This is a genomic window from Halopseudomonas nanhaiensis, from assembly GCF_020025155.1.
Classification (GTDB): Bacteria; Pseudomonadota; Gammaproteobacteria; order Pseudomonadales; family Pseudomonadaceae; genus Halopseudomonas; species Halopseudomonas nanhaiensis.
This window is the reverse complement of sequence record NZ_CP073751.1, coordinates 1,785,413-1,900,755: the sequence shown is the minus strand read 5'-3', so window position 1 is coordinate 1,900,755 and position 115,343 is coordinate 1,785,413. Positions and strand designations below refer to the sequence as shown.

Sequence of the window (115,343 nt, the reverse complement as noted above, 5' to 3'; positions counted from 1 at the left end):
CCAGCCGAAGCGGTCCGAAACTTGCGAATTACTAAAATTATAATCAGGAGTCTTGCATGAACGCGGTGATCCTGCTGCTTGTGGGCCTGGGCACCATGGCCCTGGGGTACTTCGTCTACTCCAAATTCATTGCCGAGAAGATCTATCGCCTCGATCCCGACTATCGCACGCCCGCACATGAATTCGAGGACGGTGTCGATTTCGTCCCTACCAACAAGTTCGTACTCTGGGGTCACCACTTCACATCCGTTGCAGGCGCGGCACCCATCGTCGGCCCGGCCATCGCGGTCATCTGGGGCTGGGCGCCGGCCTTTCTCTGGGTCGTGCTGGGCACCGTTTTCTTTGCCGGCGTGCACGATGCCGGCGCCATCTGGGCCAGCGTACGGAACAAGGCGAGATCGGTCGGCTCGCTGACTGGCGATGTGGTCGGCAAGCGCGCCCGCAGCATCTTCATGATCGTGATCTTCCTGGTACTGCTGATGGTCAATGCCGTGTTCGCGGTAGTGATCGCGCGTCTGATGATGAACTTCCCGACTGCAGTTCTGCCTGTCTGGGGAGCGATCATCGTGGCGCTGATCATTGGTCAGTTGATCTATCGTCGCATCATCGGCCTTGGACTGGTCTCGGTAGTCGGGGTCATCGCCCTGTACGCGCTGATCTGGGCAGGCCCATCCGTTCCCTTGCAGATGCCTGAAGAAGTGGCGGGAATGTCCGGCAACGCCGTCTGGATTCTGCTGCTGTTTGCCTATGCGGCGATTGCCTCCATTCTGCCGGTGTGGGTCCTGCTGCAGCCGCGTGACTATATTAATGGCCTGCAGCTGTTTGTCGGCCTGATCATCCTGTACGGCGCAATTTGCGTGCTGAATCCGGCCATGATCGCGCCGGCGTTCAACGACAACGTGCCGGCAGGAACCCCGTCGATCGTACCGCTGCTGTTCGTGACCATCGCGTGCGGCGCCATCTCCGGCTTCCATGGCCTGGTTTCCTCGGGTACTACCTCCAAGCAACTGAACCGCGAAACCGACGCTCGCTTTGTTGGTTACTTCGGCGCAATCGGGGAGGGCGGCCTGGCGCTGGCAGCGATCCTGGTAGCGACTGCCGGATTCGCCAGCCTCGCCGATTGGCAAGCGATGTACAGCGCATTCGGCCAGGGCGGCGTTACCGCATTCGTCGAGGGCGGGGCATATATCATCCACCACGGTCTGGGGTTGCCGGAAGTAACCGCCGCTACGCTGCTCACGGTCATGGCAGCGCTATTTGCCGGTACCACCATGGATACCGGTCTGCGCCTGCAACGCTACATCTTCCAGGAGTGGGGTGAGATCTATAACCTGGATTGGATGAAGAAGCCGTTGCCTGCCACGCTGCTGGCGGTTGGCTCCTGCATACTGCTGGCGTTCGGCGCCGGCGGCGCAGACGGCTCCGGCGGCATGATCATCTGGCCATTGTTCGGCACCACCAACCAGCTGCTGGCGGGTCTGACTCTGCTGGTCATCACGGTGATGCTCGTGCACCTGCGCCGGCCGATGTGGTACACGCTCGCGCCGTTGTGCTTCCTGCTGGTCATGACGGTCACCGCGCTCATCTTTCAGCTGCGTACCTTCTATGAGCAGGGCAACTGGTTCCTGCTGTTCCTCGACATTGTCGTGCTGATTGCGGCGGTTCTCGTCGCCATGGAGTGTGCGGCGTCATTGAAGCGTCACCGCGCAGCCGTTGTCGCCGAGAGGGGAGAATGAAACGCGGGACTTTTCCGCGTGCGCCTCGGGCCTGGCTCAGCCAGGCCCGTTTCTTTCTCGAGGAAGCCTATAGCGCGCGGTACCGAGGCGCGATCGCTAGAGCTCGGCGCGATGAAGACGACCTGTTCATGCTGCTGGTATTTGGCGAGATGATGGGCGTGCCGAACCCCGCTGCGTACTACACGCTCGAGTTGCAGCCGCTGCTGCTCGAGCGGTTCCATGACTGGCACCGGCGTCAGGGCATGGAGCATTCCCCGCTGGACCACTTTCGTTGCTGCTGAGCCTTGTTTGAGGACCGATCATGTTTGATCTGCTTGAACGCCACCTGTTGTGGGTCGGCGGCAAGGGAGGCGTGGGCAAGACCACTGTCTCGGCCGGCCTGGCAATCCTTGCCGCGCGCCGCGGCAAGCGCTGCCTGATCGTCTCGACCGATCCTGCGCACAGTCTGGGAGACGCATTTGATCGCCCGCTCGGTCATTATCCTCAGTGCATCCTTCCGAACCTGGACGCCATGGAAATCGACCCGGACGCCGAAGTCGACGCCCATCTGGCGAACGTGACCGAGCAGATGCGGCGCTTTGCAGCGCCGGAGATGGTTAGTGAGCTGCAGAGACAGATGCAGCTCACCCGCCATTCGCCGGGCACCCAGGAAGCAGCTCTGCTGGAACGGATCGCGAGGCTGGTCACCGACCAGAGCGATGGCTATGACCTGATCATCTTCGACACTGCGCCTACCGGCCATACGTTGCGGCTGCTGACGCTCCCCGAGGCGATGGCGGCGTGGACCGATGGGCTGTTGTCCCATAACAAGCGATCGGAGGAACTGGGCAAGGTGCTGAAACACCTTACGCCTCGGAGCGGTCGCGATGTTGCCAGCCCGTTCGCCGATCCGCGCGAGGAGCGGCTCAGCGATCTGGATCAGAAGACCCGCGATGTTGCGACAGTGTTGCTCAACCGGCGCAGGCTGTTCCACCAGGCTCGCCGGCAGATCGAAGACCCGGCACGCAGCGGATTCATGTTCGTGCTGACGCCTGAGCGTCTGCCGATCCTCGAAACCAGCAGGGCGGTCGCAACGCTGCGCGAGGCCGGCGTCCCGGTTGCCGCCGCGCTGGTCAACCGAGTCATTCCGGACACCGCCGATGGTGAATTCCTGCGTCGCCGGCGCGAGCAGGAAGCGGTTTACCTCCAGCGCATCGATGAAGAACTCAGCGATCTGCCGCGGCCCCGGCTGCCGTGGCTGGAAACCGATGTGCAGGGGATAGTCATACTCGAACAGATCGCCGAGCGGCTCGAAGCAGAAGGGTTCTGATACGGCATCTGCAAGGACATGGGCGTCGAGGTTCATCGCCCATGTCCTTCGAGGCACCGCGATCGTCAACCATGCGAGCAGATTGACCGAATGTCCCGGCGAGGCGACAGCTCGTCGAGTCAGCTTTGGCATGGGCACCGCAAGCAGATACCCTACGCTCATTCAAACGTCGCCCAGGGATCGGGGAACATGACGCCAGACATCGCCACTCTCATGCTGGTCCTCGCGCTGACCACCGTCATATCGGTCGTCGGTCTGCTGGTCGCCAGCTTTCTCAATCGCCAGATCGTCGCTATCCGATACTGGGCAGGTGGCCTCACCGTATTCATTCCGGGCCTGCTCTGGCAGGTGTACAGCCCGCCACTGCCGCTGTGGATCAGTGCCGTGATCATCACCCAGGCTTACTTCATCCTCTGGTGGGGGACGCGCTGTTACCGTTTCGGCCAGGTCCAACCGCAGTTCTACAAGGTAATGCTGCTGCTCTGTCTGATCCAGGGGAGCGCGTTTTTCGCCTTTCAGGATTCGCTGCGCATCAGCATCATGATTCACAGCGCCATTGTCGTAGGGGCGTGCCTGGTCACTACACTGGAGGTTCTGCTGCTTCGGCTTCGACAGCGTGCCCTGTTGCTGGCCTGGGTGATCCTGTGGGGCGTACACGCCGCCGTCTACCTCAGGCGTTTCCTCACCTACGCTCTGAATCCGGATTACGTCAGTGTCTCCAGCATGCAGGCCGCCTCGTCCATCGAAGCGGTGAATTACCTCGAAGGCATTGCCTTCATATACGGTTTCTCCCTGATCTGTTTCATCTTCACCACGCTGCGGCTTCAGCAGGCACTGCGTAGACAGGCTACGCGCGACCCGTTGACTGATCTGCTCAATCGCCGGGCGTTCGAAGAGGCGGCCGGCAGACATCTGGCACAGGCGCGACGCTTTCGACGCCCGCTCAGCCTGCTGCTCATGGATCTGGATCGCTTCAAGTCAATCAACGATCAGCACGGACACAAGGCCGGCGATCTCGTGCTCCAGGCGTTTGCGCTGCATCTGGAGAAGCATCTGCGCGCAACGGATCTCCCCTGTCGATTCGGCGGGGAAGAATTTGTCGTATCGCTCCCGGACACCGATTTGGCCCAGGCCGGCGAGCTGGCTGAACGCATCCGCGAGGCGTGGCAGGACGTGTTAGTCGACACCGGAGGCACGCTGCTGAAATCAACGGTATCCATCGGGATGGCCTGCGTCGAAAAACAGCGTGGGTATCTGCTGGATGATGTGGTGGAACGTGCAGATCATGCGCTGTATCGAGCAAAGCAGCTTGGTCGAAACCGTACCCATGCCTGGCAGGAAGGTTTGCGCCTGTCGAGTCTCGACAGCATCATCTGAGCCAATGGCGCGCTTGTTTTTTTCTGCTCTGCACCATAGAGTACTTTGCAGAATATAAAAACAATGCGAGATCCACATGTCCCCGTCTGCCGAAGAGGCCGCCCGTGCTTTGCGCGAGATAGCCACCATCCGCGCCCGCGCCGCCGGTTTTCAGGACTACCGTGCCGAGTCCAGCCAGCTCGTCCTCTGGGGCATCTGTTATTCGCTGGGCTTTCTGCTCACCGGTTTATTCCCCTCCCTGATTCTTCCGATCTGGATGATCGTCGTCATCTGTGCGCTGGTTCTGGGCACGTTCATGGCCTGTCGCATCAATCCCGAGATACCTGGTATTGCCTGGCGGTATCTGACCCTGGTCGGTGCCATCCTGGTGTTCTGCCTTCTGCTCAATATCGTCATGTGGCCGATCAGCGCCGAACAGAGCCTGATGATCGGGCCACTGTTCGTGGCTGCGCTGTACATCATCCGCGGGGTCCATTTGCGACCGCGCTATCTGGCCCTGGGTGCGCTGCTCGCAGTCACCAGCGTTGCCGGCTTCTTCGTCTTTCACTTCATCTTCTGGTGGTGGATGGCAGCGACCTTCGGTGGAACGCTCATCCTGGCGGGCCTCTGGCTGAGGCAGCAGTGATGCAGAATCCTGACGAGATAATCCACCAGCCGGTCAGGCTGAAGATCATGGCTGCGCTCAACACGCTAGAAGCGGGGCATTGGCTCGAATTCGTGGTACTGCGCTCGATTGTCGACACCACGGACGGCAATCTCGGAGCACATATCTCGACGCTCGAAACGGCCGGCTACGTGAAGGTTTCCAAGGACTTCGCGGGCAAGAAGCCGCGCACGCGGGTCAAGTTGAGCCCCCAGGGTCGCGAGGCCTTCGGACAGTACGTTGCCACGCTGCACGCCATCCTGGCGCCACAGGATCTCGATTCGTCAAATTGACTCAACCGATAACAAACATAACAAGAGGGGTTCCATGTACATCCATACCGTCCGTTCGTTGACTACCCGCTGGCAGGCCCGGCTGCGGCTCGTTGCTTTACTGACACTGCTCGGTTGCAGTGGTCTGTCCGCCAGTCTGGTGCTTGCCCAGGCAGAGCAGGAAGCCGCCTCGCCGGCTGCGGTCGATCAGCGGCTAGCGCCGGTGTCGGCCGGGCAGGGCGAGCCTCCGGCAACGTTCGGGGTCCGCGAGATGTTCGAGCAGGCCGACCTGGTGGTCAAGGCGGTCATGGTGTTGCTGATTCTCTGTTCGCTGCTCACCTGGGCGGTGTTGCTGGAGAAAATCATCGTCTTCGGCAAGGCGCGGCGCGGGAATCAACGGTTCCTGCGGGCGTTCCGGGGGGGTGATACCGCCGCCATGCAGGAGCAGGCGGAGCAGAGTGCGATGGGCCGCATGTGGCAGGTGGCGCAGGCAGAGTTGCACCACTTCGGCCGTCGCGACAACCCGCCGGCCGATCAGATCAACCGCATGCTGCAGCGCATGTCGTTGACGGCCAGTATCGTTCAGGAGCGCGATCTTGCCCGATTGGGCAGCATGATGGGCGTACTCGCGACAATTGGTGCCACAGCTCCCTTTATCGGTCTTTTCGGCACGGTATGGGGCATTCTGAACAGCTTCGCCAGCATCGCCACATTGAAATCGGCGAGTCTGGCTGTCGTCGCGCCCGGCATTGCCGAAGCGCTGCTGGCTACGGCGCTGGGTCTTTTTGCAGCCATTCCTGCGGTCATGATCTTCAACAAGTTCGCCCGCGACATCAACGGCTTCGTCGGCTCCCTGGATAACTTCTCTGCCGAAATGATCGCGTCCGCCTCCCGTCAGATGGATGGAGTGCGCTGAGATGGCGATTCATTTCGACTCAGGACCGACGGTCAAGCGGCACAACTATCAGCAGAACGCGGAAATGAACATCACCCCTTTCGTCGACGTGATGCTCGTTCTGCTGATCATTTTCATGGTGGCTGCTCCGTTGGCCACTGTGGATGTACCCGTGGATTTGCCGAGCAATGCAGCGACGCCGGCGGCCCCACCCACTGACCCCGTTTATGTCAGCGTCCAGGCCAACGGCGAGTTGTTTCTGCAGGAGGAATCGGTAACGCTCTTCGATCTGCAGTCCGCTGTCGACACCCTGACGAATCGAAACGTCGAAACCCGAATGTTCCTGCGTGGTGATCAGGCGGTCGATTACGGCACACTGATGCGCGTCATGAATGCGCTGCAGAAAGCAGGCTACACGCGGATCAGCCTGGTTGCCGCGGAAGAGCTGGATCCCTGATGAAAGACCACGCCAGCACTGGCTGGCCACTTCGTCTGACCGTGGTGGTGCTCTCCCTGGCTGCCCACGCAGGTCTGGCTGCGTGGGTACTGAGCGAGCGCTTCGCTCGGCCGGTTCTGCAGGACGAAACGATCGTCGCTATCGAGGTCATCCGACCGCCTGAACCAGAGCCGGAACCTGAGCCCGAGCCGGAGCCGGAACCGGAACCAGAGCCAGAGCCAGAGCCGGAACCGGAACCAGAGCCAGAGCCAGAGCCGGAACCTGAACCTGAACCTGAACCTGAACCTGAACCGGCACCCAGGCCGGCGCCCAAGCCGCAGCCGGCTCCACCAAAGCCGTCTGGCCCGCCGAGCTATTCCTTTGGCGAGAATCAGCAGTGGGCAGCGCCGCCTCCGCCAACAGCGACCGGCAGCAGCGCTCGCGGACGCCCGGTGCCCTCCGACTATGCCGATACAGTGAAGAACCGGGTGATCGCCAATCTGAAGCGGCCCGAGGGCTCTGTGTACAAGCCGCCACCGGGCTACAAGGGCGATCCCAATGACTTCAAGCGGCAGTGCTACATCCCGTACGAGATCACCATAGATCAGACCGGAAAGGTACTCGATTTCGAGATAGATCGTTGCGGAGACGAGGTGCTGGACGCGGCTGCGGAGGCGGCCATACGACAAGCCGGGCCATTTCCGCCGCCGCCGAATCAGGGCGGGACCCGGTACACCATTTACGGCACAGCCATATTCATAAAATAAGCGGAGACTGCCATGCGTGTGATCTTGACTAGAACAGGCCTTGCTGGCTTCGCCGCCATGCTGGCTGCGTGCGGCTCTCCGGATGTCGTCCAGATGACCCCTATCGACAAGGGGCCACGCGCTTTCGAGCCGGTGGTGGAAGGGTTTGCCAGTTTCGAGTGCTCCGGTGCACTGCCTGCCGTACATCGCACAATCTGCTCCAGTGAGCGTCTGGCCCAAGCCGACCGGGAAGTCGCGGCCCTGTATCGCCAACGCTTGCGTGGTCTCGATGTGCCTGGCGCCTTGCTGCTGGAGGCGAGCCAGCGGCAATGGCAACTCAGTCGAGCAGCGCAGTGCCAGCCGGACGCCTCGGCGGCAGAAGACGCACAGGCCGAAGCCTGCCTGCTTGCCATGTATCGACAGCGCCGCGCCGAGCTGCGCGATTGGCCGGAAGCCGACGCGTTGCAGCAAAGCGGGCCTCATGCACTGGCCAGCTATGCCGAATTTCGACTTGCCGACGCAGCGACTGGTGGCCAGTGTGAGGCGATGGGGCAGGCCTTGAACGACGACCTGCGCCAAAACGGCTGGCCCGATCCAGGGCGTATTCAGGGGGTGACGCGGCTCGCGGGTACTCACGCCCCTGGCAACCGTGCAGAGGTGGCGGGGAGCACGATCGAGGTAGCCGTGCATGACGCAGGCCCGTTCGGTGGATACGAGATTCGCCCCCGCGGATTGAGCATTGACGGCAGACCGGTAGCGGATGACCGCACCCTACCCAGGTGGGTGGCCGAGCAACCCAACTATGGCGGCCGCGCGCATGCGTCTTCCTCGCAGACCGGCGACTATGGATCGCTGGACGTATTCCAGCGCGACGGCAGACTGTACGTTCTCATCAACGAAACCTGGGGCTTCTACTCGCCCGCCGCGCGAGGCGAGTCTGCCTACGCCGGTTTGTACGAGGTCCGTGACGGGGGGCTGGAACGCCGCTGCCTGTTTCAGACGTATCTGACGCCGCCCCGCACCAATACGCTGGCGGGTCTCGATGTATACGCGCAACTCGATACCCAGTTGCAAGCGATTGCTGGCGAGCCGCTGCCGGACTTCGCTCAGCATGAGCGACGCGACAACTATCAGAGCTGGAAGGAGCGGCAATGGACGTTGCTCAATCTGCCGCTGCTGGGCGCTGACGGCTGGTCTCGCTATGGCCGTGAGGGCGCCATCCGTGCCCGTAACGATCAGGCCATGGACGCGTTCTTTGCCTGGTCGGAACGAAACCTCCGAAACAAGCTGATCTACCGTCGCGTCATGCCTCTGTTGCTGCCAGCCCATCAGGAGCTGCGCACCATGTTTGCCGAGCAGGGGCTGTCCGAGCAGGACAGTCTGCGCGCCGCTGACCTGCTTTTGCACGAAACGTTTGCCAGAGCGATGGAAAACCTGCGCACGCCCGAGTCATCCGTGGATATGCCGTTGCCGGCCAACGCCCGATACACGCCACGCTTTGCGATCGCGCCAGCGCCGGGTGATCTGGAAAAGGGCAGACAGTTCGCCACGCTGCATAGCGTCCTGCTGAACAATGCGCCAGCGCAGGTAATTCGCGATTTTATCGACTATGAAACCAGCGCTCTGGGAGCGGACCGGGGCAGAGGGCCGGATGCTGATTCGGCAACCATGGCTGCGGTCGCTACTCCGCAAGCACTTGCGTTGCTGCTGCAGGCTGGTTTCGAGCCGGATCAGCAGAACGTCTGGGGCAAGACTGCATTGATGACTGCTACCCAACTAGACCAGCCGGAGAGCGTCGCCATGTTGCTGGGAGCGGACGCTGATGTACATCGCCAGACCACACCGAATGCCGAGGCCGGTGTTGGCGGACCTGACCGCAAGGAGGCCAGCCAGGCACGTCAGACCGCATTGCTGTTCGCCGCTGAGAATGCTGGCGCGCAAGTCATTGATGCGCTCCTTCAGGCGGGCGCGGCGCGCGAGGAATGGGCGGGATATGATCGCCAGGTTTGCAATCGCCTGCAGAATAATACGCGGCTGGATGAGGCTGCGCGGTCGGGGCTGCGCGAGCAACTGTGCACCACTGAGTACGAGCCCGCTCTGACACGCGCCAAGCCGGGCAACCTGCATGCTGGCGAAGTGTATGTGGTGCGCGATGGCGAGGAGGAATACCCGGTCATTCTGAAGGAGCGGCCGGCCATGTCGTTGTTCGGCAGTCCGCGACAGATCAGCCCGGCCGATCTCGCCAAGCGGCTTCGCAAGATAGGTACGACAGTTGGCACCGCCGCGGTCCGACGAGGCGGAGCGAAACTCACCGGGCCACTTACGCTGGTGTTCGACGATCTTGCAGCCAATACTGAACAGCTGCTGAAACTGAAGGTCAGTTTTCCTGTGAGCGCCGGTACGACACCCGTCGGCGGTTACACGCTGGACTCCAGTGGGCCGCTCAAGGTATTGGCCGTTACCTTCGATCCTCAGCGCAACGATGTCGAAGGGACCTGGAGAGCTTTGCTCAGTGCGGCCTACACCCAGGGCTTCACGCCAACCGGCAAGGGCTTCGTCACCATCGACATCCGAGGCAAGCCGGTTACCGAGTATCAACTGGTGGTCAACGAGAACCAGCAGTAACGACAAACGCGGCGCCACGCAGCGCCGCATGGACAAACGAGATACGACAAATCAGATACTCAGTCGGCATTCTCCTTTTGCTCGGCATGTTGAGCGGATGTGCCACCAGCCTGCCGGACCATGACCTGCCGCCCAGCTTCACGTTGCCGGCGCGGCAGGACAACGTCATCAGCAGTTATGTGCGAAGCCGTCAGACGGATGCGACAGCGTCGGGGTTCGTGCTGCTGCAGGCCGGTGCAGATGCACTCGCCGCGCGGCTGCAACTGATCGAAGCTGCTCAGCAGAGTCTGGACCTGCAGTACTACATCTATAATCAGGACCGTACCGGTGCGCTGGTTGCCGAACGCCTGCTCGGCGCAGCGGACCGCGGCGTGAGAGTGCGGCTACTGCTCGATGACCTCGGCAACCAGCTCGATGGCGAGCGTCTTGCCGCGCTGGATCGTCACCCCAACATCGAAGTGCGTCTGTTCAACCCGCTGACGCTGCGTCAGAGATGGCTGCGAAACCTCAGCAAGGTCAGCGAGTTCGGCCGAATCAATCATCGTATGCACAACAAGCTGATGGTCGCGGACGGGCAGATGTTCATTACCGGCGGCCGCAACATTGGGGACGAGTACTACGCACTCAGCGCCAGCAACTTCCGCGACCTCGATATTCTCGGCATGGGCGCCGTTGTACCCAAGGTGGCGAGCAGCTTCGACGAGTACTGGAACAGCCGCAAGTCGCTGCCGGTCAGCATGCTGGAACGGCGGGTCGGGCGTACCCGCCTGCAGGCTCTGCGGGCGCGCCTGGCTCGCACAACCTCCAGCTTCGACGAGGCGAACTATCGTCGGCAGATCGAAGCGTCCATGTTCCGGCGATTCCTGCAAACCAGGGCCATACACTGGCAGTGGGGCGTGGCCGACTGGATGTATGATCCGCCAGCCAAGGCCGACCCGTTCGACCAGCTCAACACCGTACCACTCGTAGGCCGCAGCCTCGCGCGTCACGCCAGCGAAGCCGACGGCGAGCTGCTGGCCATAACCGCGTACTTCATTCCCGGGGAAGAGGGCCAGAACTTTCTATTGCGTCTGGCCGACAGCGGCGTGGCAGTCAAGGTGTTGACCAACTCACTGGCGACGACCGATGTCGTGGCGGTGCATAGCGGCTATGCACCTTATCGCGAAGGCCTCCTGAAGGGAGGGGTGCGTATCTGGGAACTCAAGCCGCCGTCTGAGCAGCGACGCGACGTGCAGGCGTTTTTCAACGAGTCGACGGCGAGCCTGCATGCCAAGGCGTTCATATTCGATCGTGAGCGCGTGTTCATTGGCTCTATTAATCTCGATCCCAGGTCGATCTCCTTGAACACAGAGTCGGGCGTGCTGGTGTATCAGCAGGCACTCGCCAGTCAGACGGCCGATCTGTTTGATCTGTGGACCACGCCGGATATCGCCTACGAGCTCAGGCTGCAGGATGGCGATCTGCGCTGGGAGGACGATCATCGTACCTGGAGCAGGGAACCGCGCGCCGGTACATGGCGGCGGCTCGGAGCATGGCTATTTCAGTGGCTGCCGATCGAGAGTCAGCTCTGATCTCAGAGCAGCGGGCTCATGAAATACATCAGCCGCTCCAGCGCTCGGGCCGCGCGACTGCGCTGGGCCCACCGCTCGGGCAGCAATTGCTCGCTTTGAGCCCGATAGGAGGCGAGCAGAGCGGCGACTTCGCTGCAGCCTTTCGGGCTGGTCAGTGCTACGGTCAGTTCGAAATTGAGCTGGAGGCTGCGAATATCCAGATTGACCGATCCTACCAGCGCCAACTGGTTGTCCATCAGCATTGCCTTACTGTGGAGCAAGCCACCGTCGAACAGCAGAATCTCGACTCCGGCGTCAAGCAATTCACCGAAGTAGGACCGGCTGGCCCAGTTGACCATCATCGAATCGTTGCGCCGCGGCACCAGCAGTTGGACCCGCACGCCTCGGCGCGCAGCCTGACAGAGCGCGTCTAGTATGGTTTCCGACGGGACGAAGTAGGGCGTGCTGATGATGATGCGATGGTTCGCCCGGTAGATGCCCAGCAATACCGTCTGACTGATCAGATCTTCACCAATGCCGGGGCCCGACGGTATGACCATCAGCCAATCGGATGACCCTCGCTCCATGACTTCCGGTTCAGGCAATCGTCGTTCGCCGGTTTCGACCTCCCAATCCCAGGCGAACACCTTCGCCAGACCCGCCGCAGCCTGACCGTCGACCCTGAGCATCACGTCGACCCACTGACCGACTTCCGCGTCCTGCTTGAAATGGGCAGGATCGGCGATGTTCATCGAGCCGGTATAGGCGATCCGGTCATCGATCACGATAAGCTTGCGATGCAACCGCAGGTCGATGCGGCTAGCCAGTGCCCGCCATAGCCGCACAGGGAGCGCCGCGACGACCTGCACGCCGGCCTGTTCCAGCCGCTTGCGTTCGTCCGAGCCGAGAAAGGACCGGCTACCGGCATGGTCGATCAATAGTGATACCGATACGCCTCGCCCACAGGCCTCAACCAACGCTTCCACAAGTTCGTCGACGCGTCCGCCCGGATGCCAGATGTAGGTTTCGATGCGGATGCTGTGTTGAGCGCTACGCACGTCCTGGCAAAGCTCGTCGAAGATTGCGTCGGGCGAATCGAGTAGCCGCAGATCCGAATAGCTCTGGGCGGCGATGCCGACCTGGGTTATGAGCAGCTGATTGACGGCGCGAGTCAGCTCTCCACCCGGGAGCGGTGCAGGCAGCGCGGTTCCGCTGCCCGGCAGGCTCAGATAGGGCTCAACCATGTTAGCGGCGCGTTCGGCACGCTTTCTCCCGAGGTTCAGTTCCCCGAACAGCAGATAAAGTACCGCTCCCACCACCGGTACGATAAAGATGACCAGCAGCCAGGCGAGCGTGACGCTGACCGGGTTGCGCAGCGCAATGATCCGCGCTGTAACCCCTGCGGTGAGAAGCCAGTAGAAGACGGCGACAAGGATTCCGAAGATGTTCTGGAGGTTTTCCATTCTGCTCCGTCAGGACTGCCCGGCTGCGCGAGTACTACAGGCAATTGTCAGGCTTGGGCAATCCGGCTAGTTTACTCACCAGTTTGGCAGGGCTTCCGGGAAACAGTTTCAACAGATACAGGCTATTGCCCTTGTCAGCGCCCAACTCCTGACCGATGAACTTCACCAGCGGGCGCATGGCAGGCGACAACTGATACTGCTCGTAGAATCGACGCACCGCGAGCAAGACCTCCATATGGGCGGGCGTGATGGCGATACCTTCGCCATGGCCAAGCGACCGTGCGGCCTGTTCGCTCCAGTCGGAAAGGTCGACGAGGAACCCCTCGTTATCCAGTTCGATGGTCCTGCCCTCGATCGACAGAAAGCGGCTCACCAGCTTATGACCTTCTCATGTGCCACACACAACTCGACGAACCGCGGGTAATCGATGAGCTGCACTCGGGCCGGAACAGCATCCAGCGCGAGTCCGCGCCCCAGCAGGTCGCTTTCGATCGCATAGATTCTGATGCTGGCTGGCAAGAAACCCAGTGCCTGGCTCTGGTTGGTGGCTGGGAGAAGGGCATATACGGCATCTTCAAGCAGCAACAGGTTCTGGCCGGCAGCGATGGCGCGCAGACAGCTGGCGAAGCTTGGATCGGTGTGCGGCGCATGGCGCAGGAGGTGGAGCATCAAAGAGAGACTACCTGGTCATAATTCTGCAGCAGCAGAGAAATATCGCTAGGGCTGACCCCACGGGCGTCCAGCAGGCACTCGTTGGAGGCAATGCCTCGCTCACCGAGAGAATGCCGGCAGACCATGATGTCCTCGACCCCGAACATGGGCAGTGCCTGAAGGTTCGCTGACAGCGATTTTATCGAGAGCTGATGCGCATCCTGCCCTTTCAGTAACTGGAGCACCCCGTCGTCCATGAACAGAATTCCGGTCGGCACGCCGAACGCCGCGGCGGCCAGTGCCACGTCCAGCGCTTCACGGGCTGCAGCGCGCGCAGGCGGTTGTCGAGTGATGATCAGAAGGCTTCGCATGGTCAGGTCCCGAACGTCACGGCGCGGTCGGCAGTCTGCAGTGCCTCGATCCACTGTCCCAGGCCGGACAGCTCCCATGGCTTTCCGGTATTGCAACCGGAGCGGTTCCAGCGCTGTGCTTCATCCTGATCGAGAACGCCGCGCTTGAGCGCAGCAGCGATGCAGATGACCGCGTCGAGCTGGTGCTGGTCGACGAATTCGCGCCATTGCAGATGAATGTCCGCTTCGTCCTGAGGGGTCACAGCAAACTCGGTCGCCAGCTGTACACCATCGCGGTAGAAGAACAGGTGGCTGATTTCGTGACCCTGGCCGATGACCGCCCGAGCGAAATTCAATGCCGTGCGAGCGGCTGGATCCTGGGGGCCGGCGAGGAGGGCGATAGCGAATTTCATCTGTGCGACCGTCGAAAACAAGGAGGCCCGCATAAGCGGGCCCCGGAAGTATAGCCAAACTGCTGGTCAGTCGTCGCTACCGAAGATGCCGAGCAGCTGCAGCAGGCTGAGGAAGAGGTTGTAGATGGAAACGAACAGGGTGATCGTCGCCATGATGTAGTTGTCTTCACCGCCGTGGATGATCGCACTGGTCTGGTACAGGATCACAGCCGAGGAAAACAGCACGAAACCAGCGGAAATGGCGAGCTGCAAGCCACTGATCTGGATGAAGAAGCTGGCCACCACTGCGCAGAGCAGTACGATGAAGCCGGCCATGATGAAGCCCGACAGGAAGCTGAAATCCTTGCGGCTCAGGATGGCGTAAGCCGAGAGGCCGAAGAACACCAGCGCGGTCATCCCCAGCGCCATCGTCACCAGTTGACCGCCGTTGGGCAGCGAAAGGTAGGCATTGAGAATCGGCCCGATGGTGTAGCCCAGGAAACCGGTAAAGGCGAAGGTACTGACCAGACCCCAGCCGGAGTTGCGCAGCTTGGTGGTCAGGAACAACAACCCGTAAAAGCCCACCAGGGTGATGATCAGACCCGGGTGCGGCAGGTTGAGGCTCATCGAAACGAAAGCAACCATGGCACTGAACGCCATGGTGATGGCCAGCAAGCTGTAGGTGTTGCGGAAAAGCTTGCTGACTTCCGCCTCGCTGACCGCAGCATGCTGATATGCGCTAGGTCGCTGTTGTGTGTTCATATGCAAACTCTCCAAATGGTGACAATAGATGGTCCTTCACGACTGCAATCGATCATACCGGCTGGCCGTTTCAAATCAAGCTTCAGCCGCTTGAACATGCGGTTTCAGGCCTGGCGCTTTGTCACAGAGTGCGTCAAACCGGGCAGACCATCCGGCCGCGCTCTTTTTGCAAGCGACGGATGCAGTTCGCGCTTTAGACCATTGACTGAACTGGAGTTTCCGGTAGTATTGCCGGCCGTGGAGGGATGGCAGAGCGGTTGAATGCACCGGTCTTGAAAACCGGCGAAGGTGAAAGCCTTCCCAGGGTTCGAATCCCTGTCCCTCCGCCAATAAATGAAAAAGCCCGGCTTGTGCCGGGCTTTTTCGTTTTACCACAGGTCTTTCGGCGAAGCCTTCGCTGAATGAGCCTGCACCGCAGCCAGGGAACGCTAGTCAGCCCTGCGGACTGTGCTCAATCTGCTCGCAATACCGACGCAGGTTATCCGTCAGGTCTGGGGGGCATACGCCGCACTGGCGATTGCCCGGCACGGCGTGGTCAATAAATTTGGGATATGGCAGGTTCAATCCGTCCATGATCTCCCTGAAGCGTTCCAGCGATATCGCTTCGCCCAGCCGAGGGTTACGACGCTTTTCCTGGGCAATGGTCGAGACTCGACGGTCCTGATAGTCATGCGCCGGGTACACCAGCGTATCGTCCGGGAGCGCGAACAGCTTCTGGCGGACACTTTCGAACAGATCGTCGGCGCTGCCGTTCTGAAAATCCGTACGGCCGCATCCATCGATCAGCAATGCGTCCCCGGTGAATAGCCGATCCCCCAGCAGATACGCGAAGTGACCGTCGGTATGACCCGGGGTGTGGATGGGTTGCAATCGCAAATTGCCCACGACGAGGTCCTTGCCTTCTTCTACACCAACGTCGGTGCAGGGTAACGCATCGATCGCTGGGCCCGCGATGAGCGAACCTGTTCTCTTCTTCAGCTCCAATCCTGCGGTGATGTGGTCCGCATGAATGTGAGTATCGAGCGAGTACGCCAGCGTCAAACCCAGCCGAGCCAATTCGGCCAGATCGCGGTCTACGGCCGATATGACCGGGTCTATCAGCACGGCCTTGCCGGTTTCCTCGCACCCTAGCAGGTAGGTGTAGGTTGAGGATACGGGTTCGAACAGCTGGCGAAAGATCATGGTGGCCTCGTCGGTTGGTTGGTTAGCGCGTCTGGCTGTCGAGCGCGGAGAGCAAGGCAAACTTTTCCCGGTCGATCTCGCCGCGTGTTCTCACGCTCTGGCGGCGCGAAATCGACAAGGGCGGGCACCAACCCTGTATGGCGTGTCGAAGCCGGAAGGGCAGCACGATCCCTGGCAGCAAGAACCATTTCGTGCTGACCGTCAGAGGCAGTACCAGACCGGACCGGACCGGACCGGACAAGGCGATGGTCGATGCGTTGACCTCCAACATACGTTCAACGTCCCATTCCCGATCGAGCTCTTCGAGATGGAGCGCGACGTGTGACGCTATACGATATATTGAAATATATAACGATATTGCGTACTGTCAAGGTCGCTTTTAAAGAGGGCTTTGGCATGACGGCGTCGACAATAGATATGACGGAGCTTCGCAAGTCCGCTGGCGAGGCGAGTGCGTTGCTCAAGGTGCTGGCCAACCCCGAGCGCTTACTGCTGCTGTGCCAAATGTCCCAGGGCGAACTCGCTGTGTCCGAGCTGGCTGCAACAACGGGCGTGGAACAACCAACACTGTCGCAGCAATTGACGGTACTGCGGCTCAACGGGTTGGTGGCCACGCGGCGAGAGGGTAAGCAAGTGTTCTACCGAATCACCAGCCAGAATGCGCTGCAGGTGATGGAAGTGCTCTACGCACTGTACTGTCAACAAGCGCCTCACGAGGAGGGGATGAGATGACTATAGATTGGCTGAACTTCACTCCCTGGGCCTCACTGGCGGGCGGCATGTTGATTGGACTGGCCGCAGCCATGTTCATCTTGCTCAACGGGCGCATTGCCGGCATCAGCGGAATCATCGGCGGGTTGCTGCGGCCGGCGAAGGGAGACGTTCTCTGGCGGGTGGCATTCATCGCCGGACTGATAGTGGCACCCCTGGTGTACGCGAACGCCTTCACATTGCCGCCCGTTGAGGTCAATGCAAGTGCGGCGATGCTCATTGTCGCCGGCTTGCTGGTAGGGGTGGGCACGCGCTATGGCTCGGGCTGCACCAGCGGCCATGGGGTATGTGGGCTGGCACGGCGGTCGCCGCGTTCGCTGGTGGCCACACTGTCGTTCATGGCGAGTGGTTTCTTCACTGTCTTTGTCACGCGTCATCTGCTTGGTTGAGGCTTCTACATGAATATTCTGAGCGCATTTATTGTCGGGCTGATATTCGGTTTCGGGCTCATCCTGTCGGGTATGACCGATCCATCCAAGGTGTTGGGTTTTCTTGATGTAACCGGCGTATGGGATCCTTCCCTTGGCTTGGTGATGGGCGGTGCCATCCTCGTGTCGAGCGTAGCGTTCTTCTTTGCGTCGAGGCGCACCAGAGCGGTGCTTGGTGACGAGATGCGCTTACCTTCCGCCACTCGGATCGATCGACGACTGGTGCTGGGTGGTCTTGCCTTCGGGGCAGGGTGGGGGCTGGCGGGTTACTGCCCGGGTCCGGCAGTTGCCTCGTTGTTCACCGGGATGGTGGAGCCGGTCATTTTTGTAGCAGCAATGCTGGTGGGTATGGCGTTGTATGAACTGCAGTCGCGCATGACCGCCAGGTCTGCGCATTCGTAACCATGCGGCACGGCACGCGATGGCTCGTCTGGTGCGCAGGCTCGGACGACCGTCTAGGCCCCCCTGGGAACTGGACCAGCAGCCGGCCTACCGATGGTGGTTGATCAACGCGATGCTCCGCAGCACCTTTTCAATGTGCGCCAGCGCTTCCGGATTGGCGAGACCGTCCAGATTGCTTGGCTTGTCATGGCCGTTGACCAGCCGCGCGACGGCGATTTCGACCTTTTTCCCCGACCGGGTATAGGGGATGTCAGCTACCTCGACGATATGCTTCGGCACATGCCGGGGGCTCGCGCCGCTGCGGATCCGGCTTTTCAGTCTGGAGACGAGCTCCTCGGTAAGCCGCGAGTCGCTGACCAGTTGCACCAGTAGCAGGACTTCGACATCACCGTCGATCTGGCGACCGATCACGAGGCTGTCCTTGATTTCCGGGACGGTTTCGACCTGACGATATATTTCTGCGGTTCCGATCCGTACGCCGCCCGGGTTGAGTGTGGCGTCGGAGCGGCCGTAGATGACCGCGCCGCCGTACGCGGTGAATTCGATGAAGTCGCCATGCGCCCACACGCCCGGGAAGGTACTGAAGTATGCGTCGTGAAAGCGTTCACCGGTCGTGTCGCCCCAGAAGTACAGCGGCATGGAAGGAAGCGGGGCCCTGCACACCAGTTCCCCTCGGCCTTCCTCCAGGGCGATGCCCCGGTCGTCGAAAGCCACCGCGTCGACGCCGAGAAGCCGGCATTGGATTTCTCCTCGCCGCACGGGAAGCAGCGGGCTTGCGCCGACGAAACTACCGCAGATGTCCGTTCCGCCGGAAATTGAGCCGAGCAGCGCATTCGGCGCGCCGTGGGCATATACCCAGTCGTAGTCCTCGGGCAGGAGAGGGGAGCCGGTGGAAAACACCACCCTGAGCAAGGTCTGATCCAGGGCCTTTGCCGGTGTCAGTCCTGACTTGCGGCATTCGGCCAGGAAGCGGGCGCTGGTCCCGAAATGCGATACGCGCTCGCTGGCGACGATCTGCCACAGCTTGTCCAGGGCCGGGTAACCTGGCGATCCGTCCACCACGACCAGCGATGCACCGGCGAGCAGCGCAGACGCTTGCCAGTTCCACATCATCCAGCCGCAGGTTGTGAAGTAGAGCAACCGGTCGCCGGGCCGCACGTCGCCGTGCAGAATCAATTCCTTGGCATGGGTCGCGAGTATGCCTGCGGCCCCGTGCACGATGCACTTGGGTTTGCCGGTTGTGCCGGATGAATACAGGATATAAACCGGATGGTCCGCAGGTAACGCCGTGAAGCTGGGCGCAGCGCCGCGACCGGCCGCGAGGGCCTCATTCCAGGTCGTGACAAGCTGATGCGGCACGGGCTGCTCGTCCGGCAGTTGTCCGACGCTGACAACAGTCTTCAGCGAAGGCAGAGCGTTGATGACCTCGACGAAGTCGTATTGGCGACTGAATCGCTTGCCGGCGTAGCCGTAACCATTCACGACGATCAGGGCGCTCGGTTCGATCTGACCGAAGCGGTCGGTGATTGCAGCCAAGCCGAAGTCCGGTGAGGCAGACGACCAGATCGCGCCCAGGCTGGTTGCCGCCAGCATCCCGACGATTGCCTCATATCCGTTGGTGACGATACCTGCCACGCGGTCGTTGGCAGTCAGTCCCTTGCTTCGAAGAAACGCCTCGAGCGCCCCGACATCCTCCTTCAACTGCCTGAAAGAGCGGCGCATGACGGGTCTGGTTTCGCTGTAAGAGACAATCGCTTCGTTGTCTGCACGACCTTCGTCGGCGAAGCGCAGCAGATTCTCGGCAAAGTTGAGCGTCATGCCTGGAAACCACGTGGCGCCTGGCATGTCCCGATTGCCGAGAACGCGGGAAGCGGGGCGGTGGGAAACCAGGCCGCAGAAGGCCCAGACGTTAGCCCAGAACGGCTCCAGCTCGGCAATCGACCAGGCGTGCAGCGCATGGTAATCGGCGAACGCGCCTAGCCCCTGGTCTTCGAGCCAGGTCGTGAACTGTCCCAGTCTGCACTCACGTATCAGCGCCTCGGACGGAGACCAGACGATTTCGGATTCTGACGACGCATTCATGACCTGCCCCTTGTCTGGTTAAGCCTGTGGTTGCTCGATGTCGACCAGAATCGTGCCCTCGCTGACCATGTCGCCTTCAACGCAGAACAGGGCCTTGATCATACCCGCGTGGGGTGCACGGATGCTGTGCTCCATCTTCATTGCCTCCAGCACGACCAGTGCCGTGCCGGCCTCGACGGTCTGGCCCGGCTGGATCAATACGCGCACGATACTGCCGTTCATGGGCGCGGCAAGACCGCCTTGGGGTGTGTGACTGGCTTGCGCTGCAGCAATCGGGTCGAAGCGGGTCACTGGATAGAGCTGACCCTGCCAGTCAAGATACAGCGTGTCGCCCTGACGGATCGCTTTGATGCGTTGCTCCGTTCCGTCCGAGCCGAGGCTGCACGCTGTTTCTCCGTCGAGCCGAGCCTGGCCTTCCGGACATAGGCGAACCTTCCTGTCGGCGCCCTGGCAACACAGATGGAGTTCCGCCTCGGCGGGGAGCCCCAAGCGCCAGCCGCTGCGCAGGTTCCAGGGCGAGTAGCCGGCGCGGGGCTGACCGTGTCTTGGCGCGCTTTGCAGCCAGGCATCTGCCGCGAGCAGCCAGAATGCGTCCGGCAGTTCCGCACGCCCCGGTAACAGCTCTGCCTGATAGCGTTCGATGAAACCGGTGTCCAGGTCGCCCGCAGTAAAGGCCGGGTGCGCCAGGATGCGCTTCAGAAAGGGCAGGTTGGTCTCGAACCCGCCCAACGCCGTCTCCCCCAGCATCGCCAGCAACCGCAGCCGAGCTTCTTCACGGGTTTCACCCCAGGCGATCAACTTGCCCAGCATCGGGTCGTAGAACGGCGATATGTCGTCCCCTTGAGACACGCCGGAATCAACCCTTCGTCCGGGCCCGCTGGCCGGTTCGCGATACAGATGAAGTCTGCCGCTCGCTGGCAGGAAATCCTGCTCCGGATCCTCTGCATACAGGCGGACCTCGATTGCGTGTCCATTCAGTTGCACCTCATCCTGACGGATCGGCAGGGGCTCGCCGCGCGCCACGCGAATTTGCCAGGCGACCAGGTCGAGCCCGGTGATGGCTTCGGTAACCGGATGCTCCACCTGCAGTCGTGTATTCATCTCCATGAAGAAGAAGTCCCCACGCGCATCAAGGAGAAACTCCACCGTCCCGGCGCCGACGTACCCGATGGCAAGGGCCGCCTTGACTGCCGCTTCGCCCATGGCACGGCGCAGCGCAGGCGTCAGCCCAGGCGCTGGCGCTTCTTCCACAACCTTCTGATGACGTCGCTGGATCGAGCAGTCGCGTTCATTGAGGTAGAGGCAGTGTCCGTGCTGATCGGCAAACACCTGAATCTCGACATGACGCGGCGCGAGCACGTATTTTTCTACCAGCATTCGTGAGTCGCCGAAGGCAGACTGTGCTTCGCGCTGCGCCGACTGCAGGGCATCAGCCAGCTCCGCTTCCCGCGCCACCACCTTCATGCCCTTGCCGCCACCCCCTGCCGTGGCCTTGAGCAGGACCGGGTAGCCGATACGCTCGGCTGCGGCCCGGAACGTGTCGACGTCCTGCTCCGCGCCATGGTAGCCCGGGACCAGCGGGACACCGGCTGATTCCATCAGCGCCTTGGCACCCGCTTTGCTCCCCATGGCGTCGATGGCGCTGGCGGGGGGACCGATAAAAATCAAGCCCGCCTGCTCGACGGCTCGGGCAAAGTCAGCGTTTTCGGAGAGGAAACCGTACCCGGGATGGATCGCCTGCGCGCCGCTGAGCGTCGCCGCGCCGATGATCCTGTCGATCACCAGATAGCTGTCAGCCGGCTTGGCGCCACCGAGGTCGATGGCCAGATCGGCTTCACGCACATGGCGAGCCTGACGATCAATGGCGCTGTGCACTGCGACGGATTTCAGGCCCAATGCCCGAGCGGTGCGCATCACCCGGCAGGCGATTTCGCCCCGATTGGCAATGAGGATCGTGTCGATAGGCTGGTTACTCATGAAGGTTGCCCTTGCCACGCCGGAGCGCGTTTTGCGAGGAAGGCGTTGAGACCTTCCTGACCTTCGTCGCTGACGCGGATGCGGGCGATGCACTCTTCGGTATACCGGCGTAATTCCGGTTGGAGCACGCCGCTGCCCACTTCGCGCAGCAGTGCCTTGGTCGCCGACATCGCCTGCGGGCTGTTCAGCAGCAGATTGTCGATCCACTGCCCGACGTGCTGATCGAGCTCATCTGCAGGACAGCATTGGCACAGCAGCCCAAGCTCACGTGCCCGCTCTGCGCCGAAGCGTTCGGCGGTCAGGGCGTAGCGGCGCATGGCACGCTCGCCAATGGCCTGCACCACGAATGGACTGATCACCGCCGGCGCCAGCCCGATCCTGACTTCAGAAAGACTGAACAGCGCATCGTCTGCGCCTATGGCCACATCGCAACAGCTGACCAGACCAACCGCGCCACCAAAGGCCGCACCCTGGACGACAGCCAGGGTAGGGATGGGGAGGGCGTACAGTCTGTACATCAGGTCCGCCAGCTCATGCGCATCTTCCAGGTTTGCCTGGTAATCGAGTGAGGCTGATTGCCGCATCCAGGCAAGATCGGCGCCGGCGCTGAAGTGTCGGCCGCGGCCACGCAACACCAGAAAGCGCAGGCTTGTGTCGTCGGCGATGGCATTCAGCGCACGGTTCAGTTCGCGGATCATCTCGGCGTTGAACGCATTGTTCTTTTCAGGGCGATCCAGCCACAGGGTGGCGAAGCCGCGTGCGTCAGGTTCGATCTGCACGGTAGTAAAGTCAGTCATAAACGCTCCAAAAACACACGTTGCTCAGCTCAATCGGTTTTCAACGGAACGAGGGCGGTTACATGCGAAATACGCCGAACCGGGTCTGTTCGATCGGCGCGTTGAGCGAAGCAGAAATGGCCAGGCCGAGTACATCACGTGTCTGCGCGGGATCGATGACGCCGTCATCCCAGAGTCGGGCGCTGGAATAGTACGGGTGCCCCTGCAATTCGTATTGCGCGAGGATCGGTTGTTTGATGCGTGCTTCTTCCTCGCTGCCGAAGGGTTCTCCAGCCCGCTCGCTCTGCTCGCGCTTGACCTGCACGAGCACGCCGGCCGCCTGTTCGGCGCCCATTACGCCGATGCGCGCATTCGGCCACATCCATAGAAACCGTGGGTCGTAGGCGCGACCGCACATGCCGTAGTTGCCGGCTCCAAAACTGCCACCAATGATCACCGTGAACTTGGGTACCTGTGCGCAGGCCACGGCAGTTACCAGCTTGGCACCGTGTTTGGCAATGCCGCCTGCCTCGTATTTCTGTCCGACCATGAACCCGGTGATGTTCTGCAGGAACACCAGGGGAATGCCCCGCTGGCAGGCCAGCTCAATGAAATGTGCGCCTTTCTGCGCCGCCTCGGCGAACAGCACGCCGTTGTTGGCCAGGATCGCCACGGGGTAGCCATGCAGATGGGCGAAGCCGCAGACCAGGGTCGTGCCGAACAGCGCCTTGAACTCATCGAACTCACTCCCGTCGACGATGCGAGCAATTACCTCGCGCACCTCAAAAGGCTGCTTGGCTTGTGCCGGGATGATGCCGTAGAGCTCTTCAGGTGCATGCGCCGGCGGGATCGGAGCGCGGGTGTTGATTACGCCCTGCTTGCGCCAGTTGAGGTTGGCGATGCAGCGCCGGGTGATCGCCAGGGCGTGCTCGTCGTTGTCAGCGTAATGATCCGCCACGCCACTGGTCCTGCAATGGAGATCGGCGCCGCCAAGGTCTTCGGCGCTGACTTCCTCGCCGGTAGCGGCCTTTACCAGCGGCGGACCAGCGAGAAAGATGGTCGCCTGATTACGCACCATGATCGTTTCATCGCTCATGGCCGGTACGTAGGCGCCGCCGGCAGTGCACGAGCCCATGACGACAGCAATCTGGGGTATACCCATCGCACTCATGTTGGCCTGGTTGAAGAAGATACGACCGAAATGGTCTCGATCCGGGAAGACTTCGTCCTGCCTGGGCAGGTTTGCGCCCCCCGAGTCGACCAGATAGATGCACGGTAGGCGGTTCTGTTGTGCTATCGCCTGGGCGCGAAGGTGTTTTTTGACGGTAAGCGGATAGTAGCTCCCGCCTTTTACCGTGGCATCGTTGGCCACGATCATGCATTCGACGCCTTCCACGCGACCGATACCGGCTATCACGCCAGCAGCCGGCACGTCCTCATCGTATACACCATGCGCTGCGAGCTGGTTGATCTCGAGAAAGGCGGAACCGGCATCGAGCAGGCTGTTGATGCGTTCGCGGGGCAACAATTTGCCGCGCGATCTGTGGCGTTCCTGCGCCCTGGTGCCGCCGCCTTCGTGGATGCTTGCAAGCAGCGTGCGAAGCGCGTCGACCTGGTCGCGCATGCAGGCGCTATTGGCAGCGAACTCGGGCGAGCGGGTGTTGATGTGTGTGTTCAGGATGGCCATGAGCCCACTCCGTCAGGTGGTCAATGTCAGCACGAACCGTATGCCAGGTACTCGCGTGCTCCGACGTGGCGCGTCGTTCGACTTGCAGCGCTGAAACCACGTATCACCTGGTTTCGTTGAACAGTTCCCGCCCGATGAGCATGCGGCGGATCTCGCTGGTGCCGGCGCCAATCTCATACAGCTTGGCATCGCGCAGCAGGCGACCGGTGGGGTAGTCGTTGATGTAGCCATTGCCGCCGAGAATCTGGATGGCGTCCAGCGCTATCTGGGTCGCCCGTTCGGCCGTATAGAGAATGACCCCGGCGGCATCCTTGCGCGTGGTTTCGCCGCGGTCGCAGGCCTGAGCCACAGCGTACAGGTAGGCTCGGCTGGCGTTGAGCTGCGTATACATGTCAGCGACCTTGCCCTGGATAAGCTGAAATTCGCCGATGCTCTGACCGAACTGCTTGCGATCGTGAATGTACGGCACGATGACATCCATGGCCGCCTGCATGATGCCCACCGGGCCGCCGGATAGCACCACGCGCTCGTAATCCAGGCCGCTCATCAGTACCCGCACACCGCCATTCTCCGTGCCCAGCACGTTTTCCTCGGGCACTTCCACATCATCGAAAAACAGCTCGCAGGTGTTGGATCCGCGCATACCGAGCTTGTCGAACTTTTCGCTCCGTGAAAAACCCTTCCAGTCCCGCTCCACGATGAAGGCGCTGATTCCCTGGGGCCCCTTGTCGGGAGCTGTTTTGGCGTAGATCACATAGGTATCGGCGTCGGGCCCGTTGGTTATCCAGGTCTTGCTGCCGTTGAGTACATAATGGTCGCCGCGCTTGTCGGCACGCAGCTTCATCGACACCACGTCCGATCCGGCGCTGGGCTCGCTCATCGCCAAGGCGCCGACGTGTTCACCGGAGACGAGCTTGGGCAGGTACCGGGATTTCTGTTCGGCGCTGCCGTTGCGTTTGATCTGGTTGACGCACAGGTTGGAATGCGCGCCATAGGACAGCGCCACCGATGCGGAGCCGCGGCTGATTTCCTCCATGGCAACGACATGCGCGAGATAGCCGAGGCCCGAGCCGCCGTATTCTTCTTCCACGGTGATGCCGAGCAAGCCCAGGTCGCCGAACCGGCGCCACATGTCTGCAGGAAAGTGATTGCTGCTGTCGATGTCCGCAGCCCGCGGTGCCAGTTCGGTGGCAACGAAGTGCCGTACCTGTTCGCGCAGCATGTCGATGGTTTCGCCGAGGGCGAAATTCAAGCTGGGGTATGTCATGGCGCACCTTGATTATTGTTCTTCTGGAGGCAATCAATGAAACGATTGTCAGCCATTTCTGCTTTACGTTAACGTAAAGGCGATGCAGCGGACTGTCAACGTGCGCCATTGCAACCCATACCATCCCGTTGATCTCGTAACTGTCGCCAAGGAACGTCTATGACTGGCAGGACCTACAGCATTTCCGAATTGTCACGGGAGCTGGATGTGACCACCCGCACGATCCGGTTCTACGAAGAGCAGGGCATGCTGACCCCGACCCGGCGGGGCCAGGAGCGCATTTACACATCCAGGGACCGTGGCACCCTGAAACTGATTCTGCGTGGCAAGCGTATCGGCTTCTCGCTGGCCGAATGCAAGGAGCTGATCGCGCTTTACGATCCCCATGGCGACAACCATCATCAGTTGAACATCATGTTGGGCAAGATCGCCGAGCGCCGACTGCAGTTGGAGCAGCAATTGCTGGATATTCAGCACATGCAGATGGAGCTGGATGCGGCAGAAGAGCGCTGCCGCGCGGCGCTGGCCGGGATCATGGAGGACTGAGACGGCGGCCGTCGGCCTCTGCCGTATGCGTGGGCCGGGGATCGCCCCCGGCGCAAAATGCTCTTACCATTGCACGCCGATCTTGCCGAAGTGACTACCGCTCGCTTCGTGCTTGAAGGCATCGGCAAGCTGCTCCAGCGGAAAGCAGCTGTCGATCACTGGGCGTATGCCGCTGCTGTTCAATGCCCGGACAAAGTCCTGTTGCTGGCGCCGGTTGCCAACCGTGATGCCTTGCAACCGCACCTGCTTGCTCATCAACGCAGCCGTCGGCACCTCACCCATTGTTCCGGTCAACACGCCGATCAGAGAAATATGCCCGCCAAAACGTACGGCCTTGATCGACTGCGCAAGGGTGCCCGGCCCGCCAACTTCGACTACGTGATCCACACCCTGCCCAGCGGTCCAGTTCAGCACGGCCTTACCCCAATTCTCTTCCTGACGGTAATTGACGGTAAAATCCGCGCCGAGGCCCTTCGCCCGCTTGAGCTTTTCATCTGATGACGACGTGATCGCCACGGTTGCGCCCATGAGCTTGGCTATTTGAAGCGCCCAGGTCGACACACCGCCGGTGCCGAGCAATAGAACCGTATCGCCGGCCTTGAGCTGACCATCGACCACTAGCGCACGCCACGCCGTTAGCCCTGCCGTGGTAATGCACGCCGCTTCAACCGCGTCATAGCCTCGCGGCGCATGGGTGAAGGCAGTAGCAGGCAACACCACCGCTTCCCGAGCGAAACCGTCGATACCGTCTCCAGGCACGCGCCGAAACCCGCCAGCCACCGGCTCTCCATCCTGCCAATCAGGAAAGAAGCAGGAAACGACCATATCGCCAACGACGAACTCGGTGACTCCCGCGCCGACGCTTTCCACGGTTCCCGCACCGTCCGCCAATGGAATTCGCCCGTCCTCGCTCGGGATGTAGCCATCAACGACCGCTAGATCATGAAAATTGAGCGAGCTGCCATGCATTGCCACACGGATCTCCCCTGCGCCGGGCTCGCCCGGATCGAGCCGCTCAGCCAAGGTGATCGCTTCGATGGCTCGAGGGGAACCGACGGTCATGACTTTCATGCTGCCTCCAGATGATTGATTGGTTGTTGACCGTTGCGGACGCGCGTCGGCTTGATGAGCCCATGTAGAACCCATCGGTAGAGCACGGTTCTCGGGGCGGCGACGGTCGGCATGTCAGCCCAACGCGTGTCGAACTACCTGACGCCTTGCTGGCTGATGGCAGAATGGAGCAGATCGATGGGGGGGCGGTATCGCTGTAAAGAATGCTGTCCAGCCACTGAACGTCCAAATGAGTCATGACAACAGGAGGCAACTTGCTCATGGAAAGACTTTCATGGAAAGCATAAGTAGCCATATCGCCACCACAACCCCAGCGACTTACATGCCTGTCTGCAGCGATGCTGCATGTTGCGGTTGTTCAGCAGCTCTGGACTCGTACAATGCTTCGTTGGTCCATACGAAAGCGGCGCATGACGGCTGCTGACGTTCGTACAAGAGCCCCGGCACACCGAAGCGTTACGGGTTGCGCACTCAAATAGGAACACGGCCTTGCATTCTGCTACCGGCAGTCTGATTTCACGTTGGTTGTTGATTTTTCTGCTGCTTATCGCGGCGTACTTTTTTCACGATTTCCTGGTGCCGGTTTTAGGTGCGCTGATCATCGGCTTCGCGAGTTGGCCGGTGTACCAGCGTCTCCATGCGTCATGTGGCGGACGGGACGCGGTTGCGGCCAGCCTCGCGGTGGCTACGGTTATGCTGGTGCTGATCGTCCCGCTTTCCTTTGCTTTTGCTTTCGCTCTTGAAGAGGTCAGGGGCTGGCTGGAATGGTTGATCGAGGCCAACCGCGCCGGAGCCGTCATGCCAGACTGGCTGCAGTCGTTCCCGGTCATTGGCGGCGCGCTGGCTCCATATTGGCAGCAGTATGTCGGAGAGCCCCATGCCCTCAGCGACCTGATCGCCTTGTTGAGCGGAGAACAGCTGGGAAGCATTTATCGTTGGGTACTCGCGATGAGCAGCCGGGTTTTTCACTTGCTGCTGATCATGATCTTCATGCTGATCACGCTGTTTTTCGTGTACAAGGATGGCCGTCTTATTGCTGCCCAGCTTGATCAGGTTGGAGAAGCCGCACTGGGTGAGCGCTGGGCACGCTTCTCAAGAATGGTGCCGGCTACGGTCAGCTCAACTGTCACGGGCATGGGTCTGGTCGCGCTGGGCGAGGGCGTTGTTCTTGGCACCGCCTATTGGATAGCAGGCGTGCCATCTCCAGTGGCGCTCGGCGTTCTGACTGGATTCATGGCGCTGATTCCCGGCGGCGCACCGCTCGCCTTTACGCTCGTATCCCTGTATCTCGGCGCGAGCGGGGATGCAGTTGCTGGCTTGGCTCTATTTTTCTGGGGAAGCATCGAGCTGTTCATTGTCGACAAGACCATTCGGCCACGGTTGGTCGGCGGGCCGATTAAGCTACCGTTCCTGCCCACGTTCTTCGGCCTGATCGGTGGCGTGACTACCATGGGTATTGTCGGGCTGTTTATCGGGCCCGTGTTGATGGCGTTGCTGGTGGCCATCTGGCGAGAGAGTTTGCACAGCATCACTGCGGCTCGCTCGGAACTCCCCGAGTGAGTTTGGGCCTAAACACAGCGGCATCAGTTTCGCCCGACGGCAGCTTTCGATCTGCTTCGGCTGTCCTGTCGCTTGCCTGTGGCTCGGCGGTCGTTGCCACAATTTGACAACATTTCCCCGCTGGACGCTGCTCGGCCGATGCCAGTAAGCTTATTCCACCTCCCAGCATGGAACCCTTTGTGGACCCTAGCCCAGCACGACCCTGCGCTTGCCCTGTTTTCGCCTGTGGGCGGGCAGTTCGATGATAGAAATCCTGTTTACTCTCCTGCTTGGCATTCTGGTCATTGTCGCGATTATCGCTGCGAACGGTTATTTCGTTGCGCAGGAATTTGCGTACATGGCGGTGGACCGCACCCGGCTCTCAGCGCTGGCTGCCGCTGGTGACCCGTCTGCCGCCCGTGCACTGGCTGTCACTCAGCGCACCAGTTTCATGCTTTCCGGTGCTCAGTTGGGCATCACCATTACCGGCCTGCTTGTCGGTTACGTTGCCGAGCCGCTGGTTGGCGAATCATTGGGTGCGTTGCTCGCGACCACTGGCGTTTCGCTCGAAACGGGCATCGCCGTCGGCACTGGGCTGGCGCTTGTCGTTGCGACGCTCTTTCAGATGATCGTAGGTGAGCTGTACCCGAAGAATCTGGCCATTTCGAATCCCGAACCGCTGTCGCTCGCGCTGGCTCGTTCGACGCTGGGGTATATGGCGGTCTTCGGATGGCTGATCAGCTTTTTTGACAAAGCCGCCAATCTCTTCTTGAGATTGTTGCGGATTCAGCCCGTGCATGACCTGGATGTCAGTGCATCAGATGCGGATCTGCCTCACATCATCGCCGACTCGCGGGCAAGCGGGGATTTGCCGCTAGAACTCTCGCTCATGATGGATCGTATCCTCGACTTTCCGCACCGCAATGTTGAACATGCGATGGTGCCTCGGTCTCAGGTTGACTGGGTAGATCCCGACACCACCCTGGACGAACTTCGTAAGCTGATGACAAGCGCGCATACGCGCTATCCCGTGATCGATGACGATGACGCGCCAGTGGGGGTCGTTCACCTCGCCGACGTGCTGGCCCGTATTTCCGCGGGAGAGCTGAGCGACACCGTTGGCTCGTTGATGCGTCCTGCCACCGTGCTCCCCACCTTGATGCTCCTGCCAGATGCACTTGATCAACTGGTGCAGACAACCAACCAGCTTGCTTGCGTTATCGATGAGTACGGTGGCTTCGCCGGTGTGCTTACCATCGAGGACCTGGCGATGGAAGTTGTCGGTGAAATCACTGACGAGCACGATGCTCAGGTCGGGGCGTCGGTCGTGGCCGAAGGGGATGACACATGGGTGATGGAAGGTGACATGCACCTTGATGAAGTCAGACGCACCATTGGCCACGACCTGCCCCCTGGGGATGTGGAAACTATCGCGGGCATGCTCATTGCGCAACTTGGCGCTCTCCCTCGCGAGGGCGATACCGTCATCGTCGATCTCCCGGTCGACCCCGCTGAGCTCGTTGCGGATGAACCCATGAGGCATCGACTGTTGATAGACGTGCTGCGCATCGAGCGACACGTGCCGACCTCTGTGCGTATTCGTCTGGTGAAGCTGCCTCTGGAAGAGGAAGAGCAATGAGCGACCCGCTGCTGGTTATCGTTGTGACCATCGCTCTCATCGCGTTGAGCGCTTTCTTCGTGGTCATCGAGTTTGCGTTGCTCGGCGCCCGTCGCCACCGCCTCGAGGAAATGGCCGGGGAAAGCGCCTCCGCTCGGGCTGCCTTGCGTGGAATGAATGATCTGACGTTAATGCTTGCCGGCGCGCAGCTGGGTATCACGTTGTGCACCTTCGCGCTCGGGGCAGTCACCAAGCCTGCGGTCGATTACTGGCTTCACCCGATATTCATTGTCTGGGGTTTGCCAGAATGGGGCGCAGGCGCGGTGGCGTTCGGCATTGCGCTGTTTCTGGTCACGTTTCTGCATTTGGTTGTTGGTGAGATGGCGCCCAAGTCCTGGGCTATCGCGCATCCTGAAAGGTCGGCGCTTTCCATCGGCCTGATTTCACGCGCGTATATCTGGCCCCTGCGACCGTTATTAAGCGGAGTGAATCGACTCGCCAATAAGCTGGTGAGAGCGTCAGGCGTGGAGCCGGTGGAAAGCGCAGCGGTAGGTGGGCGTGATATCGAAACTATCCGTCAGCTCGTCGAACATTCAGGCGAAGTCGGAACCCTCAAGCCGCAGATGCACCAGCAACTCTCCAGCCTGATTGATCTGGGAACGCTGCCGGTAAAGGCCTTGCTGGTGGAGGGCGAAGAATCGGTGCATGTCATGCCAGACGCGACGGTAGCCGACGTGCGCGCCGCTGCCATCGAGTCAGGACATCTGCGCATCCTGCTGCTTGCCCCCGAGGGAAGCCTGCCGAGTGTTGTCCACGTTCGGGACACGTTGCTGGATCTGCCGACTCGTCCTGCACAGGAGTTGGCGCGAGTAGCCTTCGTGTTGAACTCGGAAACGCCGGTCTATGAGGCGCTTGCACGGATGCGCAAGGCGAGCGTGCAACTTGCCGTAGTGACGGATGAAACCGGTCTGCGCGGCGTTGTGACGTTGGCAGATATCGTCAAGCGGGTGCTGCCGACACCTACTCCCGCCGGCAGCACCGTACCTCGAAATCCGCAAGCCCGGAGCGCAACCGGAAAGTAAGTGACGACAGGGCATTACAGTCCCCAGGAGCGTTCTCGCCCTAAGGGACTGTCAGTCAGACGACTCCTTGCGCAAGCATCGCGTCGGCGACCTTCACGAATCCCGCAATGTTCGCCCCGGCCACGTAATTGACGAATCCGTCGGGTTGCGCACCAAAGTGCACGCAGGAGTTATGGATCGACTTCATGATCCCGTGCAGCTTTTCATCCACCTCTCCGGCAGTCCAGTGCAGCCGCATGGCGTTCTGGGACATTTCGAGCCCGCTGACAGCCACGCCCCCCGCGTTCGATGCCTTGCCTGGCGCAAAGAGAATGCGCCGGGAGAGGAACAAATCGACGGCTTCAAGGGTAGATGGCATGTTGGCCCCTTCGGCCACGCAGATGCAGCCGTTATCGAGCAGCTGCTTCGCATCGGCTTCGTCGAGTTCGTTCTGGGTAGCGCAGGGCAGGGCGATGTCACAGGTCAGATGCCAGGGAGTGCGTTGGGGCAGGTATCGGGCGCCGGTGCCGGCGAACTCGTTCAGCCTCCCGCGCTGCTCGTTTTTCAGACGCATCAGTTCGGACCATTGCCCTTCGGTCATACCGTCCGCGAAGTAGAGGGTCCCGTCTGAGTCGGAGACAGAAATGACGATCCCGCCGAGATCGATGACCTTTTGTGCGGCATATTGAGCGACGTTGCCGGAGCCCGAAATGGCGACACGCTTGCCCTCGACGCTTTGGTTTCGGCCCTTGAGCATTTCTTCGGTGAAATAGACGCAGCCGTAACCCGTCGCCTCCGGCCTGATCAGGCTTCCCCCGTAGGAAACACCCTTGCCGGTCAGGACGGAAGTAAATTCGTTCCGCACGCGCTTGTACTGGCCGTACATGTAACCTATCTCGCGCGCGCCCACGCCGATATCCCCTGCCGGAACGTCCAGATCGGCGCCGATGTGTCGAGCCAGTTCAGTCATGAACGACTGGCAAAAGCGCATCACTTCTCCATCGCTGCGCCCTTTTGGATTGAAATCCGACCCACCCTTACCGCCGCCCATGGGCAAGGTCGTTAGCGAGTTTTTGAATACCTGCTCGAAGGCGAGAAACTTCAGCACGCTCAAATTCACCGAAGGATGGAATCTGATGCCTCCCTTGTAGGGGCCAATCGCGCTGTTCATCTGGACTCGGAAGCCGCGATTCACCCGCACCAGGCCCTGGTCATCCACCCAGGGCACTCTGAACATGATTACCCGTTCGGGCTCGACGAGACGCTCGACGATGCCGCTATTGAGGTAGACCGGATGTTGCTCGAGATACGGCCAGACGGAAGTAAAAAACTCTTCTGCGGCCTGATGGAACTCCGGCTGGTCCGGGTCGCGATTCTTGATATTTTCAAGGCAGGACTTCAGGGTGAGGGACATTGAATATACTCTCGGCGGTAAATGCACCCGGACGACGATGGACCGGCAAAGGGAGCTATCGTGCCAGATCGCTGCTCCGGCAGGCTATACCTCTCAAGGCGAACCAGGGCCGGGACCAAGGGTGCTTCGTACCGCCCCGTTGCGGCTACCTGCCTAAGGCGTCGAGAGCCATAAAAAAAACGGGGCACGGCCCCGCTCGGATACAGAGAGAACTGATGAATCTGAAAGATGTCGTCATCGTTGACGGAGCGCGCACTGCGATCGGCAGTTTCGGCGGCAGCCTCAGCGGCTTCAGCCCTGCGGAACTCGGAACCTTCGCAGCCAACGCGGCCATCGAGCGTGCCGGCGTGCCCGCATCGGACATCGATCACGCCGTGTTCGGGCACATCATTCCAACTGCTCCCCAGGATGCCTATGTCTCCCGACATATCGCGCTCAATGTAGGAATGTCCAGCGGGTCGGCGGCGCTCAACGTCAATCGCCTCTGCGGTTCGGCAGTTCAATCGGTCATCAGTGCTGCGCAGATGATTCTGCTCGGCGACAGCCGCATCGCCCTGGCCGGCGGCACCGAGTGCATGAGTCGGGGTGCCTACGTGCTGCCGAACGCACGAACCGGCTTGCGAATGGGAGACGGCGTCGCGGTGGATATGACCGTGGGGATCCTCAGCGATCCGTTTGGCAGTGGCCATATGGGCATGACCGCCGAACGTATCGCTGCACAGTACGGGCTGACTCGAGCCGAACTCGACGCCTTTGCAGCGCAGAGCCAGTCGCGTGCGGGCCGGGCCATAGCCGGTGGTCACTTCCAGAGCCAGATCGTGCCCGTTCCAGTAAAGCAGGGCCGCAAGGAGTTCCTCTTCGATACCGACGAGCATGTACGTCCGGACACCACCGTCGAGAGCCTCGGCAAGCTGAAGCCAGCCTTCATGCAGGACGGTCTGGTGACCGCTGGAAATGCCTCAGGCATCAACGATGGTGCTGCGGCGCTGGTGCTGACCAGCGCAGACGAAGCGAAACGTCGCGGGTTGAACACACGGGCCCGGCTGGTCGGTTATGCCTTCTGTGGGGTCGACCCCGGCGTCATGGGCCTGGGCCCGATATCGGTGGTCGAGAAACTGTTGGCCACAACCGGCCTGACGGTAGGTGATCTCGACGTGATCGAATCGAACGAAGCCTTCGCCGCACAGGCCCTGGCTGTCAGCCGGGCCTTGAAGCTACCGGCAGAGAAGGTCAATCCCAACGGCGGCGCTGTCGCCCTGGGGCATCCGGTTGGTGCGACAGGTTCAATTCTGATCATCAAGGCGATGGCCGAGCTCGACCGCATACGCGGTCGCTACGGTTTGATCACCATGTGCATCGGCGGTGGTCAGGGCATCGCCCTGATGATCGAGCGACTTGCCTAGCGCTCTGTCACTCGTTTTATGAATCCAAAGTGCGCGGATTCCGGCGGTGTCGAGGAGCCGCGTGTCGATGTCTGGTTCAAGCAGGAGTGGGTTCTGATGCAGTCAGCAAGTACGCAAGAGCTGGAGCTGTTCCGCGATACCGTGACCCGGCTCCTGCAAGCCGAGGTTGCACCCCATTACGACGCCTGGGAGCAGGCGGCCATCGTGCCCCGAGCACTATGGCGCACGCTGGGTGAGGCCGGTCTGCTATGTGTCGACCTGCCGGAGGAGTACGGCGGCAGTGCTGCGCCATTCAGGTACTCGGTGGTGGTCGGCGAGCAGCTGGCCCGGCTGGGGTTCGGTGCGCTGGCGACCAATCTGATGGTGCATTCGGATATTGTCGCTCCGTACCTGAATCATCTGGGTACCGAGGCGCAAAAGCAGCACTGGCTGCGGCGGATGGCGTCAGGCGAAGCCGTCGGCGCGATTGCCATGACCGAACCCGGGGCGGGGAGCGATCTTCAGGCGATCCGAACCAGCGCAGTACGCGACGGCGAAAGCTACGTGCTCAATGGCTCGAAAACCTTTATCACCAACGGCCAGCACGCCGATCTGGTGATCGTCGCCGCAAAAACCGACCCGTCCGCGGGGGCGAAAGGCATCAGTCTGTTCCTGGTTGATGCGTCGTTGCCCGGGTTCAGTCGCGGTCGCAACCTTGACAAGATCGGACAACATTGCGGCGATACTTCGGAGCTGTTTTTTGCGGATCTGCGGGTGCCGGCCTCGGCACTGCTGGGTGAGGCGGGGCGGGGGTTCGTCTATTTGATGCAGGAACTGCCCCGCGAACGTCTGATGATCGGCGCGCTGGGGGTGGCCGCTGCGCGCGGTGCGCTGGATCTTACTGTCACCTACGTGCAGGAACGCCAGCTGTTCGATCAGAAGCTGTCAGCGCTGCAGAACACCCGTTTCGAGATCGCCCGCATGGAGACCGAGTGCCGGATCAACGCGGCTTTCGTCGAGCAATGCATCGGGCAGTACGAGGAGGGAGAGCTGGATGCGCCTACCGCCTCGATGGCCAAGTACAGCGCGACTGAAATGCAGTGTCGCGTCACGGACGGATGTCTGCAGTTGTTTGGTGGATACGGATACTGCAGCGAGTATCCCATCTCACGTGCGTTTGCCGACGCCCGGGTGCAGCGGATCTACGGCGGCACCTCCGAAGTGATGAAGGAGATCATTGCCAGATCGATCCTCGGACGCACCTGATCTACCCGGCGAAGCGGTGCCGGGCTGGTATCAGGGCGCAGGGGTCAAGGCAGGCTCTGTCGGCAGGTCGTCAGGCACCGTCGTCAACATCTGACGCACACGGGCAGACAGCAGATCGACGGCGAAGGGCTTGGTCAGCACCTGCATGCCCGAAGGCAGGTTGCTGCTGCCAAACACCACGGACTCGGCGTACCCGGTGATGAACAACACCTTCAGGTCCGGCCGTACTTCCAGCCCGGCGTCGGCCATTTGGCGGCCATTCATGCCACCTGGCAAGCCGACATCGGTAATCAGCAGATCAATGTGCACGTCAGAACGGAGCAGCTTGAGACCAGCGACGCTGTCTGCCGCCTCGATGAGGGTGTAGCCGTTATCACCGAGTGCTTCCCGAAGCAGCATTCGAACTGTTGGCTCGTCGTCGACGATGAGAATCGTCTCGCCGGCGTCCGAGTACGCGGATGGCGACATCTCCGCCAGACCCTCTACCGTTTCGACAGCGCCTTCATGTCTCGGGAGATACAGGCAGATGGTGGTGCCTTCACCGGGTGTCGAGTCGATCCGAACCTGACCGCCGGACTGTTGGGCGAAACCGTAAATCATAGACAGTCCGAGGCCGGTCCCCTGACCAATGGGCTTGGTGGTGAAGAACGGGTCGAACGCCCGAGCTACAACGTCTGGCGGCATGCCGATGCCAGTATCGATGACGCAGATCAGAAGATAGTCGCCAGCCGGAACATCTAACGCTTCGGCGTCGGCTGCGTCGATGACCTTGTTGTGCGTGGCGATGGTGATCCGGCCTCCACTGGGCATCGCGTCCCGGGCGTTCAGGCAGAGGTTGAGGAGGGAGTTTTCAAGCTGACCGGGATCGACGAGGGTTGTCCAGAGATTGTCTGCTGCGTTGGCATTGACGGTAATGCCAGGTCCCACCGCGTGCTGGATCAGCTCGAGCATTCCGCGGATCAGTGCGTTGGTATCGGTTGGGCGCGGGTCGAGCGTTTGCCGGCGCGAGAACGCCAGCAGTCGGTGGGTCAGCGATGCCGCCCGTCGAGCGGCCCCCTGAGCGGCGACGATGTACTGGCCGAGCTCGCCGGTGCGTCCGTCGGCAACGCGCTTGGCCATGAGCTCCAGCGCGCCGGAAATCCCGGCAAGCAGGTTGTTGAAGTCATGTGCGAGACCCCCGGTCAATTGACCGACGGCCTCCATTTTCTGCGACTGACGCAGCTTCTCTTCTGCCTGCATCAGTTCATTGGTTCGCTCGGCTACCCGCTGCTCCAGCGTGTCATTGAGTGCCCTGAGGGCTGCCAGCGCCCGGTCGCGTTCGGCTTCGACGGCGCGCCGCTCTTCGACATCCAGCAGCACGCCGGGAAATCGGATTGGAACGCCGTCGGCGGTGTGCTCGACACGGCCATTGGCTTCGATCCAGTAATACAGGCCGTCAGAGCGGCGGACTCGATACTGATGGGCATATGCGCCGCCGCGGGCAATGACCTCGTTGATGGCTTCCATCAGGCCGGTACGGTCGTCCGGATGCACGGTTTCGACGACCTGCTCCAGGCTCAGCCCGTCATGCCCCAGTGAGGGATCGAGGCCGAAGGCATTGGCGAAGCCTTCATCGACGGTGAAGCGGTCGTTCGGCAGGTCCCAATGCCAGGTTCCGATGATCGCACCGGCGGCGAGTGCGAGCTGGACGCGCTCTGCCGAGTCGCGTGCCAGCAGTTCACTCTTGCGTAAGCGCTCCTGCGCGTTTCGCCGCTCGGTTATGTCATGAAAAATGATCGCGATCTGACGTTCGTCAGGATCGCCGACGCGCACGGCGCGGACGTCGAACCAGCGCGAGAAGGCCTCGGCGTAGTTCTCAAAGCTGGCCGGCTCGCCGGTCTTGGCGACCTTGCCATACAGCTCGAACCAGGACTGCTCAAGCTGCGGAGCAAATTCGGTGACCCATTTGCCGTGCAGATCGACGCCAGCCTGATGTACGAATGCGGGATTGACCTCGACGAAACGGTAATCGACCGGCTTGTCTTGCTCATCGAACTTGACCTGGACGATGGCGAAGGCCGCCTCGATGGACTCCAGAATGGTGCGAAAACGCTCTTCACTCTTGCGCAGCGCCGCCTCGGCGAGGCGCATCTGCGTAAGGTCGAGCATGGCGCCAATCATGCGCAGCGCGCGACCTGCGCCGTCTCGTATTACCTGGCCGCGGTCGAGCACATCCGCGTAGGAGCCGTCCGCGCGCCTGAATCTGTACTCATCCGTCCAGCCGGAGACGCTGCCCTGTATCACTCCCTGTACCGAGGCGACGACGCGTTCGCGATCGGCCGGATGAATCTGAGCCACCCACCACTCACCCGTCAGCTCGATAGAACCGAGCGGGTGACCATATGCACGCTCCAGCTCCTCGTTCCATCGGACGTGCCCGGAGACGAGATCCCAGTCCCAGATCGCGTCGTTGGTCACCTGCGCGACGAGTTGATAACGCTCCCTGAGGTCATGAACGCCGCTTAACGCGTCGTGGGACAGGGTAGAGGGCTGATCAGCGCGATGCTCAGGCCCGCGAGCTCCAGGCCCGTTGGCGCTATTCGCTGGAACGTGTTGAGCGTCATCTTCCAAGATATGTCCTTCACAAAGGCTCGCTGATCCCACCGCTGGCACCATCCTGGGCTGCGTCGGAGGAGAGGTTCTGGCACCGCTGTATGAGCCGGCAGGCTCGCATCACTACCGTTGCAACGGACCATCGCGGCCGTCCTGCCCGTCCACTATCGCGAGCGCAAGCGTTGGATCAAGCCGGCGACCGGTAGAAACGAGTCATGCAACCCGCACACCATACATGACATGCGAGCAGCTCGAAACGCGTCGGCGCTATGCGGTTACGTTAGTGTGCAATGGCAGGATCGCAAGTTCCGCCAGGCGGGCAGGGAAGCCGTAGCCTGGTTGCACGCTCAGAATTCGCGCTGGCAGAGCGAAGCTGCTTCGTCGCGATCCTCGGATGACAGCATCGAATCGATATCTGACGGGACGAGCCGGAGGGCGCGTTCGGCCGCTCGGCGGTTGCTGCTCCCCTCGAATGCCAAACCTGCCTGAGGATCTGCGGCAGGGGAGAAGTAACGCACAGAAACGCCCAGTGTTTCGATAGGAGCGTCTGCCGCTTCCTTTCTCGGGCGGAATCCACGACTTTCCCATACACCACGAAAAACCACTGCTGCCTTTTCGAATTCGCGAAGGCACAGCAGTTTCGTCATGACCTTCCACTGGCGCAGCGTCGTCATGAACGCCCGGCGGCGTTTGGCGTACTTGCGCGTGACGAACATTTCATTGCGGATCAGGTGGCGATGATAGCGGATGCGGTTGGGATTGCTTTCGGCGAAGATATTGATCGAGCCGCTTTCCTGGCGCAGATGCTGCACACGACTCGCCCCGACCATGAAGCCGGGCACCTGCCGGGTCACCCGCAGCGTGTACTCTGTATCCTCGCCCCAGATGAACATCGAAGCCAGAGGCAGGCCATGCTCCTGTAGTGTTTGGCGTGGTACCAGGATGGATACGAAGGTGGCTCTGCGCACAGGTAGCAGGCCGTGTTGTACAAGCTGTGGCCAGGCCGGGTAGCCGATCGAGTTGGCGCGGTCATCGACATCCGGCGTGTTGGTTATCAAGCCGGTTTCGGTAAACGCGGTCGATACCAGAAACGCCCGATCAATCTCTTCACGCTGGAGTAACGCGTCTGCCTCTTCCAGCCGCAGCAACGCGTCCGGCTCGGGAATCACGTCGTCGTCCATCATCCAGACGAAGTCTGCGCCGTTTTTGTAAGCAATCCTGAAGCCGGCATTAAAGCCACCCGAAGCGCCGATATTCTTTGAAAGCGCATAGACTTTCAAAAAAGGAGAATGCTCCTGTCGAAGCATGTCCTCGGTGCCGTCCGTGCTGGCATTGTCGATGACTATGACTCCGTCGCATGGGCGCGTTTGAGCATAAATCGCGTCGAGGCAGCGCTTCAGCAATTCCTTGCGGTTGTAGGTGAGTACTACAGCGAACACTTTGCTCATGCCCATATTCCTTGCAGAGATATCCTTGACGACAAGGCGGCTTCCGGCTGTCGATGTATTTTCAAACATCGCTCAGATCACGCCACACCGCGGGCGGTTCCCGCCTTGGTTCAATAAATCGTCAACCGTATGACTGGCCGTCTTGGCTGACACCGGCGAAACCCCGATACATTTACCCTTCCGCGCTCGCTTGTGCTCCGGCAGAAAATTGCGGATGCTCATCGCCTGCCGGTCTGCTTCGCCTGGACTGGTCCATGGCACTTCGCAGGCCATTTGAGGTGATGTATCGCATGGTTCAACTGAGATCGTTTGGCGACGCCTACAGAGCGCTGGTGATCGGCGGAAGCGGCGCGTTGGGCGGGGCGTTTTGTGATCAGCTTGACCGTGACCCGGCATGCACGGGGGTGACGAAGGTCGACCGGCGGACTTATCCGGATTTCGACCTGGAGCGCCCCGAGAGTATCGCTTCGTTGGCGCAGAGTCTGCGCGCGCAGGCGCCCTATGATCTGATCATCCTCGCCACAGGCATCCTTCATGGGGACGGTGTGCGGCCTGAGAAATCGCTCTCTGCAGTTGACCCCGAGACCCTGCAGAAAGTGTTTCAGATCAACGCGCTCGGTCCGGCGATGATACTCAGGCACTGCCTGCCGTTACTACATCCGGCAGGCGTCATGGCGCTGCTGTCTGCAAAAGTGGGCAGCATCGAGGACAACCGTCTCGGCGGATGGTATGCCTATCGAGCGTCCAAGGCGGCATTGAATATGCTGGTGAAAACGGCGGCCATCGAGCTGGCCAGGCAGCGGCCGCAAGCCAGATTGCTGTGCCTGCACCCGGGTACGGTAGTGTCGAAACTCTCGGAGCCCTTTCGGGGGGCGGCGAACGCACGTCCTGCTGCGCAGGCGGCAGCCGAGTTGCTCGCGGTGGTCGACGGCTGTTCAGTCGAGGACAGTGGCGGTTTTTTCTCCTACAGCGGCGAACGCCTGCCCTGGTGAATCGAGGACATATGTCATGAAGATCAAGGAACTCATCCGCCAGGCCTTGGCAAGGCAGATATCGGAGCTGGAACTGTTGTCGCTCGAAGGGGGCATCTATCTAGTACGAGCGCGGACGCAGGACCGCTTTCATACCTTGCTCGATGAGCGTGGCAAGCCAATGCATCTACGTTCTGCTACCCAACTGCGCGATCTACTGAGGGACATTCCAGATTCTGTACCGGAGCTCCGCTGCGTACTGGTACAGCATGTGGTGCATGATGAGATGTGCGGTGTGCGGCAGGGTCCGGTCGAACCGTTACGTGTGCCTATATCGCTCACATCCGCGTGGTAGAGGGGCTCATTGGGCGGGGAGGGTGCCTGGAGAGAACGCCTCGGGCGCCTGACGATGGCGCCCGAAGCGAGAGCGATCAGGGTTGTTCGGGCCGCTCTTCCTGCTCATCCGGCATGGTGACGTCTACGTCGGGGACCTCAACAGTCTTTTCTTTGGTACCTACGTCAACATCGGCGGTTTCAACGTCATACTCCGGCATGTTGCCACCTTCTGCCGAAACATCCACTTCGGGCATGCTGCCTTCCTCAGTCTGTTCCACATCGCATGCAGCGATGCTCAGCGCGCCAAGCACGATAGCGGCAGGGGCAATCCATTTTTTTAGTCCGATCATGTGCGACTCCCATATTGGTTTCACGAAGCGAAACGGTTCAGTGCGAACCGTGCGCGCTTATCACAAAGACAATGTCTCGGGGCGGGAGTTCGACCAACGGCATCAACTATGCGTGGTTCTTTCCATCGGTCGAGCGCGCTGTAGGCAATCGCTTACACGGCGTGACGGCAAACGACTCTTTTGCCGAACCAGGGGACTGCCTAATATTGGTCATGCAGGAGCAAGGCAGGATGCCGGCGGAGATGGATCGAAGCGGGGGCGGCAGGGAGCATGCCCATCATGGATGATCAGGGACGAAGCAGTAAAGCTGGTTCAGGGATTGGCCAGGGCGTCATGGACGAGCCTCAGGGATGAACAAGATATTGAAAGAACCTCGCTTCGGCGGGGTTTTTTCTTTTCTGGTGTTCGAAATAGCGTTCCACCGGTGCACCGTCCGCTGCTGATTGGTCCGTTGGAGCGCATGGGTAGCGTCCAGCTCGAAGCCGTCCAACCGAAAATTCGGTGGCGAGGCAGGATTCTCCGATTCATACTGACTCAAAGGAGTCACCGCCCCGGCGGTACGAAATTTCCTGCACGAGGTAGTACATGGTTTCATCGCGCCCGATCGTTTCGACAGGTAATGCTGGTTTTGACACAATCCTCAAAGGAGGACTTCCCAGCAACAGACTCTATCTGCTTGAAGGAACGCCAGGTTCGGGCAAGACGACGTTAGGACTGCAGTTCCTGATGACGGGCGTCGCCGCCGGCGAGCCGGTTCTATATATCACTCTCTCGGAAACTGCAGAGGAGCTCGAGAGCGTCGCTGCCTCCCACGGCTGGACCCTGGACGGCATCAACCTCTTCGAGTTCGCTTCCACGAACGAGGCGCTCGGCGAAATCTACGAGCAGTCGATTCTGCATCCCTGGGAAGCCGAGCTGGGCAACACGATCAAGCTCATCCAGGAGCGAGTCGATGCCCTCCAGCCAAAGCGGCTAGTGTTCGACAGCCTGTCAGAAATGCGTCTGCTGTCTCAGGATCCATTGCGCTATCGGCGCCAGGTGCTCGCCCTCAAACAGTATTTTGCCGGACGGGACATCACGGTTCTACTGGTCGATGACCTCACCGGCTCGGGTGGCGAACGCGACAATCATCTCCACAGTCTCTGTCACGGCGTGGTAACGCTCGAACGGCTCACGCTGGATTTCGGCGCAGCGCGGCGACGCTTGCAGGTACAGAAGCTGCGTGGCGTCGACTTCGTCGCCGGGTACCACGATTTCACCATCCGCCCTGGCGGCCTCGAAGTGTACCCGCGGCTGGTCGCCGCCGGTCAGCATGGGGTGTTTACCGGTGAAGCCGTGAAGAGCGGCATCGAGGAACTCGATGACCTGCTGGTCGGCGGCCCGATGCGTGGTACCAGCACGCTGTTGACCGGTCCCGCTGGCGCAGGCAAGACCACGCTTTCGCTGGTTTATGTAGCAGCGGCGTGTGCTCGAGGCGAAAACTGCACGATTTACGAGTTCGACGAGCGTGTCACTACGCTGATTGCCCGAGCTGACAGCATGGGCTTGAGATTCAGCGAGTTTCTGGAGTCTGGCCACCTGACCATCCAGCAGATCGACCCTGCAGAGATCTCGCCCGGGGAGTTCGCATGGCGGGTACGCTCCGAGGTAGAAAAGCGTCAGTGCGCCATGATCGTCGTGGACAGCCTCAATGGCTACATGGCAGCCATGCCGCAGGAACAACAACTCATTCTGCAAATGCACGAGTTGCTGTCGTACCTAAGTCAGCGGGGGGTGGTCACCTTTCTGATCAACCCTCAACATGGTCTGCTGGGCTCGATGATTACCAATCTGGAAATCTCCTACGTCGCCGATTCCGTAGTGTTGATACGCTTTTTCGAAGCGCAGGGTCGGTTGCGCAAGGCCATATCGGTGCTCAAGCACCGTGCGGGAGCGCACGAAGACGGTATCCGGGAGTTGCGCATCGACTCTCAGGGTGTGCGTGTCGGGGAGCCGCTGGTGAACTTCCGCGGTGTACTGACCGGAACGCCCGAATACTTCGGGGCGGAGCGCCCGCTGATGGAAGAGCGGCAGCGTGGCTGAGCGACAAGCAGAAGCGAAAACGCTGTCGGTCGTTGCGCCTTTCAAGGGAGACGTGGAGAGTCTTTCCAAGCTTTTCGGGGACAAGTACTCGCTGCAAATCCACCCCGACCTTTCTTCGCTGGCAGCTGCCCTCGGCGCCGGAACCGGGCTGATAATGCTGACCGAAGAAGCCCTGCTCGGTGACGTCGGCGTTCTGGGTGAGGCCTTGGCTCGGCAACCGAGCTGGTCTGACATCCCGATCATTTTGCTGGCTTCCAACAACGGCCGTTCCGGGCGCGATACCGAAACAGCTCGGCGCCGGCTGCCACGATCCGCTGGCTACGTCATCGTGCTGGAACGGCCGCTGAGCTCGGCATCCCTGCTCAGCGCGGTGGCCGCTGCGTGGGGTTCCCGGGAACGCCAGTTCGACATGCGTGACCGTCTGGCCGAACTCGCAGAGGAGCGAGGCAGGCTGCGTATCCTGTTGGAGAACGTCCCCGTTGGCATCAGTTTCATGGATGCCGATGGGCGCTCGGTCATCAGTAACCCGCTCTATCGACGGTATCTGCCCAGCGATCGCATTCCCTCCAGCGAGCCGGAAATCAGCGCTCGTTGGGTTGCGCTGGACTCGGCGGGCAAGAGGCTCGAGCCCCACATGTTTCCGGGGGCTCGTGCGCTGCGGGGTGAGCCCTCGAACGGCGTTGATTTCTGCCACATGTTGGAAGACGGTGGAGAATCGTGGATGCGAGTAAGCGCGGTTCCTCTGTACGACGAGGAGCGTCAGATCATTGGTGCGGCTTCGGTCATGCTCGACATCAACGAGGAGAAGCGGGCAGAACTGTCTCTGCGCCGCTTCAACGAGGAGCTTGAGATTCAGGTCGAGGCGCGTACCCGCCAGCTCAATGAAGCCATTGAGAAGTTGAGGACCGAAAGCGACGAACGCGCCCGTGCCGAAGCGCAGCTGCGCCAGTCGATGAAAATGGAGGCGGTGGGGCAGTTGACCGGCGGGATTGCTCATGACTTCAACAACATGCTCACCGGCGTCATCAGCGCGCTGGACCTGATCAGGATGCGCCTTGCCAGTGGCAAGCCCGATGACGTCGAGCGCTTCATGGACGCCGCGACAAGCTCAGCCCAGCGTGCCGCAGGACTCACTCAACGGCTGCTCGCCTTTTCAAGGCGCCAGCCGCTGGATGCCAAGCCGCTGGCAATCAATCATCTCGTCGCATCATTGAAAGACCTGCTGCAGCGGACCGTGTCTGAGCAGATCGTCCTCCGGCTCGATCTGTGTCCGGACGATCCCTGGATTCTGGCGGACGCCAATCAGCTGGAAAATGCCGTACTCAATCTGGTCATCAACGCGCGCGACGCCATGCCCGATGGCGGCACCCTGGTAGTGCGAACGCGTCTGCTGAGCCCGCCGCTATCAGGCGCAGAGGCGCCGGGCGAAGTCCGTATTGATGTCGAGGACACCGGCTGCGGCATTCCCGAGCAGGTGCTGAACAAGGTAATGGAGCCGTTCTTCACGACCAAGCCGATCGGCCAGGGTACGGGCCTTGGCCTGTCCATGGTCTACGGCTTTGCTCAGCAGAGCAACGGGCGACTCTCCATCGAAAGTGTGCCGGACGTCGGGACCACTGTGTCGATGTCCCTCCCGGTGCATGCCAAGCTCGAAGTCGCCACGCGACTGGCGGGAGACATCACGGTCTCCGGCAAGGGACAGTCGATTCTGTTGGTCGAAGACGACGACTCGGTGCGTTTGATTAATCAGGAAGTACTCGAAGAGCTGGGCTATGAAGTGTGTGCAGCGCGTGATGGCGATGAGGCGCTGGAATGCTTTCACGCGCTGAAGCGGGTCGATCTGCTTGTCACCGATGTGGGCCTGCCAGGCATGAACGGTCGGCAATTGGCGGAAGTCATCCAGCAGTTGCGGCCAAGGCTGCCGGTACTCTTCCTCACCGGCTATGCCGAAAGTGCCCGCGCCCAGGCCGATTTTTTGGGGCCTCACATGCAGCTCCTGACCAAGCCCTTCAGCCTTGATGTGCTGGCGAACAGGGTGGCGCAGATGCTCGATCAGAGCAGTCCAGGCGCGACCGAGTCGGACCGTCGCACCGGATAGCGGGCAAGGCGGGGGTCACCGAGCTGAACCCGCCGCGGCGCCGTTGGTGCTGTTTTTATCATCCGCACGCGGCCTTTCGAAGCGGTAGAACAGGTTCGGTTCGCTCACCAGATACAGGCGCCCCTGATCGTCCAGGGTCACACCTTCTCCCTGGGGTACGTCCGCAGTCAGATTTGCATGACCTGCTTCGAGTAGCAGATAGCTGATGACATCGCCTTGCCCGTCAAGCTCTACCAGTAGTCTCGATTCATGGCTGAGCGCGAGCAGGTGCGAGGTGTGCGGATCAAACGCTAGCCCTGCCACATCATCGAGAAAGATTCCGCCACCCTGGGTGTGCGTCACATCCTTCACATCGAGAGCAAATCGATCCTGTTCCTTCCCGGCGAAATCTCCGATCTGATAGAGCAGAAGCGGGTCCCGCTCCTTTGCGATGAGCAGCCGGTCGGCGATCGCGTCGTACGTCAGCCCCTCATATTCGTTGTTTTCTTCCGGGTGGAGATCGAACCGGAGGTCAATGAAGTCGTCCCGCTTCAACGCGCCTGACAGCGCAGGAACCGGCATGACGATGATGGTCTGGCGCCGTTCTTCCACCAGGGCGAGGCGATCGTTGCCGAGGTACGTCACGCCTTCGACGTCATGAAAGCCCTCCAGGGTGTGGCGACTCAACAGCTCACCCTCCAGGCTGATGCCCAGCAGCAGACTCGGAGCGTTGACCACTGCCCACAATTGCTGACGCTCCGGGTCGAACGTGATGCCCGACAGATTATCGTCGACGCCGTCGATACGCTTCGCTTCGATCGTCGCGCCAAAGTCACCCAACCCCACGGCTTCGGAAGGCGTAGACGGCGCGAAGCTGATGGTGCTGAACCAGTAGAAGACGCGTTGATCCCAATGCAGATGCCGCACAAAGGCGGCAGCGATGATGACAATCAGAGCGAGACAGGGCACGGCGATTAGGAGCTTGCGGGATCGAGTCATGAATTCCTGAACTGCATTGATCAAAGGACCGGCCACCATAAGGCCTGCATGGTTAAGCTTTGGTTACGGGGACTGCCAAAAGGTTGCAACAGCTCACTTGGCCTGCCGCTGTGGCATCTCTTCGATGGCCGGAATGCTGCGATGTTCCGCGGTCTTCACACGGATCCCCGGTCATTGAGTGAACCCACCTGCCGTCAGGGACTCTACCGGGGGTATCCACTGAAAAGAGGACTAGATATGAAAAAGCAAATTCTCACTGCGGTGCTGGGTTCAGCCTTTCTCGTCGGCGGCGGTCAGGCGTTTGCCGATGGTGGAGGTAAGGACTGGATATCCATCGAAGACGCTATCGAGAAGGCTCGCAGCCTCGGCTATACGGAAATCCGCGAGATCGAAGCGGATGACGAGAACTGGGAAGGTCAGGGGAAGAAGGCTGACGGCAAGGACTACGAATTTCGCCTGAACGGCAAGACTGGCGAAGTGGAGAAAGACGAGGAGGACTGAGCGTCCCTCGCTGTAAGGCCCTGATCAACGAGCCAGGGAAGCCATCCCGGCTCGTTGACGTGGGAGAAGGAATGCGGTCCTGCGCACGCCGCAAGTTCGCATGATTCACCTGGAGACCAGACAATGTTGAAATTCCTCGCAAGCACCGTGGGCATTATCTTCCTCGTAGGCCTTTTGGTGATCATCGGATTGCTCATGTTGATCTTCTGATGGTGCCGCACGCCGCCCAAAACGCAGAAACATCCGAAGGGCGCTTCCCCTGGCGGAGCGACAATGCGTTTCAGCTCTTGAAGGAGGGGACCGAATTCTTTCCGGACGTGCTGCAACACATCGAGACCGCGATTCATTCTGTAAGGATCGAGCTCTATCTGGTCGAGTCCGGGCGCAATGCTACCCGGTTCATCAATGCACTATGTGATGCCGCGGCCAGATCGGTCCGCGTCGAACTGCTTTTCGATGCCGTCGGCAGTCAGCACCTGTGTGCGGAGGATCGTGCGCGGCTGGAACGCGGCGGGGTCGCTCTGCGGATCTTCAATAAACTGTTTCCCAATCCGGGCCTGGATGATTTCAAGCGCGATCACCGCAAGATAATCGTCGTTGACGAGCGGCTCGCCTATATCGGCGGTGCCTGCATCACCGACGGGTTCTGGGACCCGGTCGAGAACCGCTCGCAGTGGCACGATCTGATGCTCCGGGTGACTGGTCCAGTGGTGTCCGACATCGTAGCGCTGTTTGATTTTCGCTGGCGTCGCTTCGAAGGTGGTGCAGTCCATCCTGAACCGGACTGCCGCGCTAGGTTTATTCCCGACACCCGCGAAGGGTGGGCAAAGTTGTCGTATACCTCTGGCTCAACCCACCGTGGCCTGATCGTCGACGTAGTGCGAAGGCTCGAAGCAGCCCGTGAACGGGCGTGGTTGGTTACCCCCTATTTCCTTCCAGTCAAAGCGGTATTCGATGCGCTCCGCGGCGCCGCCTCTCGAGGGGTTGATGTCCAGCTCTTCCTGCCTGGGGCCAAGACCGATCATGTTTCCATACGCGAAGCAGGGCGTGGCGCGTATGGCGCATCGCTTGAGCTGGGCGTGACGATTTATGAGCTCGACAGCAAGAGGCTCCATGCCAAGGCTACCGTGATAGACGATTGGGTGAGCGTCGGATCCTGTAACTTCGATGTATGGGGCGCCAACCGGAATCTGGAAGCAAACATCCAGGTCTATGATGGCGAGTGCCTTGACCAGTTTCTCCAGCTTTTCGCCACCTACCGCACGACCTTTCGCCAGGTGACCGCTCCGGACTGGCAGTCAAGGTCGACCATCGAGCGTGTCGAACAATCTGCCTTGTATTTCGCCGGGCGCACGATTGGCTCATTGCTGGTCCGTCGTCCCGTTCGTTGAACCGGGTGCAATACCGACGCTCAACCGCACCCGCCGCCGCAAAAGCGACTCCGGCTTCCAGCGATAGATCGTCGGCGAATGCGGGCCGGCACGCGCCATTGCGTGAATGTGCCGGTTGCCTGCGCTGGCGACCGCCGGTTCTTCGGGCGTACACCGCTTCCTCCAAGGCAACCCCGGGCGGAATAGCTGCTGGATCCGGATGCGGCTGTGGGATACGAACTCAGCCGATGCATTCCAGTCACAGGATCTACTGACGTTCACTTGCAGCTATGGGGCGCCCTTTGGACCATCTCGACCTAACCGTTCTACGCCGCGCCCGTGACTGGCGTCATGACGGCCATGACGTCCATCTTTTCACGGTTATCGATACCTGGGGTAGCGCACCGAGGCCGCCCGGTTCCATGCTCGCGCTGCGCGGTGACGGCCTGGTCGAAGGGTCGGTGTCCGGCGGGTGCATTGAAGACGATTTGCTGCGTAGCACCGAGACCCTTGCGGGCGGCAGCCGTCTTATCAGCTATGGCGTCAGCCAGGAAGAGTCCGCCAGGTTCGGTTTGCCATGCGGGGGCACGGTGCGTCTGTTGCGTGAGTCCATTACCGATACCGATTGGCTGGACGATCTGCTGTCCCGGTGCAAACGGCACGAACGTGTCATGCGCAGGGTCAACGTCGCTACGGGTGAGGTGACGCTCACGTCGGCTCTGCGCAGTCAGACGCTGCACTTTGACGGCACCACGCTATTCGCCCCCTTCGGTCCGTCCTGGCGCCTGCTATTGATCGGGGCAGGGCAACTGTCGCGTTACGTGGCGAGCCTGGCGGGCGGCCTCGGATTCGAGGTATTCGTGTGCGATCCCCGGCCGGGCTATGAGCACGACTGGACAACTGAAAACGTGCAGTTCATCGAGGGGATGCCCGACGATGTGGTCGATCGTTTTCATCCGGACGCCAGCACGGCTGTTGTCGCACTGACGCATGATCCGGTCCTGGATGATCTCGCGCTGTTGAATGCGCTTCGCTCCGACGCGTTGTACGTGGGCGCACTGGGGTCGCGTCGCAACAACGACAAGCGGCGCGCGCGGCTGGTCGAGCTTGGCCTGAGCGTAGCTCAGGTAGGCCGCCTGCATGGCCCAATCGGCCTGCCCATCGGAAGTCGCACGCCTGCCGAGATTGCGTTGTCGCTGATGGCCGAAGTGGTGGCGGTACGCAATGGCCTGCGTCAGGTCTCTACGCAGGCGTTGCAGTGTGCCTGACTCCAGCGAAGGTGTGTGCGCACTGGTGCTTTCTGCAGGCCAGGGTAGCCGTTATCGCGCCGAGGCAGGCGAAGACAAACTGCTGGCCCCCTGTTTCGACGATATCGCCTCGCCGCCAGTACTGGCTGCCACGCTCAGCGCCCTGCGCGGCGTAGCAGAGCGGACAATCGTGGTGGTCCGTGCGGACAACCGTCCGCTGCGTGACTGGCTGGACACCTATGCTCCTGCGCTGAAAGCAGAAGTCTTCGCGGTACACAGCAACGGGCTTGGCGATAGTCTGGCTCAGGCAGTCGAGCGCTATCCGGCGCGCCGGGGCTGGCTGGTCGCACTGGGTGATATGCCTTACGTGAAAGAGAGCACGCTGTCGAAGGTGGCCGGTGCGATAGATGAGACCAGTCTGGTGGTGCCGACATTCGGCGGGCAGGCGGGTCATCCGCGCGGGATCGGGACCGTGCATTGGGCTGCGCTCCTGGAATTGCATGGCGACACCGGGGCGCAGGCGCTGTTTGCCAATGCCGAGCAGGTCGTGGAGCTGGCTGTGGATGATCCCGGCATAGTGCAGGACGTGGACACGCCCGATGACCGCCGCAGCATGCCAGCGAGCAACGGCGCCGGTTGAACATACCGGACACCCCAGGGGTCCTAGCCCTTAGTCAGCCCAGGGAAGGCAAAACAGCTAAAGCCAACCGTGAGGCCGTCATGATGAAACACCAACCAAGCGGGACGGACGCTTCCGCCTGCTCCATCGCGTTCGATCTGAACGGCGAACGCCGAGAGCTCGACGTCCTGCCCTGGACCACGTTACTCGATCTGCTGCGCGAACAGCTGGCACTCACCGGCACCAAGAAGGGCTGCGACCACGGTCAGTGTGGCGCCTGTACGGTGTTGCGCGATGGGGTGCGCATCAACGCCTGCCTGACACTGGCTGTGATGGTTGACGGCGCGACCGTCACCACGATCGAAGGACTGGCTGAAGGAGACGCGTTGCATCCCATGCAGGCAGCCTTCGTGTCGCACGATGCATTCCAGTGCGGATATTGCACGCCAGGTCAGATCTGTTCTGCGGTCGGCATGGTCAACGAAGATCGTGCACATGACTCCGACGCGATCCGCGAGCAGATGAGTGGCAATCTTTGCCGCTGCGGTGCCTACCCGAACATTCTCAGCGCCATCGAGTCAGCAATGCCCGAGACCCGAGCGAGACTCGCCGCTAAAACCGCCGGATCGGACCGGGAGGTGAATCGATGAACCCGTTCAGCTACGCACGTCCGGAGCAGGTCGACGAAGCCATTCGCCTGTTTCACCCGGACAGCCGGTACATCGCTGGCGGCACCAATCTTCTCGACCTGATGAAAGAAAACGTCGAGAGGCCGACACAGCTGATCGATATCACTCGGTTGCCGCTTCGAGGCATCGAGGAGACGGCCGCAGGCGGGCTGCTCATTGGAGCGCTGGTGAGTAATTCGGATCTGGCCTGGCATCCGGCTGTCGAAGAGCGCTATCCGCTGCTCTCCCAGGCGATTCTGGCCGGTGCCTCCGCGCAGCTGCGCAACATGGCTACTACCGGGGGCAATCTGCTGCAACGCACGCGTTGCTACTATTTCTATGACAGCACCGCGCCGTGCAACAAGCGCGAGCCGGGTACCGGCTGCGGCGCACGTAAGGGGCTCAATCGCATGCACGCCATTCTCGGACACAGCGAGGAATGCATCGCCGTGCATCCCTCCGACATGTGCGTTGCGCTGGCCGCGCTGGAAGCCACGGTCCATGTACAGGGTCCCCAAGGCAAACGCACGCTCCCGATGGGTGGGTTTCACCGCCTGCCGGGCGAACATCCCGAGCGTGACAATACTCTGCTCGACGGCGAGCTGATCACCGCGATTGAGCTGCCGCCCGAGGACTTTTCGAATCACAGTGCGTATCTGAAGGTGCGCGACCGCGCCTCCTATGCGTTCGCTATCGTCTCAGCCGCCGCTGCGCTGGACCTTGACGGCGACAGCATTCGCGGTGCACGTATCGCTCTGGGCGGCGTAGCGCACAAACCCTGGCGTGATCCACAGGCCGAAGCGGCCCTGGTGGGCAAGCGCGCTGGCGATGCGTCATTCGAAGCTGCCGCCGACATCCTGTTGCAGGGGGCGGTCGGATTTGCTGACAACACCTTCAAGATCGATCTGGCTCGCCGAGCCATCGTCCGTGCGCTGAACGACGCGGCCAAGGGAGGCGCTAAATGACCACTTCGACATCGCCCTTCGGGCAGCCTGTCTGCCGGGTGGACGGCCCGCTCAAGGTTACCGGCCAGGCCCGCTATGCGGGCGAGTTTCATCTGCCCGATCTGCTGTACGGCGGCGTAGTCAACAGCACGATCGCTCGCGGTCGCATTCTGTCCATCGATGCCAGTGCAGCCGAAGCCGTACCGGGCGTGCAACTGGTGTTGACGCATGAAAACCGACCGCCTGTTGCCAGCTATGACGAACCTTACGAGGACGAAGACGCCGCGGAAGGCTCGCCATTCCGTCCTCTGTTCGATGATCGCGTCCTCTACAGCGGGCAGCCGATTGCCCTGGTCGTCGCCGATGATCTGGAGCTGGCCCGCTACGCTGGCAGCCTGATTCAGGTGCGCTACGAAGCCGAAGCGCATCAGACCGACCTCATGGCCGCACTCGAGCAGAGTCATCCGGCTCCCGCCGAGCTGCCCGATCCCAGGGGTGATGCAGCTGCAGCGCTGGGCAGCGCCGCGTTCCGTGTGGATGTGCAATACAGCACGCCGGTCGAACATCACAATCCGATGGAGCCGCATGCATCGACGGTGCATTACCTGGGCGATGGCGCGCTGGAAATCTATGACAAGACCCAGGGTGTGCAGAACTGTATGCACTATCTCGAAGGGGTTTTTGGTATGCAGGGCCGCATACGCATCATTTCGCCCTTCGTGGGGGGAGCCTTCGGCTCTGGATTGCGACCGCAATATCAACTGCCGATGGCGGTGATGGCTGCCCTCAAGCTCAAGCGTTCGGTGCGGGTTACGCTGAAGCGGCAGCAGATGTTCACCTTCGGTTATCGCCCGCGGACGGTTCAGCGGCTGTCGCTCGGAGCTGCCGCAGACGGGACGCTTCAGGCATTGACCCATCAGGCCATCGGACAGACCTCGCGTTTCGAGGATTTTACAGAACACGAAGTCGAGTGGTCCGGGATGCTTTATCAATGTCCCAACGTGTCATTGGACTACCGGCTGGTGCCTCTGGATGTGTACACGCCGCTTGATATGCGTGCCCCTGGGGCGGCCATAGGCGTGTTCGCGCTGGAGTGCGCCATGGACGAGATGGCCTACGCGGTCGGGATGGATCCGCTGGCGTTTCGCCTGAAGAATTATGCAGAGCGCAATCAGAACGAAGACAAGCCGTTCTCCAGCAAGGCGCTGCGCGAATGCTATGAACAGGGCGCCGAACGCTTCGGCTGGTACAGCCGCTCGCAGGAACCGCGCAGCATGCGCGACGGCGACAAACTGATCGGCTGGGGCATGTGTACAGGCGTGTGGGAGGCGATGCAGATGCCGGCCAGCGCGAAGGCCAGGCTGGAGCCCGGTGGCAAGCTGGTGGTGAGCAGTGCAACGGCTGACATCGGTACCGGTACCTACACGGTCATGACGCAGATCGCCGCTGCGGCTATGGGTCTGCCGATGGAACAGGTCGACTTCCGTCTGGGTGATTCCAGTCTGTCCAAGGCGCCACTTGAAGGCGGCTCGGCTACCGTGTCGTCAGTCGGCACTGCTGTGCAGCAGGCCTGCGAGGCGCTCCATCAGAAGCTGCTCGATGCCGCGCAGCAGTCGCCGGCCTCGCCGTTTGCCGGCGTCCCGCTGGACGAACTGGAATTCAGCGATGGCATGATGCGTGCCAAAGGCCGGCCGGACGCGGCCATTTCTCTCGAGCAGATCATAGCCGCCAGCGGCGCGCTTGAAGCGGAAGTCGATGCCGAGCCGGGCAAGGAGCGTGACGGGTATTCAACCGCCACTCATTCGGCCGTCTTCGTCGAGGTACGCGTTGACGAGCTGCTCGGCACGGTCAAGGTCAGTCGGGCCGTCAGCGCCGTGGCAGCGGGGCGGGTCGTCAACCCGAAGACCGCCGGCAATCAGATTGTTGGTGGCCTGGTATGGGGTATCGGCATGGCGCTGCACGAGGAAACCCAGATAGACCACCAGCTAGGTCGTTACATGAATCACAACTTTGCCGAATACCACGTGCCGGTCAATGCCGATATCGGTGAGCTGGATGTGCTGTTCGTCGAAGAACATGACGAGGTGGTCAATGCACTCGGATCCAAGGGGGTAGGGGAGATCGGGATCGTCGGGGTGGCAGCCGCGGTCGCCAACGCGGTCTACCACGCCACTGGCAAGCGGGTGCGAGATCTGCCGATCACTATGGACAAGCTGCTCTGAGCGTCGTGCAGCCCTGACGTCGCTGCCTGGGGCCGATGAGGGCACTCAGCGGCCCCCAGCGTCGCCGGCTGGAAATGTGACGCCCATCACGCTTGGTCCAGCGGACGGTGATGGGGAGGAATCATTTCCATCAGAAGTGGTCCGAGTCGTCACATAAGTCATTGTTTGAACAGGGTATCGCCTCGCATAAATTGATGCGCCTACCCGCCATCTACGGCGTTGCAATCAAGATCAACTCCTACCCCGCGGCGGGTAGGGCGGTCGCATGGCGGTAGTGGAAACAGGAATCCATGAGCAAATTCAAATCGTTGGCCCGTCGGCTACTCCCCGGGCAAGCCATTGAGCATCTGAAACGCGCACGCGACAGGTCTTCCGTCCAGTTGCTGCGTGCGCTGACTGCGTCGAGTTTTTTGCGCAGAGTTCATTTCGCGTTCTTCTCCGATGCCTTCGACCGCGAAGCTCGGGCGGTTGTAGTGGGTCATCTACGCCATGTCGAAAATCGGCAGGGGGCCGACGCCACCAATTACTTTCTGAGGCGTGCAGTGCACCGCCTGGAGAAGGGTCTGATCATGCAGCCGCGCAAGGATGTCTTCGCGCTGGACTATGTCGATGACGCGGTGGTGGCGTACGAATGCTCGCGGACGACGGGGAGCGCGGACGAGGTTTGCTGGGCGCACGATGTGCTGGCTGCATATTTCGAAGCCACTGCCAGCCATCCAGTGATCGACGCCGCTCGGCAACGCTTCGAGCGTGCGGGGCCGCCTCCGGTTCGTTGCGAAAACGTTCGCCAGACCGACGCCGAGCTTGTGCCGTTTGCGGCAGGGGACTCGGCGCCGGCCATCAGCTATGAGGATTTTCATTCGCTGGCCATGCAGCGCCGCTCGGTACGTTGGTATCAGCCACGTCCCGTACCGCGGGATCTCATCGATAACGCGGTGCTGTCGGCCGTTCAGTCGCCGAGTGCGTGCAACCGCCAGCCCTACCGTTTCATGATCTTCGACGAGCCTGACGACATTGCTCGGGTTTCAGAGCTGCCAATGGGCGTTGCCGGCTTCAACCACAATTTTCCGGCTATCGTCGCTGTAGTAGGCCAGCTCCGCGCCTATCCGCATGTCCGAGATCGGCACGTCATCTATATCGACGGCGCGCTGGCCGCGATGTCGTTCATGTTCGCCCTGCAGACCCAGGGCATCTCCTCCTGTTCGATCAATTGGCCTGATATCCCGGAAAGAGAAGCCGCAGCCGCTAGGGAACTGAACCTCGCAGCAGATGAGCGCATCGTCATGTTCATCTCGCTGGGATACGCCGCCGGTGAGGGCATGATTCCCTTTTCCCAGAAGCTCTCGCTGGAACAGGTGCGTGCCTACGGCAGGCCAGAATCCAGTTCGGTGTGAAGCACCGCCTTTGCCGTCCTGGGCCGTACCGGTGCGAATTTCTTGAGCCTCGGTGCGGCGCGATGGTCACTGCCTGGTTGAACTTTTGCCCGCTCGACCCTGTCTGCAAGTGCTGGGCTGGGAAAGCACAACAGCTGCCGCACGGTGAATCAGCGTCTCTCATTGGTGCCCGTGCAGAGCGTTGCGAGGGTCGAGCCCGCGGAGCAACGCGTGCATATCACGTGATGTGGCCTGAACAACAGGGTCACGAGCGCACTTGCTACGGATGAAGCATGAGTAAAGGAAAGATCAGCGAAGTACGTCGGTACGTTTTCAACTCCGGCTGGCTGTTGCTCGATAAAGTGTTGATGCTCGCCGCCGGCTTGACGGCAACCATGGTCGTCGCTCGATACCTCGGCCCTGGCGATTTCGGCTATCTGAATTACGCGCTTTCGCTGGTGGCGCTGCTGCAGATCGTCTGCCACATGGGCATGACCGGCTTGCTGGTCAAAGAGTTGCGTGTGCGGCCCGAAATAGAGAACCGCATTTTATCGTCCGTGTTCGTCGTGAAAGTCTGTTCTGCGCTGCTCGCCTATGGCGTGATGCTGGTTGTCTGGCTCAGTGGCGAGGATCATCGAATGGCGGTGCTGCCGCTCGTGGGCATCATGCTGCTGTTCACACCATTCGAGATGCTTAACGACTGGTTCCAGTCGAAGGTCAAAGCCAAATACGCGGCCGTGGCTGGAATGATCGGCCAGCTCAGCGGCGCACTGTTGAAAATCGGCTTGGCCGTCGCAGGGTTTGGTCTGGTGGCGGTGGCAGCTGCCCACGTGTCGATCATTGTCATAACGGTCGTCCTGTTGTTGTTTTTCGCCTTTCAATTGAAGCGTGACTTTCGATTCGACTTTTCATGGCAGCTCAGCAAGGAGCTGCTGGGCAAAAGCTTCCTGATTTTTCTTGGCTCGCTCTCTGCGGTGATCTACCTCAAGGTCGATCAGATCATGCTGCAGCACATGTTGGGCGACGAAGCGGTCGGTCAATACGCCGCTGCAGCCAAGCTGTCTGAAGCCTGGTACATACTTCCTCAGGTGGTGATGGCCTCCATCTTTCCCAAGATTATCGATGTGAGCCATGGTGATAAAAGCAAGTTCAACAGTTTCCTCCAGCTCCTGTTTGATCTGTTGTTCTTCAGCGCCCTGTGTCTCTCGGTATTCGTCTGGTTCTTCTCCGACATTATCATCGCAGTCTTGTACGGGGACGCCTATTCACCGGCCGCCGCCGTGCTGTCGATCCACATATTCGCGTCGATCTTCGTGTTCATGCGGGCGCTGTTCAGCAAGTGGATCATTCTGGAAGAGGTGTTCATCTTCTCTCTGATCACCCAGGGTCTGGGTGCTCTGAGCAATATCGCCTTGAACTACTGGCTCATTCAGTCGCACGGCATCGTCGGTGCCGCGCTCGCGACGCTCATTTCATACTCGATCGCCAGTTATTTCAGTCTGCTGCTTTCTGCGAAAACCCGTGAAGTATTCAGGATGATGACGCGCAGCATCTGTCTACACGCTGTGATAAGCGTGCCCGCACAAATTCGACGATTCAGGAGTGGATAATATGTATGTAGAGATCAGAAAGGCCGGATTCGTCAACAAGGGGGCGGAGCTGATGCTCCACGCCGTATTGCAGCAACTGGCCAAGCGCTATCCAGCCGCCAAGCGCGTCATGGAGCCTGGCCGTCCGGGCAGCCCCTATCCTTACGCGAAGCGCTCCGAGCTGGGCCTGTATCAGAAGGCCTGGCTATGGCGCAAAGGCATCGCCTTCGGTGACCTGGCGCGTTTCGTGCCAACCGGCCTGCGGGAGCAGTACGGGGTGGTGCTGGACAGCGAGATCGACGTGGTACTCGACGCGGCCGGTTTCGCCTACAGCGATCAATGGGGCCCTGAGCTGTCCGAAGAGCTGGCACGTTCATCTCGCCGCTGGAAAGCGCGCGGCACCAAGGTGATCCTCTTGCCTCAGGCGTTTGGTCCGTTCGAGAGTCAGCGCAGCAGAGAGGCGGTGAAGGCGTTTGTCGACCAGTGCGACCTGATCTACGCACGCGAGACTATCTCCTATCAGCATCTGACCGGCGTGGTCGGCGAGATGGACAAGATTCGCCTGTGCCCGGACTTTACCAACCTGGTTGAAGGTGTAGTGCCGGACAGCTTCGATGCCGAGCTTCATCGAGTATGTCTTGTTCCCAATTACCGCATGCTCGACAAGACCACCGGTTCGGTCGCCGGCGGGTATGTTCCGTTCATGCAGCGGGCAGCGAAGATGCTTGACGAGCGCGGCGCAAAACCGTTCCTGCTGGTGCACGAAGGGGAAGATGATCATCGCCTGGCGCGGGAGATTGCCGAAGCGGCGGGCGGCCTGCCGATTCTTACCGAGGCCGACCCGCTGAAGATCAAGGGGATCCTCGGGCAGTGCCAGGGCACTGTGGGGAGCCGCTTCCATGGTCTGGTCAGCGCGCTCTCACAGGGCGTGCCGTCGCTGGCAACCGGATGGAGTCACAAGTACCGGATGCTGTTTGCCGATTACGGATTCGAGGAGGGGGTATTGGACATCAATATCTCGGACGCCGAGCTCGCAGCAGCGCTGGACACCATCACCGACCCGCAACGCCATGCGCAGCTGGCGTCTCAGCTGTCGGAGCATTCCGCGATGCTCAAGGAGCGGTCGCGCGAAATGTGGAGCGAAGTGTTTTCCGTGATGGACGCCTGCCGGGTGGGCCGGACGGTGTCTGTCAAAGGGGAACCGAAGCCGGCCTGAAAACTCTGACGCAATAGCACGCGCGTCCCACTTTGGCGCGTGCATGGCAGAGGTTGGGCTCATGTACCGGATTATTCTCGCGTTCCTCGTGCTACTGCTGGGCGGGGCACTGATCATCGGCGGGGGCTGGCTCGGTTGGCTGGGAGGCTCCTGGTTCTTCGTCCTGCTCGGACTGGTTGTGCTGGCTTCGGCGCTGTTGCTGCTGGGCCATCGTCCCATCGCGCTGTCGGTCTTTGCGGCCGCTATCCTGATTACCCTGATCTGGTCCCTGTGGGAGGTCGGTGCTGACTGGTGGGCACTGGCGCCGCGAGGGGGCTTGCTGATTCTCCTGGGTGTACTGCTGCTTCTGCCACCGTTGGTCCGCGATCTCGATCACGGCAACGCGCGAGCGGGCTATGGAAAACATTCTGCCATCCTGGGGGCGTCGGTGGTTGCGTCGCTGGTGGTCGGCGCCTATGCGCTGCTGCAGAATCCGCATGATCGTGAAGGTCGGTTCTCCAACGAACGGATGAATGCCCAGCCGGGAGCGCAAGTGGCTGACGACGTCCCCGATGGTGAATGGCATGCGTACGGCCGAACATCGGCAGGGCAGCGCTATTCGCCTCTCGATCAGATTACCGCCGAGAACGTTGATGAGCTGGAGGAAGTCTGGCGCTATCAGACCGGAGAGGTGCGTGACCCGGAGGATGATCCGGTTGAAACCACATACGAAGCGACGCCGCTGATCGTGGAAAACCGCCTTTACGTGTGCACCCCGTTCGGCACCGTCATTGCGCTGGATGCCGGCAGTGGCGAAGAGCTCTGGAAATTCGATCCTCAGCTGCGCAAACCGCCGAGGGAGACCACCCAGCACATGAGCTGCCGTGGGGTCTCGTATTACGACGGAACCGCCGCTTCCGAGTCCGACACCAGCACTGCGCCTGCGTTGGATCCGGAGGAACGTATCCAGCAGAGCGCCGAGAGCGTCACCAGCGATGCGGCGGGTGTGCCGCAGAACGTTGCAGCCGGGCAGGCGCAGCGCGACGAACCCAACCCACAGGTCGCACGCGAGCCCGCCCAGTCGCCCATTGCGACACTGCCGCAGTGCACCCGTCGACTGTACTATTCGACGCCAGACGGCCGGCTGATTTCGCTTAGCGCCGAGACCGGGGAGATCTGCCCGGGCTTTGGAGGCGAAGACGGTACGGTGAACCTATGGGCTAACATGCCTAACATCACGCCGGGTTCGGTCTATTCGACGTCTCCGCCGGTAGTGACCGACCGGGTTGTGATCATCGGCGGCGCGATCAACGACAACGTGTCTGTCACCTCGCCGTCGGGCGTGATCCGCGCCTACGACGTCAATACCGGCGAGCTTGTCTGGAATTTCGATGCCGGTAACCCCGAGTCGACAGACCCTATCGCTGAAGGTGAAACCTACACGCCCAACTCTCCGAACAGCTGGAGCATTTCCAGTTACGACCCGGATCTGCGCATGGTCTATCTGCCGATGGGCGTACCTTCGCCAGATCAATATGGAGCCAATCGCACCGAGAATCAGGAACGCTTCGCCAACACGGTGCTGGCACTCGATGCCGATACCGGTGAGGTCGCCTGGGAATTCCAGGGCGTACATCATGACCTCTGGGACTACGACATGCCGGCCCAGCCGTCGCTTGTCGATCTGACGCTCAACGGCCAGCGCGTGCCGGCGCTCGTGATTCCGACCAAGCAGGGCGATATATTCGTGCTCAACCGGGAGACAGGCGAACCGGTTTACGCCGTAGAGGAGCGCCCGGCACCTGCGGGCGCGGTGGAGGGCGACTGGACGGCTCCCACCCAGCCAGCTTCGGCGGTATCCTTCCGGCCTGAGCCGCTGCAAGAGAAAGACATGTGGGGCGCCACCTTGCTCGATCAGTTGATGTGCCGCATCAGTTTTCGCGAACTGAATTACGAAGGCATTTTCACGCCGCCTTCGGAAAACGGCACGCTGGTCTATCCCGGCAACTTCGGAACCTTCAACTGGGGGTCGCTCGCGGTCGATCCGCATCGCCAGATCGCGTTCGCCATGCCCGTATATCTTGCATTCACCTCGCAGTTCGAGCGCAGACCTGATGCCGTGGAACGCGTCGTGACCGGAGAAGGTGAACCGGTCATCAACGAGAACTTTGGCGCGCCCTATGCGATGAAACTGGGCGCGTTTACCTCGCCAATCGGCTTGCCCTGCCACCAGCCGCCGTGGGGCTATATCGCGGCGGTGGACCTCGCAACGGGGGAGACTGTGTATCAGCACGTCAACGGTACGGTACGTGACCTTGCGCCTGTTCCGCTGCCCTTCGAGATGGGAGTGCCGGGCATCGGTGGCCCGATCGTGACCGGGGGTGGTGTTGCATTCCTCAGCGGCACGCTCGATTACTACGTGCGTGGATACGACCTCGCCACGGGGGAAGAGCGCTGGAAGTCCCGACTGCCAGCCGGCGGCCAGGCAACGCCTGCTACTTATCGAGGTGAGGACGGTCGACAGTATCTGGTAGTTGTCGCTGGCGGCCACGGATCGACCGGCACCGCCGCAGGCGACTACATCATCGGCTACGCGCTGCCGCAGTAGCGCTCTCAGACCTTGGTCGCACGGACGCGGCCGAAGCCTCTTTTTATCATCAAACCATATCTATCATGGCGTTACGATCTGTACGTAATGTAGTTCATGAGAGTTGGCCTCCATTCTTCAGACGAAAGTCTTAGTCTCGTATCGACCATCCCGGTGCTAACGTGAACATGCGATAAAAACAACAATCGGAGATGGTTATGTCCTTATCTAAAGAAGACGCAGCGCGCGGCTACTGGAAGGAAAACCTGCGGCTCATGCTGATCTTGCTGATCATCTGGTTCGCGGTATCTTTCGGCGCCGGAATACTGTTCGTCGACCTGCTTGATAACATCCAGTTCTTTGGCTTCCCGCTGGGATTCTGGTTCGCTCAGCAGGGCTCCATTTACACCTTCGTGGTGCTCATCTTCGTTTACGTTGTGAAGATGAATACCCTGGATCGTAAATACGACTTCCACGAAGAATAATAAAAAGGAGCTCTGCAATGGATACCCAAACCCTTATCTACCTGGTGGTCGGCGCGACGTTTGCGCTGTACATCGGGATCGCCATCTGGTCGCGAGCCGGTAGCACCAGTGAATACTACGTAGCCAGCAAGGGTGTACATCCAGTCGCCAACGGTATGGCTACCGGCGCTGACTGGATGTCAGCGGCTTCTTTCATCTCCATGGCCGGCATCATCTCGTTCACCGGGTACGATGGCAGTGTGTATCTGATGGGCTGGACCGGTGGCTATGTGCTTCTGGCCATGTGTCTGGCGCCGTACCTGCGCAAGTTCGGCAAGTTCACCGTGCCGGAATTCGTCGGAGAGCGGTACTACTCGCAGACTGCACGGGTGGTTGCGGTCATCTGTGTGATCTTCGTGTCCTTTACCTATGTAGCAGGTCAGATGCGCGGTGTCGGCATCGTGTTCTCCCGCTATCTGGAAGTGGACATCAACCTCGGCGTGCTCATCGGTATGGCGATTGTCTTCTTCTACGCCGTGCTAGGCGGTATGAAGGGCATTACCTACACGCAGGTGGCGCAGTACTGCGTGATGATCTTCGCCTATATGGTCCCGGCGATTTACATCTCGCTGATGATCACAGGCAACCCCATCCCGCAGCTGGGCTTCGGTAGCAATGTGGTAGGAACCGACACGTCGGTGCTGGAGCGACTGAACGGACTGGGGGCAGAGCTTGGCTTCAGCGAGTACACCGATGGCAGCAAGTCGACCATCGACGTGTTCTTCATCACCATGGCGTTGATGGTCGGTACCGCCGGCTTGCCCCACGTAATCGTTCGCTTCTTCACCACTCCGACAGTGCGCGACGCCCGTAAATCAGCAGGTTACGCGCTACTCTTCATCGCGATTCTGTACACTACCGCTCCTGCTGTAGCCGCGTTTGCACGCACCAACCTGCTGACCAGTGTTCCCAATACTGCATATCAGGAGATTCCGGACTGGTTTTCTACCTGGGAGACTGCAGGCCTGATTGCCTGGCTGGACAAGAACGACGACGGGATCGTGCAGTACGGGCCTGGTGCACCGTTCGCAGGCGCACCCAACTTTGCCGGTGAGCCAGGCGAGTATGGCCAGCGCGCTGTGACCAACGCGCCTACGGACAATGCCAACGAACTGTACGTCGACCGCGACATCATGGTTCTGGCTAATCCGGAGATCGCTGAGCTACCCGGCTGGGTAGTGGCATTGATCGCAGCGGGCGGTCTGGCTGCGGCGCTGTCTACTGCGGCAGGTCTGTTGCTGGTGATTTCAACCTCGGTGTCGCATGACCTGCTCAAGAGCAACATGATGCCGAACATCAGCGAGAAGCAGGAGTTGCTTGCAGCACGTATAGCGGCGGGGGTGGCTATCGTGATCGCGGGCATTTTCGGTATCTATCCGCCAGCGTTCGTGGCTCAGGTGGTGGCCTTTGCCTTCGGTCTCGCTGCGGCATCGTTCTTCCCGGTCATCGTCATGGGGATCTTCTCCAAGAAGATGAACAAGGAAGGCGCCATCGCCGGCATGATCGTGGGCCTGACCTTCACTTTCTGCTACATCGTGTTCTTCAAGTTCATCAGCCCGGAAATGGACAACGCTGAACATTGGTGGCTGGGCGTGTCGCCGGAAGGCATCGGCACCCTGGGCATGATCTTCAACTTCATCGCTGCCGTGGCAGTAGCCAGCTTCACCAAGGCTCCGCCGGAGCGCATCCAGCACCTGATCGAGGACATTCGTGTCCCGCGCGGTGCCGGCGCTGCCGTCGACCACTGAGCCTTACCCGCTGTAACGAAAACGCCCCGATCTGATCGGGGCGTTTTTTTGTGCGCGTCACATCATCCGCGAGGGGCGATGTGCGATCGGCTGCGTCAGAAGCGGTAGGTCAGCTGCGTCGACACTCCATGAGCGCTGTTACGGTATTCGGCCTGATAGGCTGGCTCGTTGACCTCGGCCGCATCCTCGTGAAGATAGGCATACGCTGCATCGATGGTGATGTCGTCGCTCAGACGCCAGCCTGCACCCAGAGAAAGAACCTTGCGATTACCCACGGGAATGCGCACGGTACGGTCCGCGTCGGTGGTCGGCGAGCGATCCCAGGCAAAACCGCTGCGCAGCACCCAGCTCGGATTGAGCTGATAGGACGCGCCAACTGCGAACGACCAGGTATCCGACCAGTTCTGCTCTTCCTGGATTCTCGCAAGGTTCGCTGGAGCGGCCTCGTTCTCCACCACGATTTCCTGCAGACGGCTCCAGCGAGTCCAGGTCAGACCACCGTAGAGTGTCCAGTAGTCATCGAGTTTGTAGGTCAGCGACGTGTCGACAGATTCCGGCGAAGTGAAGTCGAGCTGCGCATCATACTGGCCGTTGGCGGCGGCGAGTGGCCCGGGGAAGCCCGATGCCTTGGTACGGCCTTCGAGGGTGTAATCCACCTTGGACCGATAGGTCAGGCCCCAACTCAGATCTTCATTAAGGTCGACCAGCACACCGGCGTTGAATCCATACCCGATGTCGTCGCCAAGGATGCTGACACGTCCGTCCGGTAACGCCACCGGGGTGGTCGGCGGGACGAACGCAACCGCGCGGGTCAACTTGCCATCGATGCGGTTGATCGTCGGTCCGAAGCCTACGCTGACCCGGTCATTGATCCTGTAGCTGAGAGTGGGCTGGAAGGTGACCACACGCACGGAACTGTACTCACCGTAGTAACGACCCTGGGATGCGTTCTCGTAATCGCTGATTACCCCGAACGGCACATAAACGCCAAATCCGGCATGCCAACGGTCATTGAGCGGCGTGACGAAATAGCCAAACGGCACGGGAGTGAAGGGAACCATGTCACCGTCATTGCTGCCTGGCAGCGCGCCGCGGGCGTCGCGAATGTCGGTACTGGCGTCGATCAGCGCCAGACCACCGCTGATTTCCGTCCGATCGAGGCGAGACATACCGGCCGGGTTCCCATAGACGGTACTGGCATCGAGCACGGCCGAGGACCGCCCCGCAAATCCTGTACCCATGCTGCTCGCGCTCTGTTCGTTGATGGCCAGGCCATTGGCGATAACAGGGGAAGAGACCGCCGCAATAGCGGCAGCGAGCGTTGTCTTGAACCACATACGTCGAATCATCCGGAGCTCCACATTGTCGAGGGCGCGGACGGTAGCAAATTGTTCGAAGGCAGGCCAGCGGCGCCGTGTGAAAGTCGACAAACGTGACCCGGCGCAACCGCTGGACCAGCGGGCAGAACGACCTAGAGGGTATTGGATCGGCTGCGCTGAATCTTGCGCCAATCGGACAGGCGGGTGGACATGTCCGCCAGCGTGAAAATGCCCTGGATGCGAGCGCGGCTAAGCAGAATAAGCCCGATCTCGGCAGTCGCCAGTGCATCGGCTGCTGCGTGGTGACGCTGGCTGTTGTTCAGTCTGAAATATCCCAGCCAATCATCAAGCCCCCCGCGGCCGACCTCCGCTTCAGGGCACAGCATCGGCGCGAGTTCGGCCACATCGATGAAGTGGTGCTGCAAGCGTACTCCGAGCTCCTGCCGCAGGCTTCGCGCAAGCATGCGCTGGTCGAACGGCGCATGAAAAGCCAGGAAAATACAGTGATCGGCGAACTCCATGAAGTCCAGCAGGGCATCCTGCGGAGCGGTGCCGCGTGCCAGCTCGCTCGGCGCAATACCGTGAATCAGGATCGATTCGGTGACCCGCTGATCGGCCCGGTACAGCGTACATTCGTATTGACTGCCAAGGTCAATCGCGCCGTCCTCTATTACCACGGCGCCGATCGACAGCACCTGATCGCGCTGGGTATTGAGTCCACTGGTCTCCAGATCGACTACAACCAGGCGCAGGTCGTCCAGCGGCGTCTCGTCCAGCGGTTGCGGAGCGGGCAACTCGTCGCGACGCAGCCGCTGGGCATCGCTGAGCTTGCCGGAGCGAAAGCCCGACATCCACGAAAGCGGACTCACAACTGATACCTCAAGGCCAGACTGGCCTGCAGTCGACGGGCCTGTCGAAACGATTCGCGCAGGATGCGACGGTCCAGGTGGTTCAGGGTGTCCGGATCTATGCGGTTACTGAAGGGGGCATTGTCCCGGTCCTGCAACTGATGCTGCTGCATGCGGATCAGTTGAATGAAATGGTAGGCCTCTTCATAGGCATCGGCATCGAGTGGCTCGATGATTCCCGCTGCGCGTAGCCGCCGCAACCGCTCAAGCGTGTTGCATTCGGCGATGCCGTTGGCCAGAGCCAGAACGCGCGCACCATCGACGAAAGGCGTTAGTCCCTGGGTCTTGAGATCAAGGGTATCCTTTTCGGCACCGCTGCGGGCCACGACGAAATCACGGAATCGGCCAATGGGCGGGCGATGGGTGAGGGCGGTCTGAGCCAGCATGCGCTGGAACAAGGAGTTGCTTCTGGTCTGGTCGAGTATTCGTCCGAACATGCTTTCGGCAGCACCCGAGTCCCCCCAGATCACGCGAAAATCGAAGAAGATCGACGAGTTGAGCAGGTTCGCAGGCGTGGTGGTGCGGACAAACTGCTCGAAGCGCTGCTGCCACTCCGCCACCGACAGACACAGCTTGGGATTGCCCGCCATGATGTTGCCCTTGCACAGCGTGAATCCGCACTCGGCCAGCGCCTGGTTGATACGTTGCGCCAAGGGCAACAGCCGTGCTCGGTATGCCTCTGCCTGCTCCGGCGATTGTGCTTCGAACAGAATTCCGTTGTCCTGATCGGTATGCAATGTCTGCTCCCTGCGTCCTTCGCTACCGAAGCACAACCAGGTAAAGGGTATGCCCGGATCGCCTGATTCTTCGAGACACAGTTCGATGACCCGGCAGACCGTGTGATCGTTCAAGAGCGTGATGATGTGCGTGATCTGCGCAGTGGAGGCGCCGTGGGCCAGCATGCTGTCGACCAGACGACGAATGTCTGTACGCAGGGCCGCGAGCGTGCTGACCTGTCCGGCCTGGCGGACCGTACGTGCCAGATGGACCAGGTCCACGCGTTGCAGGGAAAACAGATCACGCTCCGAGACGACCCCGACCAGCCGCTCCTGCTCCACCACGCAAATGTGCGCAATGTGCCGGCTGGTCATGGCGATGGCGGCATCGAAGGCCGAGGCGGACGGGGGCAGGTGGAAGGGCTTCGGGGTCATGACCGAGTCGACCGCGCCGTCGAGATCGATGGCATCATCGGCAATGACGCCCCGCAGGTCTCGCAGCGTAAATATCCCCTGAGGCCGCTGCTCTGAGTCAACGATAACAATACTTCCGACACTCGCTTCGTTCATCTCCCGCACCGCCTGGCGCACCGAGGTATAGGGCATGCACGTAACGGGGTTGCGGACGGCCAGTTCAGCGAGGCGGGTATCGAGCGAATACTGCGCGCCCAGCGTTTCGGCAGCCTGCGCCTGAGCCTGCTGATTGACCTGATCAAGCAGGCTGCTGACCCCGCGCAGGGCGAAGTCGCGGAACGGCAGGGACATACCGAACAACCTGGCGAAGTCCTTTCGCGACAACAGCAGGCAGAAGGTGTCGTCGCCCGCGAGATGTTCGGTTCGCGTAGCCCGCTCGCCGATCAAGGCGGCCAGCGGAAAACATTCTCCTGCGCTGATTTCAAAGGTAGTGTCCGGCTCCTCCTGCCCGGCCAGCAGCCGTTCGCCACGCACCAGCCCCTGCTTGACGATGTAGAAGTACTGCACCGGGCCTTCCTGCGGACGAATGATCGTATCGCCCTGCGCGTAGAAGCGGAGCTGGCAGTGTTCCACCAGCCAGGCCAGATGCGCCGTTTCCATCTGATTGAACGGCGGATAGTTGAGCAGGAACGTCATCGTACCGTGCACGTTCTGCATCACGGCTGTTTTGCCGGCCTGGGCGAAGGCGTCGTCTTTACTCATGGGCAAGACCTTATTGTGAGTGGCGACAGTGTGCGTACCTGTGCCGCACGCTCCCATCCGACGTAAGTCTAGTTCCCTTTCACTTTGTAGGGTCTAGTCTGAGGAGATAACAAGGAGACGCCTCCCATGAACCGCACCTACGCTGAAGATTACCTGCAATCCTGCCGACAGCCGGGCCATTTCTGGGCCGAACAGGCCGAACGAATCGATTGGCACACGGCGCCAACGCAGGTATTGACGCAGGAGGACGGGCATTTTCGCTGGTTTGCCGATGGATTGCTCAACACCTCGTATCTGGCACTCGACAGCCATGTCGAGGCGGGCAGGGGAGCGCATACGGCAATCATCTACGACTCACCGGTGACCGGAAGCAAACGCTCTATCAGCTACGCCGAACTGACCGACGACGTTGCCCGTTGTGCCGGGATGCTGCGTGCCCTCGGCGTGAAACGCGGCGACCGGGTGGTGGTATATATGCCCATGGTGCCCGAGGCGGTTATCGCGATGCTGGGCTGCGCGCGCCTCGGTGCCGTGCACTGCGTGGTGTTCGGCGGCTTTGCCGCGCATGAACTGGCCGTGCGCATAGACGATGCCGGAGCCGACGTACTGATCACTGCATCGTGCGGCATCGAGGTCGATCGCACGATCGCCTACAAGCCGCTGGTTGATGCCGCCATCGCCAAGGCGCACCACCCGGTACGTCATTGCGTGGTGCTGCAACGTCAACGCTGCCTTGCGCAGATGCACGCAGAACGGGACCTCGACTGGTCTACCGCCATGGCCGCAGCGAAGCCGGCCGATGCGGTTCCGGTCCGGGCCACCGACCCGTTGTATATCCTCTATACCTCCGGGACGACCGGCAAGCCCAAGGGCGTGGTGCGCGATCATGGCGGTCATGCGGTGGCAATGCGCTTCAGCATGGAAGCAGTCTACGATGTCGGCCCCGGAGACGTTTTCTGGGCAGCATCGGATGTTGGCTGGGTGGTCGGCCATTCCTATATCGTTTACGGACCGCTGCTGGCCGGTTGCACCACCGTGTTGTACGAGGGCAAGCCGGTGCGCACGCCGGATGCCGGGAGTTTCTGGCGAGTCTGCGCCGAGCACCGGGTCAAGGCCCTGTTCGCAGCGCCCACGGCTTTCCGCGCGATCCGCAAGGAGGACCCCGACGCGCATCTGGCCGGCCAATACGATCTCAGTCGGCTGGAAAGACTGTATCTGGCGGGCGAGCGTCTCGACCCGCCGACCTGGCAGTGGCTGAACACCTATTTCCAGCGCCCGGTCATCGATCATTGGTGGCAAACCGAGACCGGCTGGGCGATCGCAGCCAATCCTGCAGGGTATGAGCTGCAGCCGACCCGACCGGGATCGGCTACGCACCCGATGCCGGGCTTCGAAGTGGCGATACTGGACGACGAAGGTCAGCCCCTGGCGCCCGGGATGCAAGGCAACATCTGTCTGCGCCTGCCGATGCCGCCGGGATGTCTGATCGGCATCTGGGGTAATGCGCAACGCTTTCACGATGGTTATCTGTCACGTTTCCCTGGCTACTATCAATCTGGCGATGCCGGCTACCTGGATGATGACGGCTATCTGTTCGTCATGGGCCGCACCGACGACATCATCAACGTTGACGGACATCGCCTGTCCACCGGCGAAATGGAAGAGGTTCTCGGCGCGCATCCGGCGGTAGCCGAGTGCGCAGTGATAGGCGTGCCTGACGAGCTGAAGGGTGAGCTGCCGGTGGGGCTGGTAGTACTCAAGGATGGCGTCGAGGGGGAGGTGTCGTCGCTGAGCGAGGAGCTTGTTCGGCTGGTACGCCAGGAAATCGGTGCAGTGGCCTGCTTCCAGCGGGCATTGGTGGTGCGGCGGCTGCCGAAGACGCGTTCCGGCAAGATTCTCAGGCGGATCATGCGGCAGATGGCAGCCGGAGAATCCTTTGCCGTACCGTCGACGATCGACGACCCGGCATGCCTTGATGAGCTCGCCGCCCAGCTACGGTCAGTGCGGCTCAACGCCGCAGGCTGATCGTCCGATACCCGGCGCGCGGCTACGGTTGGTCGTTCCACAACCTGCACCGATTTGCTAAGGTGGCCTGCATTGCGTAACGGAATATGCTTTTACATATTCCTGCTGTGGTCGTCTGCGACGACGGGAGCAGAAGAAGCATTCGGTATTGGCGAAGGGGTCCGATTTGATCAAGGTACTCGTGGTTGATGACCATGATCTGGTGCGCATGGGCATCTCCCGCATGTTGAGCGATGTGCCGGGCCTGACCGTCGTCGGCGAGGCTGATTGCGGGGAATCGGCTCTCGACCAGGTGCGCAAGCTCAAGCCAGACGTGGTGCTGATGGATGTCCGGATGCCCGGCATCGGTGGACTGGAAGCGACACGCAAGATCTCGCTGCACGACAAGCACGTCAAGATTATCGCCGTCACCGTCTGCGACGAAGAACCCTTTCCGACCCGCTTGATGCAGGCCGGCGCGTCGGGCTATGTGACCAAGGGCGCAGCCCTTGACGAAATGGTCACCGCCATTCGCAAGGTGGCGGCCGGTCAGCGCTACATCAGTCCCGACGTCGCGCAGCTGCTGATATCCAAACTCTACGACTCCTCCAGCGATTGCCCGTTCGATGCGCTGTCCGACCGCGAAATGCAGATCGCGCTGATGATCGTTGGCTGCGAGAAGGTCCAGAGCATTTCGGACAAGCTGTGTCTGAGCCCCAAGACCGTCAACACCTACCGCTATCGCATTTTCGAGAAATTGGGCATTACCAGCGACGTAGAGCTCACCTTGCTGGCCGTGCGACACGGCATGGTTGACGCCGCACCCAATTGAGCATGAATCACAGCGTTTTCGATCCCCAGGCATTTCTCTCCACCGCAAGCAGCAAGCCCGGTGTGTATCGCATGCTCGACGAAGCGGGCGAACTGCTCTACGTCGGCAAGGCCCGCAACCTCAAGAAGCGGCTGGCCAGTTACTTCCGCAAGACCGGATTGAGCCCCAAGACCGAGGCACTGGTGTCGCGCATCCGCGCCATAGACACCACTATCACCGGCAACGAAACCGAAGCCCTGCTGCTTGAACAGAGCCTGATCAAGGCATCCCGCCCGCCGTACAACATCCTGCTGCGGGACGACAAGTCCTACCCCTACGTGTTTCTCAGCCAGGACGACTTTCCCCGTCTCGGCTTGCACCGTGGCACGAAGAAAGCCAAAGGGCGCTACTTCGGCCCCTATCCCAGCGCGGGCGCCATCCGGGAAAGCCTGAGCCTGCTGCAAAAAGCGTTCAAGGTCCGTCAGTGCGAAGACAGCTACTATCGGAACAGGACCAGACCCTGCCTCCAGTATCAGATCAAGCGCTGCAAGGGGCCCTGCGTGGGGCTGGTCGATCCGCAGGAGTACGCTGAAGATGTGCGCCACTCGGTCATGTTTCTCGAGGGCCGGAGCAACGCGCTGGCCGGCGAACTGACACGGACCATGGAAAGCGCCGCGGCGAATCTCGATTTCGAACGGGCAGCCGAAGTCCGTGACCAGATCGGCATTCTCCGTCGGGTTCAGGATCAACAGAGCATGGACACCGAACAAGGCAACGTGGATATCGTTGCCGCCGCCGTTTCGCCCGGTGGCGCTTGTGTTCATGTGGTCATGGTCAGGCAGGGGAGAGTGCTGGGGAGCAAGAACCATTTTCCGCGCATTGGCATCGAGCACACCCCGGGCGAGGTGGTCGCGGCGTTTCTTCCGCAGTATTACCTGGGCGGAGCCGAGCGCGAGCTACCAGGTGAAATCATCGTCAATGCCGTGCACGAAGATCTGGAGGTCATCGCCGAGGCGCTCGCCGTCGCCCGCGGTTTTGGCGTCACCATCAGTCACCGTGTGCGCGGAACCCGAAGCCGCTGGCAGCAGATGGCTGTCACCAACGCCGAGGCGGCGCTGACGGGACTGTTGGCCAACCGCCAGAACATGCAGACCCGGTTTGACATGCTGCAGGAGGCGCTTGGCCTGGATGAGGCGCCAACGCGGCTGGAGTGTTTCGATATCAGCCACTCGAGCGGTGAAGCCACCGTGGCTTCCTGCGTGGTCTTCGGGCCCGAGGGGCCACTGAAGAGCGACTACCGTCGCTACAACATCGAGGGCGTGACCGCAGGCGATGATTATGCGGCGATGCGTCAGGCGTTGAGTAGACGCTTCAACAAGATCAAGGAGGGCGAGGGCAAGCTGCCTGACATTCTTCTCATCGACGGTGGCAAGGGCCAGATGGGCATGGCGCTGGAAGTACTCGGCGAGCTCATGATCCATGACCTGACAGTAGTCGGGGTAGCCAAGGGCGTGACGCGCAAAGCCGGGATGGAAACCCTGTATCTGAACGAAACGAACAACGAACTGGTCCTACCGGGGCATTCGCCAGCGCTGCACCTGATCCAGCAGATTCGCGACGAAGCGCACCGCTTTGCCATCACCGGGCACCGCCAGCGCCGGGGCAAGACGCGCAATACCTCGACGCTGGAGGGCATCGAAGGCGTTGGACCCAAGCGCCGACGCGAGCTGCTCAAGCACTTCGGCGGGCTGCAGGAGCTGTGCAGAGCCAGCGTGATCGAGATCGCCAAGGTGCCGGGTGTAAGCAAAAAACTCGCCGAGCAGATTTATGCGGTACTGCATAGCGACTAGAATGGTTACAAAGCCGATAGTCGAGACTACATGAACATTCCCAATCTACTCACGCTCCTGCGGGTTGCGCTGATCCCTATCTTCATCCTGCTGTATTACCTGCCGTATGACTGGAGCTATCTGGCAGCCTCGATCGTATTCACGTTTGCCAGCATCACCGACTGGCTGGACGGCTATCTGGCACGCAAGTGGGAGCAGAGCACGCCCTTCGGCGCGTTTCTCGATCCGGTAGCCGATAAACTGATGGTCGCGGTGGCATTGGTGCTGCTGGTGCAGAGTCACGGCAATTTCTGGGTGACGGCACCGGCGGCAGTGGTGATCGGTCGCGAGATCGTCATTTCGGCGCTGCGCGAGTGGATGGCGGAGATCGGGGCGCGTGGCAAGGTGGCGGTCTCCCGGCTGGGCAAGTACAAGACTGCCGCCCAGATGGTCGCTCTGGTGGTGCTGCTGGCCAATCCGCCGATCATGACCGGCTGGGTGACCCTGGGCTATGTGCTGCTGATGATCTCGGCCGTGCTGACGCTGTGGTCGATGTACGTCTATCTACATGCTGCCTGGCCGTACATGAGCATGGAAACTGCTCAAAAAAGCGACAAATAACTTTTTCTGAATCAATGACTTGACAGAGCGCCTTGGCAGGATAGAATGGGCGCCGTTCCAAAGCGGGAATAGCTCAGTTGGTAGAGCACGACCTTGCCAAGGTCGGGGTCGCGAGTTCGAGTCTCGTTTCCCGCTCCAGTATTGTGTCAGACCGGTGTCACCGGTCTGACAGCCCCCTTAGAGGCCGGGTGGCAGAGTGGTCATGCAGCGGATTGCAAATCCGTGTACGCCGGTTCGATTCCGACCTCGGCCTCCATTATTCAGCGTTACGGTACCTGTCAGCCCGGATGGCGAAACTGGTAGACGCAAGGGACTTAAAATCCCTCGGGGGTAACCCCGTGCCGGTTCGATTCCGGCTCCGGGCACCATCCGCTGGTTTCCTCATACTCGCAGTGCCACCTCGTTGGGCTTCCCTCGTCTCTTTTTGCGGCTTCCAGTGTGCTTCGCCCGCATCCGCGGATTGGCTCCAGTTGGCCTGTAGAACCTTGATCCGCCTGTAGCACCTCTCCACGAACCAAGGAACCCTTGGGGCGTATGCCTGCCGAACATTCATGCACTGCCATTCGAGGCTTCGCCAAAACGTCCCGAGGAGGTAATCAATGAGCGGCATTTCCAGGTGGTCTCTGCCTACAGCGGTCCTCGCTGCAACGCTGGCGCTAGGCGCCCCCAGCGCATCTTTCGCACAGCAACCTGGCCAGCCCGGCGAACCCGGGCCGACCTCCATCATTGCGGGTCACACTATCGTTGATGCAGTCGATGACGTTCGAGGCGCTACGGCGGGTCTGGTCGCGTCGCTACTGGAGGGCGGTGAGCGGTTGGGGATACCGAACTGGGAGCAGCAACAGTCCAGGTTGCAAGCGATGCAGAACGCGTTGCAGGACATGGAAGATGAGCTCGACCAGAAGGCAGACGCGACTGATGCGTCATGGCTAAGCTGGTTGGAGGACGACGATTACACTGTAACCGTGACCCGGCAGATTCGAGCTCTGGGCGATCATTTGGACGAGCTGTCTTCCGTTCTCGGCGGCGGTTGGGATACCAGCAACATGCAGGTAGTTGTCGGACATGAGGTGCTGGACCAGCTCGACGAGCTACGCGAGACGACGGGCGACTTGCTTGGCGCGCTTAGCGAAGCCGGCTCCGATTATGGGTGGAGATATAACACCGCGCAGCACGACGACGCCCGCCAGGCTCTCGATCGACTCGAGCAGAACCTTAACCGCAAGCGGGAAGGGGGGGACGCGGATCTGCTCATTTTCATGCAGGAACAGCAATATCACACGCTGGCCCACGAGAACGTCCAGACGATCGCAGACATCCTCAGCAATATCCTGCATGCAGACAAGCAGAAGACCGACGGGGAATGAGCGAGGATGACGCTGACCTGTTAGAGCCGCTCCGATGAGGTTGTTCAACACTCACGGGCTTGGCTGGGCCGACCTGACCAGGCGGACATTCAAAGCGTATGCGCGTGATCGCATGCAGACGTACGCAGCTGCGCTGGCCTTTCGTACGATATTCGCCGTATTTCCGTTTTTCCTCTTTCTGATCGCGATTCTGGGCTTTCTTGGCATTCCGGAATTCTTCACCTGGCTGCGGCAGCAAGCCGAAGTCGTGCTGCCTGAGGCTATTGTCGAGCAGCTCAATCCGGTCATTGAAGAGTTGAAGACACGCCGCGGCGGCGCGCTGGTGGGGGGCGTCATCGTGTCGTTATGGACCGCTGCGCTGGCCGTGCGGGACCTGATGCTGGCGATGAACAACGCTTACGAAGTGGAAGAGAGTCGCCCGCTTTGGAAAATTGTCGGCATCACGGTTGGCACAACGCTGGCGATTACCGCCATGTTGTTGCTGACCGCCGGACTGATGCTGCTCGGTCCCGACGCGACCCAGTGGTTGTCCGATCAGCTGGACCCAGGCGAACGCATCGCCTGGGTGTGGGGATGGTTGAGATGGCCAGTCATTGTCACGATGCTCTTCTTCATCGCTGCTCTGTTGTACTACGTCACCCCGGACGTCAAGCAGCGCTTTCGCTTCGTGACACCAGGCTCACTGATTGCGGTCCCGGTGTGGATAGGGGCGTCCATTGGGTTCAGCTTCTACATGCGCAATTTTGCCGACTATGGAGCCGTCTACGGCGGGCTGGGCGCCATAATCATGCTGCTCTTGTACTTCTACGTGTCCTCGCTTGTGCTGCTACTCGGCGCGGAGGTCAACGCAGTGATCGAGCACTGTTCAAAAGGAGGAAAGCCAGATGGCGCGCGATCTGCGGGTCGATGACTCACCTTTCTCCCCCGGCGGCGTCCGCACGCAGGGGAAGCTCGTCTACAATTGCGTCCGGCGGTGCCCATGAGCCTGTTTACGGATATGACGCTCACCGTAAGTTTCCTGGTTGTCGCGGGCTGTGCCGCGGTGATTGGCCTGGCGGGGGTGAAGCTCGCCGCAGTGGTCGATGAACTGGCGGACCGCACCGGGATGGGCGAGGCGATGGCAGGCGCAGTCCTGCTGGGCATGGCGACATCACTCTCAGGCATCGTGCTGTCGGTCACTGCTGCGTATCGAGGTCAGCCGGAGCTGGCGATGAGCAACGCCGTAGGCGGTATTGCCGTTCAGACATTGTTCCTCACCGCAGCTGACATGAGTGTCAGGCGAGTGAACCTGGAGCATGCGGCGGCATCGCTGGGGAACATGCTTCAAGGCGCGCTCCTGTTGTGTCTGCTGGCGATCATCCTCGTTGGTACTTTCTCACCTGACTACACTATCTGGTCGATTCATCCGGCGACCTTCGTTCTGTTCGGCGCTTACCTCTACGGATTGCGCGTTATCCGAGCCGGCCAGGCTGACGATATGTGGCAGCCCAGGCAGACAGCTGAAACCATCGAAGACCTACCCGACGAAGAACCCAGCAAGACGTCGCTGACTGCTTTATGGATGCTTTTTCTGGTACTTGCAGGAACGCTTGGACTGTCGGGCTGGCTCCTGCATCAGGTCGCTACGGTCATCTCCGAGCAGACGGAAGTGGGCGAAGCCGCTGTTGGCATTCTGCTCACCTCTGTCGTCACTTCGCTGCCCGAACTGGTGACTACGGTGGCTGCAGCACGACGCGGTGCCTTAACGCTTGCGGTGGGAGGCATCATCGGGGGCAATGCGTTCGATACGCTGTTCGCGGCAGCGTCCGACGTAGCCTACCGAGAGGGCTCGATTTATCACGCGATCTCCGACTCGGTCCTGCTATGGGTGTCCCTCGCTGTCGCAATGACCGCCGTACTTCTCATGGGGTTGATCAGGCGGGAAAAACAGGGGCTAGGGAAGATAGGCTTCGAAAGCGTCAGCTTGATCGTCATCTACGTCGTCGGTGTGGTCATTGTCCTGGCTCGTGATCTGTCTTGAACAATCTGGAGACGAACTCTTTTGTACAAGTACCGTCACAGTTTGCAGACCATTCAATCGGGAGGGCAGCATGGGCATGTTCGATACGCGCGGGGTAGGGTTCATTGAGCTATCGAAACGGACATTCAAGGCGTTCGGTGATGATGACATGTCTACCTATGCAGCGGCGCTTGCCTACCGCGGCCTGTTCGCGCTGTTCCCCTTTCTGCTGTTCCTGATCGCCTTACTGGGCTTTCTCCACGTTCCCCAGTTCTTTGACTGGCTCCGCGAGCAGGCGGCCATGGCACTGCCAGGCGAGGCGATGGACCAGGTCAATCCGGTCATCGATCAGCTGCAATCCGATAACGGTGGGGTCATGTCCATAGGTGTCCTGATTGCGCTCTGGACTGCCTCGGTCGGGGTTCGCTCGCTGATCAACGCGATGAACAAGGCCTATGGCGTCCAGGAGGGTCGTCCGGTCTGGAAGTTGTACATCGTATCGCTTGTCTACACGCTCGGGATTGCGATCATGCTGCTCGCTGTCGCCGGGCTGATGATCCTCGGGCCGCAGGTGATGCAATGGCTCGCGGATCAGATCGGTTTCGGCAACTTGTTCGTGACTATCTGGACATGGGTGCGCTGGCCAGCGATCGTCCTGTTGCTGATGCTGATCGTCGCGGTGATCAACTATTTCATGCCCGACGTGGAGCAGGAGTTTCGTTTCATCACGCCGGGAGCGGCGGTTGCAGTGATCGTCTGGATCGCAGCATCGATCGGCTTCGGTCTGTATGTGCGCAACTTCGGGAACTACGACGCCACCTACGGCAGCATCGGTGCGATCATCATTCTGCTGTTCTATTTCTATATCTCCTCCGCTGTATTGCTGCTCGGCGTCGAGATGAATGCGGTAATCGAGCATGCCTCGGTAGAGGGCAAGAATCGTGGGCAGAAGGAGAGCACTGCCTGAGTCGTCGTCAGCGTCGCTCACCTGAAAAACGGTCGGGCAATGCGGTATGCTTGCGGCCATGGCTCAGCAGCGGAAACCGAACATGGCAGATTATGATTTCGACCTTTTTGTTATCGGCGCAGGCTCGGGCGGCGTAAGGGCGAGCCGGACCGCCGCCTCGTACGGCGCGCGCGTAGCTGTCGCGGAAGACCTCTACCTCGGGGGCACTTGTGTCAACGTCGGGTGTGTGCCGAAGAAGCTGTTCGCCTACGCCGCTCACTTCGCCGAAGACTTCGAGGATGCGCGTGGCTATGGCTGGGACCTGCCAAAGGCCGGTTTCACCTGGCAACGTCTGGTGGAGAACAAGAATGCCGAGATCACGCGGCTCAATGGTATCTACCACAACCTGCTGACCTCTGCGGGCGTTCAGGTCATCAACGGCCGGGCGCGCTTCGTCGACTCGCATACCGTGGCTGTGGGCGATCAGACCTACACTGCCGAGCGGGTCCTAATCGCGACCGGCGGCTGGCCGCACATTCCGGACTTTCCCGGCAACGAACATGTCATCAGCTCGAACGACGTGTTCTATCTCAAGCAACTCCCGAAGCGCACGCTCGTCGTCGGCGGCGGCTATATAGCCACCGAGTTCGCCAGCATCTTTCACGGCCTCGGTTGTAACGTGACTCAACTGTATCGCGGCGATTTGTTCCTGCGCGGCTTCGACCTGGGCATCCGGGAGCATGTCGCATTGACACTGCGCGCCAAGGGACTCGATCTGCGTTTCGAGACGGACGTGCAACGTATCGAGAAGCAGGCCGATGGCAGCCTGGACGTAGCCCTGAAGGGTGGTGGCTCGATCCAGGCCGACCTGGTGTTGTACGCCACCGGGCGGCGGCCCAATCTGGCGGGCCTGGGTCTGGAGAATACGGATGTGCAGCTCGATGAGAAGGGCTTTGTCAAAGTTGATGACGAGTATCAAACCAATGACGCAGCGATCTTTGCGATCGGGGACGTAACGCACACCGTGCAGCTGACCCCGGTTGCGCTGGCCGAAGGTATGGCCCTGGCGCGCCGTCTGTACAAGCCGGAGGACTATCACCCCGTGGACTACGACGGCATCGCCACGGCGGTGTTCTGCATCCCCAATATCGGCACACTGGGGATGACCGAAGAAGAGGCGCGCGCCAAGGGCCACAAGCTCAAGGTGTTCGAAAGCCGCTTCAGGCCGATGCGCAACACGCTTGCCCACAGGCCGGAGCAAAGCTTCATGAAATTGCTGGTCGACAAGGACAGCGACCGTATCCTGGGCGTGCACATGGTGGGGCCTGAAGCCGGCGAGATCATTCAGGGGCTTGCCGTTGCGGTGAAGGCCGGAGCGACCAAGTCGGTATTCGACGCGACTCTGGGAATTCATCCCACCGCAGCTGAAGAATTCGTTACCATGCGCACCCCGGCGAGGGTCGACTGAGCTTCCCGCCGGCCCTGTTTCCGGCGGAGTACACCCATGACTTGGTTCTATGCATTCGATCTGTTCGGCGTGGCGGTATTTGCCATAACCGGCGCGCTGATGGCCGGACGCAAGTCCATGGATCTGTTCGGTGTGCTGGTGATCGCACTGATTACGGCGCTTGGTGGCGGCACGCTGCGCGATGCCATTCTCGACAACCATCCGGTGAGCTGGATCCGTGACGAATGGTATATCGTCGTGGCGGTCCTGGCGGCGCTCGGTACCATCGCCTGGGTGCGACTGACTCGACCGATACCGGAGCTTGGGCTGTTGGTGGCGGATGCCTTCGGTCTCGCGGTGTTTACCGTCATCGGCACCCAGGTGGCGTTACAACAGAATGTGCCAGTCAGCGCGGCGGTTATCATGGGCGTCATGACCGGGGTGGCCGGCGGGGTCATTCGCGACATCATCTGCAACGAGATTCCGCTGATCTTTCACAAGGAAGTCTACGCCACTGCCTGCATCGCCGGTTCACTGGTATATATCGTCCTGCATTCGTTGCCCAGCCCGCCGGGGCTCGATGTCAGCGTTGCCATGCTGGCCGTACTGCTGATTCGCCTGGCTGCCATTCGCTGGCACCTGCAGCTTCCGCGCTTCCACCTGCTCGATCGCGAGCGGCACGACGACTGATCAGTGATGATGCTCGCTTGCCGAATGCTGATGATGAGGCTCCTCAGGCGCATCCGTCAGGACGTCAACCTCGACCTCCACTTCGTCGGCGTTCTCGAAACGCAGCGTGATCGGGTACTGTCGGCCGGCGACCAGTGGCTCCTTGAGTCCGAACAGCATGATGTGGTGTCCGCCGGGAGCGAAGGTGGCGCGTTGGCCTGGCTCAATGAGCACATTCTCAACCCGCTGCATGCGCATCACGCCGTCGGCGTGAACATGTTCGTGAATCTCGGCGCGTTGTGCCACGGTAGTCGACACCCCAACCAGGCGCTCGGACTCCTCGCCGCGGTTCTCGATTTTCAGGTAGATTGCGCCTGTTGGCGAAACCGGGGGCAGGGCCCGCGACCAGGCGTCGGCGACATGAACGGACCCGGTCTGGGCATCGCCCGAGAGGGAATGGGTGCTGAACAGTAACAACGAAAGGGCCAGGATCGAGCGAATCATAGGCAACTCCGGTGGATGACGGTTGCGAAAGATTACCGGCCCAGGGCGGCGGCGAACAGCAATCTTTGAACCACGTCTTGCTTTTGAAATATGCCGCTACCCGTCGCGAATCAAATGTTTTGTCATAGGTCTGTAAACACAGCCAGGCCGAAAGGCTGGCTGACTGCGGACTCGTTGCAATGAACGAAGATGTGAGGCGGTTGACTAAAAAACTGTTGAGTCATGGCTGTTCGCCAGCATGCAAATGCAGCACACTGTGCACTCGAGGGACAGCTTGGTTGTTAGGTCAGGGACGCATTCCGAGTCGACGAGTGAGACATGAACGAAAGACGAAAATTGGAGCGTCACAGCGTGAGCAGCAGCCTCGAAGTATACGATCTGGACACCGGAACTCTGCTGGGCCGGGTGGTCGACCTGCACGTTGAAGGTTTGATGTTGTTGAGCGAAAAACCCATCGAGATGTTCAAGTCCTATGCTCTGCAGATCAACCTGCCGATGACCTTGAACGGGGTGACCGAATTCTGCCTTGATGCCGAAAGTCTGTGGAATCGCGAGAGCATTGGGGGAGGGCAGTTCTGGACCGGTTTGCAGTTTACCAACGTCCCCGAGGATTCTCGCGGGTGCATCGAGCGAATGGTGGCCAGCCGCTGAATCAGCGGCTCAGCCAGGTCAGATGGTTATCCCAACGCCGATCTGAATCGTTCAGCAACGTCGCCTTGTCGTGACTCGCATCGACCCGATACAGACCACCCCGCCCGGACGACACGATGAAGCCAGTGCCCTCGCTCACGACACCTGCTACATCCTGCACCTCCACCAGGCGTTTCAGCTCTCCCGTCCGATAATCGAAGAGGGCCACGACATTGCCGCGGGGCGCGGTGACCGCTGCAATGCCTGAGGCAGGATCAACGGCCACACTGGCGATGTAATTGCGTAGCCGCAGCTGTTCGTCCGCGTTGAAAGCGATCTCTCGATAGGTGCCGTCCCGACTGTCGAGCACACCGATCAGAGGGGGCGCCTCCCATTCCGGGCCTTCGTACTGGTATCCCACGACCACCATTCCATGGCGATCGACGTCCAGATGATGCGCGCTGAGTTGGTGGTGTGACGGGCTGTGACGTTGCAGAATGCGTCCCTCGTGCCGGTCCATGACAATCACCGCCGGCTGCATGGTGTCGAGGTTCAGCTTGATGCGGTCATAGTCCGGATGCGTGAGAATGCCCCCCATGGCGATCACCAGTCTGGATCCATCCGGGAGCAAGCGAATTTCGTGCGGGTCGATCCCTCCGACGGGAAATATAGCGGCCAGCGTGTACCCCGCAGTCGCGTCGTAGACGTGCAACTGACCTTCACCGCTCGGCACATGATTGGCGGTAACGTAGAGCCGCCTTCCATCATGGCTGAACACCGCATGTCCAAAAAAATGATGTTCTTCGCCGGCGTGTACGGCGCGAATGATACGCCCCGCGCAGGTCTGAATAACGTGGAAGGATCGACCCGGCCTGCGTTCGACAACGACGGCCTCATCCGATCCTGGTCGTTGGCAGCCACCGTGGCAGCGGTTCGATACCGCTAGCGTGTCACCTGCAGAGTCACCGACCGGTTCAAGGCAGATGAAATGATCTCCCGCCAGGTTGGTCATGGCACTCAGCAAGGTCGAAGACGACGTGGAAGCGCTGGCCCAACGCGCCGTCCACGGCAGGTTGCTCAGCGCCAAGCTCGCCAATAATCCCTGCAGCACGGCACGGCGTGTCGCCATCTCAATCTCCGTCGCTGGAGTTGAAGCCTTTCACCACACCGAGTTCGGGCGCGATGGAGCCGGAGAGCTGCGTATTCAGGCGCTCGATATCCAGCAGCAGGAGCTGTAGTTGTCGATAGCCTGCGGTGTCATCAAGCAGTGGTGAGATGTCATGCGAAAGGGAGTCCAGCCGCTCGATCGCGGCAGCCAGCTGTCTGCTGAAGCGCTGGTACAGGGTCTGTCCCTGCTCGCTATCGAGGCGCAAGGCCAGTCCGGGCAGAAACATGTCGCGTATTCCTTCCAGGGAAGCCTTCAACGACGTCATCGACTGCCCGCTGCGCCAGGCATCGCTCAGATACGGGTTGCGTCGGCCTTTGCCCGCCGCGCCCATCGGCGCGCCCAGGCGCCGATCCTTCATCAATTCCAGGGCATGCATGGCCGCCAGAACAGTATCGTCAGCGTAACGGTCCTGTTCGACAAAGTGCGGACGGAATCTGGCCCAGTCGGCCACCAGACGGCCCGAATTGGCGCGAATATGGGCGGTTATAGCAGTAAGGAGGGCGCAGGAGCGACTGGCGGGCAACGCGTTCGGGCTTTGCTCGAATTGCTCGTCGAACAGCAGGTATTCCACTGCCGGGAAACCTTTGATCGCGACACTGTCGCCAGCGATCGATTCGGCACTGATCGGCTGATCACCGTCAAATCGGGCCCGCACTTTCTTGCCCACCAGATTCTTGGGGTCTGGCCAGAACTGCAACTGCCAGGACAGGCTGTCCTGCTTGACGGGACCGAAATCGACGAAGCGGACGCGTTGCCAGTCGAAGAACGCATCCGCCCAGGCCGACTCCAGGCGTGCCCGCTCATGCGGGTTTGCTGATGGCGCGGCGCAAAAGCGATCGGCAGCCTGCTCCAGATTCCGCGAAGAGTCTGCCAGCGCCTCGTAACCGCCGGCAATGCCGGCGTACCATCGTGCGGACGCTGTGTCGGCCAGGGCGAACGGACTCAGGAGGCAGGTCGTGACACCGATCAGCAGCGAGCTGAGTCGTGGACGATCAAATAAGGCGTACACGCGATGGTTCCTCACAGCGATTCAAGAAAGCGCAACAGGGCATTGCGCTGCGATGCTTCCAGGTGACGGTAGGCATCCTTCGCTGCCAATGCCTCGCCGTCATGCCAGAGAATCGCCTGCTCAAGCGTCTCCGCGCGACCGTCGTGCAGGTAGCCTGCCAACGGATTGATGGTGTGGGTCAGACCCAGCCCCCACAGGGGCGGGGTTCGCCATTCGTTGCCATCGGCCAGAAACTCCCCGCGACCATCGGCCAGGCCAGCGCCCATATCGTGCAGCAGCAGATCGGAGTACGGCCAGATTTCCTGGGCCGACAGGTCCGGGCGCCCCTCAATGACCCCGGTGACATGCCGGGGTGTATGGCAGGCCGCACAGCCCGAATCATTGAACAGCTCCGCCCCTTGCCTGACCTCCTGCTTGTCCATGTCCCGGCGCATGGGCACAGCCAGACTACTGGCATAGAAGGCAACGAAACTGGCGACTTCGTCGCTTACTTCGAACTCACCCCCGTGCGCAAAGCTGTCACAACCCTGTTGTGGCGTGCAGTCGGTAGCCGGCACCAGCGAAGAGGTGATGCCCATGTCGCCGGCGAAGGCGCCCATGCTTTGCTGCAGCACGTTGGGCTCACCGGCCTTCCAACCGAAACGGCCGACTACGGTCTGCTCGACGGCGCGATCCCAGACGCGATTCACTCTGCCGGAGACACCATTGCCGTCGGCGTCATCAGCATCGGAGGCAGCAAGCAGGTCCTGTTCGGGAATCGCGGCGAGCAGGCCCAACCCGATCATCGGTGGCGCTACGCGCGGCGAGATCTGGACGTTCTCGGCCAGTGGCCCGTAATTGGGATTGGCGATGGTGTAGAGCGGGCGACGCATCGGCACGCGTGTACCATCCGCCAGCTCTTCCTGGAATCGTTCCCATTCGACAACCAGATCGGCTTCCGGCCGGGAGCCGGGTATCGCGGCGGTCTGCAGTTGGCTGCCATAAACCGGCTCTGGTACAAAGCCGTGCCGTTTCAGCAACGCGCTGTCCGCATCGCTCTGCGGCGGCACTGCGAGGCGCAGGAAAAGCGATACGGACGGTGCACCGTCGCCGGGCGGATTTCCACGCCCGTCCTTTACATGACAGCCCTGGCACGAATTGGTGTTGAACAGGGGGCCCAGACCATCCCGCGCATCGGTGCTGGCAGGAGCAACGACCCAGGGATTGCGAAAAAAACTGTTGCCGACGCTGAAATCCAGCCGTTTGGTCATCGGCAGGTTAGCCTGCGGAAGGGAAAAGGCATTTTGGTTCGACAGGCCGATACTCCCGTCGCCACCGGAGCGTGGGTTCTGTTGAATCGGAGGATTGGCCATCGTAGGGCTTACCACAGCCAGCACGAGCAGACCGGTCAGCCATTGCAACGTATTCATTGGAGTATCGACCCGCTGATTCGAATGCTGATGGTAACCGTTCCGCTGGCTAAAACCATGAGCTGCGGCAAACTGAAGCAACTGCGTGTGACGACCCGCGGCAGGTCGTCACACCTCGGGCGTCCGGCGGCCTACTGGAATGAATGCCCTGCATCATCCGGTTCGAGCGAATCCACGCCGACCTTTGCTGCCACGGTTTCGATCGAACCGGTCTGGGCAACCAGCGCATCGATCGCCGCGTTGATCAACGCGTGTCCTTGCTCATTGTCTGGAGCGATCATCATGTCGAATGGCATCGGCTCGCTTTCGGCCTCCGCCGTCTGCTTTATGTCCGCCAGTGCCTTCATTGAACTTTCCAGCTCGGCACGAAGGCTCTTGTCCAGGTCCGGGTCCGACTCGGCAACCAGATCTGCCAGTGAGGCACCCTCGACCACATCGCCGTCGACACGCTTGTACCGGCCAAGGTAGACGTTCTGAATGCCGAGCCCGTTGTAGTAGTGGGAATTGTGCGTGTTGTCGCTGAAGCAGTCATGCTCGTCCTCGTACGAGTTGGCCTCCAGCGCCACCTTCATGCGCTCGCCGGCCAATTCCCCGAGTGACAGCGACCCCATACCGAACAGCATGCGCTGATAGGCTTCCTCCGGCTGCAGGCCAACCAGCTCCGCCCGGTAGTTGCCCGGCTGATCCGGAGCCCATTGCTGCACCATCCACTCGAGGTCGTTGACCAGAAGGTCGGTCGCTGCATCGATATAGGCGCCGCGGCGGTCACAGTTGCCGTTGGTGCAGTCGTCGCCCTTCGCATAGTCGGTATACGACCGATCGCCGTTGCCACGTTGGAAGCCGTTACGATCCTGCCCCCACAAGAGAAATTCGATAGCGTGGTAACCGGTGGCGACGTTGGCTTCTGATCCGCCAACTTCGTTGAGCTCTGCCAGAAGCTCCGGGGTGAGTGTGCTGACATCGTGGGTAGTCCCGCCGATGTTGATTTCCCTGCTCGCGATGATGTTCGCATTCGCCCCTTCGTTGCCCATCTCGTGTTCGTAGTCACTTTCGGCGACGTAGTCGATCAGACCTTCATCCAGCGGCCACGCGTTCAACTGACCTTCCCATTCGTCCACGACCGGGTTACCGAAGCGGAATACTTCCGATTGCTGGTAGGGGACGCGTGCCGCAATCCATGCCTGGCGGGCCTCCTCGAGGGTTTCCTCGCCGGGCTCGGCAATCAGCTTGTCGACCGCCTCGTCGAGCTTCCGGGCAGACTGCAATGCATCCTGGAAGGTAGCGTGTGCGATGTCGGCATACGTTTTGACCACGTCTTCGCGGCTGGAGTCGGACTCCGATGCAGGGGAGGGCGCTGCGCCCGGGGCGACGGTCGCGTCAGGTTCAGCCTGACTGACCTGTGGCTCTGGCGGCGCCTGCTCCTTCTGATCGCAGGCAATCAGCAACATGCTGGCAGAAACGACGAGAGCGAGCGATTCCAGCGGAAAACGAGCATTCATCTGAGGCGTCCTTTGCAGTAAATGATATTTATTCTCGCTGGATTATAGGCACCGGCTTACGTTTTGCAATACAACTGCACATAACGATGTAATGCGATGCATTCTCATTTACAAACCGGTTGACCTGATCAATACTCGGGGAAACATCATTCAGAGCGGGAGAAGAGAGCGATGAGTCAAGCGGCAACCCAGATGGCAGGCTCCAGCGAGGCAATCTGCATGACATGGCGCATGTTGCGCAGGCCGAGCTCACTTCATCCCATGCACGATGAACGTCGAGGTTCGATAAAACGACGCGAAACAGGAGGCCCCATGGAAGGCGGGAGGGGCGGCGAGGGCTGAACTATCTCCGCTGGTGCCTGCCTTAGTGTCAGGCAAACCAGAGAAATGGAGAGAGACATGTCAGATCACGTGTACAAGAAGATAGAGATCGTAGGTTCCTCGACGACCAGCATTGATGATGCGATCCGTACTGCGATTACCAAATGCAGTCAGACGGTGAACAACGTCGAATGGTTTGAAGTCGTGGAAACCCGCGGTCATGTCACAGACGGCCAGGTCGCGCATTTCCAAGTGGTATTGAAAGTCGGCTTCCGCATCGGCTCCGGCGACTGATGGTTCGAACGGGGAGCCCTCGGCTTCCCGTCATTCGCTACACGGACCAGCCGCCCGGCGCACCTTCCTCAACGTGACCCATCCATATACCCTCAGCTCCCCCTCGACCTGCTTGGCACTTCGCTTGGTACAGTCTGTCGTATTGCTTATCAAAAACCATCTGATCGGGGTCCCATCATGGATGACGCAACGTCGCTTCCAGATACTGTAAAGCGCCTGCTAACGGCGAATGGGCGCGAATTCCTGGAGGTGCTTCATCCCTGTGTGCAAGCGCGTATCGCGCTGGAGGGTGCGCACATCATTTCCTGCGTACCCGCGGGGCAGGGCGATCTGTTATGGATGAGCCCCGTTGACGAGCAGAAGCCCGGCACGCCGTTACGGGGCGGCATCCCCATTTGCTGGCCGTGGTTTGGCAACGAGCGGCCCGGGCCCAGTCACGGCATTGCACGAACCAGCAGATGGAACGTCGCGAAGGTGCTGGATACCGGCAGTGACGTTGTTCTGACGCTGGAACTGCCTCGCTCGGATATCAAAGCACAATTGCCGGATGAAGACTGGAGTCTCCAGGTCGAATTTGTCCTCGGCAAGAGCCTGCGCATGTCCCTGACGACGGTCAATACAGGTTCGAAGCCACAGCGGCTCAGCCAGGCCCTGCACAGCTACCTGCCAGTGCGCGACATCCGGGAAGCTCGAATCTGGGGGCTCGAAGGCGCTGAATTTCTCGACCAGTTAACGGGAGTCGATCGAGTCCGTCAGCAGGGCGCAGTCACGTTTTCCGGAGAGGTCGACCGGATTTATCAGGGCCATTCAGCAACGATCCAACTCGAGGGCGGCAGTGAGCATTACCTCATCGTGCAGCGCCAGGGCAGCCAATCGGTAGTGGTGTGGAACCCCTGGGTAGATAAAAGTGCTCGGCTTGGGCACTTTCCGCCGGACGGCTACAAGACCATGGTGTGCATCGAGGCGGCCAATGCCGGCAGCGACGGACGTGTCCTGGCACCAGGCCAAAGCCATAGACTGCAGACGGAAATCGTTCGCGTGTAACGTCGTGGAGCGGCAGCCGTTCCGGCTGAAAGAAGCGGAAATCTGTCGACCTGATTGCAGAAGCCGCAAGATAGAGGCTCGCAAAGGTTGAAACCAACTTCAGAGCTTGGTTAACTCGGGTGACAACAACAAGGGAAACCCGACCATGCCAGTCGAACTGAAAGTGGAGCTCAACGGCACCGGCCGTCGTACATTGCTGCATCGTCACACCGGCGAACGCGACTGGAGCGAGATCGCCGAGGCAGGCCTCATGGCCAACCCTGACCCGAGCGATTTCTATCGTCGCACCGCTGGTTATATCGCCGACATCGCGGCCAAGGGTGTCAAAATCTTTTATACCGATGTCATCAGGTGACCGTTGGATCCATACCGTGGGTGCCGCGCCTGCATCGTTAACATCAACTGAACGGGGGTAGCGGGGAGCCAGCTTGTCAGCAAAGGCTGGATCAATGGCTCTTCAAAGCGCCTGACCATAATAGTCTATTTAACATAATATAGATTATACGAACTCATGGATGGCGAGGTTGGCGCGCTCCTCACGCTATTTGGATGCCCAAAAGCAAACACTGATGTCCTCCACAGCGGTGGCAAGACTCCCAGGGCTCGAGCATAGACAGCTCGCGGACGCATTTGCCGATCCGTGCAAGGTCATCCTCAAGGTGGCCATGGCTTTTCTCGTCTGGTGCTCGTAGCGTTGCAGCCGAAGTGGAAAGGTTCATAGGACCGAGCACCCGCAGTACATCAAAATGACCGGACCGGCAGTACCTTCAAAACGTTCATCGGCGACCGCCAAAGGCCGTTGTGACAAAGGCTGCAGCGAGGTACTGTATACCCATACAGTACGAGCAAAGGCATGCGTCATGAGCACTGCAGATATTCTTGCGTCCCTTGGTAGCTCCACCATCGAGCTTCCCTTCTTTTCAGCCCGGGTTCCCGCCGGGTTTCCGAGCCCTGCCCAGGATCATATGGAGCAGACGATTTCATTGGATGCGTTGCTGGATATCGATGCCCCGCATACCTATCTGGTACGGGCCCATGGTGACAGCATGGTGGGCGCGGGCATTTTCGACGAGGACGTGCTGATCGTCAGTCGCGCCGCCACTCCGAAGCACGGCGATATCATCATCGCAGCCATTAACGGCGATACCTTTGTAAAGCGCCTGACGTTTCAATCTGGCCAGGTCGTACTCTGTTCAGAAAATCCCAGGTACCCACCCCGCTTTATTCTGGAAGGCGATGAGCTGCTGGTATGGGGTGTAGTGACCGACAGCATCCGCCGGCACGGTAACCATGCCTGACCGCGCCATAGCTCTGATTGACTGCAACGCGTTCTACGCTTCGTGCGAACGCGTTTTTCGGCCCGATCTGCTTCGGATTCCTATCGTGGTGCTGAGCAACAACGATGGCTGCGTCATTGCCCGTTCAGCCGATGCCAAGCCGTTCGTGAAGATGGGTGCTCCGTATTTCCAGATCAAGGATGTCCTGCGACAGCACGGCATCCTGGCCTTCTCAAGCAATTACGAGTTGTACGGCGACATGAGTGAACGGGTGATGTCCGTCATCGAAAGCATGGTCCCGGCGCTTGAGGTGTATAGCATCGACGAAGCGTTCGCCGACCTGAGCGGTCTGCAGAATCGGCTTCAGACTGGCCGTGAAATTCGAGCACGCGTGCTCAAGCTGACCGGGATCCCCACCGGGGTGGGCATCGCTCCTACCAAAACCCTGGCCAAGCTGGCCAATGCTGCAGCGAAGAAATGGCAGCGACAAACTGGCGGCGTCGTCGATATTTGCGACCCGGAACGACGCGACAAGCTTCTTAAAGTGATGCCGGTCGATGAAGTGTGGGGCATCGGGCGAAAGATGACTGCACACCTGACTGCAATGAACATCAAGACCGCCTGGGACCTTGCGCAAGCCGACGCCTGGACGCTGCGCGAGCAGTACAGCGTCGTTATCGAAAAGACCGCGCGCGAGCTGCGTGGTACGCCCTGTCTGGACCTGGAAGAAGCCACGCCGCCACGCCAGGAAATTTGCTGCAGTCGAATGTTCGGAACACGCCTCAAAACGATCGAGCCGATCCGGGAAGCCGTCGCCACGTACGTAGCACGCGCCTGTGAGAAGCTCCGAGCACAGGGCTCCCTATGCAAACGGATACGGGTCAGCATTCGCACCGGCATGTTCAATCCGGACGAAGCGAAGTACGCCAAAGGCATCCTGTGCGAACTGCCCTACCCTACGGACGATACCCGTTTGATCACCCGCTATGCCGTAGCCGGGCTGGAGCACGTGTTTCGCGACGGCTATTCATACAGCAAAGCGGAGATACTCTTGCTGGATTTGCGACAACGCGGCGAATATACGGACGACCTCTTTGCCGAGGTTCAGCCGGAAGCGGCCGAGCGGGTAATGAGTGTGCTCGACCAGATCAACCACCGCTGGGGTCGCGGAACACTGCGGCCCGCAAGCGTCCCGCCCTCCCCTGGTTGGGGAATGCGCCGCGATATGAAGAGCCCGAGTTTCACGACGCGCTGGGGGGAGCTGTGGCGGGTACGCTGCTGTTAGAGGCGTGGCGCCGAGGCCACCGGACAAGTGCCCTCTTCCGAGAGGCTCGCTGTCCTGGATACGAACACCCGACGATCCGCAGGATGCTCGATCAGTCTGGCAGAGCGTTAATGCTGCTCTGGCTCGTCGCGCATTCTTGCTGGCTCAGGGGATGATCTTCTCAGCTCGCAGGCGATCGAACAGGTCGAAGAACGCACTGCGGGTCTCGCGGAAATAGTCGAAGCCGAAATCACGAGACTTGGTGGTGTCGTTCACACATTCCTGCTCACGACCCAGGTCGGCGTCGGTATGCCACCAGGAAGCCAATCGTTCGACGTCCGCCTCCACCAAACTGTGCGTTTGCGCTATCTCACGCCACACCGGCCCTGCGTCCGCCATACGCTGCTCAAGCGGCTGCGGCGTCTCGGGGCAGTCTGCCACCTCAAGGTCGAAATACTCGCCGATCTCGCGCCACATGCGACGCCAGCGGAAAACGTCTCCATTCACTGTATTGAAAGCCTGATTCGCTGCGCCCGGGGCAGTTGCCGCCCACTCCATCTGACGCGCAAGTACCAGTGCATCGGTCATATCGGTGAGCGCATTCCACTGCGTCTGCGAGCCAGGGAACACGAACGGCTGGCCATTCGCTTTGCAGATCGATGCATAAACCGCCAGTGTCGTGCCCATGTTCATGACATTGCCACGGGCGTATCCGATCACCGTATGCGGGCGGTGCACGTTCCAGGCAAAGTTGTAGCGCTTGGCGGCCTCGAACAGCACGTCTTCCTGCGCGTAGTAGAAGTTATCACCGGGTACCCGTGGCTCAGACTCCCTGAACGGGGTCTCGATACGTCCGCTACCGTAGGCCTCAAACGAACCGAGATATTGTTTAGTACCGGTCACCAGCGAGGCATGCTGCACAGTGGCGCTATCCATCGCCTCGAACAGGTTGTTCATCATTTCCCTGTTCGCCGCGACGTTGGCTTTCTCGTTCTCGCGTCGAACCCAGGTGCAATAGAACACGTGGGTTATCGGCAAACCCGTTAGCGCCTGCTTGGCGGCCTGCTTGTCCAGCAGGTCGACTGTCACGGGGATAACCCCGCTCTGATCCGCGGCCCGGCGTGACAGACCATAGACGGTCCACCCGCTGGCAACCAGAAAAGCAGCCAGATTCCCACCCGTGATTCCGGTGGCGCCCACGACAAGCGCTGTACCTTTACGCATGATCGAGCCCTTTCTTGAAGTGTACGAAAACCCGGCTTCACGCCAGATCGATGAATGCAGTCTGGTTGAGAGAACCTGTTGCTACAATCGAAAGCTTCGCAAATCTTTATTGCGCCAAACGCAATCATAAGGAGACCTGATCTGATGGACCTTAATGCCTTGGCTGTATTCGAGCGTGTCGCTGCTACCGGAAGCTTTACAGCTGCCGCGCACCACTTCCATCGTGCGGTGTCGTCAATCTCGCGTCAGATTCGCGCACTGGAGGAATCGGTCGGCCAGCCGCTCCTCTACAGACACACGCGCGCAGTTACCTTGACGGAGGCAGGCAGGCGGTATTACGAAGAAGTGCGGGACATTCTGGAACGTCTCGATATGGCGACCGAAGCGCTAGATCAACCACAGGCCGAGCCCAGCGGTGTATTGCGCATCAACGCTCCGGCCGCGTTCGGTCAGCACCAGATCGTGCCTTTGCTTTGTGACTTTCAGCTGCGTTATCCCGGCATCAAGGCCGAACTGTTTTTGAACGACCGTGTTGTCGATCCGGTGCGCGAAGGTCATGACGTTACCTTCCGGGTGGGTAATTTATCCGACTCGTCGCTGGTGGCACGACGGCTCGCGCCGATGAATTATGTTGTGGCTGCGTCACCCGGCTATCTGGCAACACGAGGAAGACCCGAGACACCGGAGGCGCTCCTGGAGCACGATTGTCTGATCTATGAGGGAGAATTTGGCCGCCAGCGCTGGTATTTCCAGCAGGGTGGTGCGGCGGAGGTCGCTTTTGAGGTGAACGGCCGTCTCGCCAGCAACGACGCGGACAGTTTGTTGAGAGCGGCGGTACTCGGCCAGGGGCTGATCCTGTTTCCGACATGGCTGGTCGCCGGGGAACTGGCAAGGGGCACTCTGCTGGAAGTGCTCCAGCCATGGCGATGCGAAGTCATGCCCGGCCGCCGCGAGCTGTATGTGATGACGCGGGAACGTCGGCTCAGCACCCGCAAGGTTCAGGCGTTTATGGAATACCTGTTCGAGACGGTGTCGCCTATTCCTCCCTGGGATCGCTGGCAGGATAGTTTGTAGTTAAAGGCTAGCGCAGCACATATAGATTGGCGCCCACTGTGGCGACCGAGACGAGCCTGTCCCTATGGGGTCATGCTCAGAAACGAGACGCCCGGTATCTCGATATCAGGGACATTGTCCTTCAGGAAACGCCCCAACCGATTGATATACGCTTCCTTGGGACTTCCCTTGGGCCATATCAGGTAGTAACCGTCGCCGGTACTGACTGCTTTCTTGCAGGGCAACTCCAGAACGCCGCTCTGCACCTCGGCCGCGACCATACTCAGATCTCCGATCGACACCCCATGCCCCTGGATAGCGGCCAGTACACCTTGATCAAGAGTATCGAACACCAGGCCACCGCGTGAATTGAAGGCCCCGTTCACGTTGAGTCTGGCCGACCATCGCTTCCAATCGCGTCTGTCCGGAGATGGATGAATTATCGTCGCATTGATCAAGTCCTGTTCCGAATCGATGTTCCTGCTCAGCCCGGGCGAACATATGGGGATCAGCCATTCGTCGAGCAGCTTGATCATTCCAAGATTCTTCCCGAAATGCCCATTTCCCAACAGGATCGCGCAGTCGTATGGCTCAGCGTAAAAGTCGACGGTATCGACATCCATCCAGACGCTGTTCATGTGCACATCTTCAGATGGATTGTCCTTCTTGTAGTCTCTGAGGCAGTTCAGAAGCCACCGTACGGTAAGAGATGTGGGCGCCTTGAGGCGGACGCGTGTGCGGATGTCCTTGAACAGATAGCAGGCGTTTTCGATCGTCCTGAATCCCTCGCTCAACTCCTGCGATAGAAGCCTGCCCTGCTCTGTCAGTTGCACCTTGGGCCCTTTTCGTTCGAACAGCTTGCACCCCAGCACTGACTCAAGATTCTTGATGTGCCGACTCACAGCTCCCTGTGTCAAGGACAGATCCTCACCCGCCCGCGTAAACGAGCCGGTGCGGGCCGCAACTTCAAACGCTCTCAAGGCGTACAGCGGCGGTAGGCTTGCGGACATCTAGAGCCCCTCATGATGACTTAGACTCATAGTATCCCTTCGCTTTATACGTTTTTCAATCCTGCTCCCTGGGCTGAATATGGCGTCGCAGGCAAAAAGCTATCAACACCACGGAAGAAAGTCATGCTCATTGATGCTGGACAGGTGGGTCTGTATCGAAACAATCAATGCCCGATGAAAGCGAGAAACAAGCGCGGAAACTGGATGCTGGAGGCTATGGAAGCATTCAAGTCCATTCTGGATGAAGCGGAGTTTCCCTGCTTGTTTGCAAAAAAGGCGCTCAAACAAAACTCGATCAAATACCTCTTTGTCAGGGAAGCCTGCCTTGAAGAGGATCTGATCGAAGGCGCGACGCAGTACCTAAGTTTTGTAAAAAATACCGAACTAAAGAACAGGTTGTACTCGCCCCTGGTTATTTTCTTTGAGAACAGTTCCAAGGATGACCTCAAGGCCGAGCATGACTTCTCCTGGCGCGCCATTCAGAAACTGCACGACCACGATGCCTTCACATGGCCGAGCGGCGTCGCAGTATCGCCCGACTCTCCACAGTTCACCTTCTGCTTTCAGGGCGTTCAGCTGTTTATAAACATAAGTTGTCCCAGCCACTCTCAAATGCGCAGTCGAAATCTGGGCAATCTGGTGACCTTCGTTGTGAACCCCAGAGAAAATTTCGATCATGTTGCCGGGGCGGACACCGTTAGCGGCTTGAAGATACGGGACAAGATTAGAAGCCGAGTCAGGCAGTTCAACAAGGGATTTTTCCCGCACTCGCTGGGCTTCTATGGCGACGCCGAAAGCCTGGAATGGCGACAGTACCAGCTGGAAGAACCCGGCGGTCTGTACGCATCAGCGTGCCCTCTCAAGATTCGATCCAATTAAAACAAGGACCTGTAAATGGAAACTTCTATTTTGGCGGCTTATGTCGTGTCAGTCATGCTGCTGGTTGCGACACCGGGGCCCGTCGTAGCACTGGTCATCAATACCAGCGTCAGGCAGGGTGCAAAGCAAGCAGTATTCACGGCGCTTGGCACCAACTGGGCTTCTCTCGTACTGATAGCCGCAGCGGTATTGATACTTAGCGGTGCGATGTCAATAAGCAGAGAATTGATATCGTTGCTGAGCGTTCTGGGATGTCTATTTATAGCCTATGTGGCGATAGACTCGTTGAGATCGCTCAGTCTGACGGGCGAAGCCGACACCAAAGCCGATACCGACCTCCTATCCGATAGAAAAAAGAACGGCGCATCGTTCAGTTGCCTGGCAAAAGGCTTCGCAGTAGCGATTTCAAATCCCAAGGACATCATATTTTTTGTCGCCTTCTTCCCCCAGTTCATATCGATAACCGGCACCTTCAGCGGAAGCGTTACGCTCCTGACCGTTCTATGGATATTGATTGATCTGGCAATCCTCACTACGTACATATTCTTCATGCAGCACCGCATCGCCAGACGGTATCAGAGGTCGATCTCCATCATGTCCAGCATCGCACTGCTCGTCATTTCAATTCTGGGTCTTCTGTATGCCATATCGAACTGGTAACGAAGATACCCGCAGGCATCGCGCGACGTATTTTGAAGAACCTGCGATGACCACGGTTGGAGTAAGCCACCCCCCTACTCCGCGACCACTGATACAGAGTGAGGCAAGGTGCATGGAACTGAAGGTGGAACGGGATGAGCAAAGTAGCTGGACCTTGTTTCAGCGCCGCCCGGGGGAATGGCACTGGTCGACAGTCAAAGGCGCTGGCTTGAGCGCCAATCCCGATCCAGGCGACTTTTACCGGCGCACGGCTGCATACATGGGCGAGCTTGCGGCTCACGGAATCAAGGTTCATTACCGGGACACCGGTTACGGCTAGAGCCGTAGCCCCCCGCCAGCGGACTATTGCGGGGCGAGACAGGTCATTAGCGTCTTGCCTGTGCCTACCCCCTAGGTGCATCAACCCGAGGGTCGCACGCCTCGACAAGCGGGGTTGGCCCTTTACGCCGATGAGCTGTCACCGCTGGACTGCCAAGCGGCATCCCCCCGGCTCCGGCACCCAGTTCGGCGTGAATATCCAGCAAAGGTTCTGGTTTCGCCGCCCAAGCATCTACACTATGCGCAATGGGACCTGCATACAGCATCGTCCCATTCTGCCCAAGGAGCCTCCGGGTTTGCGCGTTCCATCGAAAATTGGCCTGCATCTCATCGCGTTTTTCCTCGCGTTCATAGTTCTCGTCCTGCTCGCCTGGCAGGGCACCCGGACCCAGCGTTCGCTGCTGGATGCCAACGAGGCCGTGCAGCACAGTCTCGAGCTGATCACCGCAACCCAGCGCATGTTCTCTCTGCTGCAGGACATCGAGACCGGCGAGCGTGGGTATGTCCTCACCGGCGTTGAAAGTTATCTCGAACCTCATCTTGCGGCTCAGGCGCAGCTTGCAGAACAGAGAGCCCAACTCGGCGAGTTGCTCAGTGCGTCCGGCACACCTCGACCGGGCTGGCTGAACGATCTCGACCGACTCATCGCCCGTCGGCTGGCCATTTCCGATGCCAACATCGAAGCGCGTCTGGAGACCGGTCTGGTGAGTGCAGCCGACCGGCTGCTCAATGCCGGGGGACGGCAGACGATGATCGAACTGCGCACCCTGTTCAACGAACTCGAAGAGGCCGAGCGGGCCATGCTTGCGGCGCAGAACACGGCGGTCGACAACCGTCTGCGGCATGCACGGTGGATAGCCTGGATCGGCGGTCTCTTCGCAGCCGCCCTGTTCTGCTGGGCCATCTGGTTGGTCACCCTCAGCCAGAGGCGTGTTGCCGATCAGCGCGCGTTTCTGCGCAGCGTAATAGACGCGGACGACAACTACATCTTCGTGGCTGACACCAGACGACGCCTGCTTTTATGCAATGAGGCCTTTGCCGGGCTGTGCCGCAGCCGGGCTGTCGATCTTCAGGGCCGACCACTGGCAGAGCTGCCGAACGCCCAGGCGATGTCGCGCTTGTTTGACGACGATGCGATAGTGCTCGATGGCGAACATGACATGCGCATCGGCGAACTGGACATTGCTGTCAACGGCCGGCACATCTGCTTGCAGATATACAAGCGCGTTCTGGAGCAGACCGCGGGACAGCGGCTGGTTCTGACGGTGGCCGTCGACATCTCGGTACGACGGGAAATGGAGAAGATGAAGAATGAGTTCATCTCTACGGTCAGCCATGAGCTGAGAACGCCGCTTACCGCGATCCGTGGTGCGCTCGGCATGCTTGTCGGGGGCATGCTCGGTCCGGTCGATACGCAGCAGAAGCCGCTTCTCGACATCGCCTACAAGAACAGCGAGCGGCTCGTGCGGTTGATCAACGATATCCTGGATATCGAAAAACTCGCCTCGGGTCGGGTGGTTTTCAATATCGTATCGCAGCCGCTGTTACCACTGGTGGAACAATCGCTTGCGACCAACCTTCCCTACGCACGCGAATTCGATGTCACCCTGCAGCTGAATGCACCCCGCACCGATCCTGGCCATGTGTTGCTGGACGCTGACCGGTTCGCCCAGATCATGGCGAACCTCTTGTCCAACGCTATCAAGCATTCGCCCCGGGGCGGTCTGGTGACCATCGATGTGGACGTTTCCGGTTCGACCATCGAAGTCAGTGTCATCGATCGCGGCGCCGGAGTGCCCGACGATTTCCGCGACCGCATCTTCGAGCGTTTTGCTCAGGCAGACTCATCAAGCGTTCGCCAGCTGGGCGGTACCGGTCTGGGTCTGGCAATCACGCGTTCATTGGTAGAACAGATGCATGGCCAGGTAGGGTTCGAATCGGAGAAGGGCCAGGGCTCGCGCTTCTACGTACGCCTCCCCTGCGCCCCTCCTGAACACCCGGTCTCCGCGGCCGTTCCCCCGGAAACGTCTTCAGCCCCGGCAAGGCTGGTGCTGATGCTGGAACCCGACGACCGATCGGCCGCATTTCTCGCTCTGACGCTTGAGCGGCAGGGCTATAGCGTGCAGCGGGCGCAATCTGCTGACGAAGCCCGCCAGATGCTCGCCCACATGCCGGTGCATGCCTTGACACTGAGTCCTACGCTGCGTGATGAAGACTGCATAGCGTTCCTGCAGACACTTCGCGAGCAGCGCGCATTCCGCCACCTGCCGATTCTGGTCGTCAGTCTCGAGCCTCTTGATGGCACCAACGAGCGCAATGAGCTGATGCGTGGCAGTGCAGTGGGCGTCATGGACTGGCTGAACAAGCCCATTGACCCGATGCGTGTGCTGGATGTGGTAAAGGCCATCCTTCGCCCTGCCGGGGAGCGCCCAGCCGTGCTGCATGTGGAAGACGATGCCGACCTGCGCACCCTTCTCGCCAATCTTCTGGCTCCGCTGGACGTCAACGTAGTCGGTGTGGGCAGCCTGGCCGAAGCGCGCGTGGCGCTGGGGCGCAGGCATCACGACCTGGCCATTCTTGACCTGATGCTGCCCGACGGCGATGGCTCGGAGTTGATAGGCGAGTTGGCCATGGCCAGCCCCCCTACTCCGGTCATCATCTTCTCGGCGCTGGATTCACCGGTTGCCGAAGGCCAGCTGGTGCTCAAGCGACTGGTCAAGTCGCGTCATGAGAGCGCCGAACTCGCCGAGCTTATTCAGCAACTGTTGCACAACTGGCCTGCAAGAACGGCCACATCCGATCACCAGGAGGTCCCATGAGCACATCGGATACACCTCGCATTCTGGTCGTTGAGGACGAGGAAGACATTGCCTTTCTCGTCCGCTTCATGCTTGAGCGGCAGCAATACACGGTCGATCACGCTGCCGATGGACGTCAGGCGCTGGACTACATCGCCAATTCGACGCCTCCGGAACTGGTACTGCTCGATATCATGCTCCCTTACCACGATGGCATCGAGATCGTGCAGCGCCTGCGCGGCACACCGGGATGGGAAAGCCTGCCCGTGCTGATGCTTACGGCCAAAGCCCGGGAGGCCGACATCGTCAAGGCACTGGAGCTCGGCGCGGACGATTACGTCACCAAGCCCTTCCAGCCGGAGGAACTGCTGGCCCGCATTAAACGCCTGATACGGAGGCCACGTTGAGAATACGCTGCATTGTTTTGCTCTGTTGCGTGCTCGCTCCGGCTGCCACAGCCGATGTACCACAGGCGCAAGATCGGGTGGAGGCCGGCGACCTTACCGGCGCTCGCTCACTGCTCGAAGCACATCTTCGCACCGAGCCGGAGGACCCTGCAGCCCGCTTTCTCCTGGCGCGTATCCTCGCCTGGCAAGGCGATCCGGCAGCCGCCATCCCCATGCTTGAACAGCTGCTCGAAGCGTCCCCGCAGAACGCCGATTATCTCCTTGCACTGGGCCAGGCCCAGCTCTGGGCCGGACGGGTTCACGCGGCAACTGAAACGCTTGAACGTGCGGCGGAGCTGGCCCCGGATTATTCTGCTGTCAATGATGCCCTGCGCCAGGCACGCACAGCACTGAGCGCCCCTGCGCAACGGATAACCCTGCCCCAGCGGACCACTACCCGGCGGCACGAGCTTGAGCTGTCGGTGCGGCAGGACTGGCTCGACAACGGTTTCGACAACTGGCGAAGACAGCGTCTGGACTACTTTTCGAGCCAGGCTGAAGGCGTTGCCTGGTACGGCGCGCTGCTGCGTGAGCAGCGCTTCGGCGAATCGGACGAAGGCGTCGAAGCCGGTGCAGTGTGGGCTCTTGATGAGCACTGGAGCGTGCAACCAGAGGTCGGTTACCAGTTCTCCTCCTTTTTCCTGCCTGAATGGTATGCCGACCTCCGTCTGCAGCGAAGCCTGACCCGCGGATTTCTCGGCGCCGCCAGCGTACGGCGCACCGAGTACGCCAACAGCCGCGTCGACCGTCTCGGGCTTACCGCCGAACGTTACTGGGACAGCTGGCGCGCCGGTTACACCATGAACATCAGCGACGTATCCAACGCCGGTACGCCCATTGGCCATACTGTCTCGCTGGACTATTACTACTCCGGGCTCAGCTACGCGGGATTGCGCCTGACAGCAGGCGAAGAGGAAGCGGTTGAAGGTGCTCAGTTGTTTACCAGCAGCGTCCGCGCCGTCGGCGTCCAGGGGCGGCACTGGTTAAGTCGAGGTTGGGCCGCATCCTGGGAAATTGGCGTCCACGAGCAGGGTGACATCTACACGCGCCGCTGGCTGCAGGTCGGACTGCGGCATGTTTTCTGAGCCAGCGGTAATCTGTCCGGCATGGGTATGCCAGAGCGACCTTGCGGCACTGTGGCGCGCCTGGCTGCCGCAACAGCCGACGCTGCGGCTGGCGGTCTATTCCGCCGTAGCGCTGGCGCTGATTACCACTGCAGTGATGTTGCAGATACTAGTGCTTTCTGATCTGGGCAACCGGCGGGCGCGACGCCGCAAGGCGTTCAATGAAACCTGGCGGCCCTATCTTGCGCTATGCAGTATCAGCGACCCTGTGCCAACCGATGCCCCGACACTCAAGGCCCGCGACCGCCTGTGGTGGCTGTTGCAATGGAACCGCCTGCAGCAGCAATTGCGTGGCTCGGCGCGGATCAGAATGAATGCCACGCTTGTTGCCTTCGGCATGGAAGACCATGTACTCCGGCTGCTCGGCGGCGGCGTACGCAAGCGCTTGATTGCCTTGACCTCGTTGCGCTACTTCGGCACTGCCGCACATTGGGATTTGATCGCCGCTCTGCTCTCGCATCGCAACGCCGTCATAGCGCTCGCCGCGGCCCGCACCCTGGTGGAAATTGACCCAACGCGCGCCATGACAACAGTCCTTCCAATGGCGAGACAGAGGATGGACTGGGCGCTGCCACGCCTGACGGCGCTGTGTCAGAGCGCCGGGCCGGACGCGGTGACTGCGCCTTTGCTTGCGGTGATGTATGCGGCCGATGAAGCCGAGCGTCAGCGGCTGGGGAGCCTGATGATTCTAGCCCAACCCCGACTGACCGGGCCCTGGGCACGGGCGCAGCTTGAGCAGCCGTCCACCACCGAATTGCTGGAAGTAGCGTTGCGCTGCCTGGGGGCGATAAACGACCCGCGCGACCGGCCTAGAGTACTCCAGCATCTCGATCACGATGATCCCAACGTCAGGCTTCTGGCCTTGCGAGCATTCCAGAATATGGCTGGTCGGGACGATGAAGCACGACTCATCGACATGCTGGGTGACCGCAGCTGGTGGGTTCGCCAGGCCGCCGCGGACGCGGTGGCGGCACTTCCCGGGTATACCGACGCCCGACTGACCGAGCTCGTCGCGCAGGTAGAGGACCGTTATGGCAAGGATGCCCTGCGCCGCGTACTGGCAGAACGTCGCGAATGATGATCGACTGGCTCTGGTGGGGGCAGGTCGCCGTTATCACGTACTTCCTGCTACTCAATGGCATCTATCTCTCGCTTAATCTGCTGTCCATGGCGAGCCTCCATCAATACATCCGTCGCCACGCCGAGATCGGCGAGGCAGCGCCCTACTTGGGCGGCGAGCCATCCATTTCGGTCCTGATGCCCGCTTTCAACGAGGAGGCGACCATTCGCACCTCGGTGCGGTCGATGCTGCAACTGCAATACCCGGACTTTGAGGTCGTTGTAATCAACGATGGTTCGCGCGACAGGACATTGGAGGTCCTGCGCGAGGAATTCGATCTGGTCGCCTTTCCCGAGCCGCTGCGTCAGGCCGTACCGCACAAACCGGTGATCGGTATCTATCGCTCGCGTCGCTATCCGAATCTCAAGGTCATCGACAAGGAAAACGGAGGCAAGGCTGACGCCTTGAACGCGGGGATCAATGCGGCTCGCAACGGGCTGTTTTGCGGGGTGGATGCGGACTCGATCCTGCAGCGGGACAGCCTGCTCCGGGTGGTGCAACCGTTTCTGGAAGACACCCGGACTGTAGCCGCCGGAGGTACGGTGCGAATCGCCAATGGCTCAACCGTGCGTGGCGGGTTTCTGGTCAACGCCGGCCTGCCGGACAACTGGATTGCTCGCTTCCAGATTGTCGAATACCTGCGCGCCTTTCTGTTTGGCCGGCTGGGCTGGTCGCCACTCAACGCCGTATTGATCATCTCGGGGGCATTCGGCTTGTTCGACCGCGAACGGGTCATTGCCGTAGGTGGTTACAGGACCGACACCGTCGGTGAAGACATGGAACTGGTGGTTCGGCTGCATCGCCATCATCGAAAGCATCGCATTCCCTATCGCATCCGATATCTGCCAGATCCGATCTGCTGGACCGAGGCCCCCGAGGATCTCGGGACGCTCGGGCGGCAGCGCAGTCGCTGGCAGCGCGGCCTGGCGGAGAGCCTCATGGCACACTGGCGCCTATGCTTCAGTTTACGAGGGGGAGCGCCGGGGTGGCTGGCGTGGCCGTTCATGGCACTGTTCGAATGGATCGGCCCGCTTATTGAACTGGGCGGCTACCTGTTCATGTTTGTCGGGCTGGCTATGGGCTGGATTTCGCATACTGCCATGGCCATCTTCCTGCTGGTGGCCGTAGGCATGGGCATACTGTTGTCGGTGAACGGTCTGCTGCTCGAAACCATGTCTTTCCGTGTATACAGCCGCCGCCGCGACGTGATGCGGCTGTTCCTGATGGCGATTCTGGAGAACTTCGGCTACCGCCAGCTCAACACCCTGTGGCGATGCAGAGGGATGTACCAATGGTTCGCCCGCCGCAAGCACCATTGGGGCGCCATGCGACGAAGCGGAAAGTGGGGCCAGTAGACATCCGGCCCCTGCGTGATCAGCTCAATACTGTGAGCGCTTTTTCGTAGTCCGGCTCGTTGGCGATTTCCGAGACCAGCTCGCTGTGCAGCACCTTGTCGTTCTCATCGAGCACCACGACAGCGCGCGCAGCCACACCAGCCAGTGGACCGTTTTCGATGGCAACACCGTAATTACGCAGGAAGTCGGCGCCGCGCATGGTCGACAGCGTCATCACATTGTCGAGCCCTTCGGCGCCGCAGAAGCGCGCCTGCGCGAACGGCAGATCAGCGGAAATGCACAGCACCGCGGTGTTGTTCAGTTCGGCAGCGCGCTGGTTGAACTGACGCACGGAAGTCGCGCAGGTTGGTGTGTCCACGCTGGGGAAAATATTGAGTATCTTGCGCTTGCCGCCCAGGCTGGACAGGCTGACGTTGGAGAGATCCTTGGCCACCAGCGAGAATTCCGGCGCCTGCGCACCCACCTGCGGCATGGAGCCACCGACACTGATGGGATTGCCCTTTAGAGTAACGCTCGACATAACTGCTCCTTGTGAAGGCTGCTCGGCAGCCACTGGGTTGGGTGTCGCTAGAAGTCGATACGATAGAAGAAATCCAGCGAACTCGCCAAGCCGCTGACTGCTTCAAGATACAGTCGCTTGCTCAGGTCGTAGCGCAAGGCGAGCTGGTTTGCCGGTTCGAACACGCCTACACCATAGCGCACGCTAAGCCGGTCGGTAAGATAGCCTGCTGCGACCACCTGCGTTTCGGTACCGCTGCCCTCGGTTTCCAGCTGGAAGTTCTGTATGCCCAGCGAATTGGCGATGTTTTGCGTAACCGGCCCGCTACCAGCCATGCCGAGAGCCAGGGCGGCCTGGCCGAGCATGTTGTTGTCGCCACCGTCGCTGCCCAGAGGACGGCCTAGAATCAGGTAGGACAACGCCTGTTCCTGCGGCATGGCCGGCTCGGCGAAGACTTCCGATTGCGGCGCTTCGGCGCGACCGGTCAGGCGCAACCCCGCCGTGACGTCATCGACCTCTCGTACCGCTTCGATATTGAGAAACGGTTGGCTGATCGGACCGGCAAACAGGATCTGGGCACGGCGCAGCGTCAACCTCTGACCGAATCGACGGAACCGGCCGTTGAGAATGTTCAGGTCACCATTGGCAGTGAGTTCTTCGTCCACCTGAAGTCGCCCGCTGAGCCGCCCAGTCAAACCGAAGCCGGAAAACCGCAGCTGGTCGCCGATGACGAGCCGGACCCGTGCGTCGATTTCCATCGGCATATCGCCAGCGACACTCTCCTCTTCCTCGCCCACGATGACTTCATCAGTAGACAGGCGCACAGCCTGTTCGGGAAGCTCGCGTACGGTGATGTTGCCTTCGGGTACAGCTATGGTGCCTCGCACGCGCAAGCGGTTTTCCGCAAGCGATACGCGCATGTCGGGGCTGACCAGGAGGTTGGCATAGGGCGCGACCACCACCGGCAGGGCCTTGCCCACCAGATTTAGCGACAGGTCCAGCTCCGGCGCCCAGGTTACCGTTCCGGTCAGCGACCCGTCGCCATCCGGACCACTTTGCCAGCTACCATCGATGTCAGCAGTCTGTCCGGCTATGCCCACACGCAGATCCAGCTGTTCGAAGCTCACCGGGAGTTCCGGACCGGTTATCAGCCCATCTTCAATAGCGATTTCACCATTGACCAGCGGTTCGGTCAGTGTCCCACCCAACTCGCCCTGTCCCTGAAGCTCTGCCTGCAGGGTTTCAACCTGCGGCAGAAAAGGACGGAGAAAGTCCAGATTGAACCCTTCCAGATCGAAGCGACCGACCAGACGCTGTTCCCCCGCAGGATCGGAGACATCAGCCTGGACACGCAACTCACCAAGCGTATCGCCGGTCAGCAGCAGCCGATTGCGCGCCTGCTCGGCATCCAATTGGCTGGTCAGCTCAAGCTGCGAATAGTCGAAGTCGAGTGTCTGCTCCGGGTCACTGACCGAGATGACGCCATCGCGGCTGCTGACAGAGATATCTGCAACGGGTGGCCCGCCCGCCGTCTGGCTGAAATCGACGTCTGCATCGAGTGTGCCCTGCCAGGCGAGATCCTCCGGTAGCCATTGCTCCAGCGATGCAAGTGGAAAATCCGAGAGCACCACCGCCACGTCCCGATCGGGCAGCAGCCGCTGCTGTCCGTCGAAGCACAGGCGTCCACCCTCGTGCGTCCAGCAATGCTCCTCGAGCGTAAGTTGCCCAGGTTCAAGCTGATAACGCATGCCAGCGTCGCTAGCCAGTTGCCAGGTCATCTCCTCGAGCGTCAGCTCGCCGCGGGTGAGCGCACCCAGCCATTGTTCTTCATCCAATCCACCGGATAACGCAGTGTCGAGCTCCAGTTGTCCGCCCGACAGGTTTACCTTCAGCTCATGTCGCGCCTTGTCACCGTCCAGCCCCACGACCAGATTGCCCAGCCAGGTCTCACCGGTACGGATGCGATTGGCTTCGATCGACAATTGCATGGGCAGCGCATCAGAGAGCGTGACGGTTCCGTTCGCGGCCAGCAGTCCCAACCCGATGTCCTGATAAGCAAGATCTTCACCTGTCAGACGCAACCGGACCTCCGGCTGCGTCTGGTCACCCGTCGCATTCACTGTGCCGTTAAGTGTTCCCGACAGCCCCGGCCAGAGCGTGGCGAGATTGTCGAGGCTGACGTCGAGATCCGCGGCGATTCGCTCGCCCCACTCACCTGCCCCGGTCACACTATTGGGCCCCTGCTGTAACACGATGTCGGAGAAGGCAAAGTTGCCTTGGTCGGCGGTGACCTTGCCGCTGAGATCAAGCGGTTGATCCCGCAGCGTACCGTCCAGATCCCATTCGGCGTCGAACTGAGGACCGGCTTCGGTAAGGCTGCCGCTGCTGCGCAGGGGGCCGTTGAGGTTTCCGCGGAGATCGTCGACGAATACGCCGGGGTCCAGATTCTCGAGACGCAGTTGGGCGTCCCACGATGTTGATTCTCCCAGCCCTACGATCGCCTCGCCTTGGGCGCGCCCTGCCGGCGTATCGACGCTGAGACTGTTAAAGGTGATCTGCTCAGGCGTGCCCTCTGCCGTCAGGCTGATTTGTGCAGGCTGCCCGGCAACGCCGCTCAAGGCGGCGTTCAGTTCGCCGCGAAAGGCCTCCCCCTGCACGCTTGCATCGGCTTCAAGTCGATCGAGAACGAGCTCGCCGGTCTCCACCGGATACAGCCACTGCCAGGGGAAGCGCTCAGCAATCAATGACGCATCCGCTTGCAGCTCATCAGCCCAGTCAGCGGCCGCATCCAGCGTCAGCACCCGGTCGGGCTGATCCGCCACCGACAGCTGCAGCGTCAGCTCAGGCAAGCGGGTCTGTTGCACCAGTCCTTCGATCGCCAGTAGAACGGCTCCTCCCTCGCCAGGTAGTCTGGCGTCTGCCGTAATCACTACCCCATCTTCAAGGTCGCCGCGTGCTGCGATGGTCCATTGTTCGAGCGTCAATGTATCCGGTAGCGTGTCGAGCGCCAGGAAAGGCTGGCCCTCCCAGCGAAGATCGAGAGGCAGGTTGGGTTCCATCGCCGCGACAGTACCCTCGAGCTGGCCCTGCACATAGCCCTCGGTACGCAAGTCGACCGCCAGACGTTCGACACTTCCACCCAACCGCAGCCGTACTGAAAGGGGTTGCTCGTCCACGGGGGGAGCGTCAATGTCGGCACGGATCAGCAGCGGCCAGTCCCCTGTCGTACGAACCTGGCCATCGAGCGACCAGGCAATATCGGGCCCTCTGCCGAGAAACTCCTGGATAGTCAATCGATCCTCTCGCATGGCTGCGACGAGACGGACTTCGTTCAACAACGGCTGTTCGCCGTTGATCGTCAGACTGCCAATCCGCAGCCGGTCCAGTTGAATACCCAGCGGCAGACGAATGTCAGGCAGTGACGCCGGGCTGTCTTCCTCTGCCGGTTGCTCGTCTTCGATTACCGCCTCTGGATCAGTGCGCACCACGATACTGCCGATATCGATATGTTCGATGCACAGGCGCCGATCAGCCAGACAACGCGTCTCCCAGTCGGACGAGACATCGACGATCACCACGTCGATGCCATCGTCCTGCCAAACGATCCGATCGAACTGGAGACCTTCCCAGACGGTACCCCCAACATGTTCGAGGGTCAGGCGCGAGTCCATCCCCTGGATGCGATCGAGCAACCACCCATTGATTCGTTCGCTGGTCAACAGCAGACCCAGAACAATCGGGATCAGCGCCAGGATCAGCAGACCACGCAACACCACCTTTACGAAAAACCAGATCACAACTCGGGACCCATGGCGAAGTGAATACGAAAGCCCTCGTCGGGATCACTGACCGACTTGGCGACATCAACACGGATCGGCCCGACCGGTGATACCCAGCGGATGCCCACACCCACACTGGTCTTGAGTGGATCACTGAGCGAGTCGACTGCGTTTCCATGGTCGACAAACACGGCACCGCGCCACTTGTCGATGAACTCGTATTGATACTCGAGGCCGCTGGCGACCAGATAACGGCCGCCGATACGCTCGCCGGTTTCGTCCTGCGGGGAGAGCGTTCGATAGTCATAGCCACGCACGCTCTGATCACCACCGGCGAAAAAGCGCAGGGTTGGCGGGACGTTTCCAAAATCGCTACTGGTCAGCGCGCCGAGCTGCGCACGCGCAAGGAGACGGTGTCGATCCCACACAGTGTAAAGGCCGCGCGCGGTTGCGCTTGCATGGAGCAGGTCGATGTTCGAAACGATCCCTTCCTTGGCACCCTGCACTTCGAACCTGAGACTGTAGCCCTTTGCCGGGTCGACGCTCCCGTCACTGTGCAGCTTCTGGAAGGACAGGCTTGGCATCAGGAGTGTAGTGTTGCCTTCATCGCTGCCGATCGTGAACCGCTCGTGCAGCAGACGCAGTCCTATCCCCCGCTCCCAGTTGTTTGCCAGGCGCTTCTGGTACAAGCCACCCACAGTGAAGTTGACAGTATCCACGTCTTCCACGGTATCTCGCAGAAGGCCGCTGAACAGGCGCAGGTTGCTCGATTGGGGAGGTGTCAACGGAATCTGGTAAAACGCCGTCAGCTCCTGACGGGGTGCGGACAGTTCGAATTCGGCACCACGGCTATGCCCTTTGGCGTTCAGATAGTGCTGGCGCCAGTCCACCAGCAATCGCGGACCCACGTCCGTGGAAAACCCAGCACCCAGACCAAGTGAGTTCGGCTCTCTCTCCTCCAGGTAAACGCGCACCGGGATGCGCAGGTCAGTGGCTTCCTCGGCCGGTGCGGTGACCTGCACCGCATCGAAATATCCGCTCGACAGCAAATCCCGATTGAGCTCGGCGAGTAGGTCAGAGTCGTACGCTACGCCCGGCTCGAACAGGACCATTCGATGCAGCAATTCATCATCGAACAGGGTTTCGGAAAAATGTACGTCACCCAAGCGGTAACGTTCGCCCGTGTCGTAGCGCAGCTGTATGTCGGCATATTGCTCTTCCGGGTTTACAACCAGACGGCTCTCGGTGAACTGGCCTGAGAAATACCCGTAGCGAAGCGCCTGATTGGACAGCAGGGTCTTGAGCGATTCGTAGTGACCATGATTGACCACCGCGCCCGGCCGCAACTGCTCGGACTCCGGCGTGCGAAAGGGATCGGTGCCCTTCCCCTCGCCCTGGATATCGACGTTTACCTCACGCAGACGCACCGGCTCACCGAGCTTCACCGTCAAGCGAAGCTGCGGATCATTCTCGGGCCCCGAAACCTGCGGCCTGACCGAGACATCGTAGTAGCCAAGCGCTCGCGCAGCGCTGATCGCCTGTTCGCGACTGTGTCTGGCCAGCCGCCACATCGCCCGGTGGTCAGCTGCTTCGACCGGGCCGATGAAGGCGCGGATGTTGTCTCGTACTTTTTTGTTGGCGGGTTCGACTTCAACCACCAGTTCTGCCTGACACACTGCCGACCATAGGAGCAGGCTGATCAGGAGTAACGGACGCGCCATGTAATTGTCTTCCGGCATCAGATGGGCAGATGAAATGCTAACATGCGCAAGCGAAACGGCCCGACCTGGATACATTCGCTTACAGACACTCCTGTAAGGGCGGTCACGCCTTCCATCGCTGGCCTGCGCCGGCGCTGACCAGATCACAGGATTATTATGAAATTCGTTTCCTTCAATATCAACGGCTTGCGCGCAAGACCTCATCAGTTATCTGAGATAGTCGCGCGCCACGCTCCCGACGTTATCGGCCTGCAGGAGACCAAGGTCGACGACACGTCCTTCCCCTACGACGATGTGGCGGCGCTCGGCTATCACGTTCACTTCCACGGGCAGAAGGGCCACTACGGCGTAGCGCTGCTGACGCGGGAACGACCGGTCTGGGTTGCCAAGGGATTGCCAAGCGATACGCCTGAGGCGCAGTGCCGACTGATCTCTGCGGAGCTACCCTGCCCGGACGGCAAATCCGTGGTGGTGTTCAACGGATACTTCCCACAAGGTGAGAGCCGGGAGCATCCGGTCAAGTTCCCGGCCAAGACACGTTTCTACGCGGATCTGCAGGCTCATCTCGAGCAACGCTTCAGCCCGGAGCAACGATTGGTACTGATGGGGGACCTGAACATTTCACCGGAAGATTGCGACATAGGCATCGGCGCGGAAAACGCCCGTCGCTGGTTGCGTACAGGGAAGTGCAGTTTCCTGCCGGAGGAGCGCGAATGGCTGCAGCGATTGAAGGACTGGGGTCTGGTCGACACATTTCGCCGCACGTACCCGGATAGCGACGACCGCTTCAGCTGGTTCGACTACCGAAGCCGCGGCTTCGAGGCTGAACCCAAGCGCGGGCTCCGCATCGACCTGGTCATGGCCAGCAGCGGGCTGATCGACTCTTGCGTGGAAGCAGGAATCGACTACGACATCCGCGCCATGGAAAAGCCATCCGACCATGCTCCCGTCTGGGCAAGCTTCAGGGTCTAACCGTCTTCGCTTGAGCTAGAGGGCCTGAGGTCAGGCTGTTCGAGCACTCAACGATACTCGACGCCCGCGCGATTTGGCTCGACACGTCAAAAAAAACGCCCCGCAAAGGGGCGTCTTCTTTTCTCGTTACGCCATCTCTTCTTCCAGCACGTCCAGGATGAGCTCGTCATCGCGCAGACTGACGTGCACCGTGCCGCCATTTTCAGCCAGGTCGCCAAACAGGATCTGCTCCGCCAGCGGTCGCTTGATCTTGTCCTGAATCAGGCGCGCCATCGGCCGAGCACCCATCAGAGGATCATAACCGTGCTCGGCGAGCCAGTCGCGAGCGCTGTCATCGACATCGAGCAGTACATGCTTGTCCTCCAGCTGCGCCTGCAGTTCGGTGAGGAACTTGTCCACCACGAACTTGATGCTTTCATGGCTCAAGCGGCCGAACTGAATGATGGTGTCCAGACGGTTGCGGAATTCCGGCGTGAAGGTCTTCTTGATCACTTCCATCGCATCGGTACTGTGATCCTGCTTGGTGAAACCGATCGACGCACGGCTCATCGACTCTGCACCCGCGTTGGTGGTGAGCACGATGATCACGTTGCGAAAATCCGCCTTGCGGCCGTTGTTATCGGTCAGCGTGCCGTGATCCATAACCTGCAGGAGCAGGTTGAATACCTCAGGGTGGGCCTTCTCGATCTCGTCAAGCAACAGTACGCAGTGCGGGCTCTTGTTGATCGCCTCGGTGAGCAGACCACCCTGGTCGAAGCCGACATAACCCGGAGGCGCGCCAATCAGGCGTGACACCGTATGGCGCTCCATGTACTCGGACATGTCAAAGCGCAATAGCTCGACACCCAGACTCTTCGCCAGCTGGCGAGTGACTTCGGTCTTGCCGACCCCGGTGGGGCCCGAGAACAGGAATGAACCAACCGGCTTGTCGGCCGACTTGAGCCCGGCGCGCGACAGCTTGATCGCCGTGGACAAGGCCTCGATCGCGTTGTCCTGGCCAAACACCACGAGCTTCAGGTCCCGCTCCAGGTTCTGCAGAAGCTCCTTGTCGCTGGACGACACGTGCTTGGGGGGAATACGGGCGATCTTCGCAACGATCGCCTCGACTTCGCTCACATCAATTCGCTCGGCACGTTCGTTCACCGGCTTGAGTCGCTGATAGGCGCCCGCTTCGTCGATGACGTCGATAGCCTTGTCGGGCATGTGACGATCATTGATGTAACGCGCTGCCAATTCCGCTGCCACGCGCAGCGCCTCGTCGGTGTAAGGGATGCCATGGTGTTCCTCGAAGCGGCTCTTTAGCCCTTTGAGAATCTGTATGGTGTCTTCCACCGAGGGCTCCACCACATCGACCTTCTGGAAGCGACGGGCCAGCGCCCGGTCCTTTTCGAAAATACCGCGGAATTCCTGGAATGTAGTCGAGCCGATGCAGCGCAGCTCCCCGGAAGACAACAGCGGCTTGAGCAGATTGGAAGCGTCCATCACGCCGCCGGACGCTGCGCCCGCACCGATGATCGTGTGGATCTCGTCGATAAACAGAATGGCCTGAGGACGCTTCTTCAGGGCCTTGAGCAGAGCCTTGAAGCGCTTCTCGAAATCGCCCCGGTACTTGGTACCTGCCAGCAACGCGCCGAGATCCAGCGAATACACCACTGCTTCGGAGAGAATATCCGGCACTTCACCGTCGACGATGCGTTTGGCCAACCCCTCGGCTATCGCTGTCTTGCCGACGCCTGCCTCGCCAACCAGCAGAGGGTTGTTCTTGCGGCGACGTACCAAAATCTGCGCTACCCGCTCGACTTCCGACGCGCGGCCGACCAACGGATCGATACGACCCTGACGGGCCTGTTCGTTCAGATTGCTGGCATAGCTCTCGAGCGGATTATTTGTTGCAGTCGACTCACCAGTCTCCTCGTCCATCGACTCCTGATCAGGCTGCGCCTGCTCGGCATCCCCGGACACCTTGGATATGCCGTGAGAGATGTAGTTGACGATGTCGATGCGCGCAATCTGCTGCTGCTTCAGGAAAAACACGGCCTGGCTTTCCTGCTCGCTGAAGATGGCAACGAGCACGTTGGCTCCGCTTACTTCACCTTTCCCCGAGCTTTGCACGTGAAAGACCGCGCGCTGAAGCACCCGTTGGAAACCGAGCGTCGGTTGCGTTTCGCGCTCATGATCATGCTTCGGAATCAGCGGCGTGGTCGAGTCGATGAATTCGGTCAATTCGCGGCGCAAACGCTCCAGATCGGCTCCACATGCGCGCATGACAGCGACGGCTGCCTGGTTGTCCAGCAGGGCCAGCAGCAGGTGCTCGACGGTCATGAATTCGTGGCGCTTGTTGCGCGCATCTTTGAACGCCAGGTTCAGGGTGATCTCGAGATCTCTATTGAGCATTTTGCCACCTCATAGTGCGACGACAGTCGCTTCGTTACGCTTCCCGCTGGATCTGACACATCAACGGGTGCTGGCATTCCCTCGCGTACTCATTTACCTGTGCGGCCTTGGTTTCAGCTACATCCCGAGTATAGACACCGCAAACCGCTCTGCCTTCCGTGTGGACCTTCAACATGACTTGGGTCGCTGCTTCGCGGTTCAGGAGGAAGAAGCTCTCCAACACTTCTACTACGAAGTCCATTGGAGTGAAATCGTCATTCAGCATGACTACTTGATAGCGAGACGGCGGCTTGAGTTCCGGTTTGCTGGTTTCGACCGCCAGACCGTCCTCTTCTTCGCGTCCGGGCTCGCTTGGCCCCTGATTCGAGGTTAGTAGAATTCTCATCTTTGGAAACATTTCAGGCTTCGCTTGTCCCAGAGTGGGTGGAGTCATCCTGTCAGGAAATTGTGTACTGGTACACAGCTTGCCTGAGGCTAACTTGACTTACGGTGATTCAATGTTAAAAAGTGTAAATCAAGCATGACAGGTCGGCTATCCTGTTTTATGTCGTCGGGCATGCAGCCGCTTCCGGTAAACCCTTCATGGATAAGCAGAGGATGTTGTAATGGAGAATGGTAAGGTCAAATGGTTCAATAACGCCAAAGGCTACGGCTTCATCGTAGCAGACGGACGCACAGAAGACCTTTTTGCCCACTACTCGGCAATCCAGATGGATGGTTATCGAACGCTGAAGGCTGGTCAGCCTGTGCAGTTCGACATCATCCAGGGCCCCAAGGGTCTGCACGCCATCAACATTCAGGCTGCAGAGACCAGCGTGGCGTCCCCGAGCCGCGAGGAAGCGATGACCGCGCAATAATGCGGGTCATTAACTAAGCCTCCCCGCTAGATCAAACAAGGAAGCCGGCATATGCCGGCTTCCTTTCGTGCCTGGAAATCGCTCAGCGCATGCTGGCGACAATGTCCTGGCCAAACTCGGAGCACTTGCGCAGCTTCGCGCCGTCCATCAGTCGCTCGAAGTCGTAGGTCACCGTCTTGTTGGCAATCGCACCGTTCATTCCGTTGATGATCAGGTCAGCGGCTTCCGTCCAGCCCATGTGGCGCAGCATCATTTCGGCAGAGAGGATGAGCGAACCAGGGTTGACCTTGTCCTGCCCTGCATACTTCGGTGCTGTGCCGTGGGTGGCTTCGAACATGGCGACCGAGTCGGAAAGGTTCGCGCCAGGCGCAATGCCAATGCCACCTACTTCGGCTGCCAGGGCGTCGGAGAGATAGTCGCCGTTGAGGTTCAGCGTGGCGATCACGTCATACTCGGCGGGACGCAGCAGAATCTGCTGCAGCATGGCATCGGCAATCACGTCCTTGACCACGATGTTCTTGCCGGTATTCGGATTCTTGAACTGCATCCACGGGCCGCCGTCCAGAAGTTCGGCGCCGAACTCGTCACGCGCGATGTCGTAGCCCCAGTCCTTGAAGGCACCTTCGGTGAACTTCATGATGTTGCCCTTGTGCACCAGGGTCACCGAGTCGCGGTCATTGTCGACTGCATACTGCAGCGCCTTGCGCACCAGTCGCTTGGTGCCCTCTTCGGATACCGGCTTGATGCCGATGCCGCACATGTCAGTGAAGCGAATCTTGGTGACGCCCATTTCCTCGGTAAGGAACTTGATCACCTTCTGCGCTTCGGCAGTGCCGGCCTTCCATTCGACACCAGCATAGATGTCTTCAGAGTTCTCGCGGAAGATCACCATGTCAACGTCGCCAGGCTTCTTGACCGGGCTGGGGACGCCTTCGAACCAGCGTACCGGACGCTGGCAGACATACAGGTCGAGCTGTTGGCGCAGTGCAACGTTGAGCGAACGGATACCACCACCGACCGGCGTGGTCAGCGGGCCCTTGATCGAAACGACGTAGTCCTTGACCGCATGCAGGGTCTCTTCCGGCAGCCAAGTATCCTGATCATAAACCTGGGTCGCTTTCTCGCCAGCGTAGACTTCCATCCAGGATATCTTGCGCTTGCCGCCGTAGGCCTTCTCGACTGCCGCGTCGACGACGTCGATCATGACAGGAGAAATGTCCACGCCGATTCCATCACCCTCAATGTACGGAATGACCGGGTTCTCCGGAACGTTCAGGGTCAGGTCCGCGTTTACGGTGATTTTGTCGCCGCTGGCCGGCACCTGGATCTTTTGGTATCCCATTTTTGACTCCGTTGTGTTGTCGTTGTCGTACTGGCCCCGGGGGTAACCGGAGCCGGCGAATACGGATGTGTTGGTGGCCGTATTGTTGTAGTTTTCCTACACGTTGTCACGTTTTTTTCCGAACCCGCAAGGGTCGGTGCCCACCATTTCTTTTCTTTAATTGTCAGCTGCGCGACATTCGACGCGAAAGCGGTCGTTTTGTAGTGGCACTACATGGCGGACTACATATGCAGATAGCAGAATCCTAGCCTTTTTTTCGGCCATTTCCAGCGTCGTGCGCCAGGTGCAGCCGGTTCACGCGAATGCGGCTTTGCGCTACTCTATGCCTCCTTGAGGAGAGGCCACTTCAATGCGATTTTTACCGCACGTCACCGTGGCGACCATCGTGGAAGACGGCGGCCGCTTCCTGATGGTTGAGGAATACCGCGACAACCGCATCGTTTTAAATCAACCTGCAGGGCACCTGGAAGCCGACGAAAGTCTAATCGAGGCCGCCGGCCGAGAAGTACTCGAAGAGACCGCCTGGAATGTCGAGATTCTCGGGCTGGTTGGGCTATACCTGTTCAAGGCAGACAATGGTACGACGTACCAGCGCAGCTGTTTCCACGGCCGTCCTGTGTCCGTCGAGCCGAGCCGCGCGCTGGATGAAGGGATTCTTCGCGCGATCTGGATGTCCCTCGAGGAGATCGAGGCACGGCGCGCGGACTTGCGGAGCCCGCTGGTGCTGAATTGTATTCGGGACTTTCTGAACAAACCCCTTTATCCACTGGATCTGATTCGCTGACATGACTTTTCCGACCTCCAAACAGCCAGGCGATACCCGCGTCATCGTGGGCATGTCCGGTGGCGTAGACTCTTCCGTTTCGGCTGCCCTGTTGCTGGAACAGGGTTACCAGGTGGAAGGCCTGTTCATGAAGAACTGGGATGAGGATGACGGTACCGACTACTGCACAGCCAAGGAAGATCTGGCGGACGCCCAGGCGGTGTCCGACAGGCTGGGTATCAAGCTGCATACCGCGAACTTCGCTGCCGAGTACTGGGATAACGTGTTCGAGCATTTCCTGGCCGAGTACAAGGCTGGCCGCACACCCAACCCCGACATTCTTTGCAACCGCGAAATCAAGTTCAAGGCGTTCCTGGATTATGCCCTGATGCTGGGTGCTGATCTGATCGCGACCGGTCATTACGTCCGTCGTGCCGAGCAGGAGGGCCAAACCCTGCTGTTACGTGGTCTCGACGCCAACAAGGATCAGAGCTACTTCCTGCACGCCGTGGCCGGCGAGCAGATCGCGCGCACCCTGTTCCCGGTAGGTGAACTCGAGAAGCCGGCAGTACGGCGGATCGCCGAAAAGTATCAGCTCGCCACTGCGCGCAAGAAGGATTCGACGGGTATCTGCTTCATCGGCGAAAGACGTTTCAGCGATTTCCTCAAGCAGTATCTGCCGGCGCAACCCGGCGATATCCAGACGACTGACGGCGAGACCATTGGCCGGCACCATGGCCTCATGTATCACACCATCGGGCAGCGCCAGGGCCTGGGCATCGGCGGTTTGCAGGGAGCCGGTGAGGAACCCTGGTACGTGCTGCGCAAGGATCTGGAGCGCAACGTGCTGATCGTCGGTCAGGGCAACGCCCACCCCTGGCTATTTGCCGACGCACTGGAGGTGTCCGAGATCTTCTGGGTCAATGACTTGCAGGATGCGTTGCCGCTCAGGCTCACGGCAAAGGTGCGTTACCGTCAGCCGGACCAGGCCTGTACGCTGGAGCACAGCGAGCGTGGCTACCTCATACGCTTTGACGAACCGCAGCGGGCGGTGACGCCTGGTCAGTCGGTGGTGCTCTACCAGAACGACGTGTGTCTGGGCGGCGGTGTGATAGAAACCGCCCTTGCCTCCCAAACGGAGCACGCCGCTTGAGCCCGGTCGACGAGCAGGTCATCGCGCTGGGCGCGGTATTCGAGGCGGCATTGCAGGTAGACAAGCTGGCCCGAACCGGTCAGTACGTCGAAGGACCGACGCAGTGCCTGATCCGCAGTATTTTTGAGCGTAATCCGGACGATGTGAAACAGATCTACGGTGGCTCGTTCCTCCCGTTGCGCCAGGGACTGCTGGCCCTGGAGGCCATGCTCGAACGCGACACGGCCGCCCTGCAACGCGAAGCGCTGCGTTATGTGATGAATCTGCTGGCACTGGAACGGCAACTGGCCAAGCGTGACGACATGCTCGCCGTGCTGGGCCAGCGACTTGATCAGGTCGAGAAGCAGACCGAGCATTTCGGCTTGCTGCATGACAACGTGATGGCCGGTCTGGGCAGCACCTACCAGGACACGCTCAGCACCTTGAGGCTGCGCATCCAGGTACACGGCGACATGCGCTATCTGCAACAACCCGATACGGCAAACCAGATACGGGCGTTGCTGCTCGCAGGCATCCGCTCGGCGCGG

At 60.3% G+C, this 115,343-nt stretch carries 103 protein-coding genes and 4 tRNA genes (1 of these 107 cut by a window edge); 72 read left to right on the top strand and 35 right to left on the bottom strand.

Annotated features, from left to right (window positions below):
- Positions 1-56: 56 nt before the first annotated feature.
- The 11 genes from KEM63_RS08565 to KEM63_RS08515 all read left to right on the top strand — a co-directional run bounded on the left by KEM63_RS08565 (position 57) and on the right by KEM63_RS08515 (position 11,610).
- Positions 57-1,736, top strand: a complete 1,680-nt coding sequence (locus KEM63_RS08565) for a carbon starvation CstA family protein (RefSeq protein WP_223650700.1) — start codon at positions 57-59, stop codon at positions 1,734-1,736.
- Positions 1,733-2,017, top strand: a complete 285-nt coding sequence (locus tag KEM63_RS08560; protein ID WP_223650698.1) for a cory-CC-star protein — start codon at positions 1,733-1,735, stop codon at positions 2,015-2,017. Before KEM63_RS08565 ends, KEM63_RS08560 begins: the two co-directional genes overlap by 4 nt.
- A 20-nt stretch (positions 2,018-2,037) precedes the next feature.
- Positions 2,038-3,045 carry an ArsA family ATPase gene (locus KEM63_RS08555; RefSeq protein WP_223650697.1) on the top strand — a complete coding sequence of 336 codons (1,008 nt, stop codon included), beginning with the start codon at positions 2,038-2,040 and terminating at the stop codon, positions 3,043-3,045.
- A gap of 189 nt (positions 3,046-3,234) precedes the next feature.
- The gene (locus KEM63_RS08550) at positions 3,235-4,422 is read left to right on the top strand and encodes a GGDEF domain-containing protein (RefSeq protein ID WP_223650695.1); all 1,188 of its coding nucleotides are present in this window, start codon (positions 3,235-3,237) and stop codon (positions 4,420-4,422) included.
- A 76-nt stretch (positions 4,423-4,498) separates the two neighbouring features.
- Positions 4,499-5,047, top strand: a complete 549-nt coding sequence (locus KEM63_RS08545) for a hypothetical protein (RefSeq protein WP_223650692.1) — start codon at positions 4,499-4,501, stop codon at positions 5,045-5,047.
- Positions 5,047-5,358 carry a winged helix-turn-helix domain-containing protein gene (locus KEM63_RS08540; protein WP_223650690.1) on the top strand — a complete coding sequence of 104 codons (312 nt, stop codon included), beginning with the start codon at positions 5,047-5,049 and terminating at the stop codon, positions 5,356-5,358. The genes KEM63_RS08545 and KEM63_RS08540 overlap by 1 nt, the downstream gene beginning before the upstream one ends.
- A gap of 34 nt (positions 5,359-5,392) precedes the next feature.
- On the top strand, positions 5,393-6,253 hold the full coding sequence (locus KEM63_RS08535; RefSeq protein ID WP_223650688.1) for a MotA/TolQ/ExbB proton channel family protein: 861 nt from the start codon (positions 5,393-5,395) through the stop codon (positions 6,251-6,253).
- Between the two features lies 1 nt (position 6,254).
- Positions 6,255-6,689 carry a TonB system transport protein ExbD gene (gene exbD / locus KEM63_RS08530; RefSeq protein ID WP_223650680.1) on the top strand — a complete coding sequence of 145 codons (435 nt, stop codon included), beginning with the start codon at positions 6,255-6,257 and terminating at the stop codon, positions 6,687-6,689.
- Positions 6,689-7,435, top strand: a complete 747-nt coding sequence (locus KEM63_RS08525) for a TonB family protein (RefSeq protein WP_223650678.1) — start codon at positions 6,689-6,691, stop codon at positions 7,433-7,435. The genes exbD and KEM63_RS08525 overlap by 1 nt, the downstream gene beginning before the upstream one ends.
- 12 nt (positions 7,436-7,447) lie before the next feature.
- Positions 7,448-10,039: a lysozyme inhibitor LprI family protein gene (locus KEM63_RS08520; protein WP_223650676.1), complete on the top strand. Its 2,592-nt coding sequence runs from the start codon at positions 7,448-7,450 to the stop codon at positions 10,037-10,039.
- Between the two features lie 86 nt (positions 10,040-10,125).
- Positions 10,126-11,610, top strand: coding sequence for a phospholipase D family protein (locus KEM63_RS08515; RefSeq protein WP_223650675.1), 1,485 nt, complete (start codon positions 10,126-10,128; stop codon positions 11,608-11,610).
- Between the two features lie 2 nt (positions 11,611-11,612).
- Here KEM63_RS08515 and cls read toward each other — a convergent pair whose 3' ends face one another.
- The 6 genes from cls to KEM63_RS08485 all read right to left on the bottom strand — a co-directional run bounded on the left by cls (position 11,613) and on the right by KEM63_RS08485 (position 15,207).
- Complete coding sequence (gene cls, locus KEM63_RS08510) at positions 11,613-13,052, bottom strand: cardiolipin synthase (RefSeq protein WP_223650674.1); 1,440 nt, start codon at positions 13,050-13,052, stop codon at positions 11,613-11,615.
- A gap of 34 nt (positions 13,053-13,086) precedes the next feature.
- The gene (locus KEM63_RS08505; RefSeq protein ID WP_223650673.1) at positions 13,087-13,425 is read right to left on the bottom strand and encodes a TusE/DsrC/DsvC family sulfur relay protein; all 339 of its coding nucleotides are present in this window, start codon (positions 13,423-13,425) and stop codon (positions 13,087-13,089) included.
- Complete coding sequence (tusB, locus tag KEM63_RS08500) at positions 13,422-13,721, bottom strand: sulfurtransferase complex subunit TusB (RefSeq protein ID WP_223650672.1); 300 nt, start codon at positions 13,719-13,721, stop codon at positions 13,422-13,424. The genes KEM63_RS08505 and tusB overlap by 4 nt, the downstream gene beginning before the upstream one ends.
- Positions 13,721-14,074, bottom strand: a complete 354-nt coding sequence (gene tusC / locus KEM63_RS08495) for a sulfurtransferase complex subunit TusC (RefSeq protein WP_223650671.1) — start codon at positions 14,072-14,074, stop codon at positions 13,721-13,723. The genes tusB and tusC overlap by 1 nt, the downstream gene beginning before the upstream one ends.
- Before the next feature lie 2 nt (positions 14,075-14,076).
- Positions 14,077-14,466 (bottom strand): sulfurtransferase complex subunit TusD, encoded by a 390-nt coding sequence (gene tusD, locus KEM63_RS08490; protein ID WP_223650670.1) that lies wholly within the window; start codon positions 14,464-14,466, stop codon positions 14,077-14,079.
- Positions 14,467-14,532: 66 nt separating this feature from the next.
- Positions 14,533-15,207, bottom strand: coding sequence for a Bax inhibitor-1/YccA family protein (locus KEM63_RS08485; RefSeq protein ID WP_223650668.1), 675 nt, complete (start codon positions 15,205-15,207; stop codon positions 14,533-14,535).
- A gap of 239 nt (positions 15,208-15,446) precedes the next feature.
- Between KEM63_RS08485 and KEM63_RS08480 the strand changes: the two genes are divergently transcribed.
- A tRNA-Ser gene (locus KEM63_RS08480) sits at positions 15,447-15,536 on the top strand.
- 103 nt (positions 15,537-15,639) lie between these two features.
- Here the strand turns inward: KEM63_RS08480 and KEM63_RS08475 are convergent.
- Complete coding sequence (locus KEM63_RS08475) at positions 15,640-16,389, bottom strand: MBL fold metallo-hydrolase (protein WP_223650666.1); 750 nt, start codon at positions 16,387-16,389, stop codon at positions 15,640-15,642.
- Between the two features lie 22 nt (positions 16,390-16,411).
- Entirely contained in the window at positions 16,412-16,660 is a 249-nt protein-coding gene (locus tag KEM63_RS08470; RefSeq protein WP_223650665.1) for a hypothetical protein, read from the bottom strand.
- A 125-nt stretch (positions 16,661-16,785) separates the two neighbouring features.
- Here KEM63_RS08470 and KEM63_RS08465 point away from each other — a divergent pair, with 125 nt between their 5' ends.
- The 3 genes from KEM63_RS08465 to KEM63_RS08455 are packed head-to-tail and all read left to right on the top strand — an operon-like array spanning position 16,786 to position 17,990.
- The gene (locus KEM63_RS08465; protein WP_223655849.1) at positions 16,786-17,121 is read left to right on the top strand and encodes an ArsR/SmtB family transcription factor; all 336 of its coding nucleotides are present in this window, start codon (positions 16,786-16,788) and stop codon (positions 17,119-17,121) included.
- On the top strand, positions 17,118-17,549 hold the full coding sequence (locus tag KEM63_RS08460) for a YeeE/YedE family protein (protein WP_223650664.1): 432 nt from the start codon (positions 17,118-17,120) through the stop codon (positions 17,547-17,549). The genes KEM63_RS08465 and KEM63_RS08460 overlap by 4 nt, the downstream gene beginning before the upstream one ends.
- A gap of 9 nt (positions 17,550-17,558) precedes the next feature.
- Positions 17,559-17,990 (top strand): YeeE/YedE family protein, encoded by a 432-nt coding sequence (locus KEM63_RS08455; protein WP_223650663.1) that lies wholly within the window; start codon positions 17,559-17,561, stop codon positions 17,988-17,990.
- A gap of 87 nt (positions 17,991-18,077) precedes the next feature.
- On the opposite strand, the gene KEM63_RS08450 is transcribed toward KEM63_RS08455, so the two are convergent.
- From KEM63_RS08450 to KEM63_RS08430, 5 genes are all read right to left on the bottom strand, one after another.
- Positions 18,078-20,072: an acetoacetate--CoA ligase gene (locus tag KEM63_RS08450; protein WP_223650662.1), complete on the bottom strand. Its 1,995-nt coding sequence runs from the start codon at positions 20,070-20,072 to the stop codon at positions 18,078-18,080.
- An 18-nt stretch (positions 20,073-20,090) separates the two neighbouring features.
- Positions 20,091-22,049, bottom strand: coding sequence for an acetyl/propionyl/methylcrotonyl-CoA carboxylase subunit alpha (locus KEM63_RS08445; protein WP_223650661.1), 1,959 nt, complete (start codon positions 22,047-22,049; stop codon positions 20,091-20,093).
- Positions 22,046-22,846, bottom strand: coding sequence for a gamma-carboxygeranoyl-CoA hydratase (locus KEM63_RS08440; protein ID WP_223650660.1), 801 nt, complete (start codon positions 22,844-22,846; stop codon positions 22,046-22,048). Before KEM63_RS08440 ends, KEM63_RS08445 begins: the two co-directional genes overlap by 4 nt.
- 58 nt (positions 22,847-22,904) lie before the next feature.
- A complete protein-coding gene (locus tag KEM63_RS08435) occupies positions 22,905-24,512 on the bottom strand; it encodes a carboxyl transferase domain-containing protein (RefSeq protein ID WP_223650658.1) in 1,608 nt (535 codons plus the stop codon).
- 103 nt (positions 24,513-24,615) lie between these two features.
- On the bottom strand, positions 24,616-25,779 hold the full coding sequence (locus KEM63_RS08430; RefSeq protein ID WP_223650655.1) for an isovaleryl-CoA dehydrogenase: 1,164 nt from the start codon (positions 25,777-25,779) through the stop codon (positions 24,616-24,618).
- Between the two features lie 159 nt (positions 25,780-25,938).
- On the opposite strand from KEM63_RS08430, the gene KEM63_RS08425 reads away from it, so the two are divergent.
- Entirely contained in the window at positions 25,939-26,325 is a 387-nt protein-coding gene (locus KEM63_RS08425) for a MerR family transcriptional regulator (RefSeq protein WP_223650653.1), read from the top strand.
- Positions 26,326-26,388: 63 nt separating this feature from the next.
- Here the strand turns inward: KEM63_RS08425 and KEM63_RS08420 are convergent, their stop codons facing one another.
- Positions 26,389-27,396 carry a zinc-dependent alcohol dehydrogenase family protein gene (locus tag KEM63_RS08420; protein WP_223650652.1) on the bottom strand — a complete coding sequence of 336 codons (1,008 nt, stop codon included), beginning with the start codon at positions 27,394-27,396 and terminating at the stop codon, positions 26,389-26,391.
- A gap of 528 nt (positions 27,397-27,924) precedes the next feature.
- Here KEM63_RS08420 and KEM63_RS08415 point away from each other — a divergent pair.
- The 3 genes from KEM63_RS08415 to KEM63_RS08405 all read left to right on the top strand — a co-directional run bounded on the left by KEM63_RS08415 (position 27,925) and on the right by KEM63_RS08405 (position 31,635).
- A complete protein-coding gene (locus KEM63_RS08415) occupies positions 27,925-28,956 on the top strand; it encodes an AI-2E family transporter (RefSeq protein WP_267461143.1) in 1,032 nt (343 codons plus the stop codon).
- Between the two features lie 241 nt (positions 28,957-29,197).
- Positions 29,198-30,574, top strand: coding sequence for a hemolysin family protein (locus tag KEM63_RS08410; RefSeq protein WP_223650647.1), 1,377 nt, complete (start codon positions 29,198-29,200; stop codon positions 30,572-30,574).
- Positions 30,571-31,635, top strand: coding sequence for a hemolysin family protein (locus KEM63_RS08405; protein WP_223650646.1), 1,065 nt, complete (start codon positions 30,571-30,573; stop codon positions 31,633-31,635). Before KEM63_RS08410 ends, KEM63_RS08405 begins: the two co-directional genes overlap by 4 nt.
- A 55-nt stretch (positions 31,636-31,690) precedes the next feature.
- On the opposite strand, the gene gdhA is transcribed toward KEM63_RS08405, so the two are convergent.
- Entirely contained in the window at positions 31,691-33,028 is a 1,338-nt protein-coding gene (gene gdhA, locus KEM63_RS08400; RefSeq protein ID WP_223655848.1) for an NADP-specific glutamate dehydrogenase, read from the bottom strand.
- Between the two features lie 215 nt (positions 33,029-33,243).
- Here gdhA and bktB point away from each other — a divergent pair, with 215 nt between their 5' ends.
- Positions 33,244-34,431 carry a beta-ketothiolase BktB gene (gene bktB, locus KEM63_RS08395; protein ID WP_223650645.1) on the top strand — a complete coding sequence of 396 codons (1,188 nt, stop codon included), beginning with the start codon at positions 33,244-33,246 and terminating at the stop codon, positions 34,429-34,431.
- A gap of 96 nt (positions 34,432-34,527) precedes the next feature.
- Positions 34,528-35,676, top strand: coding sequence for an acyl-CoA dehydrogenase family protein (locus tag KEM63_RS08390; RefSeq protein WP_223650644.1), 1,149 nt, complete (start codon positions 34,528-34,530; stop codon positions 35,674-35,676).
- 30 nt (positions 35,677-35,706) lie between these two features.
- Here KEM63_RS08390 and KEM63_RS08385 read toward each other — a convergent pair whose 3' ends face one another.
- Together KEM63_RS08385 and KEM63_RS08380 are read right to left on the bottom strand one after the other, a co-directional pair.
- Positions 35,707-38,196: a PAS domain-containing protein gene (locus KEM63_RS08385; RefSeq protein WP_223655847.1), complete on the bottom strand. Its 2,490-nt coding sequence runs from the start codon at positions 38,194-38,196 to the stop codon at positions 35,707-35,709.
- 419 nt (positions 38,197-38,615) lie between these two features.
- Entirely contained in the window at positions 38,616-39,716 is a 1,101-nt protein-coding gene (locus tag KEM63_RS08380; protein WP_223650643.1) for a glycosyltransferase family 2 protein, read from the bottom strand.
- A 281-nt stretch (positions 39,717-39,997) separates the two neighbouring features.
- Between KEM63_RS08380 and KEM63_RS08375 the strand changes: the two genes are divergently transcribed.
- Positions 39,998-40,708 (top strand): SDR family NAD(P)-dependent oxidoreductase, encoded by a 711-nt coding sequence (locus tag KEM63_RS08375; RefSeq protein WP_223655846.1) that lies wholly within the window; start codon positions 39,998-40,000, stop codon positions 40,706-40,708.
- Positions 40,709-40,724: 16 nt separating this feature from the next.
- Positions 40,725-41,042, top strand: coding sequence for a DUF6482 family protein (locus KEM63_RS08370; protein ID WP_223650642.1), 318 nt, complete (start codon positions 40,725-40,727; stop codon positions 41,040-41,042).
- Between the two features lie 76 nt (positions 41,043-41,118).
- Here KEM63_RS08370 and KEM63_RS08365 read toward each other — a convergent pair whose 3' ends face one another.
- Positions 41,119-41,373, bottom strand: a complete 255-nt coding sequence (locus KEM63_RS08365; RefSeq protein WP_223650641.1) for a hypothetical protein — start codon at positions 41,371-41,373, stop codon at positions 41,119-41,121.
- Positions 41,374-41,958: 585 nt separating this feature from the next.
- Here KEM63_RS08365 and KEM63_RS08360 point away from each other — a divergent pair.
- Complete coding sequence (locus tag KEM63_RS08360; protein ID WP_223650640.1) at positions 41,959-43,455, top strand: ATPase domain-containing protein; 1,497 nt, start codon at positions 41,959-41,961, stop codon at positions 43,453-43,455.
- Positions 43,448-45,553, top strand: coding sequence for a hybrid sensor histidine kinase/response regulator (locus KEM63_RS08355; RefSeq protein ID WP_223650638.1), 2,106 nt, complete (start codon positions 43,448-43,450; stop codon positions 45,551-45,553). The genes KEM63_RS08360 and KEM63_RS08355 overlap by 8 nt, the downstream gene beginning before the upstream one ends.
- 15 nt (positions 45,554-45,568) lie before the next feature.
- On the opposite strand, the gene KEM63_RS08350 is transcribed toward KEM63_RS08355, so the two are convergent.
- Positions 45,569-46,531: an SdiA-regulated domain-containing protein gene (locus KEM63_RS08350; RefSeq protein ID WP_223650636.1), complete on the bottom strand. Its 963-nt coding sequence runs from the start codon at positions 46,529-46,531 to the stop codon at positions 45,569-45,571.
- 237 nt (positions 46,532-46,768) lie between these two features.
- Here KEM63_RS08350 and KEM63_RS08345 point away from each other — a divergent pair, with 237 nt between their 5' ends.
- The 14 genes from KEM63_RS08345 to KEM63_RS08285 all read left to right on the top strand — a co-directional run bounded on the left by KEM63_RS08345 (position 46,769) and on the right by KEM63_RS08285 (position 63,118).
- Positions 46,769-47,032, top strand: coding sequence for a PepSY domain-containing protein (locus KEM63_RS08345; protein WP_223650634.1), 264 nt, complete (start codon positions 46,769-46,771; stop codon positions 47,030-47,032).
- Between the two features lie 123 nt (positions 47,033-47,155).
- Positions 47,156-47,242: a small membrane protein YohP gene (locus KEM63_RS17055; protein WP_158023955.1), complete on the top strand. Its 87-nt coding sequence runs from the start codon at positions 47,156-47,158 to the stop codon at positions 47,240-47,242.
- Positions 47,243-47,319: 77 nt separating this feature from the next.
- On the top strand, positions 47,320-48,423 hold the full coding sequence (locus KEM63_RS08340; protein WP_223650632.1) for a phospholipase D-like domain-containing protein: 1,104 nt from the start codon (positions 47,320-47,322) through the stop codon (positions 48,421-48,423).
- A 281-nt stretch (positions 48,424-48,704) separates the two neighbouring features.
- Positions 48,705-49,670, top strand: coding sequence for an XdhC family protein (locus tag KEM63_RS08335; RefSeq protein ID WP_223650630.1), 966 nt, complete (start codon positions 48,705-48,707; stop codon positions 49,668-49,670).
- Positions 49,627-50,289, top strand: coding sequence for a nucleotidyltransferase family protein (locus tag KEM63_RS08330; protein WP_423747778.1), 663 nt, complete (start codon positions 49,627-49,629; stop codon positions 50,287-50,289). Before KEM63_RS08335 ends, KEM63_RS08330 begins: the two co-directional genes overlap by 44 nt.
- Positions 50,290-50,369: 80 nt before the next feature.
- Positions 50,370-50,918, top strand: a complete 549-nt coding sequence (locus KEM63_RS08325; RefSeq protein ID WP_223650626.1) for a (2Fe-2S)-binding protein — start codon at positions 50,370-50,372, stop codon at positions 50,916-50,918.
- On the top strand, positions 50,915-51,901 hold the full coding sequence (locus tag KEM63_RS08320; RefSeq protein ID WP_223650624.1) for an FAD binding domain-containing protein: 987 nt from the start codon (positions 50,915-50,917) through the stop codon (positions 51,899-51,901). The genes KEM63_RS08325 and KEM63_RS08320 overlap by 4 nt, the downstream gene beginning before the upstream one ends.
- Positions 51,898-54,102: a xanthine dehydrogenase family protein molybdopterin-binding subunit gene (locus KEM63_RS08315; RefSeq protein ID WP_223650621.1), complete on the top strand. Its 2,205-nt coding sequence runs from the start codon at positions 51,898-51,900 to the stop codon at positions 54,100-54,102. The genes KEM63_RS08320 and KEM63_RS08315 overlap by 4 nt, the downstream gene beginning before the upstream one ends.
- Before the next feature lie 290 nt (positions 54,103-54,392).
- Complete coding sequence (locus tag KEM63_RS08310) at positions 54,393-55,496, top strand: nitroreductase family protein (RefSeq protein ID WP_223650620.1); 1,104 nt, start codon at positions 54,393-54,395, stop codon at positions 55,494-55,496.
- A 272-nt stretch (positions 55,497-55,768) separates the two neighbouring features.
- A complete protein-coding gene (locus tag KEM63_RS08305; protein WP_223650618.1) occupies positions 55,769-57,085 on the top strand; it encodes a flippase in 1,317 nt (438 codons plus the stop codon).
- 1 nt (position 57,086) lies between these two features.
- Positions 57,087-58,280 carry a polysaccharide pyruvyl transferase family protein gene (locus KEM63_RS08300; RefSeq protein ID WP_223650616.1) on the top strand — a complete coding sequence of 398 codons (1,194 nt, stop codon included), beginning with the start codon at positions 57,087-57,089 and terminating at the stop codon, positions 58,278-58,280.
- Positions 58,281-58,341: 61 nt separating this feature from the next.
- Positions 58,342-60,867: a membrane-bound PQQ-dependent dehydrogenase, glucose/quinate/shikimate family gene (locus KEM63_RS08295; protein WP_223650614.1), complete on the top strand. Its 2,526-nt coding sequence runs from the start codon at positions 58,342-58,344 to the stop codon at positions 60,865-60,867.
- Between the two features lie 197 nt (positions 60,868-61,064).
- Complete coding sequence (locus tag KEM63_RS08290; protein ID WP_223650612.1) at positions 61,065-61,331, top strand: DUF4212 domain-containing protein; 267 nt, start codon at positions 61,065-61,067, stop codon at positions 61,329-61,331.
- Between the two features lie 17 nt (positions 61,332-61,348).
- Positions 61,349-63,118: a sodium:solute symporter family protein gene (locus KEM63_RS08285; RefSeq protein ID WP_223650611.1), complete on the top strand. Its 1,770-nt coding sequence runs from the start codon at positions 61,349-61,351 to the stop codon at positions 63,116-63,118.
- Between the two features lie 95 nt (positions 63,119-63,213).
- On the opposite strand, the gene KEM63_RS08280 is transcribed toward KEM63_RS08285, so the two are convergent.
- From KEM63_RS08280 to KEM63_RS08270, 3 genes are all read right to left on the bottom strand, one after another.
- Positions 63,214-64,464, bottom strand: a complete 1,251-nt coding sequence (locus KEM63_RS08280) for an OmpP1/FadL family transporter (RefSeq protein WP_223655845.1) — start codon at positions 64,462-64,464, stop codon at positions 63,214-63,216.
- A 125-nt stretch (positions 64,465-64,589) separates the two neighbouring features.
- A complete protein-coding gene (locus KEM63_RS08275) occupies positions 64,590-65,306 on the bottom strand; it encodes a 3'-5' exonuclease (protein ID WP_423747777.1) in 717 nt (238 codons plus the stop codon).
- Entirely contained in the window at positions 65,303-67,237 is a 1,935-nt protein-coding gene (locus KEM63_RS08270) for a DUF294 nucleotidyltransferase-like domain-containing protein (protein WP_223650609.1), read from the bottom strand. Before KEM63_RS08270 ends, KEM63_RS08275 begins: the two co-directional genes overlap by 4 nt.
- Positions 67,238-67,363: 126 nt before the next feature.
- On the opposite strand from KEM63_RS08270, the gene KEM63_RS08265 reads away from it, so the two are divergent.
- The 13 genes from KEM63_RS08265 to KEM63_RS08205 all read left to right on the top strand — a co-directional run bounded on the left by KEM63_RS08265 (position 67,364) and on the right by KEM63_RS08205 (position 78,951).
- Positions 67,364-69,262: an acetate--CoA ligase gene (locus tag KEM63_RS08265; protein WP_223650607.1), complete on the top strand. Its 1,899-nt coding sequence runs from the start codon at positions 67,364-67,366 to the stop codon at positions 69,260-69,262.
- Positions 69,263-69,428: 166 nt separating this feature from the next.
- Positions 69,429-70,073 (top strand): UvrY/SirA/GacA family response regulator transcription factor, encoded by a 645-nt coding sequence (gene uvrY, locus KEM63_RS08260; RefSeq protein WP_223650605.1) that lies wholly within the window; start codon positions 69,429-69,431, stop codon positions 70,071-70,073.
- Positions 70,074-70,075: 2 nt separating this feature from the next.
- A complete protein-coding gene (uvrC, locus tag KEM63_RS08255) occupies positions 70,076-71,902 on the top strand; it encodes an excinuclease ABC subunit UvrC (RefSeq protein ID WP_223650603.1) in 1,827 nt (608 codons plus the stop codon).
- A gap of 30 nt (positions 71,903-71,932) precedes the next feature.
- Entirely contained in the window at positions 71,933-72,502 is a 570-nt protein-coding gene (pgsA, locus tag KEM63_RS08250; RefSeq protein ID WP_223650600.1) for a CDP-diacylglycerol--glycerol-3-phosphate 3-phosphatidyltransferase, read from the top strand.
- A gap of 62 nt (positions 72,503-72,564) precedes the next feature.
- Positions 72,565-72,640 (top strand) — tRNA-Gly (locus KEM63_RS08245).
- Positions 72,641-72,684: 44 nt separating this feature from the next.
- Positions 72,685-72,758: transfer RNA gene (locus KEM63_RS08240), tRNA-Cys, on the top strand.
- A gap of 25 nt (positions 72,759-72,783) precedes the next feature.
- Positions 72,784-72,870 (top strand) — tRNA-Leu (locus KEM63_RS08235).
- A 231-nt stretch (positions 72,871-73,101) separates the two neighbouring features.
- Positions 73,102-73,869 (top strand): hypothetical protein, encoded by a 768-nt coding sequence (locus KEM63_RS08230; protein WP_223650598.1) that lies wholly within the window; start codon positions 73,102-73,104, stop codon positions 73,867-73,869.
- A 34-nt stretch (positions 73,870-73,903) separates the two neighbouring features.
- The gene (locus tag KEM63_RS08225) at positions 73,904-74,779 is read left to right on the top strand and encodes a YihY/virulence factor BrkB family protein (protein ID WP_223655784.1); all 876 of its coding nucleotides are present in this window, start codon (positions 73,904-73,906) and stop codon (positions 74,777-74,779) included.
- A 69-nt stretch (positions 74,780-74,848) separates the two neighbouring features.
- Positions 74,849-75,889, top strand: a complete 1,041-nt coding sequence (locus tag KEM63_RS08220; RefSeq protein ID WP_223655783.1) for a sodium:calcium antiporter — start codon at positions 74,849-74,851, stop codon at positions 75,887-75,889.
- A gap of 70 nt (positions 75,890-75,959) precedes the next feature.
- Positions 75,960-76,835, top strand: coding sequence for a YihY/virulence factor BrkB family protein (locus tag KEM63_RS08215; protein WP_223655782.1), 876 nt, complete (start codon positions 75,960-75,962; stop codon positions 76,833-76,835).
- A gap of 82 nt (positions 76,836-76,917) precedes the next feature.
- Positions 76,918-78,282 carry a glutathione-disulfide reductase gene (gorA, locus tag KEM63_RS08210; protein WP_223655781.1) on the top strand — a complete coding sequence of 455 codons (1,365 nt, stop codon included), beginning with the start codon at positions 76,918-76,920 and terminating at the stop codon, positions 78,280-78,282.
- 36 nt (positions 78,283-78,318) lie between these two features.
- Entirely contained in the window at positions 78,319-78,951 is a 633-nt protein-coding gene (locus tag KEM63_RS08205; protein ID WP_223655780.1) for a trimeric intracellular cation channel family protein, read from the top strand.
- Here the strand turns inward: KEM63_RS08205 and KEM63_RS08200 are convergent, their stop codons facing one another.
- Positions 78,952-79,434 carry a copper chaperone PCu(A)C gene (locus tag KEM63_RS08200; protein WP_223655779.1) on the bottom strand — a complete coding sequence of 161 codons (483 nt, stop codon included), beginning with the start codon at positions 79,432-79,434 and terminating at the stop codon, positions 78,952-78,954. It lies immediately after the preceding gene.
- A gap of 318 nt (positions 79,435-79,752) precedes the next feature.
- Between KEM63_RS08200 and KEM63_RS08195 the strand changes: the two genes are divergently transcribed.
- Positions 79,753-80,085, top strand: coding sequence for a PilZ domain-containing protein (locus tag KEM63_RS08195; protein ID WP_223655778.1), 333 nt, complete (start codon positions 79,753-79,755; stop codon positions 80,083-80,085).
- Position 80,086: 1 nt separating this feature from the next.
- Here the strand turns inward: KEM63_RS08195 and KEM63_RS08190 are convergent, their stop codons facing one another.
- The 4 genes from KEM63_RS08190 to KEM63_RS08175 all read right to left on the bottom strand — a co-directional run bounded on the left by KEM63_RS08190 (position 80,087) and on the right by KEM63_RS08175 (position 85,149).
- Positions 80,087-81,193, bottom strand: a complete 1,107-nt coding sequence (locus KEM63_RS08190; RefSeq protein ID WP_223655777.1) for a DUF1513 domain-containing protein — start codon at positions 81,191-81,193, stop codon at positions 80,087-80,089.
- A 1-nt stretch (position 81,194) separates the two neighbouring features.
- Positions 81,195-82,241 carry an imelysin family protein gene (locus tag KEM63_RS08185; RefSeq protein WP_223655776.1) on the bottom strand — a complete coding sequence of 349 codons (1,047 nt, stop codon included), beginning with the start codon at positions 82,239-82,241 and terminating at the stop codon, positions 81,195-81,197.
- Positions 82,242-82,252: 11 nt separating this feature from the next.
- Positions 82,253-83,650, bottom strand: coding sequence for a di-heme oxidoreductase family protein (locus KEM63_RS08180; RefSeq protein ID WP_223655775.1), 1,398 nt, complete (start codon positions 83,648-83,650; stop codon positions 82,253-82,255).
- Between the two features lie 131 nt (positions 83,651-83,781).
- Positions 83,782-85,149, bottom strand: a complete 1,368-nt coding sequence (locus tag KEM63_RS08175; RefSeq protein WP_223655774.1) for an imelysin family protein — start codon at positions 85,147-85,149, stop codon at positions 83,782-83,784.
- Between the two features lie 399 nt (positions 85,150-85,548).
- Here KEM63_RS08175 and KEM63_RS08170 point away from each other — a divergent pair, with 399 nt between their 5' ends.
- From KEM63_RS08170 to umuC, 5 genes are all read left to right on the top strand, one after another.
- Positions 85,549-85,764: a dodecin gene (locus KEM63_RS08170; RefSeq protein ID WP_223655773.1), complete on the top strand. Its 216-nt coding sequence runs from the start codon at positions 85,549-85,551 to the stop codon at positions 85,762-85,764.
- Positions 85,765-86,028: 264 nt separating this feature from the next.
- Positions 86,029-86,808: a D-hexose-6-phosphate mutarotase gene (locus KEM63_RS08165; RefSeq protein WP_223655772.1), complete on the top strand. Its 780-nt coding sequence runs from the start codon at positions 86,029-86,031 to the stop codon at positions 86,806-86,808.
- 145 nt (positions 86,809-86,953) lie between these two features.
- Positions 86,954-87,163 carry a hypothetical protein gene (locus KEM63_RS08160; RefSeq protein ID WP_223655771.1) on the top strand — a complete coding sequence of 70 codons (210 nt, stop codon included), beginning with the start codon at positions 86,954-86,956 and terminating at the stop codon, positions 87,161-87,163.
- Positions 87,164-87,668: 505 nt separating this feature from the next.
- Positions 87,669-88,106 carry a LexA family protein gene (locus KEM63_RS08155; RefSeq protein WP_223655770.1) on the top strand — a complete coding sequence of 146 codons (438 nt, stop codon included), beginning with the start codon at positions 87,669-87,671 and terminating at the stop codon, positions 88,104-88,106.
- Positions 88,099-89,370 carry a translesion error-prone DNA polymerase V subunit UmuC gene (gene umuC / locus KEM63_RS08150; protein WP_223655769.1) on the top strand — a complete coding sequence of 424 codons (1,272 nt, stop codon included), beginning with the start codon at positions 88,099-88,101 and terminating at the stop codon, positions 89,368-89,370. The genes KEM63_RS08155 and umuC overlap by 8 nt, the downstream gene beginning before the upstream one ends.
- Positions 89,371-89,514: 144 nt before the next feature.
- Here umuC and KEM63_RS08145 read toward each other — a convergent pair whose 3' ends face one another.
- Positions 89,515-90,573: an SDR family oxidoreductase gene (locus tag KEM63_RS08145; protein WP_223655768.1), complete on the bottom strand. Its 1,059-nt coding sequence runs from the start codon at positions 90,571-90,573 to the stop codon at positions 89,515-89,517.
- Positions 90,574-90,717: 144 nt separating this feature from the next.
- Between KEM63_RS08145 and KEM63_RS08140 the strand changes: the two genes are divergently transcribed.
- Positions 90,718-91,647 (top strand): LysR family transcriptional regulator, encoded by a 930-nt coding sequence (locus KEM63_RS08140; protein WP_223655767.1) that lies wholly within the window; start codon positions 90,718-90,720, stop codon positions 91,645-91,647.
- A 62-nt stretch (positions 91,648-91,709) separates the two neighbouring features.
- Here KEM63_RS08140 and KEM63_RS08135 read toward each other — a convergent pair whose 3' ends face one another.
- Positions 91,710-92,636 (bottom strand): LysR family transcriptional regulator, encoded by a 927-nt coding sequence (locus KEM63_RS08135; RefSeq protein ID WP_223655766.1) that lies wholly within the window; start codon positions 92,634-92,636, stop codon positions 91,710-91,712.
- Positions 92,637-92,759: 123 nt separating this feature from the next.
- Here KEM63_RS08135 and KEM63_RS08130 point away from each other — a divergent pair, with 123 nt between their 5' ends.
- From KEM63_RS08130 to KEM63_RS08095, 8 genes are all read left to right on the top strand, one after another.
- Positions 92,760-93,515 carry a YqcI/YcgG family protein gene (locus KEM63_RS08130; protein ID WP_223655765.1) on the top strand — a complete coding sequence of 252 codons (756 nt, stop codon included), beginning with the start codon at positions 92,760-92,762 and terminating at the stop codon, positions 93,513-93,515.
- A gap of 15 nt (positions 93,516-93,530) precedes the next feature.
- Positions 93,531-94,175 carry a LysE family translocator gene (locus tag KEM63_RS08125; RefSeq protein WP_223655764.1) on the top strand — a complete coding sequence of 215 codons (645 nt, stop codon included), beginning with the start codon at positions 93,531-93,533 and terminating at the stop codon, positions 94,173-94,175.
- A 112-nt stretch (positions 94,176-94,287) separates the two neighbouring features.
- On the top strand, positions 94,288-94,494 hold the full coding sequence (locus KEM63_RS08120) for a hypothetical protein (protein WP_223655763.1): 207 nt from the start codon (positions 94,288-94,290) through the stop codon (positions 94,492-94,494).
- 295 nt (positions 94,495-94,789) lie between these two features.
- Positions 94,790-97,312 carry an ATP-binding protein gene (locus KEM63_RS08115; RefSeq protein ID WP_223655762.1) on the top strand — a complete coding sequence of 841 codons (2,523 nt, stop codon included), beginning with the start codon at positions 94,790-94,792 and terminating at the stop codon, positions 97,310-97,312.
- Positions 97,309-97,698 carry a response regulator transcription factor gene (locus tag KEM63_RS08110; RefSeq protein ID WP_223655760.1) on the top strand — a complete coding sequence of 130 codons (390 nt, stop codon included), beginning with the start codon at positions 97,309-97,311 and terminating at the stop codon, positions 97,696-97,698. The genes KEM63_RS08115 and KEM63_RS08110 overlap by 4 nt, the downstream gene beginning before the upstream one ends.
- Entirely contained in the window at positions 97,695-98,822 is a 1,128-nt protein-coding gene (locus KEM63_RS08105; RefSeq protein WP_223655757.1) for a YaiO family outer membrane beta-barrel protein, read from the top strand. The genes KEM63_RS08110 and KEM63_RS08105 overlap by 4 nt, the downstream gene beginning before the upstream one ends.
- A complete protein-coding gene (locus KEM63_RS08100) occupies positions 98,812-99,939 on the top strand; it encodes a HEAT repeat domain-containing protein (RefSeq protein ID WP_223655755.1) in 1,128 nt (375 codons plus the stop codon). Before KEM63_RS08105 ends, KEM63_RS08100 begins: the two co-directional genes overlap by 11 nt.
- Positions 99,936-101,336, top strand: coding sequence for a glycosyltransferase family 2 protein (locus KEM63_RS08095; protein WP_223655753.1), 1,401 nt, complete (start codon positions 99,936-99,938; stop codon positions 101,334-101,336). The genes KEM63_RS08100 and KEM63_RS08095 overlap by 4 nt, the downstream gene beginning before the upstream one ends.
- A gap of 19 nt (positions 101,337-101,355) precedes the next feature.
- Here the strand turns inward: KEM63_RS08095 and tpx are convergent, their stop codons facing one another.
- Genes tpx through KEM63_RS08080 form a run of 3 tightly spaced genes read right to left on the bottom strand, consistent with a single transcriptional unit; the run spans position 101,356 to position 107,335 of the window.
- On the bottom strand, positions 101,356-101,856 hold the full coding sequence (gene tpx, locus KEM63_RS08090; protein ID WP_223655751.1) for a thiol peroxidase: 501 nt from the start codon (positions 101,854-101,856) through the stop codon (positions 101,356-101,358).
- Between the two features lie 47 nt (positions 101,857-101,903).
- Positions 101,904-105,632: a translocation/assembly module TamB domain-containing protein gene (locus KEM63_RS08085; RefSeq protein ID WP_223655749.1), complete on the bottom strand. Its 3,729-nt coding sequence runs from the start codon at positions 105,630-105,632 to the stop codon at positions 101,904-101,906.
- A complete protein-coding gene (locus tag KEM63_RS08080) occupies positions 105,629-107,335 on the bottom strand; it encodes an autotransporter assembly complex protein TamA (RefSeq protein ID WP_223655747.1) in 1,707 nt (568 codons plus the stop codon). Before KEM63_RS08080 ends, KEM63_RS08085 begins: the two co-directional genes overlap by 4 nt.
- A 156-nt stretch (positions 107,336-107,491) precedes the next feature.
- Here KEM63_RS08080 and xthA point away from each other — a divergent pair, with 156 nt between their 5' ends.
- Positions 107,492-108,307: an exodeoxyribonuclease III gene (gene xthA, locus KEM63_RS08075; RefSeq protein WP_223655745.1), complete on the top strand. Its 816-nt coding sequence runs from the start codon at positions 107,492-107,494 to the stop codon at positions 108,305-108,307.
- 126 nt (positions 108,308-108,433) lie between these two features.
- Here xthA and clpA read toward each other — a convergent pair whose 3' ends face one another.
- Positions 108,434-110,701 (bottom strand): ATP-dependent Clp protease ATP-binding subunit ClpA, encoded by a 2,268-nt coding sequence (gene clpA / locus KEM63_RS08070; RefSeq protein WP_223655743.1) that lies wholly within the window; start codon positions 110,699-110,701, stop codon positions 108,434-108,436.
- Positions 110,702-110,735: 34 nt separating this feature from the next.
- Entirely contained in the window at positions 110,736-111,098 is a 363-nt protein-coding gene (gene clpS / locus KEM63_RS08065) for an ATP-dependent Clp protease adapter ClpS (RefSeq protein WP_423747841.1), read from the bottom strand.
- Between the two features lie 208 nt (positions 111,099-111,306).
- On the opposite strand from clpS, the gene cspD reads away from it, so the two are divergent.
- A complete protein-coding gene (cspD, locus tag KEM63_RS08060) occupies positions 111,307-111,558 on the top strand; it encodes a cold shock domain-containing protein CspD (protein ID WP_223655739.1) in 252 nt (83 codons plus the stop codon).
- A gap of 82 nt (positions 111,559-111,640) precedes the next feature.
- On the opposite strand, the gene icd is transcribed toward cspD, so the two are convergent.
- Positions 111,641-112,900 (bottom strand): NADP-dependent isocitrate dehydrogenase, encoded by a 1,260-nt coding sequence (icd, locus tag KEM63_RS08055; protein ID WP_223655737.1) that lies wholly within the window; start codon positions 112,898-112,900, stop codon positions 111,641-111,643.
- Between the two features lie 349 nt (positions 112,901-113,249).
- Between icd and KEM63_RS08050 the strand changes: the two genes are divergently transcribed.
- The 3 genes in view from KEM63_RS08050 to hflD are tightly spaced (at most 1 nt apart) and all read left to right on the top strand, a layout consistent with a single transcriptional unit that may run on beyond the window.
- Entirely contained in the window at positions 113,250-113,684 is a 435-nt protein-coding gene (locus tag KEM63_RS08050) for an NUDIX hydrolase (protein WP_223655735.1), read from the top strand.
- Position 113,685: 1 nt separating this feature from the next.
- On the top strand, positions 113,686-114,816 hold the full coding sequence (gene mnmA / locus KEM63_RS08045) for a tRNA 2-thiouridine(34) synthase MnmA (RefSeq protein ID WP_223655733.1): 1,131 nt from the start codon (positions 113,686-113,688) through the stop codon (positions 114,814-114,816).
- A protein-coding gene (hflD, locus tag KEM63_RS08040; protein ID WP_223655731.1) for a high frequency lysogenization protein HflD crosses the window boundary here: on the top strand, positions 114,813-115,343 show its 5' portion. It continues 90 nt past the right edge of the window; only the first 531 of its 621 coding nucleotides appear in the window; its start codon is at positions 114,813-114,815; its stop codon lies beyond the right edge, outside the window. The genes mnmA and hflD overlap by 4 nt, the downstream gene beginning before the upstream one ends.

Coding starts and splice junctions, on each gene's coding strand:
- KEM63_RS08565 (WP_223650700.1), top strand. CDS start 57: ATGAACGCGGTGATCCTGCTGCTTGTGGGCCTGGGCACCATGGCCCTG.
- KEM63_RS08560 (WP_223650698.1), top strand. CDS start 1,733: ATGAAACGCGGGACTTTTCCGCGTGCGCCTCGGGCCTGGCTCAGCCAG.
- KEM63_RS08555 (WP_223650697.1), top strand. CDS start 2,038: ATGTTTGATCTGCTTGAACGCCACCTGTTGTGGGTCGGCGGCAAGGGA.
- KEM63_RS08550 (WP_223650695.1), top strand. CDS start 3,235: ATGACGCCAGACATCGCCACTCTCATGCTGGTCCTCGCGCTGACCACC.
- KEM63_RS08545 (WP_223650692.1), top strand. CDS start 4,499: ATGTCCCCGTCTGCCGAAGAGGCCGCCCGTGCTTTGCGCGAGATAGCC.
- KEM63_RS08540 (WP_223650690.1), top strand. CDS start 5,047: ATGCAGAATCCTGACGAGATAATCCACCAGCCGGTCAGGCTGAAGATC.
- KEM63_RS08535 (WP_223650688.1), top strand. CDS start 5,393: ATGTACATCCATACCGTCCGTTCGTTGACTACCCGCTGGCAGGCCCGG.
- exbD (WP_223650680.1), top strand. CDS start 6,255: ATGGCGATTCATTTCGACTCAGGACCGACGGTCAAGCGGCACAACTAT.
- KEM63_RS08525 (WP_223650678.1), top strand. CDS start 6,689: ATGAAAGACCACGCCAGCACTGGCTGGCCACTTCGTCTGACCGTGGTG.
- KEM63_RS08520 (WP_223650676.1), top strand. CDS start 7,448: ATGCGTGTGATCTTGACTAGAACAGGCCTTGCTGGCTTCGCCGCCATG.
- KEM63_RS08515 (WP_223650675.1), top strand. CDS start 10,126: ATGTTGAGCGGATGTGCCACCAGCCTGCCGGACCATGACCTGCCGCCC.
- cls (WP_223650674.1), bottom strand. CDS start 13,052: ATGGAAAACCTCCAGAACATCTTCGGAATCCTTGTCGCCGTCTTCTAC.
- tusB (WP_223650672.1), bottom strand. CDS start 13,721: ATGCTCCACCTCCTGCGCCATGCGCCGCACACCGATCCAAGCTTCGCC.
- tusC (WP_223650671.1), bottom strand. CDS start 14,074: ATGCGAAGCCTTCTGATCATCACTCGACAACCGCCTGCGCGCGCTGCA.
- tusD (WP_223650670.1), bottom strand. CDS start 14,466: ATGAAATTCGCTATCGCCCTCCTCGCCGGCCCCCAGGATCCAGCCGCT.
- KEM63_RS08485 (WP_223650668.1), bottom strand. CDS start 15,207: ATGAACACACAACAGCGACCTAGCGCATATCAGCATGCTGCGGTCAGC.
- KEM63_RS08475 (WP_223650666.1), bottom strand. CDS start 16,389: ATGATCTTTCGCCAGCTGTTCGAACCCGTATCCTCAACCTACACCTAC.
- KEM63_RS08470 (WP_223650665.1), bottom strand. CDS start 16,660: ATGTTGGAGGTCAACGCATCGACCATCGCCTTGTCCGGTCCGGTCCGG.
- KEM63_RS08465 (WP_223655849.1), top strand. CDS start 16,786: ATGACGGCGTCGACAATAGATATGACGGAGCTTCGCAAGTCCGCTGGC.
- KEM63_RS08460 (WP_223650664.1), top strand. CDS start 17,118: ATGACTATAGATTGGCTGAACTTCACTCCCTGGGCCTCACTGGCGGGC.
- KEM63_RS08455 (WP_223650663.1), top strand. CDS start 17,559: ATGAATATTCTGAGCGCATTTATTGTCGGGCTGATATTCGGTTTCGGG.
- KEM63_RS08450 (WP_223650662.1), bottom strand. CDS start 20,072: ATGAATGCGTCGTCAGAATCCGAAATCGTCTGGTCTCCGTCCGAGGCG.
- KEM63_RS08445 (WP_223650661.1), bottom strand. CDS start 22,049: ATGAGTAACCAGCCTATCGACACGATCCTCATTGCCAATCGGGGCGAA.
- KEM63_RS08440 (WP_223650660.1), bottom strand. CDS start 22,846: ATGACTGACTTTACTACCGTGCAGATCGAACCTGACGCACGCGGCTTC.
- KEM63_RS08435 (WP_223650658.1), bottom strand. CDS start 24,512: ATGGCCATCCTGAACACACACATCAACACCCGCTCGCCCGAGTTCGCT.
- KEM63_RS08430 (WP_223650655.1), bottom strand. CDS start 25,779: ATGACATACCCCAGCTTGAATTTCGCCCTCGGCGAAACCATCGACATG.
- KEM63_RS08425 (WP_223650653.1), top strand. CDS start 25,939: ATGACTGGCAGGACCTACAGCATTTCCGAATTGTCACGGGAGCTGGAT.
- KEM63_RS08420 (WP_223650652.1), bottom strand. CDS start 27,396: ATGAAAGTCATGACCGTCGGTTCCCCTCGAGCCATCGAAGCGATCACC.
- KEM63_RS08410 (WP_223650647.1), top strand. CDS start 29,198: ATGATAGAAATCCTGTTTACTCTCCTGCTTGGCATTCTGGTCATTGTC.
- KEM63_RS08405 (WP_223650646.1), top strand. CDS start 30,571: ATGAGCGACCCGCTGCTGGTTATCGTTGTGACCATCGCTCTCATCGCG.
- gdhA (WP_223655848.1), bottom strand. CDS start 33,028: ATGTCCCTCACCCTGAAGTCCTGCCTTGAAAATATCAAGAATCGCGAC.
- bktB (WP_223650645.1), top strand. CDS start 33,244: ATGAATCTGAAAGATGTCGTCATCGTTGACGGAGCGCGCACTGCGATC.
- KEM63_RS08390 (WP_223650644.1), top strand. CDS start 34,528: ATGCAGTCAGCAAGTACGCAAGAGCTGGAGCTGTTCCGCGATACCGTG.
- KEM63_RS08380 (WP_223650643.1), bottom strand. CDS start 39,716: ATGAGCAAAGTGTTCGCTGTAGTACTCACCTACAACCGCAAGGAATTG.
- KEM63_RS08375 (WP_223655846.1), top strand. CDS start 39,998: ATGTATCGCATGGTTCAACTGAGATCGTTTGGCGACGCCTACAGAGCG.
- KEM63_RS08370 (WP_223650642.1), top strand. CDS start 40,725: ATGAAGATCAAGGAACTCATCCGCCAGGCCTTGGCAAGGCAGATATCG.
- KEM63_RS08365 (WP_223650641.1), bottom strand. CDS start 41,373: ATGATCGGACTAAAAAAATGGATTGCCCCTGCCGCTATCGTGCTTGGC.
- KEM63_RS08360 (WP_223650640.1), top strand. CDS start 41,959: ATGGTTTCATCGCGCCCGATCGTTTCGACAGGTAATGCTGGTTTTGAC.
- KEM63_RS08350 (WP_223650636.1), bottom strand. CDS start 46,531: ATGACTCGATCCCGCAAGCTCCTAATCGCCGTGCCCTGTCTCGCTCTG.
- KEM63_RS08345 (WP_223650634.1), top strand. CDS start 46,769: ATGAAAAAGCAAATTCTCACTGCGGTGCTGGGTTCAGCCTTTCTCGTC.
- KEM63_RS17055 (WP_158023955.1), top strand. CDS start 47,156: ATGTTGAAATTCCTCGCAAGCACCGTGGGCATTATCTTCCTCGTAGGC.
- KEM63_RS08330 (WP_423747778.1), top strand. CDS start 49,627: ATGGCCTGCGTCAGGTCTCTACGCAGGCGTTGCAGTGTGCCTGACTCC.
- KEM63_RS08325 (WP_223650626.1), top strand. CDS start 50,370: ATGATGAAACACCAACCAAGCGGGACGGACGCTTCCGCCTGCTCCATC.
- KEM63_RS08320 (WP_223650624.1), top strand. CDS start 50,915: ATGAACCCGTTCAGCTACGCACGTCCGGAGCAGGTCGACGAAGCCATT.
- KEM63_RS08315 (WP_223650621.1), top strand. CDS start 51,898: ATGACCACTTCGACATCGCCCTTCGGGCAGCCTGTCTGCCGGGTGGAC.
- KEM63_RS08310 (WP_223650620.1), top strand. CDS start 54,393: ATGAGCAAATTCAAATCGTTGGCCCGTCGGCTACTCCCCGGGCAAGCC.
- KEM63_RS08305 (WP_223650618.1), top strand. CDS start 55,769: ATGAGTAAAGGAAAGATCAGCGAAGTACGTCGGTACGTTTTCAACTCC.
- KEM63_RS08300 (WP_223650616.1), top strand. CDS start 57,087: ATGTATGTAGAGATCAGAAAGGCCGGATTCGTCAACAAGGGGGCGGAG.
- KEM63_RS08295 (WP_223650614.1), top strand. CDS start 58,342: ATGTACCGGATTATTCTCGCGTTCCTCGTGCTACTGCTGGGCGGGGCA.
- KEM63_RS08290 (WP_223650612.1), top strand. CDS start 61,065: ATGTCCTTATCTAAAGAAGACGCAGCGCGCGGCTACTGGAAGGAAAAC.
- KEM63_RS08285 (WP_223650611.1), top strand. CDS start 61,349: ATGGATACCCAAACCCTTATCTACCTGGTGGTCGGCGCGACGTTTGCG.
- KEM63_RS08270 (WP_223650609.1), bottom strand. CDS start 67,237: ATGAGTAAAGACGACGCCTTCGCCCAGGCCGGCAAAACAGCCGTGATG.
- KEM63_RS08265 (WP_223650607.1), top strand. CDS start 67,364: ATGAACCGCACCTACGCTGAAGATTACCTGCAATCCTGCCGACAGCCG.
- uvrC (WP_223650603.1), top strand. CDS start 70,076: ATGAATCACAGCGTTTTCGATCCCCAGGCATTTCTCTCCACCGCAAGC.
- pgsA (WP_223650600.1), top strand. CDS start 71,933: ATGAACATTCCCAATCTACTCACGCTCCTGCGGGTTGCGCTGATCCCT.
- KEM63_RS08230 (WP_223650598.1), top strand. CDS start 73,102: ATGAGCGGCATTTCCAGGTGGTCTCTGCCTACAGCGGTCCTCGCTGCA.
- KEM63_RS08225 (WP_223655784.1), top strand. CDS start 73,904: ATGAGGTTGTTCAACACTCACGGGCTTGGCTGGGCCGACCTGACCAGG.
- KEM63_RS08220 (WP_223655783.1), top strand. CDS start 74,849: ATGAGCCTGTTTACGGATATGACGCTCACCGTAAGTTTCCTGGTTGTC.
- KEM63_RS08215 (WP_223655782.1), top strand. CDS start 75,960: ATGGGCATGTTCGATACGCGCGGGGTAGGGTTCATTGAGCTATCGAAA.
- gorA (WP_223655781.1), top strand. CDS start 76,918: ATGGCAGATTATGATTTCGACCTTTTTGTTATCGGCGCAGGCTCGGGC.
- KEM63_RS08205 (WP_223655780.1), top strand. CDS start 78,319: ATGACTTGGTTCTATGCATTCGATCTGTTCGGCGTGGCGGTATTTGCC.
- KEM63_RS08200 (WP_223655779.1), bottom strand. CDS start 79,434: ATGATTCGCTCGATCCTGGCCCTTTCGTTGTTACTGTTCAGCACCCAT.
- KEM63_RS08195 (WP_223655778.1), top strand. CDS start 79,753: ATGAACGAAAGACGAAAATTGGAGCGTCACAGCGTGAGCAGCAGCCTC.
- KEM63_RS08190 (WP_223655777.1), bottom strand. CDS start 81,193: ATGGCGACACGCCGTGCCGTGCTGCAGGGATTATTGGCGAGCTTGGCG.
- KEM63_RS08180 (WP_223655775.1), bottom strand. CDS start 83,650: ATGAATACGTTGCAATGGCTGACCGGTCTGCTCGTGCTGGCTGTGGTA.
- KEM63_RS08175 (WP_223655774.1), bottom strand. CDS start 85,149: ATGAATGCTCGTTTTCCGCTGGAATCGCTCGCTCTCGTCGTTTCTGCC.
- KEM63_RS08170 (WP_223655773.1), top strand. CDS start 85,549: ATGTCAGATCACGTGTACAAGAAGATAGAGATCGTAGGTTCCTCGACG.
- KEM63_RS08160 (WP_223655771.1), top strand. CDS start 86,954: ATGCCAGTCGAACTGAAAGTGGAGCTCAACGGCACCGGCCGTCGTACA.
- KEM63_RS08155 (WP_223655770.1), top strand. CDS start 87,669: ATGAGCACTGCAGATATTCTTGCGTCCCTTGGTAGCTCCACCATCGAG.
- umuC (WP_223655769.1), top strand. CDS start 88,099: ATGCCTGACCGCGCCATAGCTCTGATTGACTGCAACGCGTTCTACGCT.
- KEM63_RS08145 (WP_223655768.1), bottom strand. CDS start 90,573: ATGCGTAAAGGTACAGCGCTTGTCGTGGGCGCCACCGGAATCACGGGT.
- KEM63_RS08140 (WP_223655767.1), top strand. CDS start 90,718: ATGGACCTTAATGCCTTGGCTGTATTCGAGCGTGTCGCTGCTACCGGA.
- KEM63_RS08135 (WP_223655766.1), bottom strand. CDS start 92,636: ATGTCCGCAAGCCTACCGCCGCTGTACGCCTTGAGAGCGTTTGAAGTT.
- KEM63_RS08130 (WP_223655765.1), top strand. CDS start 92,760: ATGCTCATTGATGCTGGACAGGTGGGTCTGTATCGAAACAATCAATGC.
- KEM63_RS08125 (WP_223655764.1), top strand. CDS start 93,531: ATGGAAACTTCTATTTTGGCGGCTTATGTCGTGTCAGTCATGCTGCTG.
- KEM63_RS08120 (WP_223655763.1), top strand. CDS start 94,288: ATGGAACTGAAGGTGGAACGGGATGAGCAAAGTAGCTGGACCTTGTTT.
- KEM63_RS08110 (WP_223655760.1), top strand. CDS start 97,309: ATGAGCACATCGGATACACCTCGCATTCTGGTCGTTGAGGACGAGGAA.
- KEM63_RS08100 (WP_223655755.1), top strand. CDS start 98,812: ATGTTTTCTGAGCCAGCGGTAATCTGTCCGGCATGGGTATGCCAGAGC.
- KEM63_RS08095 (WP_223655753.1), top strand. CDS start 99,936: ATGATGATCGACTGGCTCTGGTGGGGGCAGGTCGCCGTTATCACGTAC.
- tpx (WP_223655751.1), bottom strand. CDS start 101,856: ATGTCGAGCGTTACTCTAAAGGGCAATCCCATCAGTGTCGGTGGCTCC.
- KEM63_RS08080 (WP_223655747.1), bottom strand. CDS start 107,335: ATGGCGCGTCCGTTACTCCTGATCAGCCTGCTCCTATGGTCGGCAGTG.
- xthA (WP_223655745.1), top strand. CDS start 107,492: ATGAAATTCGTTTCCTTCAATATCAACGGCTTGCGCGCAAGACCTCAT.
- clpA (WP_223655743.1), bottom strand. CDS start 110,701: ATGCTCAATAGAGATCTCGAGATCACCCTGAACCTGGCGTTCAAAGAT.
- clpS (WP_423747841.1), bottom strand. CDS start 111,098: ATGTTTCCAAAGATGAGAATTCTACTAACCTCGAATCAGGGGCCAAGC.
- cspD (WP_223655739.1), top strand. CDS start 111,307: ATGGAGAATGGTAAGGTCAAATGGTTCAATAACGCCAAAGGCTACGGC.
- icd (WP_223655737.1), bottom strand. CDS start 112,900: ATGGGATACCAAAAGATCCAGGTGCCGGCCAGCGGCGACAAAATCACC.
- KEM63_RS08050 (WP_223655735.1), top strand. CDS start 113,250: ATGCGATTTTTACCGCACGTCACCGTGGCGACCATCGTGGAAGACGGC.
- mnmA (WP_223655733.1), top strand. CDS start 113,686: ATGACTTTTCCGACCTCCAAACAGCCAGGCGATACCCGCGTCATCGTG.